Source organism: Thalassoglobus neptunius (assembly GCF_007859735.1).
GTDB lineage: Bacteria > Planctomycetota > Planctomycetia > Planctomycetales > Planctomycetaceae > Thalassoglobus > Thalassoglobus neptunius.
Window position 1 is genome coordinate 1 of record NZ_SIHI01000007.1, and the last position, 104,854, is coordinate 104,854.

Genomic DNA, 104,854 nt, shown 5'->3' on the forward strand with positions numbered 1-104,854 from the left:
CACCAAATCGAGCGAAGCCATGATCTATGTGGCTTCCATTGGTCGCATGCTCCGCCGCTTAGCTCCTTCACCCAACCAAGCTCCGTTCAAATACCGACTTACAGCATGAAGAGGATTCCGGATAGGCTCTTACTCCGAATCTTCAGTCTCTTTCTTTTCATCTGTCGCTTGTCCACCGGTGTTGTAAATCTTCGCGGACTCGAGCGGTTCTGCTTTTCGAACGACAACGGAATGAGCCAGCTTTGGATTTTTGTCGGTGTAGTAGTAGGTGACGGTATCGCCTGGCTGAATAAATTTCCCCGTGCTTCCCAGCACGACTGACACTCGCTGTTTCGCTGCTTGATTCGGATCAACAAGGATCTTCCCCGGCGAAACGGGAGGAACCGAAACGCCAACGTTTCCGCCTCCAACTTCCATTCGCAACAAATCCGTCGCGTTGATTGTCAGCGGATTCATGTTCACGATGACTCCGGTGATTGTCATCTCAGATGCGTTCTGACGAACTGTGCGGGTCTGCTGTCGAGCAGTCTGCTGAGGGCTGAGATGAACGGTCACGCTCGCATTTCGAAGGGCCGCTTTGCCTGCGATAACGCCATTGACTGTGATGACCGCACCCGGACGGACAAATCCGGGATCTCCAACTCCTTCGACACGGACGGTGGTCTTGGGCGTCATTGGAATTGGCCCTGTTTTGCCATCTTTCTCCATGATGATCCCATTCCGGGAGACGCTCTTGACCGTTCCCTGCACGGGATGCAACGTATACGTGGAGTAAGTGGTCACCTGGCCCAAAGCTGTGCTGGAAGCCAGACTCACTAATAAAATCACCGAGGCGAGAGTCTTCATACGGCACCTGTTGGTATCAGCAAAATATCCTGTACTGAATCCGTTTTACCCGATCCGGAATCTCATCGAAACTCAACTGCTGGAAACTTCCGTCCGCAGCTTTCCCGGGATCACGACCAAACAGTCGATCTTCGAGGAGAATTTGGCATCCGAAAAAGATCGAATGCGATTTACTTCGCTTCGGGACTGATCGTCCAGCATGAGTCATGCTTTTCGAATCCGATGTGCGGGTAGTAGTCGACTGCCTGCGGAGCGGACAGGAGAATCAATCGCACATCGAGACCGCTGGCGAGTCGCGTCTGTCGAATTAACTCCTTTCCAATCCCTTGCTTCTGATACTCCGCATCAACAGCGAGATCCGACAGGTAGGTGCAGAAAGAATAGTCCGTGATCGACCGGGCGATTCCGACAAGACGCTGATTCTGGGTCCGGGCGGAGACGAGAATGTCCGCGTTCTCCAGCATGCCTTGGAGTCGATTTGGATCGGAAAGCGGGCGTCGATCCCCAAGCGTCGACCGAACGAGTAAGTCGTGGAACTCGTCGACACCGAGGTCTGTTTCTCGCTGAAATGAAATCAATTCCGACACACAATCTCTCCACTTTCAACGGAAACTCAACCCCATGGGCCACAACGACGACGACACGAGTTTAGCGAGGCATCTACGAAGCACTACTGATGCGACTTTTGAACGATCTCAACAAGCCTTTTCATCGGCCCGGTCAGTTTTCGTCCTCGTTTCCACATGAACACAATTTGCCGTCGTCCAAGCTGTTTTCGTAACGACCGAACGAACAACCCGTCACACAAGTGGCCATCAAGGCGACCCGCCACGACTCCCACTCCCAGACCAGCTCGGACACAGGCGATCGTGAATCCACTGTTATCTGTTTCGACAGTCACTCGAGCATTCAAATGCTCCCGATGAATCGCGTGCTCAAATGCGTCCCGTCCGTGAGTCCCGGGAACTGTCACGACGAGGTCGTGCTTCACAAGTTCGCGAAGACTGTTCTGTTTGGCCTGACAGTACGGATGACTTTTTTCCGCGATGGCAAGGAAGTCAATGAAATAGGCCGGTTCAAAATGAATCCGGGAAGTGGAACGGGGAGATTCTGCTTCGAGAGTGAGGGCCAGATCCGCTTCGCCGCTGAGCACCATTTCTTCCGCGAGTCGATTGTTTCCGTGGCGAATCACGAGCGTATTTTCGAACTCGTCGCGAAAATGCTTGAGAGGTACAACGAGATCTTCCATCAACATTCGCACGCCGGTCACTAAAGTGATCGATTCATACTCGGAGCGTTCATCACTGACGGTCTCGAAGGTCGAGTCGATTCCGGCGAGAATCTCAGAGAACTGATCGTACAACTGCTGAGCTTTGAGCGTCGAAACAATCCGACGTCCTTCCTTCTCGAAGAATGTCGCCTCGTACAGTCGTTCGACCGCCTGAATCTGTTGCCAAACCGTGGGAACAGACAGCTGAAGTCGTCTCGCGGCCGGCGCGTAACCGTTTTCCTCAAACACACATTGGAATGTTTGCATCTGCTGAACGCTGAGTTCGCTGGCGCGAGGCTGAACGTTCTGAGAATTCGGAGGGACGCCCATTTGACTATTTCTCTATTCTAAACGACTTTTCAACTCTGTTTCATTTCACCGAACGACATTATTAGATAAAGTCTCGGTGATATGAATCCATCGCACGCAATTTCTCCGACTGTCCCAGTAGCGACTCGACAGAGATATCTGTTGGTGCTGCTGCTGTTTCTCCACACTGTGAACACTTACATGGATCGTGTTTGCATTTCGGCTGCGAAATCGTCGATGCAGAATGACATCGCCGGACTGACTGACCAGATGATGGGATATGTCTTCGGAATTTTTGCAGTCGGGTACGCATTGTTCCAAATTCCTGCTGGTTGGTACAGCGACCGGGCAGGTCCACGCCGAGCGTTGACGATTGTTGTCATCATCTGGAGTATCTTCACAGCCCTGACAGGTGCTGTTTTCACAGCCATCAGCCTACTGGTTGTCCGGTTTCTCTTCGGAGTGGGCGAGGCAGGGGCGTATCCCGGAGCGACTCGTGCCCTTTATCGTTGGCTTCCAGCAAGAGAACGGGGAATCGGGCAGGGGATTTTTCATTCCGGTGCCCGAATTGGAGCGGCACTGTCACTGGTGATCATGCCAGCAGTGATTTCGTTGATTGGCTGGCGATGGACCTTCGTCGCGAATGGTCTGGTCGGGATTGTCTGGGGAGCAATCTGGTGGTTCTGGTACCGAGATACACCTGAAGAACATCCGTGGACCAATGAACAGGAAGCTGACCTGATCGCCCGCGGAATTCACGAACAAGAAGTTCCCAACGTCGAGCTTCCCTACATCCAGATCGTCACCTCCGCAAACGTCTTGCTGGCCATGTTCCAATATTCCGCCAGCAATATCACGTTCTTTATCAGCATCACATGGCTGAGACCTTACATCGAAGAGCGATGGGGCGCAGAAGCTGCGAATCTCTCCGCGATTCCGCTTTTGGTCGGGGCAGTGGCACTCTGGTTCTCCGGATTTCTGGTGACGAAGCTGTATCAGATGGGCATGCCAGTTCTGTCTCGCAGAATTCCGGCGATGCTGGGCTATGCATTGGGTGCGATTGGATTGATCCTCTGTACTCAAACCACATCAATGGAGAGCGTCTGGCCGCTGATTCTCTGCTTTTCGCTCGCCTTGTTCGGTGTCGAAATGACGTTGAGCCCCAGTTGGGCATTTTGCATGGACATTGGCGGAGACCGTTCCGGAGCGGTTTCCGGAGCGATGAACATGGTCGGAAATCTCGGGGCAGCGCTGAGTGCAGTGGTCTTTCCCTACTTCGTTCATCACGTTACGCTTCCATATATCGCAACGGAAACAGGAACCGCAAACTCGTTCTTTGTGTTCGCTGCATTGATGAACGTGCTTGCAGTGATCGCATGGACGATGATGAATCCGCAACGGATTCTCCGCAGACTGACTGATCGCGAGATGCAGTTTCGCATGATCGGCTTTCTGGCTCTCATTCTCATGGTGGTGTTTTCACTCGTTTACACCAAACTGATCATGGGGTGATGAGCATGAACACTGAAAAACAGTTGCGTGGCGTCGGAGTTGGGGCAGGGTATTTCAGCCAATTCCATTACGAAGCCTGGTCGCGAATTCCTCAGGTCGAGATCGTTGGAATCTGTGATCATGAGCTTGCGAACGCAGAATCGCTCGCGAATCAATACGGAGTCCCGAACACCTGTTCACAACTGGAGCAATTGCTCGACGAAACGGAACCCGATTTTCTCGATGTGATCACTCGACCCGATTCGCACGCAGCGATTGTCGAGTTGGCAGCGAGTCGCGGGATTAATGTCATCTGCCAGAAACCTCTGGCACCGACGATTGAAGAAGCGGTTCAGATTGTCGAGTGCGCGGACGCTTCGGGCATTCGACTGATGGTGCACGAAAACTTCCGGTTTCAACCCTGGCATCGAGAGATTCACCGACTGATCAGCGATGGAACGATTGGAGACCAACTCCTCACTTTGTCTTGCCGGACTCGAACAGGGGATGGATGGCAAAGTGACGCTTATTTAGCGCGACAGCCGTATTTCGTCGAGATGCCACGATTGCTGATTTACGAAACCGGCGTCCATTTTGTCGATACGTTTCGTTATCACGCGGGGGAAATTGAAGGAGTGTTCGCTTCTCTTCGCAAATTGAATCCGAACATTCGCGGAGAGGATGCTGGAGTCGTCCTGTTCGAATTCGCCAATCAGGCAGAAGGAATCTGGGACGCGAGTCGCTTCCACGAATCGAATTGCTCAAACCCTCGCTACACATTCGGAGAGTTTCTCTTCGACGGAAGTGCCGGTTCGATTCGACTCAGCGGAGACGGCACGATTCGAATTCAACCTCACGGCAAGCCGGAATTCGTCCACGACTATCAACACTCTGATCGCAATTTCGCTGGCGATTGCGTTTACAACACACAACTGCACTTCGTTCACGGGCTGCTTGAAGAGCGTCCCTTCGAAACGGACGGTCACGAGTACCTGAAGACACTCCGCGTGCAGGAAGCGATCTATGAGTCCGCACGTTCTCGTCAACCAGTCCGTCAATTGACATCGGGAGGGCACAATGCGAGTTGTTGACTTAAGCCTGACTGTCAATTCCGACATGCCGGGAGTCTCGATCACCACGGCAAAGACAATTGCGTCAGACGGATGGAATGCGACCACGCTGTCTCTGTACTCGCACGCTGGCACACACATGGATGCGCCGTGTCACTTCCTCGAAGGCGGATCGACAATCGATCAGCATCGGCTCGAAGTGCTCGTCGGCCCAGCAATTGTTCTCGACTTGTCCCCTGCCAGTCCTCGACAACTCACGACCGTCGAAGATCTGCAACCGATCAAGGATGAGATTCGCCCCGGTTGCCGGATCCTCTTTCGTACTGACTGGTCTCGTCGCTACGGAACGGCTGAATACCGGAACGAACTCCCGAGAATATCACTTGAGTTGGCTGAATGGCTTGTCGAACAGAAAGTCGGCTTAATCGGTGTCGAACCGCCGTCCGTCGCTGACGTCAACAACATTGAAGAACTGACCGACGTCCATCAGACATTGTTTCGTGGAGACGTTGTGATCGTCGAAGGCTTGACCAACTTAGACCAATTGACACAGCAGACAGTGGAATTCATCGCACTTCCACTGAAGATCGAACATGGCGACGGATGCCCGGTTCGAGCGATTGCCATTGAACGAGATTCGTTTCACCCCAGTTCCTCATCCACACCCCACTGAAGACGACGTTGAAGACAACAATTACCTGAACACACAACAATCCCTGACATCGAACAGATCATCCTCCGCTCGGTTATTCCCTTTGGGAACTGATCAATCCAGCGAAGAATTCAATGACGAGGGTGTCCAGCAATGAATATGATCCACGGTGGCCAGGAATCACTTTTCGAAACAGATCGAGCAACTGCTCGTTGACGCGTGTTTCAAGAACCGCACTGAGTCATAAGCGTTCTTTGAAAAAACCTGAAAGCATTTCCTCGCCGGTTTGCATTGGCTCGCTCACGCTAACAGAGCGAAATATCGAAGCAAGTAAGTCAAGCGAGTTCCCACGGAAGGGTAACTTGCTCCAAGCGGAAAGAGCACAACGAGATGAGTTCATACAAGATCGCACTACTCCCAGGAGATGGCATTGGCCCGGAAACTATGGCAGCCACGGAACTGGTCCTGGAACAGATTGCGATGGAGTTCAGTGACCTGAATTTTGAGACAATCTCTTATCGAGCTGGCGCCGAAAATTACCGCGACACAGGTGTCACGTTGCCCGATGCGGTTCTGGAAGGTTGCCTCGCCGCCGACGCAGTCCTGTTGTCAGCGATCGGCCTGCCTGATGTCCGCCAGCCAGACGGGACCGAAGTTCAACCGACAATGATGGTCGGGCTTCGACGCGCGATGGGACTGCACTCCGCCGTTCGCCCGGTCAAGCTCTATCCGGGAGCCCCGTGTGTTCTGCAGAACACCGGTCCCGGAATCGACTTCGTCATCATTCGAGAAAACCTCGAAGGGCTGTTCGCCTCGTTCGGAGGAGGAGGAATGGTCGGAGATGACGTCGCGACAGATACGTTGATCGTCACTCGAAAAGGAACATCCAAAGTTGCGGAATACGCTTTTCAATTGGCTCGACGACGATCCGGACGACCCGCCGACGGAAAGCAAATTGTCACGTGCGTCGACAAAGCCAATGTCTTTCGCAGCATGGCGTTCTTTCGCAAGATTGTGAACGACGCTTCTCAATCATTTCCGGATATCGAACACAACGCCGTCTACGTCGACGCGATGAGTCTCTACATGGTTCAGAACCCGTGGGATTTCGACGTGCTCGTCATGGAGAATCAGTTTGGAGACATCCTTTCCGACCTGGGCGCCGGGCTGGTCGGGGGACTCGGTCTGGGACCCTCTGCCGAAATGGGAGACGACCATGCGTTGTTTCAGCCTTCACATGGCACTGCTCCACAGATCGCGGGGAAGAATGTCGCCAACCCTCTTGCGACGATTCTCTCCGCATCGATGATGCTCGATTGGCTCGGAGAACGTCACAATGACGACTCCTGTCTGGCTGCAGCCGCGGCGATCGAAACAGCCGTCGCCGAAGTTCTCGCAGCACAGATGGTCAGAACTCCGGATCTCGGGGGAGCATCATCAACAACCGAAGTTGCAGAGGCTGTCGCTGCAGCGATTACGAAGACCCCGGTGACAGATACAAGTCATTAGTCTCCGCGATTCAGAATAACCACCGACACAACCCGCTTCGCACTTTGTTGTCCCATCGACTGAGGCACGTCAACGCTTCAATCAATCGGACCATCCTACAAGGCAGTGAAACGACTCATCAACTTCCTAGATAGAGAGAGATCTATGAGCTTTCGCACTCGCACGCTGCTGGGCCTGGTCGTGGCCTCGCTCTTCTCCTCCACGGTGCTATCCGCCGCCGACACTGTATTCAAGGAGACCAACGGACTTGTTGCCGTTGAGGCGGAACACTTCCAGAATCAAAGCAAGACTGAGACTCGGAAGTTTCACCTGACGACGGCGGAGTCCACTCCGGAAGTCACACCGGATGGCGATCCATCGCATGTTGCCGGAGCCAGTGGAGGAGCTTACCTCGAAATCCTTCCCGACACGCGCCGGACTCACGGTGACAAATTGATCCGAGGCACAAACTTCTCTCCGAACCCCGGAGAATTGGCTGTCCTCGACTACCGGATCAACTTCTCGACTCCCGGACGCTACTACGTGTGGGTTCGTGCATTCTCGACAGGGTCGGAAGACAACGGGCTGCATGTCGGATTAAACGGCGAATGGCCGGAAAGCGGTCAACGACTGCAATGGTGCCAGGGAAAACACTCCTGGAGATGGGACAGCAAACAGCGGACGGAGAAAGTCCATTGCGGAGAACCGCACAAAATCTATCTCGACATCAAAAATCCCGGAACGCACACCATTCACTTTTCGATGCGGGAAGATGGATTCGAGTTCGACAAATTCCTGCTGACGACGGATGCGAACTTCACACGTCCTGACGATATTGGACCGGAAAGCATCGTCCATTCCGGATCAGCTCCAAAGACTTTTGCTTACGTTGCTCCAGAACAGTCCAATGACAGCCCGCAACCCACGCCAACAGGTGGAAATCAACCACTTCAACTGCCTGCAGCAAACTTCACGTTGAATGGAACGAACTACTATCTCGACAAGGGAAAGTGGCTCGCAATCAACCCGGAACAACATAAGACCGCACACGCAGAACAGACGTTTCCATTTCCGACCGGTGTCTACGATGTCACGCTTGTCGCCATCGGGGAAAACGATGGAAAATCACATTACGAAGTCGCAGTCGATGATCACACAATCGGAGATTTCGTTTGCCCGCTGAGCAAGAAAACGTACGAAGAAGGTGACCGATACACCAAGACCTGGTCCGACGTTTCGATCACTGAAGGGGCACAGATTCACGTTTCATCGCAGATTGCTTCCGCCGATGGTCAGGAATTCAGCCGGGCTCGCTGGGCTGCGATTCAGTTCGTTCCCAGAGACGCGAAAACCAGGAAAGCAGCTCAGCCATTTCTGATTGCTCAAGCGACGTCAACGACATCAACTGCTGCCGACGCAGCATCTGGAAGCCCGACGACGCCAGTCAGCACTGCCGCCTTGGTTCAACCTCGAAAGCCGAACGGCGACGGAAAAACGACCGTCACCGGAGAACTGAAGCAGTGGCACAAAGTCACAGTCAACCTGAACGGACCATATGCTCACGAGCAAGACAATTCTCCCAATCCGTTCACTGACTACCGAATGACCGTCACGTTCACTCACGCAGACGGAACTAAGTACGTCATTCCCGGATTCTTTGATGCTGACGGAAATGCTGCGAATTCCTCAGCAGTCTCTGGAATCATGTGGCGGGCGAACTTCGCACCGGACAGAACCGGAGAGTGGACCTACAAAGTTGAATTCCTCAGCGGCAAGGGTGTTGCTCTCGACAAGACTGCAAGCAGCGAACCACTGACTCCATTCAATGGACAAGATGGTCAGTTCACAATCGCTGAGAGCGACAAGTCCGGAAGAGACCTTCGAAGCGTCGGACGTCTTCAGTATGTCGGCAAACACTATCTTCAGTTCGCCGGCAGCAAGCAGTACTTCCTGAAAGCAGGAGCTGATGCTCCGGAAACGCTCTTGGGTTACAAAGACTTCGACGGCACCGTCGCTGGCAAGCCCGATCGCGTTCCCCTCAAATCCTATGCTCCACATCTTCAGGACTGGAAAGCTGGCGATCCAAGCTGGAAAGACGGAAAAGGGAAAGGTCTGATCGGTGCCATTAACTATCTGTCCGGAAAAGGCTGTAATGCGTTTTCGTTCTTGACCTACAACGCAGGCGGCGATGGCGACAACGTGTGGCCGTTCATCCAGCGTGAAGACAAAATGCACTACGACTGCAGCAAACTCGACCAATGGGGAATCGTCTTCGATCACGGGACGAATATGGGGATGTACCTGCACTTCAAATTGCAGGAAACCGAAATCGACGACAATCGTGTCCGGGGAGATTTCAAACAGATTCCCGAATCACTCGACGGTGGAGCGATGGGAGCTCAACGCAAGCTTTACTTCCGGGAAATGATCGCACGCTTTGGACACAATCTTGCGTTGAACTGGAACCTGGGCGAGGAAAACACGCAAAGCACCGCCGAACACAAAGCGATGCTCAACTACATTACAGAGTTGGACGCCTACCAGCACAACCGAGTTATGCACACATTCCCCAATGAACAGGACAAGCAATACGACCCGCTGCTTGGAAACAAGTCGAAGCTGACGGGCGTGTCACTTCAGAACAGTGGAATTCATGACACACACTGGCAGACAGTGAAGTGGGTCCGCAAATCCAACGAAGCTGGGAAACCATGGATCGTCGCGTTCGACGAATCCGGAAGCGCTGCCCATGCCCAATGTCCTGACCTTGGATACAAAGGCTACGACGGTCACGATGCCGACGGGAAAATGACCTACACCGAACATCGCGTCCGACAACAGACTCTCTGGGGAACACTCATGGGAGGCGGAGCCGGTGTCGAGTATTACTTCGGCTACAAATACGCCGAAAACGACCTCGTCTGCGAAGACTGGCGAAGTCGAGATCGAAGCTGGGATTATTGTCGCATCGCCATCAACTTCTTCCACGAGAATGAAATCCCGTTCTGGGAAATGACAACGCAAAACTCGCTGGTCGGAGTCCCTGACGAAGACAACTCCAAATACTGCTTCGCCAAGAACTCAGATACGTATCTGGTCTACCTGGCGAACGGAGGAACGAGCGACCTTGATCTTTCAAAAGCTGACGGAAACTACCGCGTCGAATGGTTCAACCCCAGAGCAGGGGGAGCTTTGCAGAGCGGTTCGGTCGCGTCCGTTTCAGGAGGTGCGTCGGTCAAACTCGGAACACCACCGGCAGATTCGGATCAGGACTGGCTCGTTGTTGTTCGTCGAGAGAACAAGTAAACGATCACCCAGTCTTCAATGAACAATCTTCAATGAACAATCTTCAATGAACAATCTTCAATGAACAATCTTCAATGAACAATCTTCAATGAACAATCTTCAATGAACAATCTTCAATGAACAATCTTCAATGAACAATCTTCAATGAACAATCGGCCGTGGAAGGGATCAGTTTCCCCTCCACGGCCGATTTCTATTGGCATGGCCGCAGTGAACTTCGGTCAAACGTTCTTACTGCTCATCCGCACGAAGCGAGATTGAGATGATTTCTTCATCGTTTCGCACGTAACACTGACCGTCCGCAAAGGCAGGATGAGTCCAAACGACATTCCGCCCGAACGCTTCTCCGGTTGGTTCCAGAGCATGAAAACGACCGATCTCTTCATATCCCTCGCGAGACAAGTTGGCGAGAATCAGATCGCCCGTCTCACCAAACAGGAAGTACCGACTTCCGTTTTTGATCAGAAACGCCGTTCCGTGTCCCATGCGACGCGAACCGGTCGTTGGCTCAAACGTTTCCCAGAGTCGCTCACCGCTTTCCAGATCGATTCCGCGAAGTCCGCCGGTCTTGCAGTCAACGCCGTAGAGCGTCTGCCCGTCGATGAAGGGGGTGCTGTTGGCACAATAAACCGAGTTGCGAGGATGCCCTCGCCACAGTTCTGTCACTGTTGGAGCCTCTTCGTTGAGCTTCAACAAAACTCCCACATCTCCGATTCCACTCGCGAACAAGAGGTCACCGGAAACTTGTGGTGTCATGATGGACATCCCGTAATTCGGCTTCAATGCGACCGACCAGAAGACCTCTCCCGTCTCGGGATCGAGACCGTTTAAGTTGTCGGCATCCCAAATCAGCAGTTGTTTCCGGCCGCCTGCTTCGATGAGTGTTGGGGGACAGTATCCCTGTTCCGATGCAGTCAAAGCCCGCCACTTCTCTTCACCCGTTTCCAGGTCAAAAGCAACGGCAATACTTCCCGGACCTCCGACGACGCAATAGACAGTGTTTCCTTCGACCAGAGGGTGAGATGAGAAGCCCCAGATAGGAGTCTTTGCCTGATAATCCTTGGGAAAATTCTTCTCCCAGAGGACTTCGCCGGCGTGGCGGTTCAAACAGAGCAGGGTTCCTTCTGCCCCAAGCGTGATCACGCGATCCCCCACCACGGTCGGAGTAGCCCTCGGACCACACGGATAGGAAATTTGATACTTACATTCACGAGTATTGGTCCAGATGATTTCGCCATTCGACGCATCCAGACACAAGACCCGCTCCTGTCCCGCGAGTTCATTGACAGTCCCGGGTCCGTTGGTGGGATCACCGGATTCTCGAATGAAATCGGTGACATAAACCCGGTCCCCGACAACGGCAGGCCCCGCGTATCCGCCAGCGATGGGAGTTCGCCAGTTGACCGTCAGCCCGGATTCTGGAATTTCGGTGACGATTCCCGTCTCGTCCCAGACGGCATCACGATTTTCCCCGCGCCACTGTGGCCAGTCTTCGGAATAGACAATACTGGAAGTCATCCCGACCAATGGAATCAAGATTGTTAGTCCAATCAGCCGTAAATTCATATTTCTCCTCCAGAGTTGAGTCTCGACTGGCAGCAGATCGACTGCAGTCATTGAATGTGAAATGAGAGCGAATTGATGTTTCGATCAATTGGCTTGCGACGCACTTTTCTGATCGTTGATGCGTCTATCTTGATGTGTCTGGCAGAAAAGCCGTCGACATTATTCTCGTCTCGAAGGTGCGAGGCAGTATGGCGTCTTACAATTGATCAAGAATGAGTGAGATGGTGTACAAAAATTCCGGCTGCCATGGCAACATTGAGCGAGTCCGCATCAGCCTGCATGGGGATTGTTACAATCTGATTGGCTGCGGCAAGGTACTCTTGCTCAAGTCCTGTGTCTTCATTTCCGAGCAGAAGAACACATCGATCGGGCCGCCGAAAATCTGCCAGAGAAATCGCATCTTCAGAGAGCGCAGCTGCCAGGACTTCGTAGTTCCATCGCTGTCGTAGCTGATTGAGATCCGCGAGGAGATTTTGACTCTCACGGATCGGGATTCGAAAACCGTTTCCCATCGAAACTCGAATTGCTCTTCTCGAATAAGGATCGCTCGTTTTCGGTCCAACCATGACGCCACTCGCACCAAATCCTCGCGCCAGTCGAATGATCGAACCGACGTTCTCAGGATTTGTCAGAAACGGACACGCGAGGATCAGGCTTCTCTTTGAATCCTGCGGAAGAAGCGTTTCCAGTGGCGGATTTGTTGGTCTGAGACCACACGCCATCACACCTGCATGAAAATCAAATCCCAGCAACTCACGCGACATTGTGTCCGGAATCACAAACGCCGGGACGTCGTAGTCTGCCCACTCTTCTGTCAGGTTGAGCTTTCCATTTCGGACCAGAATCGACTCCACGGCCAATCCACTCTGCAGAAGCCGTTCGACAACCTTCTGTCCTTCTGCGATGAACTGGCCAGACCACCGCGTCAGATTTGACTTTTTGACATGGCGATAAACGGCAATACGTGGATCTTCGAGCGTGTCGACAAATGTGATCTGCATGGGTTGAGAGAAAATCGGACCATATTGAAAAACGAACCGCTCCATGAAATATTCATGAAGCAGTTCGTCAAGTCGTTACTGAGTCGTCTCGCAACGATCACCGCAGGTGCTCTGACGCGCGTCTCGCGATCGCTTATCAGAACACCGGACGATCATTGTTCGACGCCAGATTAGCTGATTTCCGGAACCGTGTACTTCTCACGGTACTCCCGTTTCAGGAATTTGTTCGCAGAATCCGCATGCTCCCCTTCGAACCGTTCGGTTTCGGGATTGTGCGTCAGGATTGGGCTCATTCGAATTTCCATGTCCGAGAGTTTTACGTCGAACTTTCCGAGTTGAGACTCCATCGATTTCAACAACAGATCCCATTGCTCCAGCGAATTGTCAATCGATCGAGCTTGTTTCGCATCGAAGGCTTCGCCAGCCCGAAATCCGACGTTGGCCAGGTTGCACCATCCTGTCGAATGATGACCGACTTCAACTTCTGCATTCAAGCTGCTTCGATCTCGCGACCGAACGGCATCGAGGAAGTTGGCTTTGTGGAGAGCATTGATGTCTCCTCCCTTGAACGAACGGATTTCTCGACCATCTTTGTCGACTGCTTTCCCGCGGCCACGTTGTCCGAGGTAGTAGCCACCTTCGCAGGCAACAACGTATCCCGACGAAGGACCATTGGTTGGGAGGCCGGTATTGGTCGGCCATCCGCCACGCTCGTTCGGAGCCTTATTCAGATTGCTCAAGGCAATCAGAGTCGGGAACGTGCCGGTGTCGAAGTACACATAATGAACATTCGGTGAATCCGCTGCATCGTTCCATGCAACGCGGCCGCCGCATGCGAGGATTCGCTGAGGCGTTGTGACGGAATCCTGATAGGCGATGTTGCGGACGTCATCCAGAACGTGAACACCCCAGTTCCCCATTTCTCCGGAACCTGTGTTCCAATCCCAGTGCCAGTCGTAATGGAAACTGTTGCGATAGAGATCCTCCATTTGTGCTGGGCCGCACCACAAGTCGTAATCGATTCCTTCCGGAATCGGCAGGGGAGTTTCCCGTTTTCCGACCGACGCACGTGGTCCCAGCCGGTTGGCTTGAGCGTACAGAACCTTTCCGAGTGCCTGATCTTCGTGAAGGAACTGCTTAATTTCAGCCTGCATCGGGTCCGATCGCTGCTGAGTTCCGATCTGAACGATTCGGCTTTCCTTGCGGGCAGCTTTGACGACCTGTTCACCTTCCCACTGAGAATGCGACAGTGGTTTTTCGACGTAAACATCTTTCCCGGCCTGAATCGCCCAAATTGCGGCCAGACAGTGCCAGTGATTGCATGTCGCGACAACGACCGCGTCGACGTTCTTGTCGTCGAGCAATCTGCGAAGATCCTGGTAGGACTTGGCCGCAAACTTTTCGCCAGCCTGACCGGAACGTTTTTCGTCCGGGTCGGCCACTGCGACGATGCGCGCCCCCGGAGCACTTCGAAATCCATTGGAAAGCTCGTTGCCTCGCCCTCCCATTCCAATGACACCGATTCCAATTTCGTTGTTCCGATTGGTGGACTGAGCTGTCGCGGTACGTGTTAGTCCGGCTGTTGCAGCGATTCCAGAAGCTGCCGCACCGAGAAAAATACGCCGATTGAGTTGAGACATAAATGATCCCTAAGTTTTTGGCCAAGGAAATGAAATGATCTTGAGACTGGTTTCGGTCATCCAGCCTGAAATTGATCACTAGAAATGATCTCTACCAGTGTAGGCAATTTCGAATCGATTTGACGAGTATGCATCAACCACTATTGAAGTCTTCTCGAGAGACGAGGAACTTCGCATTTACAGAAGAGTCCTTTGCGACGACTTGCCGACAGAACGCCCATACGTTGCATCTTGCTCAGCGAAGCGTCATTGCCTATTCTCGGAATCGTCCTAAAACGCATATTCTTTGCAATCGTCAATTCTCTGTCGTTCCACAACGGAGTGAGACAGAAGAACACGCAGAGAGGAAACACACGTGAAGTCTGACGCCCATCACAATGGTTTATTGTTGTTGACGTTTTCTGCCATTCTCGGCATGGCGACGCTGGCGACAGGCGCTGAACCGGAATCGAGTCGGCTCATCGCAGGTATTGGCAGTGCTCAAAGCTTGCTGGAAGACATGGAATATCTCGTGGCCGATCTCGCTGGTCGCCAGGAGTCCTTCGAGAACAACATTTTCCCCAACATCGACATTTTCCTCATCGGAGTCGATCAGGAACATCCGATCCGCTTCGACATGCTCTTCTCGGCTGAAAACGGGCGAGAGATTCAAGCCATCATTCCCGTCAGTGATCTGGGCGAATTTCTTAACGACAATCTCGATCCGATCGACATCGTTCCTGAACGGGATCGCAAAGACCGAAATCTGTACGAGCTGACCGGAAACGTGTACGAAGGGTGGCTCCGCTCGCTTCGAGATCCTGACTACGCGGTGATTTTCACCCGCAAGGAATGGATTCCGAAGGATATGGAACATCCAGCGACGTTGCATAAGGATCTCGTTGAAAAGGGATACGGCCTCTTCGCTCACGTCGTTCACGACCCTGAGAAAATGGATGCACGCTCCACTGCTTTCGATGCCATGCGAACGTCCACTATCGAATCCATTCAGAAACGAACTGACGAAACCCAGAATGCACACGAACTTCGGCAGGCATGGCTGAACGAGCAACTGGCCATTTTCCAGCAGTGGTTCGTTGAATGCTCGAAATTCACCGTGGGAACGGATCTCGATCGGAATACGGACGTCCTCGGTGCGACGCTCGAGTTTTCTGCAATCCCCGGAACTCCACTTGCCGACAATATTGCTCGCATCAGCGATCAGGCCAGCTACTTCGCAGCGATTCAGCAACCGATTGATGCCGTCCTCACAGCGAGAGTTCATCTGGCACATGATCAGAGAACCGCAGACGGACTTGTTGAGCTCTATAAGAAGTCACAAGTCGTCGCAGAGGAACAGATCGACGAAGACCAAAATGCGAGCGATGCAGAAAAGGTTGCGAGAAAAGAATCATCCAAGCTGTTGAACGATGTTCTGATTCGCAGCACTGAGATGACGCTGCTCGACGCAATGATTGATGTTGTCCCCTCAGGGGATCATCACGTGCTGATTCTCGGAGTCCGCTGCATTGGACAAGATTCCATTCAAGCGATTGTCGACAAACTCCCGGAAGCAATCGAAGGCTGGACCGTTGAAAACGGTGTTGCCGACGTTGGTGGAACGAAAATCACGAAAGTCGGACTCGGCAAAAATGTTCCTCAGGCATTGATCGACCTGTATGGGGAATCGGTCGCTTCCACTTACGTCGCAGCGAGCGACGAAGCCTTCTGGCTCGCATTCGGAGAAAACGCGGTCGAGGAACTTTCACAACGTATTGAAGCCGCCCAATCCGCTGAAAACCTGGCGCGTGACGGAACGGTTCTTTCCGCGAAAGCCAAAGCAACTCCACTTGTTGAGACGCTCAACGGACTTCTCAACGACGAAGCCAGCATTTTCTCGCCGGCATTCAATCGACAACAGGAACGGCTCGAGAATCGGATTTCACAGCGAGAAGAAGATGAAGTTGGAACCGGACGGCAGGCAGCCAGTGCGTTCTTGACATTCGAATGGATTTCGAAAGTCGTCGAAGCCATGAAGGGCGAAGACGACACAATCACAATCCAGCTTAAGAACACTTCAGAGAACACACTGACAGGGGAAGCACAGACTCATCGAGCGATCTTAAAGGCCATGGGCACGATGATCGCCAACTTTGCGGATGAAAACCTGCAGTAACGCTGTATTGCCTCTCGCAAAGCCAATTCAAATCGCCGAAACGACGTCACTCTCTCCAGAGCGGCGTCGTTTTCGTTTGAATTCCCCATCGGAAGTTGTTGAAGTGTTCAGGAACAGTTTAATTCCGAGTCTTGAAGAACACTCAATTTGAGCTGCCTCCCAAGCGATTGCATTCGCACTGAGAAGGCAGCCAACGGTTCAACTCGATTCGCACGCGCTGAAACAGCATTCATCGGGGCATTTGAGGTCGATCAGCATGTTCAAAACAGCGGCGGTACTTGCGGGGTTCTTCGTTTCCATTCAGTTCGGGTTCGCCGAAGAATCTGTCTGGGTCCGTCACACCATCGACAACACTTCTCGCGGTGCGGATGGAATCCGAGTCGCCGATTTCAATTCCGACGGGCATCTTGACCTTGTCACTGGTTGGGAAGAAGGCGGCCAAATTCGCGTTTACACAAATCCGGGACCGAAGGCCTCCCGCAGTTCGTGGCCGTTTTCAATCGCCGGGCATGTCGCCTCGCCAGAAGATGCCGTCTTCGCCGACCTCGACGGAGACGGACAAATGGAAGTCGTCAGCTGCTGCGAAGGCAAAAATCGTTCAGTTTATTTTCACTGGCAGAAGGAGCAGTCTTGGGAAACAGTTGCGGTTCCGGCTCTCGAATCTCAAGGACTGTGGATGTTCTGCGCTCCCATGGATATCGATCACCAGCACGGTGTGGATCTCGTCATCGGAGCCAAAGGAGCGAACGCTCAGCTCGGATGGCTTCAGTCCCCGTCAGACCCGCGGCAAACCGCCGAATGGAAATGGAATCCCCTCACACAAGTCGGTTGGATCATGAGCATCGAAGTAACAGACATGGACGGAGACGGGGATGAAGACATCCTCTACACTGACCGCAAACTCTCCCGACGAGGTCTGCATTGGCTCGAATATCAACAGAGCGATTCCGGCAGTCCGCAATGGACTCGGCACACCGTCGGAGGAACGGACCGAGAAGTCATGTTTCTCAGTCAGGGGGATCTCAATCATGATGGAAAAACCGACATTGCTGTCGCTGTCAAGAATGGTCCGATCACATGGTACGAACGTGCTGACGACTCCGGCCAAAACTGGATCGAACATGAAATTGCCATGCCTTCTGATGCAGGAACTGGCAAAGGAATTGCGATTCTCGACGTCGATCTCGATGGTCTGAACGATCTCGTTTTCTCGTGCGAACACTCCGGAGAAAAACGCGGACTCGAATGGCTCAAGCGAGACAACGTCATGTCTGACGAGTGGGTGTTCAAAGACATCGCCGGGCTTGAAGACGGCGTGAAATTCGACCTCCTGCAGTCGATTGATCTGGATCACGATGGCGATCTCGACCAGTTGACGTGCGAAGAACGCGACAACCTGGGAGTCATCTGGTACGAGAACCCCACAATCTCGGAGTGAGCCGTCAGAAATCTCGCCCACGCAGCAGTAGACCTTCCGGCAGCCACACCGTACTCTTCCCCCCAACTGCGAAAACTTGAGAACGTCACGTTTGCGCAGAAAATCTCGTCTGCAAGTCGGTCATGCAAAGCGAGCAGAGTGCTTTGACGATTTCCGGAACTTCGTGAGGAATGTCCCCAATGCCCATGCAAAATCAACCAATGAATGTCGCACTCATTCAACGATCCGCGTCGACCGATCCTCAGGAGAATCTGGAAGCGACCATTTCTGATATTCGCCGTGCGGCAGAGCAGGGCGGAAAGATCATTTGCACTCAGGAACTGTTCCGGTCCCAGTACTTCTGCCAAAGTGAAGACCACGCAAACTTCGAACTCGCCGAAACGATCCCAGGGCCGAGCACGAAAGCGTTCTCGCAGATTGCCAGCGAGTGCGGAGTTGTCATCGTTGCTTCACTGTTCGAAAAACGAGCACCCGGTCTCTATCACAATACCGCAGTCGTCTTCGACGCCGACGGATCAGAGCTTGGGCTGTATCGGAAAATGCACATTCCGGATGATCCGCTGTTTTATGAGAAGTTTTACTTCACTCCCGGAGACTTGGGATTCAAGGTCTTTTCGACACGCTTCGGAAAAGTTGGCGTCTTGATTTGCTGGGATCAGTGGTATCCCGAAGCTGCTCGACTAACCGCTCTCGCCGGAGCTGAAATTCTGTTTTATCCAACAGCGATTGGCTGGCATCCGGCAGAGAAAGCTGAGTACGGAGAAGCTCAGCATTCATCGTGGGAAACAATTCAACGGAGTCACGCAATCGCGAACGGGGTGTTCGTCGCGGCGGCGAATCGTATTGGACATGAAGGAGACCCCGACGGGGGAATCCAGTTCTGGGGACAAAGTTTTCTGTGCAACCCGTCCGGCACAATCATCGCCAAAGCAAGCCAGGACAAGGCAGAAATCCTGATGGCGGAATGTGACTTCTCGACGATCGACCAACAGAGAACTCACTGGCCATTCCTGAGAGACCGACGAATCGATGCTTACAGCCCGATTGTAAATCGCTACATCGAGCAAAGCTGACCGTCAATCACAAACTATTTCACGATACGCTGAGAATCCCCCGAGCGACTCGGTTCCATACCCTAAACGACAGGGCAGGGGACCTTCAATCTTCTATTACTCTCCCCTTTGGGACGTGAGCGCGGCGGTCAGTCAGCGCTCGAGAACTCAAACCAAAACTTGAGAACTCAAACAAACGTGTTGCGACAAGAGAAACGATTCAAAGAAAAACTCCTCGTCACCAGAGCCAATTCCGGTCACGAGGAGTCATGAAGAATCAGAGTTCTCGAGAGCTTATTTCACGAGTTCCCGGATGGCTTTCTGAATTCCTTCCGAATCCAGTCCCTGATATCCCATCTGCTGCCACAACCCGCCGGAACCTTCGCGATGTGTTCCGATGTTGTTGTATCGACCGGTAAATCCTCGCTTGAGCAACTCTGTTCCGAAGCGTGAACCGAGACCGGTTTTCACGTTGAATGATTCAGCAACCAGAACAGCTGGGGACGCGGCGAGTTTCTGCATCATCTCTTCGTCGTAAACGTTGAGAGTCGCCTTGCAAATCAATCCAACATCGATTCCGGAAGCCTTGAGTTTGATCACAGCATCCAAAGCGCGATAGGTCGTTTCTCCGAAGGTGACGATATATCCCGCAGTTCCTTCGCGAACGATGTCATCTTTTCCGGACACGAATTCGTAATCGTCGCCGAACAGCTTCCCGCCGTTCTCGTTCAGGAGATCTGGGACACCAGAACGTGTTGAGAAGAGGAATCGCAATCCAAGATCGTTGTAAATCGACTTCAGACACTTGCGGAACTGATGCTGGTCAGCGGGGAAGTAAAGCCGCGTGTTGTCACGATCTTCGTCCGGAAGGCCGTTGTCTCCGAACATATTGTTCAGACCAAAGTGACAGGTGTTGTCGGCCATGTCATCGCAACCAGCGTGGCTGAAATGAGCGAGGACATTACTCTGATTCAAGCGGGCCATGGTGACTTCGGAAACAACCATTTCCAGAAAAGCGGAAAATGTTGCGAAGACTCCCTGCTTCCCGACTTCATACCCGAAACCGGCAGCTGCCGAGAAGTTTCCTCGTTCCATAATTCCACCCCGAACGAAAACTTCCGGGTGTTCTTTTCGAACGTGGTTGAGACCACAACTTCCTTCGAGATCACAGTCGAAGACTTTGACTGAGGCAATTCGTTGCTCTTCAGGAATCGCGTCGAGAATTTCGTTCAGAATGCGTCCAAACAGATCGCGGTTTTTGCCAACGCTGCTGGCATCGCAACCTTCATGAGCAGGTCCGCCCGGGCCTTTCTCAACAGACTCCAGGTACTCAACCGCTTCTGCTCGTCCACGCGACTTGAGATAGTCGATCGCGACTTTGGTCCCAATGACGTCGTGACCGTGGGCGCTCCCTTCGAGCCCCTCGATTCCCACGCACATTTTTCGCTTGTTCATCAAAGCGACCGGACCGGATTCCGTGACCGCCGCACACATGCGACGGTAGAGGCTGTCGAGATCTTCTCCGTCTCCGGTATCGACCTTGAGTCCGTGTCCTGCCAGTGTCTTCCCGACATCGTATCCGGGGAGATAGTTCGACGGATGCCCGGCGATTGTCACATCGTTGTCATCGACGACGACTTTGACATTCAGCTGCTGGGCCACTGCCAACCGAGCGGCTTCAGCGTCGTTGCCTTCCATCTGAGATCCATCGGACCCCAGCATGAACACGACTTTGTCAGGGTTCGCGAGAGCGACACCATTCACGAACGGCCACATGTGTCCCAATCGGCCCGAGCTGAATTTGACGCCAGGAGTGAATCCGCGTTCCGGATGCCCAGGCAGATGCGACAAGTATTCGCGATAATGGAAGAGTTTCTCGATGTCCATTTCCCCTTCGAGGACGGACATCAAATATTGCGTTGCGACGCGGTGACCAGCTTCGTCAAAGAAAACGGGAACAATTCCGGGCGTTCCCCCTTGGCGACCGTTCTCCATAAACCCATGCATAATCAGCGTTTCGGGAACAGTATCGTATGGTCCGCCGGAGTGACCGCCGAGGCCTTTTGCTCCACCGATCGCGGTGAAGAAGATAATGGCGTCGCGGCAAAGCTGAATGTTCTTTTCCAGCTGTTCGCGTTGTTCATCAGTCAGTGTGGGCTGCTTTGGGTCCAGAGGGACCACTTTGTACTCATGCAATGGAATCGGAAAATCCGTAGTTGCAGCCATTGATTTTTCTCCACACTGGATCTTTGGTAACGATCGAAATGGGTCCTCGAGGGAGATGATCCGTCGAAGACACGATCGCTTTGATATGATTGGTGACGATTCGTTGGTGGCAAAGTATGAAAGCCACGGATGAAAATGCAACGCATTACAATGGCGCAACGCTCTCAAAAACACGAATGTTTCAGCCCACGAAGCCTGAAACGGAAACCGAAACCGGAGAACGCATCGACCAACTCCGATTAAACCGGGACATTTTTTCTCTCCTGCGTACTCTGCGCCGCCTGTCCCATTGACTTGTCAGAACCGGAACACATTCGAGTTCACAGAGCTTTCCTGACCGATGACTCACGGAACAACGAGTGCTTCTCGGATCCGTTTCGCATCTCTTCCCCGAGTCCGATAGGTTTCGATAGCTCGATCGTATGCTTCTCTGGCGTCATCTCGCTCACTCTCGTCGATCAGGTGGTTTCGAGACGCCCACAGGAGTTCGACGGACTGAAGGCACCATTCCGCACTCTCCTCCGAACTTCGAATCGGTTCTTCCGAGACAATGACCTCGACTGGGTTCGTGTGAAGTTGGGGAAACTGACGCAGCGCGACCCAGCTACTTTGGAATACATTGATCGACAGGGTAATTCGATGGGGCTTCCCGTCCGCTGGCACAACTTGAGAAGCGACTACTCGGCCGTTTCTGATGACTTCAACCCGCCGTTCGCCGCCGTGAATGTACTGGTCACTTCTTTCCCCGTGCAGAACCCGCGTGTCACCGATTTCCCGGCGCCCGTCTGAGTTGGGTTGAGTTCCGTGAGCAACAGCGACAGGAGTGTCGGGGGCAAAGCTCACCAAACCTTCCACGAGTAGAACGGAGGGTCTCTTCAAATTTAACTTGCCGGTTCCGGGTTCTTTTCCACCGACCTCAAACTTCAAAGCGTGAGCGTAACCGTCTGAGACGTACGAACGCCCCGCAGCCAGTCCCGCACACCAGTCAGCAAACTCGAACTCCTGACGCTTCTCATCGGCGATCTTGACATAAACTCGCCCCTGACCGACTCGTCGACTGCTCATGCAGGGGAAATCCGTCTCTCCGCTGAGCTTGATCGGGAAGCCACAGTTCAGCAGATGATACCAGGTGTTCAATTCGCCGATCCGGCCGGTGTCCATGGCACTTGTGAAATCACAAACTCCTTCGGAGGCGCTGACGAAGATTTCCATCGCTCCGGAACCGTTCATCGAGGGAAGGACAAGATTCGGAAGCCCATTCGCCGCTTGATCCGCCGCACGAGCGATTTCACTTCGGGAAAGAGTGCCTGTCGCGTCTTCGTCCATCAAACCGAATTTTTCAGGGAGAAGAATCTCTTCAGATTCGTCGATGCTGACTTCTTCGTCTCCGTTTTCATCATGACGTTCAACAAGCCAATCGGCATATCTGGCTTCGTCGATCCTCATATCGGAGTGCGGGTAGCCAGTGACGCCTCCCTGTTCTTTGGCCCAGCGCATCACAGGAACGGTCCACGTGGGCCAACCGTCTGTCGTCCCGTTGGTTCCGGGGTAAACCTGATCGGAGAGATTCAACAGACAAACGTGACCGAGGGCAGCGGAACCGAAACCACTGATTTCCAGATCGTATTTCAGTTTCGTGTGTGGTTCGCTGATGAGGTCTGCTTGAGGCGAGAAGTATCGCCGCTGAAAATCGAAGCACGGTCCCCACGTTAAAACGCAGCCCACATTTAATCCTTCTCCTTTCACCTGCCGAAACATATCGACTGGTGAAACGCCTTGCGTTGGGTCCTGATAGTGTGCACACCCGGCCCCGTGAATGTGATGATCGCCGCTGTAAAAACCGAACTCCATCGGATTCACCCATCGCTGAAGATGAATCTCCACCGAGTTTTCCGTGTGCGGGTCGACAGTGATCTTCTGCTCTTGAACGACATATTCCGGACCACGCGAACTCTGAATCGTGTATTCTCCCGGAGCGAGGCTGACCATCTCTCCATCATGACGATAGATCTGCTCCTGGAAGAAAAAGTCGGGAGCCAGTCGCTTTGGTTGTGGCGGCAGCACTCGCCCTTTCGAGTCACGGATCGTCAATCTTGCAGTCGTGCGAGTTCCGTCCTCATCAAATATTGAAAGTCGAACCGGCAGAGCAGGGCGAATTTCGAACAGAATCGGGATCTCGCCACGAAACCCCAAATCCTGAGTTCCCTGACCGACATCAAAAGCGAGTGTCGCTTCCCGCTTTCCATCCTCGGAGCAGTACGCCAACAGCAAAAAATACTCGACACCAAGCCCACTCAGTCGATCCGTAAGCGGGGGATCACTAAATAATTCAAACTGGAAAATCCGCTTCGAGGAAGAATCACTGGAACGATTTGGAGAGAGTTGCTGCGGATCGGAATCACCGAGATGTTCCTGCTGCTGCCGCTGCAGAATCAACGCCGACACTCCCGAGTAAACATTCCCCGCTTGCGGCGACGAGACTCTTAAACGCTCCGTGAGGGTAGACTCGTTGACGACTTTCACCAAAAACAGCTGATATCCATTCTGTGTGAGGAGAGCCTTTGCTGGTCCACGCGTCACTTTAGTTCGGTACTCAGGATTCAAATGGACCGCCAGCAGAACTTCGGAATCGAGTAGTTCCTGAATGTGCATCGACTCCTGATCCTGAACAGCTGCCTTCAATTCAATCAGAAGATCTTCGGGAAACGGGGCTCCCATTGCCTGCCGGCACTCAATCAAACGAGCCACATTCGCTGCAAGTGGTTGGCCGTCAACGTTCAGAACAGGGACATCTCCATATCCGTTCCGGAAAGAGAGACCGCCCAGAAGAAGTATCGTCACGAGTAGCTGCCGAATGCGAATGACCATCACGACCCATCCAATCTGAAATACTGTGCCAGTAGATGTTCTAGTCGATTTCGTCTCTTGAATGAATTCTGATGCCGTTTGTCGAACTTTGTGAGTTCTTGAATTCCTCCAGGCGTCGTCTGAGTCAATGCCTCGGAAGTTTCCGATTTGTGGCGAAACGGCATCAAATCGACCACCCGTTTGGACTCAAACAAGCTGTCGGATGTTTTTCGAGAATTGAGTCTTTGCCGAGTTCAAATTCTTCCCGCATAGTTGGGCAAGTTTGCAAACCCACGTACTTCCACTGCAGTGAAAACATTTGTGAGAGAAAAAAAGAGCAATCAACAACTAAGAATTGTGGGTGAAGAATGAAAAAGTTTATGGCCGCATGGTCCATCTTCATGATGATGGGCATGCTTTCACACGCGGAAGCGGGATTCTTCTCGTTTCGCGGTGAATTCGAAGCAGATGATACAGTGCAACTGTTCAACTTCACTTTGAATTCCACTTCGAATGTGACATTGCAGTCATTCGGATACGGTGGCGGAGTTCAAGCTGACGGAAACGTTGTTTCCGCTGGTGGATTCGATCCAATCCTGTATCTGTTTGATTCCAGTGGAAACGTGATCGACTTCAATGACGACGGTGGCTTCCCTGCGGTGAACTTCGATCCAACCACAGGCAGCAGCTACGACGTGTACATGGAAATCCTGGGCCTCGCTGCAGGAGACTACATCGTTGCACTGTCGCAGTATGACAACTTCCTGAATGGAGGACTTGGTGGAAACCTTTCAGATGGGTTCGCCTTCACTGGAGATCCGGAGTTCACTCAGAAGTTCACCGGAAACTCTTCGGGAAAATTCTGGGACGTCGACGGATTCGCCCGTAACGGAGAATTTGCGTTCGACATTATTGGAGTTGACTCAGCTTCACTCCAGTCCGTTCCAGAACCATCATCACTGGCGCTCGTGACTCTCGGTCTGGCATCCGCCGGTGTGATTCGTCGCAAACGACGAAATCAGGCCAACGCCTGATAAAACGCAGCTCGATACACAATGATCGAGCGAAAACACGGTAAAACTGAGAAGCGAAGAGTCAATTGGCTCTTCGCTTCTTTCGTTTTGGATCTTCTGATTCGTAGCCTCATGCAAGACTCATGAGAAATCGTCGAACAGGTCACGTTGTCGACGGAACAGAGAAGTATTTCTCAACAAGTTTCTCTGAAGGCTTTGGCGTCAGCGGCGTGATAATAAGGACAGCGAGCAACGACGCTGCGAGGCCAATCACGACTGGCCCAAGACCAAACAGATCGACGGGATTCGTGAACTCACCGCCTTGCAACCAACTGGCGATGTGCATCATCAAGTGAGAACTAAATCCCACAAGCATACTTCCCAGGCATCCCCAGACATTGGATCGTTTCCAATAGAGAAGCGCAACAACGGGAAACAGGAAGCACGCCGCAAGACCGCTCCCGACGTACACAATAATGTCTTGAAGAAACTTCGGCGGGTTGATCGCGAAGATCAAAGCAATCGAGCCGATGATCAATGTCGTCAGGTAGCTCAAACGTTTGACTGTTTGATCGCTGGCAGACGGATGAATATTCCGCTGATATAAGTCTCTGACAAGAGCGGAAGAAATCACGAGCAGGAAGCTGTCGACCGTCGACATGACCGCAGCAAATGGAGCAGCAATCAGCAGCCCCGCCAGCCAGCCATGTCCCACTCCTTCGGTCAGCGTCACCGCCATGGCAGGCATAATCTGGTCTGCTTCGTTTTCCATTCCCGGCAGTAAAATTCGGGAATAGCAGAAAATGATCACGAGTGGAAAATAGATCAACCCGTAATAAATCGTGACTGTAATAATGGCCCGGCGAAGAGTTTTGGAATCTTTAAACGCCATTAATCGGACCATATATTGAGGCTGTCCCGTTCCCGAAATTGCCCACATGAAAAAGAAAGAAATCGCCATTCCTAAAGGCAGAAAACCAGCTGCCGCCGCGACATCTTCATCGGTTCGCCCCGCTTCGCTCGGCCCCATGGGAGCAGGACCTGAAACGTAATTGCCCGGCTCGCCGGCGCCGTAGGAATACTCTTGAACCTCGTCAAAATGGACGGTCATTAAAGGTTTAACAGAAGGATTGGAATCCGCATCAAACGGCCAGTAAGCTTTGGCAATCTCTTCCGTCTCTGCGAGGTTGAGGGCATCACGTTCGCCAGAGCCAACAGCTCCGGTAATGTCTTCCTGAACTTTCGTTGCCGAAGACGAGGACCGATTCTCCTCGAGCCGCTTCCATTGGAGATCGATTTCTTCCGGAGTGATCAGTTCCACGAAAGTCACGTTCTCTGCGGACGTCGCTCCGGCAGGAAGGGAGATCGATCGACTGAGTCGATAAAGATGTTGTTCTCCGTCCTCATCAGTTCGACCGAACCAGAGATCTTTGAGTGTCACCGGTTGATCGGTCGCTTGATCGAAATCGAGTCGACCGGATGCGATTCTCGGAGGAATCATCTTCGCCATCAGTTCCGTTCCTGATCGCATTCCACCGACTTGCGAAAGGGTGAGCGGAAGCATAATCGCAACTCCGAACACCATCACGATCCCTTGCAAAACATCCGTCCAGACGACTGCATGAAATCCACCATACGTCGTATAGAGAATCACTAGAATTCCGAAGGAGAGCAGGCAACAGAAATAGCCCGGCTCCACACCTTCGAAGAAGGAATTGCCTTGAATCATCAAACCACAAGTGTGGCTGAGCGACTGAAAAATCTCGGCGTCTTCGATCAAGGTTTGAAGCAAAACACTGCCCGCCTTGAATTGGGCAATGAGATTGAAGGACAGAAAGAAGACGATTAAAAGCATGGCGACGATCCCAAACGCGGGACTCTCAAACCGGTCGCGCAGGACATCGGGGATTGTGATCGATCCGGACTTTCGGGCGACCTGATTCACGCGTTTCCCGAGCAATCCCATCGTGCAAATCGGGTAGACCATATAGCTCGAAATCCAGAGCGCCAGAATCCACCCGTGCGTATAAATCTTGGCCGGGAATCCCGTAAAGCTTCCGCCCGATGCACTCGTCGCTGCGAACGTCAACGCAAAAGCCCACATTCCCAGCCCGCGACTTCCCAGAAAGTATTCGCTGAGAAAACTCTTTCCCTGAAGCAATCGATTCGCGAACGCTGCGATCACAAAAACTGCGATCGTGTAAATTCCGAATGTCCAAATCGCCGCGTTCGAAGCTGTGACTGCGAGGATACCTGAAACCGAAACCCCTCCCATACCGACATCTTTCATGTAGAGACTGGAAGCTTCTGAGAAAGTAACTGCGTGAGTTCAACAACATCCGACTTCCGAGCATCGCTCATCCTGCAAGCGATGATTCGAAGTCCAAACAACCGAAACACGATTAACTGGAGTTTGAAGACTCGGACGAATTGACCTCGGAAGACAACGACTCCGCAGGTTCAAGATCGTCGTCCTGGATGTAGAACGCACACATCCCAATCGCGACAAGGCCACAGACCACCCAGGGAACTGCAACTCCCCAGACAACCCATGAGGGCAACCCCCAAAAGAGATCGAGTTCAAGTTCCTCGCCCGCTGTCCTGTATCCGTATTCGTAGCAGTACGGAACTGTCCACAGGAAACTCGCCCCCCACAGTAAGAGGATCGCGATCGCTTCCCGCTTCGAATGCCGGTAGACCGGGTCTTCGGTAGACTTCACAGAAACTTCTCCGATTCTTATGCGACTCGACACTCGAAAGCCTAATCGCTCGCTGGTGATCTTGGAAACCACCAGCAAGTCATTCTGTGCAAGATCACCGGGAAACAAACATCTCCAAATTTGAGCATGTGAAGATTGGTCATTCCAATTTCGTGAGCTTCTTGTGCACTCGCAATAAGTTGTGCACTCACAGCAGATGATCGAAACGCACCTCACGTACACCAGTCGATGCCGGGCCATTCGCAATTCGAACAAGCCTCCCGGGCAACCCAGAACCGCGAGCGATCGAGGCATTTCATTCAGACAACGCGCTCGGCGTCGCGGAGAGTGGTGTGTGAACACGCACGACTTTTGACAAAACAGAAGTCATCAAATTGATCAATTGTGCCTCGAAATCGATGCGGCAGGAATGATTCCGATCTGCCAGCAACCATCTTGGTTCGAATTGTGACAATGACATTCCCATTCCCCGGCTCATTCTGACCGCTAAAACCGGGACACTTGAGCTTCTCTCTGCCAGATTCTCTCATCATCGTTAACTCCCAACGCAGTCACGACTAACGATGCGAGATCAGATTTCGACGGCAGCAAATCCACGAAAATCACCGGAAAATACGCAACTTCTTTGCATTGAAATCGACAATAGACACGTTGAAGAAGTTGTGTTTTCGAAACACAAAGCCCTTCTTTCAGCGTGAGTCGAATAGAATTGGCACGCCCTTCGCTATGTTCCGATCCAGTCAGGAAGAACACTGACCTGATCGAAATTGAGACGACACTTACAGCCAACATTTCAAGGAGAAAATAAAATGGTTGTTCTACGCCCAGGACGCACGAATCGCCGTAGTCAAAACCATCTTCGCGACACAAACAATCGACATCCACGCGTCGTCACGGAACTCGAAAGAGATCAGGTCTCGTCAATCGAAGAACTGCAAGCTGCTTTTGCATTCCTCTCCCAAGCGCTGCGAGACACAGCCCCGAAACGGCAATACTCGTAACTCGCACGTTGATCAGAAACGGTCTCCACAAGTCCCGCGATCGTCGTCGAAAAGCCTTCCATCGTCATTCAAACTAGATAAACTTTGGATCGCTTATCGCTCAGCAGGAGGTGGAGGCCGCGGGCATTTTGACCCGACCAACTGACCTCACCAAATAGGTCGCCTTCTTCTGAGTCACCCGCCGTGGCTGATCCTCTTGTTGCGAACAGCCACCAACTCGTTCGGAAACGAACTGAGCCTCAGGAGACACTTGCTCCGGATTCGTTCTCAATCGAACCGTGATTGAAGAGATCCTGGAAACCATGAATCGATCTTCTTCGCCGAGCAACACTTCGATTCATCCTTCCCGCCGGGCCAATCTCGGGTGACTACTCTTTCTCGCAAGCTGATCGCTGAACGCAACGAACGATCGCCTGATCGTATCATCGTGTCACCAATCTCGCTGAAGATCCGGGGGATCGAAATCCGCTCACGCTGGTGTTTTTCCGAACGCACTGACGAAGCGCTTCGTCGATGTTGAAGCTGATTTTTTTCGGGACTTCCTTTTGTCGTTGGTGTGCAGAAGTGCCAAGAAGTGAGTTCGTGTCAGTGCAAACCTTTCAACTGATCTGCTCGACACTTGAAACGCCACTCCCGATCGATGTCCCGAGGCATCATGACTCTTTCGGCTGATCTGTCGAAGTCCTCTCATGGTTTGCGAGAACGGCAGCGAAACCGCTATTCTTCAGATCAGTCCCTGTTGATCAACCGACCTATCTAGCGGAATTGCATTCGATGAAAGAGACGCACTCACGCCGCGACTTTATGAAAGCCACTGTCGCGACAGCCACCGCCTTCGCCGGGGCTCCGAGGTTCCTGAATGCCTCAGACAAAGCTGGTCGCAAACTCCCAGTTGTTGGATCGGGAGAACACACTTACGAATGCCATCACTACTGGGGCAACGAGAGCCTGCCTGCGAATCATCAGTACGGAGGCGCCTCACACGGGACCGCAGTCGATTCACAAGGGCGGATTTACATCACTCACCAGGGAACTCCCGGATCACTCTTCGTGTTCGACGACGATGGGAATTTCATCAAGGCGATGGGTGAAGAACATGTGGTCAAGAATACCGGGAAAGGGCACGGCATCGACATTCGCCAGGAAGGCAATGAAGAGTTCATCTACCTTTCTCCCAGCGAGAGTTCGCTGTGGTACACAAAGATGACTCTCGACGGCGAAGTCGTCTGGAAACGTGGTCGTAAGGAACTCCATAAAGACAGCGGCGTCCTCGGCGACGGTGTGAAATATCGACCGACCAATACGAGTTTCCGTCCTGATGGCGGGTACTATCTTGGCGACGGTTACGGCAGCAACTATCTGTTCGAATACGATCAGAACGACAAGTTTGTGCGTGTGATCGGTGGTCCCGGAACGAACGCTGGCCAGTTTCAAACTCCTCACGGGCAGTGGCTCGATGAACGAGACGGAACTCCCAAGCTTGTCGTCGCGGACCGTGCCAACAAGCGGCTGCAATGGTTCGACCTCGACGGAAATCATGTCCAGACTCTCGACGGTTTTCTGTTCCCAGCGGATATCGACATTCAGGGCGAGATCATGCTGATCCCGGATCTCCATGCTCGAATCACTCTACTCGACAAGAACAATCAGGTTCTGGCGCAACTTGGTGATGACGAAGCGTGGCGGGAACGTGTTCTCGGTGACGGCTTCGCAATGCGTCGTACTCCCGACCAATGGGAAGATGGAAAGTTCATTCATCCCCATGACGCCTGTTTCGATGCGGACGGAAACATCTACTGTGCAGAGTGGGTCGTAACTGGCCGAGTGACGAAACTGGTTCGCGTTTAAAAATCTTCATTTCTGGTTTTCAATTTTCGTCTCTGGTTTTCAACGGTTTCCACAGGCAAGTCCTGATTCATCCAATGAAGTGAGTTCCGGCGAGGCCAGAGAATCGATCTGAATAATACGGTAAAACCCAAATTGCGTAAGTCGGCGATCTTCGGAGAGGGTGGTCGTACATTAGAAGGTCTGCGCTTGTCACCAACAGCAGCATGAGCAGCAACATCAGTCCCTGCTGCGTTCGCAAATTTTCGGATTACAGCAAACTCCACCGGAACTTCGCTCGAACGACCGGGGTTGAATTTTGTACGGGATGAGTGCAGCGACGATCGCGACACCATCAAGAATACCGAACCGTGACGTTACTGTTCGCGCTCGTCCGTTTTCAAAGTCGTTCCGGTGACCAGTCACCGTGAACATGCTTGGCATTGTGAACTTGCTTAGCACCGTGAACATACTCAGAAACTCTTCAACCATTTCACCTCTCAATTCCTACTCACTTTCAGTGGAGACCGTTCCGATGATGCGTTCAGTTCTTTCAGTCGCTGTTTTGGCGATGCTTGTCGTATTCACACCAACCCTTGAAGCTCAGCCACCCGGCGGTGGTCCCGGACGCGGCGGTGGGGGTCGAGGTGGCGCCGGACGCGGTGGAAACGAAGATATCAACCTGTTGACTCTGGCCGGGATTGAACAAGTCCAGGAAGAGATTGGACTCGAGGGAGACACTTTGGCCGCCGTCCGCGATCTTCAGGATAAGGTGCGTGATGAATCCCGCGAAATGATGGCGGACTTCGGTAACTTCCGGGAAATGTCCCGTGAAGAACGTGAAGCTGCGATGGAGAAAGCCCGCGAAGCTCGGGAATCTGTGACCAAGGATGCGGACGCGGAATTGGCGAAACTGCTCAGCGACGAACAGAACTCACGACTCCAGCAGATCGCACTGCAGGTGAAAGGTCCACGAGCACTGCAAGAAAAAGAAGTCGCTGCCAAACTCGGACTCTCCGAAGATCAGACCGGGAAGATTGACTCAATCGTCAGTTCGATGGAAGACTCGACACAAGAACTCATGGAAGCTGCCCGTTCAGGCGGACGAGATGGATTCGCGGAAGTCCGAACGAAAATTGAAGCGTTGACGAAAGAGACCGACGAAAAGCTCGAAGCTGTTTTGACCGACGCTCAAAAAGAAACCTTTGCAGCCATGAAAGGGGACGCTTTTGAGCTGGATCGACGAGCAATGTTCCGAGGTCGTGGCGGAAATCGAGGCGAAGGACGTGGACAAGGTCGACCTCAACGTGGCGGAGATGGACAGGGACAAGGTCAAGGACGAAACCGTCAGCGACCACCCATTGAAAACTAATCCGTTTTGACGGTTTCCCCGCAAACCTGAAACGCGAGTAATGAAAAAGCGAGCCAGATCATATCGAATCTGGCTCGCTTTATTTTGCGCGCTCATCAGTGGTGGCGGCTTTTATAGATTCCCCAACAGACACAAAGGTCATCGCGATCTAAAGCCACCGGACCTAATTTTCCGAGAAGAATTCTCCCGCTATTAGAATCCGCGAAGCTCGCGAATGTCCTGCATGGTTCGCAATCGATAGTCGATGTTGACGTAATCGAGCAAAGAGCAAAGGGCGCGGACAGCCACTCCCATTCCGTCAGGACCACTGAATCCTCCGAACTGTCCTCCTCCTTTCAAATGCGGTTCGAGTTCCAGAAAAACTCCCGGGCCACCGAGTCGTCTCATTCGCTCATCGAGGGCAGGGATGTGTTCACGGAAGTCGCGAAGAATCATTTCATGGCCTGAGTCACCAATGTTCGAGGGGACAAAGTTCTTCAGCCGCTCTTCATCGACATAGCCCTTCCACTCAAGCGACGAGTCAATGGCGTAGTCTTTAATATGGATCCAGCCGATATGTGGTCGCATGGCTTCATACTCTTCGAAGCACTGGACGGGCGACATATTCTGAGAGGAAAGATTTCCGCCGTCGAAGATCACAACAAGATTGTCGCGATTGATCTTCGTCGCCAGTTCCGCAAGAAGGCGTCCATTCTGACCGATCAGATTGGCTTCCACTTCCAATCCATAAACGATGCCGTGCTTGGCAAACTCGTCAGCAATCTGACCGACACGTTCTACAGCCTGATCGAAGTAACGTCCGGGATCTTCGCCTTTCGGTTGATAGAAAGAAAATCCGCGGATGAGTTTTGCGTCGAGAGCCACAGCAGCACGGACTGTCTGAGCGACTTCGCCAGCCATGTATTCATCAAACGGGACGAACTTATTGTGCGAGCCATCTTCCTGATCGACCAGTTTGACCTTCCCGATTCGAGAACCAATGCTGGCGACTGACATTCCATACTCTTCGTGAATGGCCGCAAGCTGTTTCAGTTCTTCGTCGTCCAACTCAACAACATGCTTAACGGTCCCGGTCCCCGCCACGTCGACGAATCGCGGGCTGTAAAACTTCAGCCCCAATGCAGCGAGTGACGACATCTGTTCGATTGCCGTTTTCCGATTTGCGGCTTCATCTGCAAAGGCGCTCAGGAGAACTTCAGGATTGGCGGCCATAGGATCACATTCTCAATCTGGTTCTAAGATTTCATTTGAAAACTGTGTGACACTGATCGAACAGGAAGAAAGAATCGATTCAGCCATTCGGAAGACACATCGATGCCGGTTTGACTCTTTTCGTCTCCCAACTGGAAATTTCTGGCAGTCAAAGCACGCTTTGAGGTCTCGCAATGTGTCCCGTTGAGACAGGATTCTTCCCGGATCAGAAACCGCACACAGATCTGCGGATTCGCTTTCTACGAGCTTGAGATTGTTGAGAGATTCACGAGAACTTGCAACCCGCAGGCAGCGAGGTCGGATGTCTCATCAAACGATATTAATGCCGCTCATGGAAGAAGGAGGGCAGGGGACGTCAACCGATTCCCAGCGTCACTCCGAACAATGATTGTCGGCGCGACCAGTGACACCACGAAAAATGCCCTAAGCAGCGACGTTGATTTCCCCGTTGTCGTTGACGTCTTCGAAGTTCACAGAGATTCGCTTCGAAATTCCCGCTTGTTCCATTGTGACCCCATAGAGAATATCGGCTGCGGTCATTGTTCGTTTGCGGTGTGTGATGATCACAAATTGGGTCGTTGAGACAAACTCTTTGACCACAGCAACATAGCGGTCCACATTCGCATCATCCAATGCCGCATCAACTTCGTCGAGAATGCAATACGGACTCGGTTTACTCTTGAACATTGCAAACAGCAACCCGACTGCAGTCATCGTTTTTTCTCCCCCACTCAGAAGAGTAATCGAGCGAAGTTCTTTTCCGGGAGGTCGGGCGACGATGTCGATTCCGCATTCCAGCACATCATCCGGATCTTCGAGAATGATGTCCGCATCCCCTCCACCGAAGAGTTTGCGGAAGAGTTCCTGAAAGTGCACGCGGATGTTCTCGAATGTCTCAAGGAAGATGCGTTGGCTCTCCTTGTTGATTTTCCGAATGATCTCCTCCAGCACCGATTTTGCCTGCTGCAGATCTTTCAATTGGTGGCTGAGAGTTTGATAACGCGTTTCCAGTGATTCCAGACTTTCAAGAGCATCAGGATTCACATGGCCCATCATCTTGGCTTTGCGACGCAATCGATCAACGCGTGACTCCAGTTCATCGCGGACTTCTTCATAAGACGGAATCGAATCCGGCATGATCAACTCGTCTTCGACTTCCGATTGATCAGCCTCAGCTTCGCCGGTTTCACCGTCGACAGCCTCTTCGGTGAGTTCGACATCGCCTGTCAGTTCATCTGTCAGTTCATCTGTCAGTTCGGTGGTCGAATCAGCGTCCTCGCCTTCCGTCAACGAATCGTCCACAGCGTCGAAATCCTCTTCGTTCTCAGAAGTCTTCTCTCGAATAATCGCGTCAGCGACAGCTTCACCGTATTGCTCTGTCAGATAGATCTTGTAAGCCGAAGCACCACCTGAGACCAGTTCAGACAGTGGAACATGGAATTCTTCGACCATCCGGTCCGCAGTCGCTGTCAACTGGTGCTGAAGTTGTTGCAAAGAAAATTCGACTTGATGTTGTTGATCTTCGAGGTTTCGTCGACGGCGATGCGCCGACTCTTCTGTCTCCTGAAGTTCTTTGCGTTGAACTCGAAGTTGGTTTCTTCGGGAAAAGTCCTCGCGAGTCTCGGCGACGATGGTCTCTAGGATCAACGTTTGAGAAGCGATCGTCGTTTCTGCCTGAAGGATCGTGAACTCCCCACGCGACTGCGCGGTTTCCAGTTCCCGGACTTGTTCCGCGAACTCGACGACGGCAACACGGACTTGATTCAAATCTCGTTCGGCACGATCTCGTTCACTGATCAAGCTGGAACGGCGTTCTTCTGCTTTCGCCAACCGAAGTTGATAGGTTTCGAGTTCCTTTTTGGCTTTCTGAAACTCTTCCTCCTGTTCGGCGAGCTGATTCTTAATTGACTGAATTTCCGACTGCGACGCTTCGATCTCCTGAGTGCACTCATCCGAGTCTCGTTGCAACTCGTGACTTTCGCCTTCAATCTGAATCAGACGTTCCCCGAGCGATTCGATCGTCGAGCGAATTTCATCTGCTGCTTTCTGTCGACGATCGAGTTCTTGCTTCTCGCTTTCCAGCTTCGTCGCTGCTTCAGCCACATGCGAAGAGAACCGTTCGAGTTGCGAGCGAGCGCTGACTAGTCCAGCGTGCTTTTCCTGAATGGCAACTTCGAGCAATCGCTTTCGTTCGGTCAGATCCTCAATGCGTCGTTCACTTTGCAGGATTCCGCTTCTCAGTTCCCGCAGTTCGCTCTTTCTGGACACGATCGACGATTCGTGAGGAATTTGTCCGACCAGAAGTTCATTCTGTGGAGTGAGAATCTCACCCTGCAGTGTGACGAATCGGAGATCCGATGGCGTCGTCTCAGCCAGTCGCTGCGCATCAGCCAGAGACTCCACAATCCATGTTTTTGAAAGCAATGCTTCTGCCAGCCCAGGTGTTCGAGCGTGAGCAGCAACCAGTCGATCCGCCCGTCCATAAACTCCTTCTTCTCCGGTGAGTTCGACTACTGACTCATCGTCGAGTGGAGAACCAATGACTCGATCGGGGCTTTGAACAGCAACGAAACCGATTCGTCCGTCAATCGGCACAGCCCCACGCTTCAGATAATCGAGCATCGGAGCGAGGTTAGAAACTGCGATCCACTGCGAACGTTCTCCCAGCGCGGCATCGATGATTGGGCCGAGTTCCAGCGGAACTTCCAGAAGATCACGCACGACTCCCAGCACCTGATTCCAGGGAGGGTAATGGGCTGCGACCGCTCGATCGAGGATCTCCTGAACACCGATTGCAATGCCCGCCTGCCGTTGTTCCAGTTCTTCCAACACACTAAACCGTGCGCGGTCAGCACTGACGCATTGACGTAGTTCGAGAAGTGTCTCTTCCGTGAGCTGTCGCTGCTGAACAAAGTTTTCGCGTTCCTGTTGAACACTGGCTACATTGTCTCGTTGAGATTGCAACGCCTCCTCAGCTTCGTGAAGTTCCTGTTCAAGGACTTCCTTACGACGTGTCGACGATTCAACTCCCGCGTCGGCCTGTTCTTGACGCTTGCGAAGCTGATCCTGAGACTTGGAAACCTCCTTCTTCTGAGCATCGAAGCCGGCAAGTTTCTCCAGATTGTTTGTTCGTCGGGAATCAAATTGCGTCAGGGCATTCTGAATTTCGCTGATTCTCTGGCGGGCTGTTTTTTGCGTTCCCGAGAGTTGTTCGAGAAGTGCTTCCCGCTGAACGAGCGCTTCTTTTTCTTGCACGAACTGATTTTCGAACTGATCAACGCGAAGAACTGTCGCGCGATGTTCGTTCTCGATTGATTGAGCTCGCAACAAAGACAGTGTGAACCGCTTCCGGAGCTTTTTCAGCTCGGCGGCAATTTCGGTAAGACGGGATGTCTGATGATCAATCACAGATCGTGAACGAGTGATTTCTTCACGGTACGTGGCAATCCGTCGTTCATGCTGAATCAGTTGGCTGTCGCAATCAGAAATTGCGGTCTCGATAGATGACTTCTGTTGTTCAAGTTCGTGAAAAGAGTCACGACACTCCTGAAGCTCGGATTCCAATTCGTCGAGCCGGTTTTGTTCCGAACCGATTTTGGAAGAGATCAATCGAAAGTCATCGGCAGCAAGTCCGGTCCAAAGCGCCTTGAGTTCTTCGTTAAGTTCGCGATATCGAACAGCCTTGCTGGCCTGCGAGCGAGTCGAATTCAGTTGCGACTCCACTTCGTCGACAATGTCCGTCAGTCGAAGCAAGTTCTGAGCGACACGCTCCAGTCGGCGTTCCGCGTCAATTCTCCTCGACTTGAATTTGCTGATCCCGGCCGCTTCTTCGAACACGACACGTCGAGTCGTCGGATTTGCCTGCAGAATCTGATCGACGCGTCCCTGTTCGATGATGCTGTACGCAGCAGTCCCGGCTCCGGTGCCCATGAAGACATCACGAATGTCTTTCAATCGAACAGCAGCTTGATTGAGTAGATACTCGGAATCGCCGCTTTGATAAAGCCGTCGACCGATCTGAACTTCCCGGGTATCGACGGGAAGAAGGCCGGTGGAATTGTCGAAAGTCAGTGTGGCTTCTGCGAATCCGCTGGAACGGCGTCCGGATGATCCATTAAAGATCACATCGGACATTTCCTTCCCGCGCAGACTCTTGGCGCTCTGATCACCAAGAATCCACTTCAGTGCATCGACAACATTGCTCTTCCCGCTTCCGTTGGGCCCAACGACGCAAGTGATCCCTTTCGAGAATTCGAACAGGGTTCGATCCGCGAAACTCTTGAATCCAAAGAGTTCTAACGACTTGAGCATTCCACAGAAACTTAAAAGCAGTTAGGGGAGGGGAGTCTTAAATCCCCGAAGGTTCGTGTCTTAAGAGCGATTTAATAAACACTCTCTTCGAGAAGACTATTCGACGATAATTCCGTTCGGTTCCATACCTGCCTCCTTGGGATCGGAGACTTCCGGAGCTTCGGTGACGATCGTCTTGTTGCTTTGTTCGGTGAAGAGATTCGGCATCAGCCCATCACTTCCGATTGTCGCTGGTGATGACGAGGTCGATCCGTTGGCGTTCTCCGCGTTTGCGAAGTCTTCCGGAACGCGATGATACACTCGACCCGGTTTCGGCATCTCATCAATCGCAATCTTGCCAGGAAGGTTACTCTGATTCTTTGCTTCGACGAGCATCTGCACGATGTCCGGATAACTCGCCCCGAGATCGGTCGCAGCTTTGACGACTTCGGCGATGCGTGCCGAAACGGTCAACGTTTTGTCTTCCTCACCGGCAGCGACACGTTTGACATCGACTGAGTTGTCCAGCGTATTGCCACGAATCAGAATTCGTGAACCGGCTCGAATCGTCATTGGAAGCTGGAATTCCTGCTCCGCACCGAAGAGAACAACTTCCGGCTTCTTGCGGCGAGTCAAATGCACAAATGGCGTTGCAGTGGAATCGATGAGATGCATTCGGAACTCTCCGTCCATTGGAATTCCCTGAACGATCGGATCATCTGGAGCCAGTGTCGAGAGTGAACGAAACGCACCGTAGCGAGTTTCGAGGCTTTCTTCGTGCATCAACTCTTCAAGTGCCGAAATCGTTTCACCCGTCTGCAAACAAGCGAGTGCTGCGAGAGCGAAGATTCGGAATGCGGGTTCGTTCCGAGCCGCTTCTTTGAGTTCAGTCGCACACTCAGGTTTCCCAAGATAGGCGAGAGCTTCTGCCGCTCGGAAACGTGCTTCGGGAGACGGAGAGTTCAATGCTCGCTTCAGAGCAGGGACGCCTTCACTTCCTTCTGCTTCCAATTGCAAAGCAGCCTGTTCGGACGTCGGACCAAACATGATCCGTTCTCCCAGATCCTGCATTCGCAAGTGCTTCTCGACAGGGGACTCCGTCAAAGTAATGTGTCGCACACACTGTAGAAATCTTGGATAGTTGTTTCGATAGCGCTCCTGAACGATCAGTTCAAGATGAGCGTTGCTTTTCGCAGTTGCCAATGGGCGGCGAATTCCGTGTTTGTCGTAATCATGGAATCTCTGCCCGATGCGGCTCGCCAGGTGCGTTGACATACGAACGCGACGGTAATCGCTGCGAATCGCCACTGTCAGAATTCGGTCCGGTCCGGAATAAACCGCTCCGCTTGGAATGACACCTTTTCGCGAGGCGACACTCGAACCGGTGGAATCCTCGAACAACCCGTCGATGAGGATCGGTCCGGTCGCGTAGACGACTTCGTTGCCCTTATGTACTTGTCCTTCCAGCAATGCATGCTCGCTCAAACGGCAGGGCATCAGCCAGCCACCTTTGAGGCTAACCGTCTCACTTCCATCCGGAATGGTGATTTCGACATCGAGCCGGTCTCCCTTTCGAGCGATTGGGGGAATGTACGCCGTCACAACGACGAGACTCGTCTCAGATGAGCGGAGCAGGGAGTTCGGATCATCGATCTCTTCTCTACGAATGTCATCAAGCAACCGGGTACGAAGTGGAGAAATCGGCGGATCTTCACCGGTCCCGTCCAAACGGGTTACCAATCCGACTCCTTGCACCTTGATATATCCCAGTGTGGAATCAGCGATCTTGATGTAATCGCCAATCAGCTTGGAATGCCCATCTTCACCGCGAATCGCTTCCTGAACATTCAGCCGCATCGCTTCTTCATCATCAAACCACCGCTTGATGTTCAGTTCGTGGCAGCCGGAAAGCGTCGACCCGAAAATCAGAGACGAAGCGCACAGCTTGAGAAACGACCGTCGACTGTCAGACGCTTCAGTCGTTGCGTCAACGTGTTGGCGTTCGGGGCTGGACGTTGAGGGACGTCGAACTTGCATGACAACACCGTTCCGCTCGCAGGCTCAAGGAATTGTCCTCAAGACAAACAGGCGCTTGATTGGGGGTGAGATGAGAATGAGGAGGATAGTGCGACGATCAAATTCCCGTGAGTTTGCTTTGAGAGAGCCGGGAAGGGGATCGCAACTTGATCGAAATGTGTGGAATTCGAGGAAATTCGAAGGGACCGCGAAGATATGGGAGCAATGACTGTCAGGTCAAGACCGCTCCGACGCTGAAGAGATGCGACTGCCAGCCTCGATCTTCAGGAAATCTTCTGAGAATTTGAGAAGACATTCCCTCTGCAAGCTGTTTCCTGACTTCCCAGAATGCCTCGTTCCACTCCTTTGCGCCAGCGCGATCAACTTGACACCGTGCCCGAATGCCAGTTTCGCGAGAGGATTCCTCACTTCCATTCGCATTCCTCTCGACATACACATTAGTATTGTTAGATCGATCGTTTTCCTGTTTCACTCGGTTGATGTACAATTGAACAAAGCGTCCACTTGTGACGTATTGCATAAAACTTGATTCGCTCAACCTCATCGCCCCATTTTCGCAGAGGAACTCCCGCAGATGTTCAAACTCGAAGGCCGTGGAAAGACACAGACTTGCGATGGTGTGACCAGACGTGACTTCATGCAGGTGGGCGCGCTGGGAGCGATTGGTTTGTCACTTCCGCAATATCTTCAGGCCAAAGAGCAGGGGATGGTCAAACCGGAGCACGACAACAAGTCATGCATCATGATCTTCAATCTCGGCGCACCGAGCCATATTGACCTCTTTGACATGAAACCCGAAGCGGCCTCCGAAATCCGCGGGCCATTCAAGCCAATTTCAACTTCCGCCGACGGAATTCAGATTTCCGAGATTTTGCCTCAACACGCAAAAATTGCCGACAAATTCTCGCTGGTCCGCTCCTGTCACCACACCGGGGCAGCTGTTCATGATGCGGGATGGCAGATGATGCAGACGGGCCGACTTTTCAGCGGAGGCGTCAACACCCCGCACGCCGGGGCAGTGGTGAGTTATCTTCGTGGACGCAAAACCGACCTTCCTCCTTTTGTTGTGCTTCCCGAACTCATGGGACGAGGCGGAGGAAATCTCCCCAATGGCCAGGCAGGGGGCTTCCTCGGAAAAGCTCATGACCCGTTCGCCTTGAATGCGGACCCCTCAGAGAAAAATTTCAAGGTTCCCGACTTGCTTCCGCCTTCCGAAATTGGACCAGTTCGACTCGAAAGACGACGATCGATGCGAGAAATCGTCGACTCAGCTGTCCAAAACTTCGAAGCGACCGAGAGTGCCCAACTGCTCAACAGCAATTTTCACAGTGCGTTCCGGATGATGACAAGTTCCCAAGCCCGAGATGCGTTCGACCTCTCCAAAGAACCACAATCGGTCCGCGATCGCTACGGAATGAATCGCTTCGGTCAGTGCTGTCTTCTGTCGCGACGTCTCGTCGAAGCAGGGGTCCGGTTCATCACGATCAACACCTTTCTCACCGTCTTTAATGAAGTGACGTGGGACATTCACGGATCGAAACCGTTCACGTCAATCGAAGGCATGAAAGACATCGTCTGCCCGATGTACGATCAGGCGTACTCAGCCCTTATCGAAGATCTTCATGATCGCGGGCTGCTGGATGACACAATGGTCTGCAATATCGCCGAATTCGGTCGTACTCCCCGCGTCAACCCGGCGGGAGGCCGCGACCACTGGCCACAGTGCTTCACCTCATATTTCGCTGGGGGCGGCGTTCAGGGAGGACAGGTTGTCGGGGCGAGTGATCCCATTGGCGGAGTTCCGGCGGACCGACCGGTCGATCCGGGGCATCTTGTCGCAACTGTCTTTCACAGCCTTGGATTCGATCTGGAAACGCATCTTCCCGGACCTGCTGGACGACCGTTCCCGCTGGTTGATTTCGGAAAACGTGAAATCCACGAACTCTTTTGACCTCAAACTCTCAAAATCGTTCTTCAGGCTTGTGTCAGAATGGCGTAAACTTAATTGAGAGACATCAAAGCGGAATCAAAACACAAAACCCATCGACTGTCCGAAAGTCAAATGTCGATTCAAGACACAACGCTTGACGAGACAGTTCGCCCATCACGTCGCTTCTCTTCTGAAAATCTGTCCTTCAGTGCAACAGTGGCGACCCATGAAATTTCGATTGGAACGAGGTAGTTAGTGGCCGATCAAGACAAAATCGACGACTTCGAATTAGTCAATTGTGTTGCGACTGGTGGTGTGACGCAGATTTGGGAAGTCAAACGTGCTGGCAGTTCCCAACCTCTGGCGATGAAGCTGATGCTCGATGAAGCATTGAAAGATCCCGCCCATCGACAGGCTTTGAAACACGAAGCCTCCGTCGGAAAGTCCATGCAGCATCCGAATATCATCTCGATTTTCGATGTCAAACTTACGAAGAAACTCAGCTACTACACGATGGAATATTTTCGATCAGGAAACCTCAAAGGACTGATTCGAAATGACCTGCCACAAGCGAAAGCACGTGTAAAAAGCTTGATGGAAGCCCTCGCTCAAGCCTTGGGGTACTTTCACGAGAAGGGTTGGATTCATCGCGATATCAAACCGGACAACGTTCTCATGAGCAAAGGAGGGGAGGTTCGGCTCATCGACTTCTCCCTCGCGAGTCGACCATCCAACGTCATTCTGCGGGCAATGACCAAGAAAAGCAGGGTGTCGATCCAAGGAACTCGAACGTATATCGCCCCGGAACTGGTGCGTCGGGAAGCGATCACGCCTTCGGTCGATATCTACAGTCTCGGGATTCTGCTTTACGAAACTCTGATCGGAAATCCCCCATTTCGAACGGCGAACCCGAACGACCTTCTTATGATGCACGTGAGAGACAAACCCGCTCGTCCGTCTGAGCTCGACGACAATATCACTCAGGAGGCCGACAATCTCGTCATGAGGATGCTGGGTAAGAAGCCGAAAGATCGGCACGCCAATATGCAGGAGGTTTACGCCGAAGTGCGCAACCTCAAGTTTTTCAAGGAAGATCCCGTCAAAGTCGCCAAAGAACGGGCCGATGCGTTAGCCGCAGGGGACGCACAAGCTCAGGAAGATCGACTCAACAGCCGTCGCGACGCGGAACGTGATCGCAGCAAGGATGGCGAACGAAAACCGGCACCAAAGCCCAAACCGAAACCGATCCTCGCGAAAGAGACGAAGCCACAACCCAAACCCGAACAACAACCTGCGGCGCCACAACAACAGCCCGGAGCACCGTGGGGACAAATGCCGGGACAGCCGATGATGCCAGGAATGTTCCCGGGAGCGATGCCGGGCCAAATGCCTCAGTATCCTGGAATGATGCCGCAATATCCCGGAATGATGCCAGGGCAGCCAATGCCGGGACAGCCAATGCCGGGTCAGCCAATGCCGGGACAGCAAATGCCGGGTCAGCAAATGCCGGGTCAGCCAATGCCGGGTCAGCCAATGCCGGGTCAGCCAATGCCGGGTCAGCCAATGCCGGGTCAGCCAATGCCGGGTCAGCCAATGCCGGGACAGCCAATGCCGGGACAGCAAATGCCGGGACAGCAAATGCCGGGACAGCAAATGCCGGGACAGCAAATGCCGGGACAGCAAATGCCGGGACAGCAAATGCCGCAGCCCAGTGTCCCTCAACCGAGTGCACCGCAGCCCACTTCCGCTCCAAAACCGTCCGCCCCAAAGGCCACAGAAACCAAGAACGAACCGCCCAAAAAAGCACCGGAAGACATCCCACTCGCAAACTTCGATGACTTACAAATCGAGTAGTCAGCACGAAAAGTGGTTCTGTTGTTTCCCTCGAAGCCTTGCAGAATTATGATGCGAGCGTTGCTGCACCATCCGTCAGGTGTCGAAGTCGGCATTTTCGTAGCCTCTCGACCCTGAAGATCGCGTGCAGAGAATCACTGGAATAACAACGCTCCCCATATTCTGAACTGTCACGATGTCCGCACCGCTTCCACTTCCGTTTGAACGTCCGATCCTCGAACTCGAAAAGCAACTCTCGGATCTGGAGAAACAGCCAGACCCAACAGCTGTGACTCGCGAATCGATTCGCCGCATTCGGACCGAACTCAACAAACTGAAGCGGGAAGTCTACGAGAAGCTCAATCCGTGGGAGATTGTTCAGGTCGCCCGGCACGATGCACGTCCCAAAGCGATGGACTACATCGAACTCGTCTTCGATGAATTCGTGGAATTGCACGGAGACAAAGCCTACGGAGACGATCGAGCAATCCTCACCGGGTTTGCCAAACTCGGTGACCGAAAGGTCATGCTGGTCGCTCAGCAAAAGGGGCGAAATCTTCGCGAGCGTCTGGAACACAATTACGGAATGGCTCACCCGGAAGGCTATCGAAAAGCCCTCTCCAAAATACAGATGGCTGCCAAGTTCAATCTGCCGGTCGTTTGCCTGATCGACACCGCCGGAGCTTATCCCGGAGTTGGCGCAGAAGAGCGAGGACAGGCCTATCAAATCGCTCTCAATCTGCGAGAAATGGCCCGCATCGATACGCCGATTGTCTGCGTCGTCATCGGAGAAGGAGGAAGTGGCGGAGCACTCGGAATCGGCATCGGCGATCACGTGGCTGTCTTGCAGTTCGCTTACTACTCTGTCATCAGCCCGGAAGGCTGTGCGGGCATTCTCTGGAAACACGCGAAACACGCAGACAAAGCCGCTCATGCTCTTCGGTTCACATCGAAAGACCTCCTCGAACTCGGTGTCGTTGACGAAATCATCAGCGAGCCAATCGGAGGAGCACATCGAAACCATCGACAGATGGCGACCAACCTGCATGCCTCGCTGACGTCAGCATTGAAGGATCTCAGTGAAATCCCGAAAGACCAACTGCTCGATCGACGGTACGAAAAGTTCCGCAAGATCGGCGTCTTCGAAGAGACAATCGCTGTTGGGCAAGCTTAACTGAGACATACCCTTCAACAGCACTTAAAGCGAAAGCAGACCGGGCTATGTATTCGCTGATGATCATGGCGCTGGTCGTCGCATTCGTGGCCCTCCTTTGCGGGGGCCTCGGAAGCCTCTTTGCTCAAGACGCTGGTCCCGGCGAACGAATCTTAATGGCCCTGATGACATCTGCGACGGCTTTTGTCGCAACCCTGATTCTCGGACTCCGCGACCTCATTCGCTTTCGCAGAGATTCCCGTCGAACACAACAGCACCTTCTCGAGAGACCAGACTTCTTCGAAGCCGAATTTCGGTCCGAAGCAGACGTCGACCCTGAACTCATGAAGGTCGTGCGTGAGGCGATCGCGCAATTCTTTGATGTCCCCGTCTCCAAGATTCGCCCGACTGACAATTTCGAAACCGATCTGCACATCGATCCCACTGAGGTCAATTTTCAACACTTCGTCATCAGGACGGTCGCCGACGACCATAGGTTCCATGACGAGGTGATCGAGGTGAACTTCGCAAACGCTCACACTGTCGAAGATCTTGTCATTTGGCTTCAAGATTTCATTCGCGACGAAGATTGAACAGTTCGACAGCAAAGCTCGAGAGGACTTCTAAGTCCCTCAGAGTGTGATCAGGTCACGCGTGTTCTTGCGCCATGCGATGCAGCGCGCAAGAAAGAAGAATGGTCTCGGGCAGGGGAGTCAGAATTCAATGACGACCACTCGCTTCACGTCACTGATTCGAGGCTGTTATACGCTCGACATTTGAGCGAGATAAGAACTCGGATTCGAGCATTAACGAAGTCGAGATCTGCTCACTGACGACTTAACGCGAACTCTTTCCGTGAGGAGACCCAATCATCTCATCTCACGAAGTGAACCAGCAAAGTGCTCGGCTTCGAGAAGCCTGTAGAACGATTCGCACCGACTCGCTTTGACCTTTGAGCACACGACCACTGAAGCACAGAGACTCCGCATTCCTGGGCATCGATGATGTTCCGCTGTGATTCGCAGAGGAACACGAAAAACCGTCTCAGACGGTCTTTTCCATACCCGAATCGAACATAACGGACATTATCGGACGTTGGGGTATGTTCTTTTTTCGGGGGAGTCAGAAGACTCCCGGGCCCTTCACTCTCGGTTGAGATCATCATCTCATCGAGAGATGCTCGTGATTCAAAGATCACTCGGAGGCATTAAGCTGAACAATGTGCTGGTCCAATCTTCACAGCTGATGACTCTCGTGATCTCCGAATTCGCGATCTCCGAAGCTGTTAACGACTCCCACTACCGAAACGATCCAGGCTGACCAGCCCCGGCCGCTCTCAGTCGCTGCTGCATCGCTGGCTCCAATTGATTGATCGAAACTCCAGCGACTTGCAGCTGTCGAATGATTCGTTGGTCAAGCGTGCTCTGTGCATTCGTTGTCGAGTCCGGATCTTCGAGTGACCAGATATCCGCATTCCAATCCGCCAACACTCCCAGCTGCACAGCTTCAGGCAACGATCCCAGAAACCCGACGATCTGCTGCTCGTAAGCAACCTGCTGAGCTGGCACCGATGTGTACGCCTGAGAGATTCTGCGCGAAAGCTCCTTGATTGTGGCTTGAGTCTGTTCAGGATTGCTCGGAGGCGCACTCGGAGTGACATCCACGTTCAGCTGTTGCCCGAGATACGACAGCAAATATTCCGATCCCTGATTGCCCAATTGTTGAAAGTGTTGTTCGATCAACTTTCGATTTTCAGGCGATGCGGACTCGAGAACTTTGGACACTCCAGCGATTAACGATGACTGCGAGTCCGGACTCTGTTCGCGATCGATGGCCTCACTCAACGCTTGTCTCGTTTGATCGCTGATCAGCCCGCTGAGAGTTTTCCACAACTGGCTGCTCGCGTCAGGAGACGGAGTTCCGGGAAGCACCTGATCATCGCCGAGATTCACTGTTCCGGAATCGACCACATTCGACGAACCGGAATCGTCATGAGAATGCGTTCCGTGATCGCCAGGTTCATGACTGTGATCCAGATCGAAATCCGGATGGTCAAGCAAATGAATGTAGTCTTCGAGTGCGAGTCGCAAGTTGTCTGGAAGAATGGGAAGAAACGGATGAAGCGTGTCGACAATCTTCGCAGCGGCGTATCCACTTCTCGACTGCAAAAGCGCTGCGCGTGCATCTTCAGAAACAGTCACGACCATGAATGTCAGAATGAGACACAGCACGACTCCTTTGATGAAGCCGAAAAGTGCTCCCAGATGACGATCAAATTCCCGGAGTTTGACCTTCTCAAGAAAGTCTGAAATTCGCCCGGCCAGCAGATACGCGACGAACGTGAAAACGATGTACGCCCCGAACAAGACGACCCAATTGTTGAGAGGTGGATCGAGATGCACATACGGCCCCGCAACTGCTGAAATTCCATCAGCAAAGATGAAGCACAACAGGATGCCAGCGATCCCGGCCAGTTGCCAGACCATACCCCTCGCGGCACCGCGAATCGTAAAGAAGATAAGGATGGCCAAAACGACCAAATCGTACCACATGACCTCGGGACTCCGTTTCCAAGTATTCAGGTCACAGAGTGTATCTCTCCCGTGGTGTTCTGGTAAACCCCGGTTGACACTTCGGCGAAGTCGCCGTCCTCAAAATGAGCGTATCGATTCGAAGTTAGTCTTCGGCGTTCGGCAGCTCTGAAGCTGCGATTACGTCGAGCATGGCAGGGTGCAGCACCGAATTTGTGGCGAGCACACTCGTTACGGAGATGGGCAAATCGTCACCTGCTGAGGTTGTGACCTTTCCGCCTGCCTCTTCGACGATCAAACGCCCGGCCGCGAAATCCCAGGGAGCGAGCTGATACTCGACAAACCCTCCGTAGACGCCACTGGCGACCCCGCACAGATCAAGAGAAGCTGTCCCGAATCGTCGAATCCCGCGAATTTGCTCTGCGAAAAGACCTTCAATCGTGCGCAAAGTGCGACGCATCATCGCACCGCGGTCGTAATAGAATCCGACGGCAATCAACACGTCAGTCATCCGCGTTTGCGTTCCGACGTGCATTTGCTCGCCCTGAAACCAGGCCCCCTCGCCCGCAACCGCGCAGAAAAGCTCTTCCCGGGCTGGATTCCAAACGACTCCGCATTTCGCAACACCTCGCTGATAATAAGCGATTGAGACTGCGAAATGAGGGATTCCATGCGCGAAGTTGGTCGTTCCGTCGAGCGGATCGATGATCCAAAGATGGTCAGCTTCAGAATAGCTGTCGAGACCGTTCTCTGACTCTTCCGCCAGAATTACGTGATCGGGGTACCGATTCGCGATTGCCTGCTTGATGACGCGTTCGGACTCGAGATCTGCCTCGGATACGAGATCGTTTCGCGCCTTCTCTCGAATCACCGTCCCTTCTTTCCGATGCCGCAGTAGCACATCCCCACCCGCTTGTGCCAATTCAGTCGCAAAGACGAGTTCCTGAATGGAGCTTAACTCGGCAGGAATTTTCATGGGATGTATTAAACTAACAAAACCGGAAGGAAGGACGATTTAAAAAGCCGTCAACAGACAGTGATGACTATCAACCGACGGATTAACTTTCCAGAAGGCTTAGATAGCGTTCTGCATCGAGTGCAGCCATACAGCCTGTGCCGGCGGCGGTGATCGCCTGTCGATAATAATCGTCAGCCACATCGCCAGCAGCGAAGACCCCTTCCACGCTTGTATTCGTTCGGAAAGGAACACTCCACTTCAAGTAGCCCTTCTCGTTCATCTCGAGATGGCCTTTCAGGAACTCCGTGTTCGGTGTATGTCCGATCGCAGCAAAATAGCCAGAAGCTGGAATATCTTCTGTTTTCGCATCGTCTTCGGTGCTTCGGATGCGAACACCGGTGACTCCCTTTTCGTCATCGCCGAGAACTTCGTCAATCACCGAGTTCCACTTAACTTCAATCTTCGGGTTTTTTAGTGCCCGTTCGGCCATCACTTTGCTCGCGCGAAACTCTTCACGACGATGGACAATATAAACTTTCGAACCAAATTTAGAGAGATAGTCAGACTCTTCCATCGCGCTATCTCCTCCCCCAACAACAACGAGAGGTTGATCACGAAATCTAGGAAGGGCTCCATCGCAGACAGCACAGGCTGAGACCCCTGCATTCTTAAATTTCTTTTCAGAATCGAGACCTAAGTAATTCGCTCGAGCGCCTGTCGCGACGATCACCGACTGCGCTTCGATGGTCTCTCCGTTCGACGTCTTCAGAATGAACGGACGTTGGGAGAAGTCGACGTCGACGACATCTTCCATCATTGTTCGCGTTCCGAAATTGATCGCCTGCTGTCGCATCAATTCCATCAGTTCCGGGCCGCTCACCCCTTCTTTCTGGTGTGGGCCCATGATGCGTCGTCGATCGTCAGCGATGGCGTCGTCGAGGTAGCTTTCGAGATTTCCAGAAGGGAAGCCGGGGAAGTTCTCGACTTCCGTGGTGATCGCAAGTTGACCGAGCGGAGGACGTCCGAGGTCCCAATTCTCCTGGGTCATCTCCCCTTCGATGCACAATGGCTCCAGACTCGCTCTCGCTGCGTAAATTGCGGCTGTCCATCCAGCGGGACCTGAACCGATAATCACAACCTTTTCTGCCATTTTCCGTCTCCCAGTCGTCGTATTTTGCTTATTATCAATTCGGGTTGAATTGAAGAAGACTGGCACGCAATTGACGAGCCTTCTTCAGTTGTATTTTGATCGCGATCGTCAACAAGATGTGACTGCGTTCAGAAGTCGGACTTCGCGACATTTTCTCGAAGAATTATGACTCGAGGAACGCAAGGAGTCTGTATGAAACCTCGCACAGACGATATCGAAGCCGACCGCCAGTGACAAATGCACAGCAGTCCCCGATCCCTTCCCGGTGGTCGCTCTCACTCGGTCGTATGACCGACACGCATCACTTCAGGAGAACTCTCAATGACGTTCTCGAACTGTGCGGACGCATTGGAATCGGGCAAAAAGTCTTTGAGTTTCGGTGACAAAGCTCGAACCTGGTCAATGCTCTCTGCGGGCACTGTTTTGAGAAGCAGCAAGAATTCCGACATCGCCACTGTTTGTTCGATCTCTTCCATCAACAATCGCTTCTCATTTTCCGTCATTTCGGCTTCCGGGTGATCATGGCGCCGTTTTAGATGAGCGAGCCGTTCTCCGAGCTTTCGTTCGGTCGCGAGAACGGGAATCTCATGACGAATGGAAGAAGCCGCCCACGCAAGACTGATGCGGGTCGCCAGAGCAGCGAAGAGTTCAGGATCCACGCCCATTTGCTCGAATCGTCGGGCAAGTTCCGGATTTTCGCACCAGGTTTCTCCCAGGGCCTTCATATCCAGAGCACTTCGGTATTCGTCTCGGATGAATTTGATGAGTTCGTCGGAGTTGAAATCCTCTGCCCCTCGAAAATCGACGGAGCTCGACGAAAAATCCGGAACCGATCGGTCAGGAAGATTCTCGACGATGGTCGTAAAAGCAGAAAGTTCTCCGGAGGTCAGTGGAGTTGACCATTCCTGAGTTCCCAGCTCAACGCGTGGAAGTGATGCAGGCGCGGGTGCTTCTCCCCCCTGCTCTGCCTGTCCGCATCCCAACGAAACAACCAACGCCATCAGTAATAGAACTCTGCATCCCATGGTTTCAGAGTTTCCTTATGTACCAAGCTTTCAGGGAAAAGCGAAAAGGCGGAAAGCTGTATGCTTCCCGCCTTCCCGATTTGTGATTGTCAGTTCATAAGGTCTTTAGAAGCTGCAATCAAGACCAAAATTCAGCTGATGCATGTACCACTCTTCGCGATCGGTATCGATTTTTGGATAGAGCGGGAATCCTCTCCACTCGATCGAATCGGCTGGTCGGGCCACGGCTCCGATCCAGGTGAATGTGTAACCGAACCGGAAAGAACTGTGCTCCAGGGCAGAAATGTTCCTGATGAGCGGCAGGCTTCGGAAGGCTGCGAACTCTGCCATCACCGATTGCTGGAAGAATGGTGAGACATGTGTGGATGACTTTTCGTCGCTGAACTCAGACTGGTTCGCCGGGTTGAGCATTCGCGGATCGAGAATGTTCACGAAACGTGCATCGTAGAGTGGATCACCGATATTGTTCCCTGACATATCGATCGATTCATGATTCGCGTTCACACCGAGAATTGTCTCCGCCCAGGCTTTGAAGCTTGCGTCGTCATCTCCGAGGTCGATTCGGAAACCAGCTTCCGGACCGGCAATATGACTGGTGACTCCATTATCGAGTCGGGCATCATACTGATCGTAGAGGCGGACGATGCTGTTCGTTTCTGGTCGATAGGTTTCCTCATCGAGCGTGTAGGTAAACCCACTGTCGATTCCGTGGAAGCGGAACTGCTCTTTCAGGTAGGTGTACCGAGCCCCAATCATCGGGCGAATCTTCACTCCGCCGCGATTGTAAACCGGCTGAGTGTAAAGGCTCAGATTGGTACCCCCTGCTTCGGTTTTCTGTTCCACTTCGAAGAGAACGTCAAACTTGGCTGATGTTCCGAGACCAAAGTCCGGGAAGACAGGCTCTCCGTTATAAAGGGGAACGACACCGTGAATGAGGAGGTTCTGACCATCCAGAATGAGTGTCAGGTCCTGGCTCACAGGCACCCCATTGATGTGGGTTGCCCCTTTCTTGAATGAGCCTGTGTCTTCAAACGCCCACCAGCCATTTGCCATCAGGCCGGTGCCGTCTTCGTTCTCGTATCCCCAGCGAATCTGAGTTCCGAGCGTGCTTGTCGGACTATCAATGTCTCCGCTGTTGCGGGGAGGATAGAAATATCCGTTAATCTGTCCATTGAACACGTTGGCATTCGTATCCAGAGCCGGTGCGAGGAAGATTCTTCGACTCACTGCGAAGAAACCTTCGACATCCGGGCTGAGGTTCGGAACGCTCGGGTATTCGTAGATCGTGTCGATCGGAACCCCGATTGGGCGTTGGGTATCGAAGTTTGCCAGTGGGGCAAACGGCGAGCCGATGAGGGCATCGCCTGCATCGCGGAACTGAACAGACATCAGTTCGACGGAGCCGAAATACTTCCGTTGACGGTAGAAGATATTCCGGAACCACAACCCGTCCTGGCTGACATGTTGATCCATGCCAACATTCGGCGGGTAGAATGGGCTAATCGCTGGCCACGGTTGGTACCCTTGGGGAGCGTTCTGTGGATAGATCGCTGTAGGGTCCGTTGCCAGGTGTGGTGGGTATTGGGGCATCATGGGCCCTCCCCCAGGCCCCGGGGCGACATAGGCTCCCGGCGGGGGTGCCGGTCCCGGTGGAACGGGCGATTGGCCTGATGTCTCAGTTTGAACAGTAGCCAGCATGAGTGCGCTGGCAACCGCCTTTATCCAGGGCTGAATCCGCATCAGTACGTCCTTGACAGGTTGGCCGACCATCGGCGTGCTCGAGTGAGCCGGCCGACGAGCCAGGAATAGACCTTTATTCCCTCAACGTCATTCATCACTACACGACATCGAATCTCTGATGAATTCGACGGCGCAGTGAGGAATAGACCTGATGCTCTTATCGGATCAGAGATTTGGGAAACTGTACCGATTATGTTGCTTGTGTGGATTTTTCCCCATCTGCAACTCGTGCGAGACGTATCGATTATCCGCAGACTGCGTTTTTCTGGTCCTCAACGACCGGAGAACCCCACTGCCCTGCCCTGTGAATTCCCTGAGTTTCGTCCGCCGTCACCGATCCTCAGGCGAAATTTGTGTGACGGAAGTGAAGACTTCTCTGCGACAAGCGGTCTTCTGCGGCTCAATTGAACCTCATTGAATATGGCTGAACAACGTCGAATACGGCTCTGACCACATGAAACTCGCCTTACGAGTTTATTTCCCCTCAGAAAAGACGGGTATGAGCATCCGGCAGTTGTCGCCAAATCGGTTCGATCCCGCTAGCATGGGGACCCGATGCGGCTCGCGGAATGAGTCGCTTTCGCGTTCCAATTCATCCACCGAACAATCCCGGCTCAGTGAGGAATCCCTTGGCGACCGAGAAGCGTGATTTCGACGAGTTTCTTGAGAAGTTCAAAAAACACCATGACCTGATGGTGGACGAACTCCACAAGGTCATCGTGGGGCAGGATGCCGTCATCGAGCAAATCCTGTCGGCAATTTTCACCGGTGGACACTGTTTGCTCGTGGGGGTTCCCGGACTGGCGAAAACGTTGGTCGTCAGCACGATTGCCCGAATTCTGGATGTCGAATTCCGCCGAATCCAGTTCACCCCCGACTTAATGCCTTCCGACATCACCGGGACAAACGTTCTGGAAGAGTCGGAAACCGGGCAGAGAAACTTTCGATTCGTTCAGGGTCCGGTTTTTACCAACATTCTCCTGGCGGACGAAATCAACCGAACGCCGCCGAAAACGCAAGCGGCTCTTTTGCAGGCGATGCAGGAACGAGAAGTTACAGCGGGTCAGCAGACCTACGATCTGCCGGACCCATTCTTCGTCATCGCGACTCAGAACCCGATCGAGCAAGAGGGAACCTATCCCCTTCCCGAAGCCCAACTCGACCGCTTCATGTTCAACATCAAGGTCGATTACCCAAACGTTGAAGAGGAAGAGCAAATCCTCACAATGACAACGCGCGGGGAAAAGGCCGAAGTTCGCAAGGTGCTCTCCGCAAAGTCAATCCAGTATCTGCAGCGACAGATTAATCAGATCGAAATCGCTCCCATTATTGTTACTTATGTCGCAAGACTCGTTCGAGCGACCCGTCCGCACGATTCCAGTTCCCCGAGTTTCGTCCGCGAGTTGATTGATTGGGGAGCCGGTCCGAGAGCTGGACAATACCTGATTCATGGGGCCCGTGCGGTCGCAGCGATGGATGGACGTCCCACGATTTCGTTCGAAGACGTTCGTCGAGTCGCGATTCCCGTTCTTCGGCACCGAATCTCGCCGAACTTCCAGGCTCAGGCTGAAGGATACGATTCCGATACCATCATCCATCGCCTTCTGGAAGAAGTCAGCGAGCCCAATGTTCCCAAATACAGCTAAGCCATAGTGTCCCAAAACACAGCTGAGCCGTTTTGATGGCCTCCTGAACTTGCGAGAAGCTTTCTCTCTCGCAAAAACGCTGGAAAACCGCGTATCAACATTCGGATGTTCGCAACGCCGATCACGTCGACACTGTCGAACTCGCTGTAAGCAAGTGGCTCGATTCTGTGCGATTACTGAAACTCCGAGCTGCAACGACTTCCGGTGCGTGGACTGGGAATCGGTCCATGTGTGGGGAGCAGTTTTTCGAGAATTTCAGTAGTCGACCGGACTGCTCACGGCCTGAATTGCCCCCCATCGGTAAGTGGTTTCGCCGAAGGAAACTTAGGCGAAATACAGCATTTACCCTCTCTAAGACACTTTAAGAAGCTTAACAAACAACGGTAACTCGGGACGCAATAATCCCCATTGACCGAATCAGCAGGATAGATACAATCGGTTTAAGTGTGAAAGTCGGTAAGATCGACACTACTGGTAGACCGAACAAGCTTGGCGAACCTTCATGGAATGAAGAACGGCCAGAGACGAGTGGTCGACACGCATTGAGGACAACCTCATGGTTGAAACTGTCCTCAATGATCGTCGCCGCTGTTGAAACCAACGGAGGGACCTGTATGAAAACTGTTTTCACAACTGGTGAGGCTGCCAAAATCTGCAAAGTCAGCCAGCAAACCATCATCCGCTGCTTTGACTCGGGCCAGCTGAAGGGCTTTCGCGTTCCCGGTTCTCGATTCCGCCGCATCCCGCGTGACGTGCTTTACAAGTTCATGAAGGACAACGGAATTCCAACCGATGCCTTGGAAAGCGGAAAACGCAAGGCGTTGGTCGTCGACGATGATCAGGATCTGGTCGATTTGATGACAGATGTCCTGGAGTCAGACGGTCGATTCGAAGTTCGGGCGGTCAATAACGGGTTCGACGCCGGGATGATGGTCAAGGAATACCGTCCTGACGTGATCGTTCTCGACGTCATGCTTCCTGATATTAACGGGAAAGAAGTCTGCCAGAGAGTTCGAAGCGACTCGACCCTCGACGATGTCAAAATCATCTGCATCTCGGGAATGGTCGAAGCTGACAAGATCGACGAACTGAAAGCATCCGGCGCGAACGATTTTCTTCAAAAGCCATTTGAAATGGAAACAGTATTGCAGCGCGTTTGCAAGCTTCTGGATCTGTCCCTCAATGCTGGCTAATCGATAAGCCAGCACAGTGACTGTTGAGATCATCGAGTTAGAAGCGGGCCGCTTCCTGCGCAAGTTCCGATTTCAAATGCCTGTTTCAATTGTCAGTCGAGCCCACAGCTCGCGCGATGGTTCTATGCACCGACTTTCCGAATTGCATCAGCGAAACGTTGGTTCGCCAATCGACTTTGCGATGGACCGAAAACGCGATGCACAGGTGAGAGCAACAAGCTCTCAATCAACACCGTGAGCATTATCCCGTGTGTTTCCGATCAGGTCGTGAAATGGAGGTCGGTTGTGCAACAGAGTCAGCCGACATCAGAACATCCCACAGTCCTGGAGTTTCTTGAGTCGACGCTTCCGTTCGAGAACGCAAGAGAGTTGAGAATCAAGATCCTCAACGCATGGAAAACGTTCCGCCCCAATTCACCCTGTGCGCTTCTCTGGAAAAACCCATTCACGACAACTGCCGAGTTACTGATCGTTGATGAACGGGAAACGCCCGACGAGATGGCATTTCCTGTGAGCGACAGAACTGCTTCTCTCACAGCGAGTCTGCCGGAGTCGAATCCAGTTCTGAATGAATTGAACTGGATTGAACTCGAAGTCGAAAGGAAGTCGATTGGCTTCCTGGGACTCGACGAGCCATCTTCTTCACTCGCATCGTCAGAGATCGTCTCAGCTACGGCGAGATTGCTGGCCGTCAGCCAAAGCTGGGAGAACACGCTTACAGAAGCGCGGCTGAGCTCGCTTGCCGAATACGCAGCTGCGGCTGGTCATGAAATCAACAATCCACTTGCTGCGATCAAGGGCCGCACCGAACAACTCATCAAGGGTGAACAGCACCCGGAGCGACAACAGTGGCTGCAAACAATTGGTGCGCAAACTCTTCGAATTCGCGACATGATCGGCGACAGCATGCTGTTCGCTCGCCCCCCTGCCCCGAAATTCGAACGTCTCAATCTCACAGAACTCGTTGAAAGCGCGATCTCTCACTTCTCTGACGAATTCGCTCGTCGACAGATCTCCCTGTGGGGGAACCGCCACAAGATGGTCCCCGTCGACGGTGATCCACTCCAATTAACGCAAGTAGTTGCCGAACTGACTCGAAACTCTCTTAATGCAATGGAAGAATCCGGAAAGCTGATCGTTGACTGTCTTCCGGAAGTGATCGATGAGCGCCCCTTCGCAATTCTCCGAATGATCGACGACGGAGTCGGTTTCAGTGAAAGCGAACGAAGATTTTGCTTTGACCCTTTCTATTCGGGGCGGCAAGCTGGTCGCGGTCTCGGTTTCGGACTTTCCAAAGCGTGGCGGATTATTCAGATGCATAGTGGGCAGCTGATTCTCTCGAACCAAAAGTCAGACGTGACCGAGTTTGTCATTTCCCTTCCGTCGACCTCGGAGTGATTTGATTCTGGTCTCGAAGCAAGTCAAACTGGCTGAATTGTGCAGAGTACACTTTCATGCTATCTCTGCACTCGCCTGATCTCATTGCTATTAATGTCTGCTGCTTTCGCGCGTGCGAATCGCTGCATTCCAGAAATGAAGATGCTCATGTGCATCCGAGAGACCAACACGGATCAGCCCTCATTTCCGTTGTGACGTTTGCGTCATCAAGAGTGAGCGATGATCAACCTTTGTTGTTTTCTTAATGAAGAGGAAGTTGACGCCGCGTGACACGATCCAGCGCTCGCTCCAATCCAGCCCCCAACGAAATTCCCCCGCCCCTCTGGGAAACTGTTGTTCTCGTGGGACTGTTCCAGTGCCGTTTCTTTGTTCCGACAGAAGGCGCCGAACTGGGAGGAACCCTCTGGCTGGCGATGGCCTGGTTTGGATTCGCCGCTCTCACACTCTGGTTGAAGTCGAGAGAGAAAGAACCTCTGCTTTGGACTCCACACTGGAGTGACCTCGCGATCGTGCTGGTCGTTGCTGGCCATCTTCTGTCTGCCGTCGTATTGCTGCGAACGGGAGGAAATCTCCGAGCAGCATTGAATATGGTTTGGGAGTGGACGTCCCTGCTCTGCCTCTGGGGCTTGTTCCGAACCAGTTTGCGGGACAAATTGACTGGGCGGACACTCACAGCTGGGATTCTGACAAGTGTCATCGTGCTCTCTGGATTCGGGATCTGGCAGCACTATTTCTGGTATCCGCAGCAGGCACGAGAGCTCAACGAATTGGTCACACTTCAGGAACGAATGGAAAGAAGCGAACCGCTTTCCTCGCATGAGATCTCGCGATTCGAAGAACTCTTACAAAGCTTCGGCGCCAGCTATTCCAGTCTCGACACTCAAGGAAAACTTTCCTTCGTCGCTCGACTTCGCGATAGCGTCGAGCCGATCGGCCGATTCGCGCTCGCAAACTCACTCGCTGGGCTTCTGTGTGCAGGTGTGCTGATTCTCGCTCCGCTATTTGTTCAGAAGTTTTCGGGCTGGACGCTGGGTCAACGTCTGGCTGGGGTTGGCTTCCTCGCGCTGATTGTCCTCTGTCTCATACTGACCAAAAGTCGAACCGCGTGGATCGCGACAGGTTTCGGACTCGGTCTTGAGTCGCTGATGTTCTTCCGAAAATCGGCCGCAGGCAGATCCGAGTCGCTTAGAAAAACGCTGACGTATTCGCTCACAACTGGCGTCTTGATCGTGGCTCTCCTGACTCTGCTTGCCGTCTGGACAGGCGGACTCGATCCGGAAGTCATTTCCGAAGCTCCCAAGAGCCTTCAATATCGATTGGAGTACTGGATCGCGACGACACAAATGTTGAGCGACCACTTTGTCTTAGGAATCGGGCCGGGGAATTTCCGCGCGAATTATCTTCACTACAAACTCCCCGGAGCGAGTGAAGAGATCATCGACCCGCACAATTTCCTTCTCGACATCTGGGCCAACGGAGGATTGCTGGCGCTTGTCGGATTGATTGTCTGGACGATGAGTATCGTTTTCTCGGGGATCATGACATCCCCTCCAAAATCAGACACCCAATCGAAATCACCTGACGAGGCTGTTCCCGGGATGTCGGTCCAATGGGTGTGCTTCGGGCTGCTCATCATCACATCTCTCTCGTTTGGCGGAATCGTCGACAATCAACTCGTCGCCCTGTTCATCTCCGCACTCATCGTTGTCTCAGTCGTCAACTGGTTGAAAATGAACGATTGCCTGACAGCGGTGACGGCAATTTGTGGACTCGTGGCGCTGTTGCTTCACTTGTTCGCGAGTGGTGGAATCGAAATGCCAGCCATCGCTCAACTTCTTCTCTTCTTCGGAGCAGTTGCCCTCAGCCAATCAACGTCCGATCAAAAAGCACCCATCACAATTGGCCGAACTGGTCAACAAATTCTGGCCGCGTCGATGGGGATTCTTTTAGTCGGAAGTCTTTTAACGGGCGTTTTGCCTGCTCAACTCGCTGGAGCACGATTGACTTTAGGCAGCGAATCGATGTTTCAGGGAAACTCAAATTACTCCGCGAAGCTCTTCGCGCGGCACGAGTTCCTCGGGGCAGCAGCCGCTGACACTCTCGATCCCGAGCCCTATCAACTCCTTGCTCAACTCTCCTACACCTCATGGAAGAACTCCGGCCGGACCGACGAAGACCTGTTTCAAGAGGCCGTCGATTTTCAGAACGAAGCAATCTCTCGCGATCCTCAGAATTCCACACGGTATTGGTGGCTTGGAAAGTTCTGGACGGACCGCTTTCGGATCACGCAGTCTCAACAGGACGCAGATGAAGCTGTGAAGGCGTTCGAAAACAGTGTCGAGCGTTATCCTCACGATGCTCATCGACTCGCAGAATTCGCGATCATTTTGGAAGACACTGATCGTTCTGGAGAAAGTGTCGCTCGCCAGGCACTGGAACTTGACGATTTGAATCAGACCCGCGGACACGTCGACAAAGCACTTTCCAGTGAAATTCGGAAACGTCTGGAAGAAATTGTCAGCGGCGCCGGGACCGAATAGCCGGTCGGGCAATCTGTCGCAGCTTTCGAACTTGGTTTTCACTTAGGAACTGATTCTCACGAGTCATCTTCGAGGATGTCAGCCCGAAGCGCGCATCAAATCTCTCTTTGAGCATCCGAAACAGATCTTGGGTTCGCGCCGAGTCGATCCGGCAGGTACACTCAAGGAGACTCGTTTTTCATGCGGGTCGTTCAAAACCGTCTTGTTACGGAGAGTGCTCAGATGCAATTTTTCACTCACATGAAATGGCTCGTCGCAGCCATCTTGATCGTCTCTCAATGGAGCGTGTGCGCGTCTCTTGCCACAGCTCAGGAAGACCGAGAGTTTCGTGAACAGATGCAAGACTTGTCACGTCGCTATATGGAACTGAGACGCGAAGGACAAAGTCCTGAAGCGGAAGAATTCCGTCAGCGTATGATCGACCTTGCGCGCGAACGAAATGAGACACAAAGACGTCAATTGACAGAGCGTCGAGAGATCAACGAAAGAATCGCCAATTTACAACGCGAGCTGACAAAACTTCGCGAAACAGGTGAAAACATTCGTGCAGAAGAAGTTGAAGAACAGATTGAAAGACATCGCGAAGAGCTATTGTCACTCAATCGACCTCAAGCCCCGCCAAAGGAACGGTCACTCGAGGAACGAATCCGGCACATTCACGAAGCGGCCGAACACCTTGAACAGGCTGGAATGAGCCACTTCTCGCGAATGCTTCAAGAGGAAGCGAAAATCCTCGCCAACAATCATCGTGAACTCCATCACGTCCATGAGCGTGAACGAGCAATGCGAGAAGAGGCCGAACATCAAAAAAACCTGGCGGAACAGCATCGACATCGTGCGGAACAAGAGCTTCGAAACGCCCAACGACAGCTCGAAGAACTGACTCGACAACTGAACGACTCGAGACGGCGCCCGCAAGACGAACGAAGAGGCGAAACACCATCGCGCTCGGAGCGATCCTCCAGAGATTTCGGCGAAGCCTGGAACAATGCACTTCGAGAACTTGCCCCGCAGGAATCGCAACAGCGACCAGACAGTGAACGACTTCGCCGACTCTACGAAGAGCGGACACGGATCGAGCGCGAACGCTCAGAACAAATCCGGCGACAATCCTCAGGCAGCCCCGTCGAATCGGAAAACGTCGAACGATCTCGAAACGAACCGCGATCGAGTTCCCGAGACGCGGAGAGAGAAATCAACAGAGACCGAGAATCTCCAGACAACCTCACCGAACTGCAATCACTGGTCAATTCTCTGCGAACCGAATTGTTTCAGCTGAAGATGAAAGTTCAAAACCTCGAAAGACGGCATCCGGAACTCAAGCCATCGCCTCGACCTTCCCGATCCGAGAATCTTGAGCCGACTCCAGCTCCCGATTCGAATGATGAAGCAGCTTCCGAAGAAGAGGCTGAGGACGCAGCTGTCGACTCGACCGGGAACATCATTCAGACAGGTAACGAGCAAGAGGTCTCTGTCTTTGCGGGTTCGAACTCCTATCAACTCTCAATTCCGAATCAGGGAATTCGTTTCGCTCAAAGCCCTGAAGCTGAAACAACCGTTTGGTAGCATCCTCCGCGAAAGTTGTGACAGGTTCCTGAATTATGTCGGGTTGCCGGTTTGACAGTCGGCAATCCGAGTTCCCTCTGAGTTTGCAGCGAGTCCGCCGAACTCAGAATCCTGATGGCTCGATATGAAAATTCTTCTCGTCAATGATGACGGCATCTACGCCCCCGGTCTCAGAGCACTCGTCGAACCGCTACAGAAAATCGGTTCGGTCACCGTTGTTGCTCCCCTTGTCGAACAAAGCGGCGTCGGACATCTGGTGACATATTTGCGTCCCATCACAGCCAAGAAAGTTCTCGAGGGAGGAACGGATTTTGGTTGGGGGGTCGATGGAAGTCCGGCCGACTGCGTGAAGCTGGGAGTTCTCGAATTCTGCGATGGCGAGCCGGACCTGATTGTCAGTGGCATCAACTCGGGTGCCAATGTGGGCATCAATGTTCTCTATTCGGGGACTGTCGCAGCTGCGATTGAGGGTGCGTTTTTTGGAATTACGTCGGTCGCTCTCTCACTCTCACAGGGCAAACCGCCGAATTACGACAACGTTGCACAACGAGCGGTCCCCCTCATCCAAAAATTGTTGAAGACCGTATCGCGTCCCGGAACGTTGTGGAATGTGAATTTCCCCGACACGACTCCCGAAGGACCTCGCGGAATTCGCATGGCTCGCATGGCTGTCCGTCGCCACACTGAAACCGTCGATAAACGGATCGATCCTCGCGGCCGCCCCTATTACTGGAGTGGGCTGGATCCGATTCTCAACCACGAACTCGATCCAGGAACGGACGTTAAAGAACTCCTGGACGGTTGGGCCACTGTCACCCCCCTGCACTTCGATCTGTCAGAGAATTCCATTCTCGATGAATGCCAGTCGATTTGCTGGGACGACTGAACCCGCCCCGGCGCGTCGTTCAAAATGTTGCCGTCAATCCGTAAGGGCCAACGCACTATCTGTCGGAATTCAAGAAATCCGGCGAGCGTGAAGAAATCGCCAAGGTGGTCGTGTCGTTCGTTTTAGAACACCTGCATCAATTCAAACGTCATCGATTCACGCCTGACTCGTCATGCCGCCAACATGACTTGAGCACGTCAATCTGACATCCGATAAAATCGTTGAAGATTGATCAGCAACGACCTATAATTGACGAAGTTGATCGCCAGCGGTTTTGGTGAAATACGGAAAAGCTTTGTTCGCAGAAAACAGCTTTTCTGAGACACCCTCAGCAACACAGCTTCACCAACCCGGTGAATTGCGGTCATCCCCACCTTGCCTTATTCCTTCCTGGCCTTTTGAAATTCGATCGACAGCGGACAACTTCGACGAGCGTCCGAGAAATTCGGTCGGAGAACGTCATGCAGACACTTAAGAGAAAAACTTTCTGGAAAATTCTTCAGAGTGCCATCGCTCCCATCATTCTGATCGGGGGATCTGTGTCGGCTCCGTGCCTTTTGGCGTCCGATGATCTCTCCACTCCGCTTCCAACTGAGGATTTGGCCCAGCCGGCTGTTGAAGCCGCCAATGAACGTGGCAAATTTCTGTACGTCCATCAGTGTGCGTCATGCCATGGGACCAATGGAGAAGGTGTCGCCGACAAATATGATGAAACGCTCTACGGGAACCGATCTCTGGATGAGTTAATCAAGATCATCCATGAAACAATGCCGGAGGAAGATCCCGACTCTGTGGTCGATGAAGATGCCCGGGCAGTCGCTGAGTATCTGTACAATGCGTTTTACACCGCAGAAGCCCGAGCGAAAAATGCTCCGCCACGAATCGAACTCGTTCGACTCACCAATTCGCAGTATGCAAACACTGTCACCGACCTGTTTCGTACGTTCCTCGGGCACACTCCCATTGACGACTCCCGTGGACTTGTGGGCAGGTACTACAAGTCACGGAGTCCGCGTGACAAAGATAAAGTCCTAACGAGAACAGATCCTCAAGTCTCCTTTCAATTCGGCGAAGGAAGTCCGGCCGAAGGGATTGAAAACGAAGAGTTTGCGATGCGCTGGGAAGGATCTGTGATCGCAGAAGAGACCGGTGTTTACGAATTCTGCGTCAAGACTGAGAACGGAATGCGGCTGTGGATCAATGGCCGGGACAATGCTTTGATCGACGCTTATGTCGCCTCGGGCGGAGAAGTGGCCGAGCACCGTCAAACCATCCACCTTCTCGGAGGGCGAGCCTATTCGCTCGATTTGGAATGCTTCAAATACAAAGACAAGACAGCGTCCGTCGAACTTCGCTGGACTCCACCCGGAGGAGTTGAAGAGGTCATCCCCGAACGAAATCTGACTCCCGTGCGAGCACGCGAATCGTTTGTCGTCACGACTCAATTTCCGCCGGATGACGGAAGCTTCGGCTACGAACGGGGAACATCGTTCTCCAAGTCATGGGATTCCGCAACCACTGAAGCAGCCATTGAAGTCGCCGACTACGTCGTGCGGGACCTCAACCGATTGGCTGGAACCCGATCGTCTGACGAAAACAGAAACGAAAAGATCACGAAGTTTCTGAATCGCTTTGTTGAGTTGGCTTTTCGTCGTCCTCTGACTCCGGAATTGGTTCAACGGTACATCACCAGTCAAATTGACCAGTCCGATGACATCGAAACTGCTGTCAAACGAACCGTCTTACTGACACTCAAATCCCCGCGATTTTTGTACCTTGAGATTCCAGATGAGCAGACCGACGACTATGACGTCGCGTCTCGGCTTTCTTACGGTCTTTGGGACTCTATGCCTGATGAAACGCTGTTGAAAGCAGCTTCTCAAGGCAAATTGCGTTCGCGTGAACAGATTCGCAAACAAGCTGAGCGAATGATCGCCGACGAACGGGCGCGTGAGAAAATGCGAGGATTCTTCCATTTCCTTCTTCCGTTTGACGAGGCAGATCATCTTTCGAAAGACCTCGACACTTACCCAGGATTCACTGACGATCTCATCGCTGATCTGAAGACCTCTCTCGAGATGTTTATCGCCGATGTCGTCTGGAGCGAGAAGTCCGATTTTCGTGAGTTACTGCTTTCGAACGAGATGTACTTCACTCCCAGAATGGCTCAGTTCTACGAAGTAGAACTCGATCCGGAAGGTGGAGAATACCAACGAATCGCATTCGAACCGGAACAGCGCGCCGGAGTGGTGACACACCCGTTTCTCCTCGCTGCGCTCGCTTACCACCAGTCCAGTTCTCCGATTCACCGAGGCGTGTTTGTGACCCGGAGAATTCTCAGCCGATCGCTGAAGCCGCCCCCCATGGCGATTGAATTCATGGACGGAAGCTTCGATCCATCGCTGACAATGCGGGAAAAAGTGACCGAGTTGACGAAATCAAAAACATGTATGACATGCCACAGCACGATCAATCCTCTTGGCTTCAGCCTCGAGCATTTTGACGCGGTCGGTCGCTTCCGAACCACCGACAAAGACCGTCCAGTCGATGCCACAAGCGACTTTGTTGACGCCGACGGGACGAAGGTTCACCTCACCGGTGCGCGTGACGTCGCGGAATACGCCGTCGAAGATCCGCTTGCCCAGGAAGGCTTTGTCGAACAATTGTTCAATCACTCGATCAAGCAACCTGTTCGTGCTTACGGTGCTGACTCGCTCGATCAACTTGTCACTGACTTCCAGAACAATCAGTACAATATTCAACAACTCCTCATTGAGATCAACACTCTTGCTGCCGCACACGGTGTTGATGATGTTGAAAGGGAAAAACCATGATGAACTTCCAGACACGTCGCGAATTTCTTCGTCGCACAGGAGTCTCCGCAGCGATGCTGCCATTCGTCTGGAATCTCCCCAGCCTGGCGGGAGAAACCGGATCGAAGCGGAAGCAGCGCCTCATCGTTGTTTTCACACCGAACGGGACAGTTGTCGACAACTTCTGGCCGAAGACCTATGACGAGAACTTCGAAACCACTCCCATTCTGAAGCCTTTGGAAGAGTATCGGGATCAAATGCTCGTTCTGAAAGGCGTCTGCAACAAAGTCCGCGGAGATGGCGACAGCCACATGCGCGGAATGAGTTGCGTGTTGCCCGGGAAAGAGCTGTTCCCCGGAAATATTCAGGGGGGATCCGATACTCCTGCCGGGTGGGCGAGTGGAATTTCCATCGATCAGGAAATCAAAAACTACTTGCAATCGAACCCGGAAACGGCAACTCGTTTCGGGTCGCTTGAATTCGGAGTCTGTGTCTCGGACCGCGCGGACCCATGGACAAGAATGTGCTACGCCGGCCCAAATCAACCGGTTGCTCCCATCGATGATCCTCAGCAGATGTTCAACAAGCTCTATGGAAGCATGCGTGACCGAGAAACGCTTCAGAGCATTCTTGATGATCTGACCAGCGATCTGAAAGTCGTTCGCGAGATGGTGAGTGCGGAAGACCGACAACGGCTCGAAGAGCACACAGACCTCGTCCGCGACATGGAGCGTGATCTCAAATCGGCCGCAGAGCAGAAACTCGCCGTTGACCCTCCTGCCCTCGAGGAAGGAGTTCCGAATGACAACGATCACATGCCTGAGATCACCAAAATGCAGACGGAACTGCTCGTCAGTGCCTTTGCCAATGACTCAGCCCGTCTCGCGCACTTCCAGTTCACAAAGTCCGTGGGCAACGCCAAAATGAAGTGGCTGGGAATTGAAGAGGGGCACCACTCTCTCTCCCACGACCCGGATCTGAACGCGGAATCTCAGGAGAAACTCACCAAAATCAACGTCTGGTTTGCAGAACAGATTCACTACCTCCTCAAACGACTCGAAGAAACACCCGAGCCAGGAGGAGAAGGATCACTGCTTGACAACACGATGGTTGTCTGGACAAACGAACTCGGAAAAGGAAATTCTCACACTCTGAAGAATATCCCCTGGGTACTGATCGGAAATGCACCGGGATTCCGTATGGGGCGCGCCGTCCGACTGGACGACGTCCCGCACAACCGGTTGCTCTTGTCCTTCGCTCACTCCTTCGGACATCAAATCGAGACCTTCGGAAACCCATCTCTCGCAGCAGATGGCCCACTCGATTTGCAGTCGTGACAACCTGAAATCTGATACTGCTCCCATCCGTTGTGAAGACTTCGGATGGGAGACAGTTGATGTGAACGCGTTAATGTGAGTTCGGCCATGAGTCCGAACCGAACGCGACAACACGTCCAGCCGATGTCCTCTCGCAGCGACACGGTTCTGTGATCTCATCTCGAGGATGACATCAAACTTCGAATTGCCTGAACGTGCAAACTCGTCAGGGCCTCAAGGGAACTTTTCTTGCGTTTTTCTCAGCAACCCCAGCTTCCCGGGCTGACTCTTCCAACTCCATCTTGGACAGCGCGCCCTTGTTCGCTAATGTATGTTTTCAGGTGAGGGAGAGACGATTCTTCTCTCCCGAGAGCATTGGTCGGACCAGAGATGAAGATGCTCAAGAAACCGGAACAGCAGGGAACCGTCTGTAGACGACAGGCACGGAAGGTCAATTGATGTCACTACGAGTTTACAACACGCTGACTCGCGAAAAAGAGCCGTTCAAAACGATCGAACCTGGTAAAGTCACGATGTACCTGTGTGGACCAACGGTCTACAAGCCAGCCCACATCGGACATATGGTTGGCCCGGTCATCTTCGACACCGTCAAACGCTATCTCACCTACAGCGGATACGATGTCACCTTCGTCATCAATATCACCGACGTTGATGACAAGTTGATCAACAAAGCCAAAGAACTCGGGGTCGAAGTCAAAGCCCTGGCCGAGCAGATGACCGAAGACTACTTCGACAATCTGAATCTCATGGGCGTCAATACGATTGACCATTTTCCGTATGCGACCGACTACATTAACGACATGCAGGAGATGATTCAGAAACTCATCGACCGCGGTCATGCGTATCCGCTCAACGGAGATGTCTATTTCGATGTGACCGCAGATGCGGACTATGGAAAACTCAGCGGGCGCAGCGTTGACGCGATGATGGCGGGCACGCGCGTCGAAGCGAACGACGCCAAGAAGAATCCGGCGGACTTTGCTCTCTGGAAGGGCTCCAAAGAAGGCGAGCCAGCCTGGGACAGCCCTTGGGGACCAGGACGCCCCGGATGGCACATCGAGTGTTCGGTGATGAGCTGCAAACTGCTCGGACCTTCCATTGATATCCACGGTGGCGGACTCGACTTGATGTTCCCTCACCACGAGAACGAACTCGCCCAATCAGAATCGGCGTCGGGAGAAACATTCGTCCGATACTGGATGCACAACGGACTGATGCAATCGGGCAAGAACACCGGGAAAGTCGGGGGAGGTCATGATCGGCATGGTGACTCCCCTGCCCCGGACTCCACCGCCCCAGACTCCACGGACGCACAAATCGCGAACAAGTTGGCCGGTTCGGCGGGTGCGGAATCTGTCAAAACTGCCGTCTTCGCCCACCATCACCCGGAAGTCGTTCGGTTCTTCCTGCTCTCGACTCATTATCGAAGCCCCATCGACTTCTCACTTGAAAACATCGCCAAGACAGAGAAAAGCCTGGACGGGTTTTACCGCCTGTTTGACTCGTTCGAGCGAATCACCGGGGTTGATCCATACACTCTGAACATCCCAAATGTTCGAGAAGAGACCGTTTCACTCAGTTCTCTCGACGATGAGTTGGCGGCGAACTTCGCAGACCTCCGCAACCGCTTCCTGGAGTCGATGGACGACGACTTCAACACGGGGGGAGCCGTCGGCATTCTGTTTGATATGCGTCGCGCCATCAACGGATTCATTCAACAACAGAAGCTCGAAGAGAGTTGCTCTCCGGAACAGTCCGAGCAACTCACCGCGATGGTCACACTTCTTCGGGAACTGGCCCAGCTTGTCGGGGTCTTTCAACGTCCTGTCGAAAAGTCGTCCGGCGCCGATGACGAATTCGTCAACGGGCTCATGGATCTTGTGCTCGACATCCGCCAACAAGCGAGAACGGATAAAAACTGGACAGTCGCGGACAAGATTCGTGACGCCCTGAAAGAGTTGAACGTCGAAGTCGAAGATGGCAAAGAAGGCGTCCGCTGGAGTCGTGGCTGACAACGCCATGACCAGATTGACATTCAATTCAACGAACTTCCGCTTGAACAAGGAGCGACAATTTCCATGTTGAAACTTGACGCCATCGCGACAACAGCGAATTCTTGAAGAAGGACGCGCCTGTTCGACGTCACCCATTCCATGGAATGACGAACTCAGGCATTCTGCACTAACAATCAGGAGTGACCAATGTCCGATGACTCCTCTGAGGAATTTGAAGATGGTGATCCCATCGGATGGTCCGCAATCGATGATTCAGTCAAAGCGATCTACGGGGATCTCGAACCGATGCACTGGGGAACGGTAATCCCCTACTCGCTCGGGGGGCCCGATCCCTTGACCGGTGTGAGTGCATATCCGAGTCGTTCTCAACAGCCTCATTTTCACTATGTGACGTATGGGTTCTCTGATCTTTACGAGAAAGAAGGAGACGATCCCGAGTGGAGCGGTTACGGCTTTGAATTGTCGTTCCGTCTCGCTTCGCACACACATGCGGAGGCCCCCATTTGGGTCGTGAGTTTGCTTCAAAACCTCGCTCGCTATGTCTTCGATACTGGTCGAGGGTTCGGCGTGGGACACACGATGCCATTGAACAGCCCCATTTGTCGCGAGTCAGAGACGGCAATTCGATCCATCACTTTCGTTCGCGATCCCGAGCTGGGATTGATCGACACGCCCAACGGTCAGGTTGAGTTTCTGCAGGTTGTCGGTTTGACGGACGATGAACTCGACGCAACGCAGTCCTGGAATGCGGAACACTTTACGGAGTTAATGACCCGGCAAAAGAATCCGCTGCTGCTCACTGACCTCAAGCGATCCTCTTACCTGGAAGATCCTGAGTTCGCGGATCAAGTTGAGGAACGGACACGGACCGAAGGTGCCTCTGCTGGAATCATGACAGCGGATCAATTTCGCGTCATCGGGCATCCCTCCGCCGGCACCTTTGCCCTGACGATTGGTGCGTTGCTGGCTCCCGGATTGGGACAAAGGCTGCGGGGACGAATTCCGTTTCAACGGAACTTTTCGGTCTTCGGCGAGGCGGGCGAATTGCGATTTGTTCCCGCCGATCATTTCTCGATCGAAGTTGAAGAAGGATTAACGTCCGTCCGGCTTAAACCGTCTCAAGCAGAGTCCTTGGTTTCTGCCCTGACTGCCAAAGCTGGGACGTTTACTTTTCCCGACATGAGCGGTCTCACGCTCATCATCGAGCCGACTGAAATCACCGACGCCGACGGCAACATTACAGACGTGATCGGCTAAACGATTTCACAGTTCAGGATGACTGAAGCGTGGCGAGTTCGTTCTCCCCGGATTGAGCTACTTCGTCCACGGAGGCGCGCTTGTTTCAATCGCTTCGATGTCGAGGTCCTCGATGATCTGTTCGCGTGCCCGCTCCGCGAGACCTGCCCAAAGCGACGAACGACCGGGAAACACGCTCCACAGATTCTCAAACCCTTTTCCTTCCCGACTGTGATTGATCACCGTCGGCATCGGGGCGATTCCCGGTTCAATCTGATCAACACTCAACATTTCCAGCGTCGTCCCTGCCCATTCGCAAGGTTCCTTCCAGCTATGGCGATCGAACCCGCGGAAGTATTTGGAAATCTTATTCCAAAGTTTTTCGCTGAACTCCGGGTCAACATCACGATCTAACGGTTCGTAAGTGATCCGTGCTGGAAGCGATCCGAAGATCGAGGTCGCCTGGTGAGGAATGTGATTGAACCCTTCATCATCAACAACGCAAAACGGCACTTCACACAAACTGGGCTGAAGTGCCATCAGTTGATGTTTCTGAATGACGGGTGTGTAAGATTCTCCTTCGCCCAACGTCTGAGAAAACAGTTCTGAGGCAAAATCGCTTAAGAATGCTCCGATCGCCAAAACAACACGGCTCGCCAGAATCTGCTCTTTCCCAGCAACCACAACTCCATTCACCGTCGTCCCTTCTCGAATGAGCGAAGTGACGAGCGCCTGCGTTCGAATCTCAGCCCCGCAATTTCGAGCAGTTGTGGCCAGTGCTTCAAGAAGGAGATCGGACCGAAAACTGCGGTCCGGAAGAAGAAAAGCAGAGGCGATCCGCTCTGAGTGCAAATTCGGGATGGCGTTCGAAACCTCCGTGATCGAGACGTCTTCGAACGGAATTCCAACTTCTTCCCAGCGGCGAGTCCATTGCGTGACATCGGACTCCGGATTCGAAAACAGGTAATACATCCCCTGTTGATTCGGTTCGAAGCAGTTCGGAGCGAATTCAAGAGTTCGTTGCAATGACTCATAGCAGAGTCGTGCGAGATTCGGCTGTTGCCTGGCAAACCATGCCCCGCTGTGAAACCACCCCTGATTGCGAGTCGTCGCCTCTGCCCCGAGTGTAGTGGACTCCAACACCGTTACCGACAATCCGGCCTGGGCGAGACGACAGGCAACAGCCATCCCCGCAACCCCGCCTCCGACGATCACCACTCTTTGCACATCGTTCGTTGACACCATCGATCTGCTCCCGGAAATTGATTTTCATCTTCCATCATTTCAAAGAATGCCGATCAGTCAACGTGCGGTGCGAAAATACCCAACTCAAAGAATGTAATCTCAAGCGGATGCACGATTCCCAACCAAACAGAACCCCTTCCTGAATGCTGGTCTCAATTCTTAGACAAAACGGAATTCCAGAAATAAAACAGTCCCAATCCGCAACTTGCGGACCGGGACTGCGAAAGCACTTTGAACTTCAGTCGAGGAGAAGATCGACGAACTATTCGTTCATGACTTCTTCTTCTTTGTGTTTCGCCTGATCGTTGACCACGCCTTCGAATTTCTTCGTCAACTCCTGAATCTCGTCCTTGGCTGACTTCATTTGATCTTCTGAGATGGTCTTGTCTTTCTCAGCTTGCTCGACATGCTTGTTCGCATCACGTCGAATGTTTCTGATCGAAACGCGAGCATCTTCCGCAAATTTCCCGACACGTTGGACGAGTTCTCTGCGGCGTTCTGTCGACAGCGCTGGGACATTGATTCGAATCAGCCGTCCGTCAGAATTCGGGGCCATCCCCGCGTCGCTGGACTGAATCGCTTTGACAATCTCGGTCAGGATGGACTGATCGAAGGGACGAATCACTAACTGTTGCGGTTCCGGGACGCTGATATTCGCCAGTTGCTTCAGCGGTGTCGGAGAACCGTGGTAATTGACACGAACTGAATCGACCAGGCCGGGAGTTGCTCGCCCTGTTCGCAATCCTTGCAGCGCGTCTTTGAAAACGTCGACCGCTTTTTGCATACGATCTTCTGCGTCAATAAGAACTTCATCGGGTTCCATACACGTCACCATCATCTTTCTGTGTCGGATCTGCAGAGCACGCGGTGGGAAAGACCGCAAATTCTCCTCGAAGACTTCCTTCAGTCACTATCCCGGAGGAGTCTGATCACCGATCATGAAAACGTTTTACAGATTGTTCACTTAAGAACGATATCGGACGAGACGAAAATTGAGAAGAGAGGTCATCGAGATTCACCTGCGAGTGCCAGTTCTCACGGTTGATTCGGATCCTGAGCAAGGGTTTCCGCAAGCGGAACTTTCCAAAGTCCCCGTTTTGCGGCAGTGGCCGAGTTCCACCTGCTCGGGACATCCGCGGGATCTCCAATTTGCCGAGAACTCGACTTCGCTCGGATCTGAACTTCGCGCTGATCTGAACTTCACTCGGAGAAACGAGTTCAGACGAGTGCAAACAAACCATGAAAATGGTCTAGACTTCATCGACGGGAATTGGTGGGCAAATTTCGAAAGAGACGAAAAGAGACCGTGATGCTGCGAATCACATTTGACGACAACGGAACAAGCCACAACGATTTGACTGTTCAAGTCGGAAATTCCATCAACGTCGGGGATTCCTATTACCTTACGCTCTCAAGGGTCGACTCCGGACAATCGGAAGAACTTTCGATTCCCCAAAAGCTCTCGAGTCTGTTCGACCGATGGCTGCGCCGGGTCGATGAGGGGCACAAAGAGTTTTATCTGCTCCTCGATATCTCCGATGAATCCACAACCTGGCTGAAGTGTTCGCAAGAAGAGAACGCCCTGTTTGCGATTCCGGGATGGTCCACGCTGGAAGGACATTCTGTTGATGTCATTCGCGAAGGTTTCCGAACCGTGCCTCCGCCCGACTTTCAGGAATTCGAATCACCGAACGAGATCATCGGTTCGATCGACGAACTTAAAGACGACCTCTTGCGTTCGCAGGCCCAACTGGCAGCCTTGAAACAACCCGAACATGACCCAACAATTCTTTTCGAACATTTCCGGGGAACGTATTCAACCCAGCTGCTCACCGTCGCTGTCGCCCACTTGAACGTCTTCGATCACTTCAATGGAATTCGACCAACGCGCGGGTTCCTGCAATCTCAACTACAACTTCAGGACCGTCCCTTTCATGTCCTTCTCACCGGGCTCAAAGCACTGGGATTGCTGACGGAAGATTCATTGGGGCAGCTCGACATGACTGCCACTGCCCGAGAGCATTTTCAACATCAAGACTCAACCGGGATCGCTGACTATATTGGCTTGGCAGCGGAAACATCTGAAGTTTTGGGATTACTCGAACGGATGAAAACCAATCGCCCTGCGGGACTGGCGACGGATGAAAACGGAGTCGCCTTTATTTATCGCGACGGAATCCATTCGGCCATGGAAGAATCTGAACTGGCGAGGTATTTCACGATGTCGCTGGCTGGTCGGGCCAGAAATGTCGCTCCGGTTCTGGCAGATCAATTTCGGCTGGACGATGCCAAGCTGCTTTTGGACGTTGGCGGAGGATCCGGGATTTATTCGATTTGCTATCTCGCGCGAAATCACAACTTACGAGCGATTGTACTCGACCGTCCTGAAGTGCTCCCGGTGGCTGTCGAGTGTGCCCGACACTACGGCGTTGAAGACAGGCTCGAAGTTCGTTCCGCCGATATGTTCAAAGACCCGTTGCCGACCGCTGATGTCATTCTTCTCTCGAATGTCCTTCACGACTGGGATGTCCCGGAATGCACGCGACTGGTGAACCGTTGTGCGCAAGCTCTTCCGGCCGATGGCAGGCTCCTGATTCACGATGTCTTCCTGAATGACGATCTCTCCGGACCATTGCCCATCGCGTTGTATTCGACAGCTCTGTTCTCAATGACTGAAGGGCGCGCTTACAGCGTGCAGGAGTACACTCAATGGATGTCAGCTGCCGATCTGACGGTCACAGGTCCAACGCCGACACTGATCCACTGCGGAGTTCTCTGCGGACAGAAAACGATGAACTGACCATCCCTCCGGAGCACTCGACAAACCGAAACGAGAGTGACGGTTGCAAGCGCACTGAAGCCATGAAATGAGATCAGGTTCCCTGACAGGCACTGACCTGACCGATGACTTTTGCCTCATCGCCGCCGTCTTTGAGCGTCTTGAGAACCGCATCGACGGAATCGGGCCGCACGAGAACAGTGAGGCCAATCCCCATATTGAAGACGCGAAACATCTCTTCCGTGTCGACGTCTCCCAGCTTCTGCAGCCAGTCAAAAACTGGAGGAACAGTCCAGGCCGACCGATCCAGCTTCAATTCCAAACCATCCGGAAGAATGCGGGAGACGTTCTCGTCGAGTCCCCCTCCGGTAATGTGTGCAATCCCAGTCACCTCCGATTTGAGTTCCTGATCGGCCAGCAGTCCCGAAACGAGCTTCGAATAAATTCGAGTCGGTTTGAGAAGGGCATCTCCAACCGTCCCTCCGAGTCCTGCGACTTGTGAGTCGATCGACAATCCTGCGTGATCGAAGACGACTTTGCGGACCAGACTATACCCGTTTGAGTGAAATCCGTTGCTCGGGACTCCAATGAGCACATCACCGTCTTGAATTTTGGTCCCATCAATAATTTCGTCGCGCTCAACGACAGCGACGCAGAACCCCGCCATGTCGAATTCACCGGGAGAATAAAGATCCGGCATAATGGCCGTTTCTCCCCCCAAGAGGGCTGCCCCTGCCTCGACGCAACCGTCAGAGACTCCTTGAACGAGGCTCGCAACCAGATCAGGATCGTCTTTGGGAAGTGCGAGATAATCAAGAAAGAAGAGTGGTTCAGCGCCCAGACACAAGCAGTCATTGACGCACATCGCCACCAAATCGGTTCCGACTGTGTCGTATTTCCCCGCGAGAATGGCAACCTTCAGTTTGGTCCCGACGCCATCTGATCCGGAAACCAGAACGGGGTCACGATAGCTGTGTCCATCCCCGAATAAGCGGAACAATCCGGCAAATCCCCCACTCAATGGCATGACACGGGCCGATTGTGTCCTTTGCAGCAAAGAGGGAATCCGCCCCATTGCCTCAGCATATGAATCGAGATCGACTCCAGAATCCTTGTAAGAAATCGCCATAAATTGTCGTCCGAATGAGGTTCGCCGCCGTTGTCATTGTCAAGTTAAGATGGATTCGCACAAAGAACAACTGTAGGCTTCTTTTGACTTGGAAGGCAGTCCGATGGATTCCGCGATTCGACAATCCGAATTCCAACTTCAAAGACATGCACAGGTACAAATGAACAGCGCTCAACAAACAGAACTCGATCGCAGATTCGCTCCGGTGATGTTCTTCGTGACTCTGGCATTCCTCGCGATCGCCGGAGTGGGAATGCATGTCTTACAGGACTCAGAGAGCCGATTCACACATGCCGCCCATGTGTGTGGCTGGACCTTGTTTGGTCTTTGGATCGTTTACATCTCCGAAGCCATCCTTCACATGCGGGATCGAGGGCAATTTCGTCGTTCCGATCTCTTCATTTGCCTGTTTCCGCCTTTGCGACTGGGCGCCAGAGACCATATTGATGGCACAACGGTCTGGCTGCCATGGATGGGATGGAAAACGGCAAGCGACGAACTCGCCGCCGATATTGAATTGCGTCTCAGCTACACGATGATCGCCATCGCACTGCTCATTCTTCCATTGCTCGGCTTCGAGTTTTACTTCGAGGCAAAGATCAAAGAAGTCCGTTCGCTTGGAATGGCCGTTCAGATTGCCCAGGCGTTTATCTGGTTTGCGTTTGCCGCCGAGTTCATATTGACGATCAGCCTCGTCTCCAAGAAGTTGAAGTTCGTCAAGGAACACTTGCTCGATCTGGCGATTATCTGCCTTCCAATGATCGCGTTCATGCGTGCGTTTCGATTGACTGGTGCAGCCAGACTCAGCCGCTTAAGTAAATCGGCGCGTGTCTTCCGACTCCGCGGACTCGCTATGCGAGCATGGCGTGCGATTTTGATTCTGCAGATCGTTGATCGAATTCTCCACCGAGATCAGGAAAAACGCCTGCGAATGCTCGAAGAACAAATCGCTGAGAAACAAAAAGAGATTCAGGAACTGCAAGACGAAGCACGCCTCGTTCGTGAATCGATCGAAGCCCAGAAGCTGGAAAACTCAGACCTTGATCAACAGGACGCTCCCATCAACGCGCGTGTTGATTGACAGCCAGAGACTCTCTTTGACTTGGCTGACGAAATCGCCCAAGCGACTGCACCTCCCGACAGGTCTTCGGGAAGATGCAGTCCTCAAGCAATCTCAATGAGAGTCGTCGCGGCTGCTTTTCACGGTTTCGCTCAAGCAAATAGAACAAGAGCGATCCAAAGGGGGAGCTAGAATCTGTGCTTTGAACAGTGCATCAAATAGAAATTCTGCATCAAACGCAGAGTCAGCACCGCGAAGGTATTAGTAGTTCATGCCAGCCGTCTTCGTCTGAATCCGGCAGACATACATATCGGCGGTCAGAAACAGCACGGAACCGTTGAGGCCACCGAATGTGCAGTTTGCAGTCCGCTCGCCTGTGCTGATGCGGCCAAGCAGGTCGCCACTCTTCGAGAAGACGTACACTCCACCGGGACCGGTTGCGAAAATGTTTCCGTCTTTGTCCACAGCCATACCATCAGGCAGTCCGGGCCATCCATCTTTCGCATGGGCGGTTGCATCGTAAAGAACTTTGCCCTTGCCGATCGTACCGTCTGAATTGACAGGGAACGACTTCCACAACGCAGCTTCTGGATCGGATTGAGCGACGTACAGCGTTTTCTCATCCGGCGAGAAAGCGATCCCGTTGGGACGAGTCATTTCCTTTGTGAGAAGTGTTAGCTCACCATCTTTCGACAGTCGGTACACGCCACAGAAATCGAGTTCGCGCCGTGAATCCTCATACCGTTTCGGAAGTCCATAGGGAGGATCAGTGAAGTACAGATCACCGTTTGAATGGTAAACAAGGTCATTTGGGCTATTGAGACGTTTCCCCTGATAGTTGTCAACAAGGGTTCTCTTTCCACCATTTTCGGTCACTACAGAAATTCTGCGATCGCCATGCTCACACATCGTCAGTCGACCAGAAGCATCGAGCATCAGGCCATTCGAACCGGGCTCTGCACCATAATCAACGACGCCGGTGTATCCGGACGGTTTCATAAACAGTGACGCCCCCCGCCCTTCTTCCCATTGAAAGATTGAGTTGTTGGGGATGTCAGAAAAGAGAAGAACTCCTTTTCCGTTCTCTTTCGGAACCCAGACCGGACCTTCTGTCCATTCGTATCCGCCCGTCAGAACTTCGATCTTTGCATCTTCGGCAATGAGCGAATGAAACTTGGGATCGGAAACGACAAGCTCACCCAGTGTCGGAAAGTTCAGAGTGTCCTGAGCATTGAGAGGAGTGGCCGTCAGTCCGGAATAGACAACAGAGAGCACGACGCAGAGCGCTGAAACCAACTTCTTCATTTGAGTTCCTGATCAAGAAAGACAATTGTTCAAGAACGCATCAAATTATCCGAATTGGCTTTCTGCCGAAAGGATGACAGAGTAAGCAGCTTCAGAATCTTCTGCAGCTCGGAGTTCCGGAAGAAAATCAGGCAGTTGGACCATTCGTGCGAGTCGTGCAATCACCTGCAGATGGCTGCGCGTATCCTGACAAAGAACCAGAAAGAAGCAGTCCGAAAGCGAGTTGTTGCTGGCACCAAACGGAATCCCGGACGACGTCCGACCAAATGCAACGAGCGGAGCCCCTACAGCATCGGCAAGTGGATTACGCGGGTGGGGAATCGCAACTCCATTGTCGAACGCGGTTGAATGGAGTTTTTCACGTTCCTGAACAGCTTTGAGAATCGTGGCGGGCTCCCAAACTTGCCACGTTCGTCCAGCCACTTCAATCATGCACTCCAGGACCGATCGCTTCGTACGTGCTTCCAATGGAACCTGAACAAGTTCCGGCTTGAGAAGCGAGGTCACCGGGACATCAGCCACAATTTCCGGAGACGCTTGAGCCACTTCGAGAGCTGCGAGCTGGCTGTCGGAATACTCCCTCATTTCCTGCTCAAGCCATTGCGTGATCTCGGCAGCGTGGAACTGCCAGTCCTGACCACGCTTGTGAGCGGGGATTCGTCCGCGTGATGCAAGTCGTTCAATTTCGCGACGATCGCGCCCGAGCTGTCGGGCAAGTTCATCGATTGAATACCATTCGTGAGCCATAGGTTCGGAGAGTCATCAGACAGGAGAGCGGGCAGGAGTCATTCAAACCACACTCGACTTCCAATGCAGCCTCTCGTGCGCCTAAGGCATGCATCGCAAATGTGCAGTTCGACAACGGTCAATTAAATCGTGATGATCGAGTTTCCACAAGTCTTGTGACCAAACTTCTGTCTGATACCAACCATCGTACCCATGAGCTTCCAGTGATGCGACAAGTGCTCGAATCGGAAGAACTCCTTCACCGGGGAGGCATTGATCGTTCTCGTTCTTTGGAGAACACCGTCGATCTGCAAGCTGAACGATGACAATCCGATCGATGATGTCACGGACTCGTTCGATGACTTTGTCTTCTTCCCCGAGGTGATAGGTTCCAAGAGCAAGCCCCACCGAAGGATGATCAATCCGATCCAGCATTTCCAAAGCATCATCAAGTGACTGCAGAAATGTCCAGTTCTGGGCGTAAATTGCATGCATTGGCTGCAATGCAAGCTTAACGTTGTAGATCGCTGCCAGCTCTGCCAGTTCCCGCATAGACTGAGTCACCAGACGGCACGCGTGGGAATCGATGTGTCGATTCTGTGCTCCAGTAATCACAGTCACTGACTCTGCCCGCAGCTGGGCAGCGACACGAATCGCTCGCCGAGCTTCCAGAATTGTTTCACGAAGACCGTATCCATGCTGACCGGTGAACCCGCCGACCCAACTCAGATTCGAAACTGCCAGCCCTGAACGCTGAATCTTTCGAATCCCCTGCTGCACCCCGGATTCACAAAGCTTTCGCCAACTGACCCCAATCGCCGGAATTGACTTCTCGCGATACGCTTCAAGATCTTCATCCAACGTCCAGCGAACCGTGACGAGCTGATTCAATGCCAATCGGTGGAGAAACGAATCGGAACGAAGAACATCAGCCGACGCGTCCGGCCAGACAGGCGCTTCGAGCGAGTTCGATGTCTTGAATTTTGCATTAGAAATGCTCGGAGCGAACTGGTCACGAAAGGACAGAAATTGTTGAAACACGTTCGGTAGCCTCAGAGGGAAAATCAAGTGATCGGTTGCAAGTCGTGCCCGACTTCGACGCATCTCAGAATCGAATTTCGATGCGCGCAGAAAAATCAAACTCCTGCATTCACGGTGACGTTTGGCCCGTCGACAATGACTGTCGATGAGAGAACACGAGGATGTGTTTCGCTAGTGCAAGACCAACGCTTGAGGAACCAACATCCCGTCTGACTCCCCTCCTTCGTTTTGAATTTCATTCATCTGGCTCCAAGCACTACACCATCTTCTACTCCACTTACGTGTTGATCGCAACACTGCACAGCAGCAGAATCGCATGACCGATGGCACAACTCTGAGGGATGCTTTCCCTGCTTCGAAGAGAGATTGGCCCCGGGCGCCGAGTTTCGTCTTCCCACTCAAGAGCATCTGAGCGAGAGAAGATCGACAGCCAGAAGCTGCGCAATCATTCCTCCTCGGCGAACGCAATTTCAAAGTGCATCGCGTTTGTTCAGACGGAACAGACTCCATCTGATTTTCGTACGCAACTTCAGACATGCAGCAGACCCCGAATTGAGTAGTGAATGGTTCACTGATTCCGTGGAGTATGCCTCTGGTACCAAATAATTGCTACGACAGATTGCCTCATTTCTAAAGGAATCTGGCAACTGCATATTTTGTCTCATTCACGCTTGACGAGCAGTCACTTGCCGTTCCAAACATCAACCATCAGTCCGCTGATTGACTGCTTCGGAATGCGCATTCGCACGAAGGAACTTCTGCCGAGAAAGACTCGTCGTCGGAGACACAATCTCCCCATCGGGAGAAATGAAATCGCCCTTCGAATGATTTCGATTACTAGGAGAGTTGACGACGCGAGCCGTCAGTCTCCGACACCAAGATTGCGTTCAATGTCGCGGGCTTTTGATGAGACGAAGAAGTCTCGGATGTTGAGTGGGTCTTGGATCGGCTCAGGCTGATGCTCAGCCCGGGCAATCGTTCCCGCATCCTGAACCCACGGATCGACGGATTGCTCTGCGGGATTTTCACGTCCACCATCCTCGCCTCGAAAGCCGACCATCCGATTGACTTTCTGGGCAAACATCGACGATTGGCATCCAACGGACATGATCACCGCCAGACTGAGCCAAACGGCATTCGAACGAAACATATCAGGGGCCTCCGTGGTCAACATTGGGGCAATTTGACCAGCAATTGAGGATGGCGAGTTGGAAGGGAGTGGTTGAGAGGTTAGAAAGTGCAAGAACGTATAGCCTTTTCCTTTTGAAGACGTAAAGACCAGAACGATGGACCAACTTGCTGAATCACTCGATGTTCTCGTCGTTGCTCCTCACCCTGATGACGCAGAAATCAGTGTCGGTGGAACCATCCTCAAAACGCTCTCGCAAGGAAAACGCGTAGGAGTCGTCGAATTAACCAACGGAGAGCCGACTCCACGCGGCTCCGTCGAACGTCGACAGCAAGAGACTGACCGCTCGACCGAAGTGCTCGGATTGACTCAGCGTTTTCAGCTAAATCTGCCGAACAGATCGCTCACCAACGACCTGGACGGCCGCCGAAAACTCGCTGGCATCTTCCGAAAAACACGCCCGAAGGTCATTTTGGCGCCGTATTGGGAAGATGCGCACCCGGATCACGTGGCTGCGAGCGCGCTTGCGGATGCAGCAAGATTCTGGGCCAAATTAAGTCGCAGCGACCTTCCCGGCGATCCGTTTCATCCTCCGAAAATCTTCTATTACTGGAGCATCCACCTCCGGATTCACCCCAAACCCGCGTTTGTGGTCGATATCTCGGACCACATCGATCAGAAAATCGAATCAGTGCGATGCTACGAGAGTCAGGTAATCGAAGGTCGAAGCACTGAGTTCCCCACGCTTTTGGACGACATCCGCGACCGTGCGCGATATTGGGGATGGACGATCGAACGAGCTTTCGGTGAACCATTTGCTTCTCGCGAAGAGATCCGCATGGATGACATCACAACTCTCGTCTAGAGTTTTGCCATCTATCGCTGTCAGCGTCTTGCGAACGCTCTTTCAGTGAACGCACTCCATACTCGTTCGGAAAACGTGCGTGAACCCAGCAGTCAAACACGACTTCCCAACAAAGTCGATTCGATCGTCCAAAGGTTTCTCTGGCTGTGCACTCGTCTGGAGTGTTTATCCAAGCAAGCATGAGTCGCTATCGGATCGTGACCTCTTCATCGAGCCGTTAACTCCGCGAGTTTCTGAAAGACGAAACGAGTCCGACAGTGATGACACTCCAATTCTGTTCCGCAATGTCGGGCCTGTAGTAAAATCGCGTCGATGAGTCGATTTCCGCAGAGTCCCTTCTGAATCTGGACTTGGACTCCACACTGGGGACAAAAGACGGGCAACTGACGATCAACGGGCGAAATCGGTTTCGCACGCGTGCTCACTTCTTGCACCGAGTGAGATGCATCGCCAGTTCGCGAACCCAGAGCTGATGACGTCTCAGCTGATGACGTCCCAGTTGTGGAATGTGATACTGCGGAAGGTGATTGAGTTTCCCCGTGTTCAAATCCACGATGCCCTTGAGACTGGTGGTTGCCTGAAGGGTGTTGTTCATATGTTTTCATAGTCCGAAACCTGCAGCATGTCCTGCGCTGCTTTTCGCAATCTCTCATGAGAGAACATCGCCTCGTGCGATGAGAACCCCTCACGCGAGCGCACAAAAAGGAACGGTGTGCTCGAGCAATCGATTGAAATTCCAAACGCGATGGAATTCCGACATGCAGAAGTTTCGGAACAGGTGTGACAGCAAGGTGTCACACTAGATTTCGGTAGCGTGTAGAAATCTTCGAGTTCTGCGAAATTGCACTGGTCGCCTGGATCACTCGAAATTCACGGACGCTCCATCCGCCTAAGACGGAAGACTTGCCAGCCACTCAATTACCCGGGGAGCCGATTGAGAGAGCCCTTTGTACTCAAGATGTTCCGGAGACATTGATCGAAGAGCAGCTACGAGCGGACCTCGCTCAATTTGATCGAACGGAATCAATGATTGATGGAGCCCGAACAGTGCTCCGCCAAAATCCGGAAAGCCCACCGTTACTTGTCGTTCGACTTTGACAAAGATCACTGGCGATGACGAGTCGAAATCGCAACGCTTCCTGTCGGGATGAAAGTTCAATTCATCCTCGAAGACAACACTCCACACGAACCGTTCAAACGGACCGTGATGGACCATGGTCTCAACGAGTCGCCGACTCCCGGAAAGGTCCATTCCGGGGATCGGCTCGTGGATCTCTGCAAGCGGCCGACCGATCTTCTCTTCCGGCCGCCAGCCGCTCGGGAAACAGACGTGACCAAACGACATCCAGTCACGCTCCGCATCAAGCGAGTGAATGACGATGTCTTCTTCGATCTCGGTTACGAGTTGTTCCAGCGGACCAATTCGGCCCTTCAGGCGAGGATGATGCTCGATGAGAAAGCTCGTCACTGCATCCCGGAGTTTTGGCGAGAGTTGCTCTTCGACACAATAGGTCTGATGCTCCATCGCCAGTTGCTTTTCACGTCGGTAGCGATCTCCACTTCCCTCAGAAGCGAGGAAGACTTCATCGAGTGAAATCTTTCTCAACTTCGGAAGCAAGCTGTAGCCATCTCGATAGGGATGAAATCGCGACTGCACTGATTCAGCAAAAACTACTTGAGGGGACGATACTTGATGCGATGCGGATTTTGAGCTGCATCGCCGAGTCGTTCACGCCTCTGAACTTCGTACATCTTATAGTTTCCTTCGAACCAGACGACCTGACTGTCGCCTTCAAACGCAAGGATGTGCGTTGCGATTCGATCAAGAAACCAACGATCGTGAGATGTGACAACGGCACAGCCTCCGAAATCTGAGAGTCCTTCTTCAAGGGCGCGAAGGGTTTCCACGTCGAGATCGTTTGTCGGTTCATCGAGCAGAATCAGGTTGCCGCCAGATCGGAGAAGCTTGGCCAGATGGACTCGATTTCGTTCCCCACCTGAGAGATCTCCGACAAACTTCTGCTGCTCACTTCCCTTGAAGTTGAAGCGACCGCAGTAGGCTCTGGCGTGAATTTTTGTTCGTCCAACTTCGAGTTGATCGAGCCCACCAGAGATTTCTTCGTAGACGGTTTTCTTGGGATCCAGCGCGTCTCGGGACTGATCGACATACGACAGGTCAACAGTATCGCCGACGACAAGTTCTCCATCGGTCGGCTCTTCCTGTCCCACAATCATTTTGAAGAGCGTCGTCTTTCCGGCTCCGTTCGGACCGATCACCCCCACAATTCCACCGGGAGGCAAATTGAAATCAAGATTCTCGAACAGCAATCGATCGCCGAATGCTTTGGACAATCCTTTTGCCCGCACGACCAGATCCCCCAACGGCTTGGAGACGGGAATCTGAATTTGAGCAGCTTCGTCTCTTTCGTCGAACCCTTGTGAAGCGAGTTCGCTGTACCGCTGCAAACGCGCTTTGTTTTTGGTGGCTCGGGCCTTTGGTGACAGTCGAACCCACTCGAGTTCCTGACGAAGCATTCTCTGGCGGCGGGCTTCTTTCTTCTGTTCGACTCCGAGCCGGGCTTCCTTCTGTTCGAGCCAGGCGGTGTAGTTGCCTTCGTACGGATAGCCGCGTCCCCGATCGAGTTCCAGAATCCAGCCAGCGACGTTATCGAGGAAGTATCGATCGTGAGTCACCGCAACGACGGTGCCTTTGAAGTCGTGAAGATATCGTTCCAGCCACGCAACTGACTCGGCATCGAGATGGTTGGTCGGTTCGTCCAACAGGAGCATGTCCGGGTTTTGAAGCAGGAGTCGACACAAGGCCACTCGTCGTTTTTCTCCCCCCGACAGGTTCTCGATTCGGGAATCTCCCGGAGGCAGTCGCAGCGCGTCGGCTGCCATCTCGACGATCCGATCGAGTTCCCACAAGTTCCCGGCGTCGATCTGATCCTGAAGCGTCCCCTGCTCTTCGAGGAGCGCATTCATTTCTTCATCGGTTGTGACTTCCGCAAACTTTTCATTCACGGCGTTGTAACGATCGATCACCGCTTGGGATTCTGCAACTGCTTCCGCGACGGCTTCGTCAACGGTTTGATCGGGATTCAATTGTGGCTCTTGCTGGAAGTAGCCGATTTTGATGCCCTTCTGCGGACGAACTTCGCCCATGTAGTCTTTGTCGACTCCAGCCATGATCCGCAACAACGTACTTTTTCCCGACCCGTTGTCGCCCAGGACTCCGATCTTTGCTCCGGGATAGAATGAGAGCCAGATGTTTTCGAGAACTGCGGTCTCATCATAAATCCGCGTGAGTCCTTCGATGGACATGATGTACTGTTGTGACATTTCAATTCGTCCGACGTAATTCGCTAAGTTTTGACAGTTGGTTTTGTTTCAGCGTTCGCAATCGCCCGGATGCGGTCTCACGCGAGTTGGGTGTTATCCAGTTTTGAATAACACTTCAAGTGACTCGCGGAGCTTCAGTGTAACAATGAAAAAACGGTCGAAAACCATTCGGAATCCGACCGTTTCTCACTGCGTCTTATCAATCGTTGCTTACGCGTCCGCGTCGGGAACAACGTAACCTTCTCGGTAAGGCCGAGTCAGCAGAGCGTTGGCACTCTCGTTCCCCGGGAAGGTTTCTGAATCAGGATCCATCGTGAGCCACGGACCGACCGACAGTTTCGGATCACTGAGCTCAACGCCGTTGGCAGCCAGATGTTTTTCCATTCGCTCCCAGGAGTCGCTCCACAGTGGATCGCCTGCAACCTCTTTGCCGATCTCTTCGGACGTTTTGGTTGATCCGAGTTGATGGCTGATCGCCCCGGTGTGACACAACGCACTGGAGAGGTGACCTTCGAGGATGTCGGCGTTCAGATCATTTCGATCGCCGGAGCGGACAGCATCGAGGAAGTTCTGGAAGTGATCCCCGCCGCCCGACCATGCCTGGAGCGAGTTTCCATCGTTGTCGAAAGCTTCCGCTTTGGTGTACGAAGGAATGACCACGTATCCGTTTTCGCACTGAACGATCACACCAATTCGTGATCCTCGGTACTCGTCCATTCCGTTCTTCCAATCGAGGTCCTTCTTAGGAAGGCCACGTGTTTCGAAGATCAACGGAGCTGCTTCGAAATCGTGATAGACGATTTGCGTGTTCGGAGTATCTCCGGCGTCGTCATAGCCAACGCGGCCTCCGATGCTCATCACGCGAGGAGAGAGTTTGTCCTCTCCGAGGAACCAGCGAGCGATGTCCATCTGGTGAATCCCCTGATTCCCCATATCGCCGTTGCCGGTGTTGAAATCCCAGTGCCAGTCATAATGAAGGCGAGGTCGGTATAGATCGACCATTTCCGCAGGACCGCACCACATGTCGTAGTCGATGGAGTCAGGAATTTGCAGCGGCTGATCGAGTTTGCCGATGCTCTTTCGCGGCTTGTAGCAGGTCCCGATCGCATACTGAATCGGTCCAAGTTTCCCGCTGCGAACGTATTCGACAGCACTCTTCAAGCTGGGACTCGAACGAGACTGTGTTCCACATTGACAGATTTTATTGAGTTCACGCGACCACTTGACCGCTTGGCGGCCTTCCCACACGTTGTGAGAAACAGGTTTTTCGACATAAACATGCTTACCAGCCTGCATCGCAAGAATCGAAACCAGCGCATGCCAGTGGTTCGGAGTCGCGGTGCTGATGGCATCGACGTTCGGATCATCCAGAACCTTGCGGAAGTCCTGAAGGAATTGCGGTGCGCGGCCCTGTTTCTCTTCAACCCCTTTGATTTTTCTTCCGGCGTTGGTGTCGACATCACAAATGTAGAGAACTTCCGAATCTGCTCCTCCGGAAAACGCTCCCAAATGCGAACTGCCTCGTCCCCCGGCCCCGATCACTGCGACGCCGATTTTTTCGTTCGGACTGGAACTGCGTGGCTGCTGGTAGGCCTCCAGCGACTGGGTCGTGGCCACAGCTGCGCTCGCGGCAGCTGCCGATTTCAAGAAATAACGCCTTGTCAAAGACATAGAGATTTCCTTCTGGGATAGGTTTTGCGGAAGATCAACTCGACAGGAGTAATTCGATTGTCATGAATTCCAATAATGAGCTTAGCGGGATTAGATCAACCGTTGCAAATGAATCACATTTTTTGACATGTCGAGATTCGTAACGTAGGCTCCAGAAGTCTTATTTTTCGTATCTTCTTTCCGCAGTGAGACCGTCATGGCCCGCAACGCCAACAATTCGACGCTCATCAGTTCCACATCAATTCTGATCATGAGTGGATTCATGATTGGACTGACTGTCGGAAAATACTCAGGCGACGAACTGTCGCCGTTCCTCCTTGCGGGAGGTCTGTCTGGATTCCTCGCATTCCTGGCGCTCGACCTGACCGCAGCGAGACGATCACAGAAAGAAAAAGAAGACAACGTCGCCTCGATCGAAAGACGACTGGAACGCCACACGCACTCGCTCTCGAGCGTCGGATTTACGCTCACACCAATTTCCAATGCTGAAATTGACGAGATGATTGACTGCCAGTCGCCACTTCATGCCGACTCCGAAGACAACATGACAATTCCTGTCTGAATGACGATTCCTGCCTGACCCGCTCTAAACCCTGTGAGCGATGATCTTTACGTCTCTTCTCCCTTCGCTTGCGAGTCATTCCCGGCGTCGATCCCAAGAAGTGCCAATCGCCGATAAAGCTTCGGGCGCGGCAGCCCCAGAATCTCCGCGGCTGCGGTCTTGTTCCCTCCGCACTGCTCCAAGACGTCCCGGACCCGCTTTTCTTCAATTTTCCGCAAATATTCCTCCAGCGGAAGAGACGATTTTCGAGGGCGAACGGTCGCAGCATCCCGTCCGATCCGGAAATCCGCCGGGAGATCTTCGAGTTCAATGACCGGTTCCGAAGTGGCACGAAACGCTTTCTCGAGTGTTCGAACTAATTCCGAGACATTGCCCGGCCACGGATAGCTCGCAAACTCCTGTTCAACTTCCGAACTCACTCCAAATCTTTGGACTTCACTCCCGTAATTCGAATCTTCGACGAGACTCTGCACGAGCATCGGAAGATCTTCTCTTCGGTCTCGTAAGGGAGGAATAAATATCGAGATGGGAGTCAACTGGGCTGCGAGTGCCGGATCGAACGTTTCGGGATCGAGTTCTTCGATGTTCAATCTCGACGTCGACATCCAACGGCTGGGAAGTGGTTGTTGAAGCGCCCTCGACAACTCCAACTGCAAGTCGACGGAAAGCAAATCAATATTCTTCAGCAACACCGTCCCGGAAAATGGTTCTTCTGTCTCTTGATCCAGCAGCCGGCGGAAGCTTCGCTGAATCTCAAACCGCGAGAGTGCCTCGCAATCGATCTGCACAAACCGGCGATCGGCGAAGGTCGTGGAATTGTGAATCACGCGGGCGATGTACTCTCTTCCGACTCCCCGTTCGCCGCGCAGAAAGACGGGAAGCCTCGACTCGGCAGCAAGCCGAATTTGTGAAACGACCCGTTCCATCAAAGGCGATGCAGCGACGACCCGACTCACTTGAAATCGACGTTGCAACTCTGCCTGCAGCTCCGCGAGACGAAAGTGCGAAGTCGCGGGTGCCGATGCTTCGGTTCCGTTGTCGTCGAGGATGATGCCCATCATCCGATAGGATGTTTCATCGGGTTCCTCACGCAGCGGAAAAAACTCGATTCGCTTTCGCGAGGACTTTCCGGACTGACTTGGGATAACTGTAAGGACCGACTTGGATATTTCCGATTCGAGCACATTCGGTGGACACAATGCCCCGGTGACAGACTCTGGAAGCGCAGAATTGGCGACAGCGATGTATTCACACTTGCGTCCGATCATCTCAGACGCGGGCCATTCAGTGAGTTCCTCGCACCCCCGGTTAAAGACCAGCAGCACGTTCCGGTCGTCGAGCACGAAGATCGGGAGAGTGCTCCGCGTCAACCATGTGGCCAGTCCACGTTTCGCCCGTTTTGACAAGACATCTCCTTCAAGCCAGTTTCATCGTTCCCCTGCACTCACCCGGACAGATTTGCCAGCGTTTGGCCTGCCTCTTGTCCGTTTTGCTCGTGCGAGTTCGTGTGAACAATTTCGACAAATCCCCCAGATCATACTCGAAGACTCGCTTTAGAAAACGTCTTCGACGCCGGTCAATCCATCATGAATCCTCGATCTATACAACTTCTTATGCAGCAATCTCACTTCTTCGAGTCTGCGAAACTCGAAAAACAACTGACGAAGTCTCCTCGCGAATCCACGCGGGCCGATGGATTCGCTGCAATGACGACACGAATGACGCATCCATTCCTCGAACGAAATGGACTCCGAGGAATGCCGTGAAACCGACAAAATCGCCTAAGATTCGACGACAGAAATCGAAGACCTCGGAAGTGATGAACACGTGGCAGCGACCACTGCCTGAGCGAAAAGCTTGTCGAATTAGGTGATTCGCCCTGCAACCACTCGCCCGGCTGCAGAACGCTTGCTAATATCCCGCAAGCGGGGCAACCGTGAATCAGCGCCGAACGTCTCGACCGGGTCATGCACAGATTGTGTGACCTCGATTCGAGCAGACTCAATTTTGACGACGAAGCCCATGAACCGGGTGCGTCAATGAGTTCTCACGAGCCTCGACTGCAACTTTGAATCAGCGAATCCGAGTTTCCTACGGAAACCACGTAAAACTCAGGTAGTCGACACAAGAGGATTGAAGACGATGCGACGTTATTTGATCGCCGGAAACTGGAAAATGAACACCAACCGAGACACTGCAGTCTCGCTGGCGAAATCAATTGCTGACGGAAGTCAGGCGGCAACAGGCTCAGTGGACGTGCTCGTTTGTCCACCATTTCCTTACCTGATTCCGGTTCAGGATGCCGCTTCGGAAAGTCAGGTCACAGTCGGGGCACAGAACTGCTATTTCGAAGAACCGGGAGCATTCACCGGCGAAGTTGCCGCAGAAATGCTTGCTGACCTCGGGATTCAATCCGTCATCCTCGGACACAGCGAACGTCGACACGTCCTCGGAGAAACGGACGCAATCATCAACCGTAAAGTCTTGAAGTCACTCGAGAAAGGACTTCAAGTCGTTCTTTGTGTGGGAGAACTCCTGGAAGAACGAGAAGCGGAAAAGACCAACGATGTCCTCGACGAACAGATGGCCGGTGGACTTGCCAGCGTCTCTGCTGAGCAGATGGCAAACGTGGTCATCGCATACGAACCTGTGTGGGCGATCGGGACCGGCAAGACCGCCAGCCCGGAACAGGCAGATTCTGCCCATGCCCATCTTCGCAAGTGGCTGGAAAGTCACTACACTTCAGAAATTGCGAATGGAATGCGAATCCTCTACGGGGGAAGTGTGAAGCCAGCCAACGCCGTTGAACTCCTCTCTCAAGAGAATGTCGATGGTGCTCTGGTCGGTGGCGCAAGTCTCACAGCGGAGAATTTCGTTCCGATCATCGAAGCGGGAGCAAGTCTCTCCAAGTAGAGCCTGATTTGACCTGTCTCTGCAATTTCACTCGTAGTTCCGGGATGGATTGATTCCACCTGTTTCACAGCACAATTTCCATTGTGTTCGTAGAGAGCGAGTGAGAGCAGAGACACTCATTTTTGATTCAAACAACCCTCCGAAACCACTTAACATTTGGCCAACGAGCGCGATCAGTTCCGAGACACGGACTGTTTCAGAAGCTGCGAAAGGAAGACATCGTGGGAACACTGGCAATCATCCTTCAAGTTCTGCTCTTGCTGACAGGAATTTTCCTGATGATCATCATCCTGCTCCAACGGGGCCGAGGTGGTGGACTGGCGGGAGCATTTGGAGGAATGGGCGGGCAAAGCGCATTCGGAACCAAAGCTGGCGACGTTTTCACCTGGATTACCGTCGTCACAGCGGCTGTCTGGGTTCTTCTCGCCGGAATCGGTGGTTGCGCAATGCGTCAATCGGGAACCGGATACGCAGAAAAGCAGTTTGCCAGTGGAGCAGCTGATGATGACGCTTCGCTGACAACCGGCGATGCCGCAGGAGATGCCGCGAGCGACGACAATGCTGACGAAGAGGCAACTCCAGCTGTCGAGACCATCGAAGTCGAAACCGAATCGACAAAACCTTCGGATAACTCCTCAGAAGATTCTTCGAACGCTGACGATTCGACGACAGGGGCACCGTCCGAGTAACACTTTCGCAGTGATCGATCGCTTTTCCTGCGAGAGCACTTCCCCTTCCGCAAAAACCTCTGGGGCAGTCTGGCCTGAGTCTTCACCCGTTTCGGCTGAAGCGGACTCCCCGAACTGAAAACATTCACCGTGTTGCTGAGTATGACTGGCCATGGGGAAGCCCGTGGACACAACGAAAGAGTCAGTCTGACCGTCGAGGTCAGAAGCGTCAACAATCGACACCTGAAGGTGGCGGTCCGCTGCCCTGTTGCGTTTTTATCGCTTGAATCTCGAGTCGAGAAACTCGTTCGCGAACGAGTCGCCCGGGGAACGGTGTCCGTTTCGATTAATGTTCGGCTCATTGAAGAGAGACCCGCTGTCGAAATGAATCGCCTTGCGATTCAGGAGTACTGGCGACAACTCAGTGAAATCGCGACTGCCCTCAATGTTGAGCCCCCGACGGAACTGACACCTCTGCTGAGTCTGCCGGGAATTGTTGAAGAACGAACCGACCGCACCGTCGAAGAATCGGACTGGCCCCTCTTTGAATCTGTGCTGGGCGAAGCACTCGACACCCTCGAAACCTTTCGACGGGAAGAGGGCGAATCGATGCGTTCCGAAATGCAGGATCTAGCGAATTCGATTCGCGAGAATCTCACCGTCATCGAACGCCACGCTCCGGATGTTGTCGTCAACTATCGTGAACGACTCACCCAGCGAATCAGCGATTTGCTCGAAGGGAGTCAGGCTGAGGTCGACTCCAACGACCTCATTCGTGAAGTCAGCATCTTCGCCGATCGCTGCGACATCACCGAAGAAGTTACTCGGTTGCGGTCCCATTTGAATCAGTACGACACGCTGATCGAATCCGAAGGTTCTTCCGGCCGTAAGCTCGATTTTCTCGGCCAGGAGATGTTTCGCGAACTCAATACCATCGGCTCCAAAGCCAACGACGTCCGAATTTCGCATCTGATCGTGGACATGAAAGCCTGTATCGAGAAGATGCGCGAAATCGTTCAGAACATCGAATAGCGGCAAACCTCGTCCTGCGACCACTGAACACTCACTCCACTCCGCGAATGAGAGGGGCCCTGAGATGCCCAATAGCCCGATCACAGTCAAGCGAATCGACCACGTCACACTGGTGGTCAAAAACCTCAACGTCTCACGGAGCTTCTACGTCGACTTACTCGGAATGGAAGAAGTCAGCCGCCCGGGCTTTCGATTTCCCGGAATGTGGTTTCAAGCGGGGACCACACAAATCCACCTGATCGAGGAACACGCGGAATCCGGACCATCCCAAACATCGGTCCCGGAAAACTGTACGATCAGCCGAACGCACCACTTCGCATTCGAAGTCGATAATGCTCATGAGTCCGCAGAAGTTCTGAAGTCTCAGGGGATCGAAATTCAAGCGGGGCCCAAATCTCGACCGGATGGGCCGACTCAGCTATACATTTTCGATCCCGACTCAAATTTGGTTGAGTTGTTCAGCTATTCTTGATTCTGACGGTGGCAACGGCCGCGAGTCTTGTAGGTCCAATTCAATCAACAGATTTTTGAGTTTTGACGGGACGAAAATTTCTGTTGAACTGGCTCTTATCATTTGTGCGAGACTATAGTTATGCTGAGTTTCCGGTCGCTCATGCGCGGAAACGGTAGAGCGGACGCAGAAATGCCGTTCCCAGTCGTCAAGTCTGTATGCCGAATCGAGCCCCCACAATGCAGGAATTGCCCAAACGAGTTGTCGTCGCTTCAATGATCGTGGCTGGATTGGTCGCGGTGGCAGCAATCTCGGATATGGTTCTCGGAATCCCGTTTTCCGGCGAACACACATTCATGATGGACATCATGTTCCTCATCTGTGCAGCCATCGTCGGCTATATGGGATGGGACGCCTTTAGAGAAATGAAGTAGGCAAACAGTGCACCCGATTCTGTTCGCTCTCACGTGCCTCGCGCTTCCCGTGATCTGGGGAGTCATCGTGCATCGTGTCTTCGACCTTATCGAAAAGAAGCTCTCCCGGGGGACGGAACGAAGCGAAAGCAAGTTCCCCGACTATCAGATTTAGGCGGGCAGATTCTGCAGCCAAGTCTCACGGGTATGTCTACGGGTAGATTTGACAGCTACGCTCAACGTCCGGACATAGAGCAATTCAGGCGTCTCTGCTGCATCAAGTGCTGAATCAAGCGATTCATGGAACGGGCCCCCTATCAAGACTTCGTTGCCCGGATTGCATTCTCATCGTTGAGCGCGTCTTCTCATCGCTCAAATTTTGCTCAGCGAAACATCGCGCCCGAGCATCGCACAACCTTCCGACTTGAAAGAGCTTGCGAATCTCTGCCGGACCTGTTGTCGCACCGTTTCTTGAGAACAATCATCGTTGTGCAGGTAATTGTGAACGGTCGACGTTGAACAAATTTCGTGATCGGTCATCATTGAGCCAGCTCGCCAGAACCAAATTTGCTGAGAGATACGAACAGGCCGACTGTGGAGTGGATTGTCGCGATCGTTGTTTCCTTTGGAGTCGGAACCCTGTCCGCCATCTTTGGTGTTGGGGGAGGCTTCATTCTTGTTCCGGTTCTGACAACAATCCTCGACTACCCAACCCCGATCATCGTGGGATCGACTGTCTGTTACGTCCTCGGACCAGCGACGACGTCGATGCTCTATCGGCAGACAGAACTTCTTGACTGGCGGCTACCACTCATCGTGGCTGGCGGGTTGTTCACGGGAGTTCTTCTCGGAAGCAACACGCTGAACCGGGTTGCCAATTCATCGTCGGGACAGGGAGGAGCCGAGTCGGTTGTTCTCGGGACCTACCTCGTTTTGTTGACGATTCTGGGGTTCTTCTCGCTTTGGGAAACAGAACGTGCTTTGCAATTTCGCCCTGTCCCTCGTGGATGGTTGAAAGGCATCTCGATTCCTCCCATTGTCACACTTCCCGAGTGGAATCGTCAGAAGATGTCGATTCCGGTACTGGCCTGGTTTGGAGTCATTGTCGGTTTTCTGTCGGGGCTGTTGGGCATCAGCGGGGGACTTCTGGTCGTTCCCGGGTTTCTGTATCTGTTCGGTTTACCCGCTCAAGCGACCGTCGCAAGCTCGATGGTTGTGGTCTGGATTGTGTCGGCTCAGTCCACATTCGCTCATGCTTTGTCAGGAAATATTGATCTCCAACTCGTAGCTGCCCTGCTCACGGGAGGAACCATCGGAGCACGGGTTGGTTCCAGCCTGGGACAACGGCTCGGCTCCCAGCAACTCCGCAGAAATTTCGGAATTCTGGCTCTTACGACCGCCATTCTTGTCGGCTTGAGACTGTTATTTACAGAGAACTAACACGCATTTCTCGGGGCCCCATTTCCTCAAGAAATTCCGGTGAAGCGAAGTGATCGCCTGAAAAGTACCTTGACGAGAACGCCGAAAACATAGACAAATTGGAGGCGTTCACATTTGATGAAATCTCACAACGAGAATTTCATCTCCTTGACGAAGGTGGAGGCTCGATGATGGCAGAACGCAGGGATGCGGTTCCTAAGCTCTTTGTCCTTGATACGAATGTCATCCTTCACGACTCCTCGTGCCTGACTCAATTTGAAGAAAACGATATCGCCCTGCCGATCACAGTTCTCGAAGAACTGGATCAATTCAAAAAAGGCAGCGGAGATATCCACTTCCATGCTCGAGAGTTTCTTCGATCGCTGGACGAACTCACCGGCGATGTGATGTGTGCCGAAGGGGCGTCGATTGGCCCATCGCTCGGAAACATCCGAGTCCTGCTCGGCGAGCCGATGAATCCACGGCTCAAAGAACTTCTCATTAGCGACTCGCCAGACCATCGAATTCTCAATGCTGCCTTGTCGCTTCAGGCTTCAGAACCACACCGACAGGTCGTCCTCATCTCCAAGGATTCCAACCTTCGGCTGAAAGCCAAAGCCTTCGAGATGCCCGCTCAGGACTACCACACAGACAAAGTCGCCAGCGTCGATTCGCTGTACTCCGGAACTCGCACCGTGTGCAATCTTCCCGGGGCGCTGATCGACCGGTTCTATGAAACCCCGGGAGAAGTCGATCTCGCCGACATTCCTGAACTTTCGAATCCGATCTCCAACGAGAACTTCGTTTTGAAGAATGGCTCAAAGTCGGCACTTGTGCGTCGACCGGGATTGAGTCCGTTCTTGACCCGCATTCCCAAACCGTCTGCCTACGGGATCACCGCACGCAACGCGGAACAGGCCTTCGCACTGTCTGCCCTGCTCGATGATTCGATCAAGCTCGTCACGATCACCGGAAAGGCTGGCTCGGGAAAAACGATTCTTGCACTGGCTGCGGGACTGGAATGTCGAAAAGAGTATCGGCAGATTCTCCTCAGCCGTCCGACGGTTCCGCTCAGCAACCGCGACCTCGGATTTCTTCCCGGAGACATTTCCGCGAAGCTCGATCCATACATGCAACCGCTGTTCGACAATCTCTCTGTCATTCGGCAAGAGAATGGAGGAGGCGATAGCGGGGACAAAATCCAGGAACTGCTTGAACGACAAAAACTCGAAATCACGCCCCTTGCCTACATCCGTGGACGAAGCCTCCAGCGCGTTTTCTTCATCGTCGATGAAGCCCAGAACCTCACGCCGCACGAGATCAAAACGATCATTACCCGCTCAGGAGAAGGGACGAAGATTATTCTGACCGGTGACATTCGACAGATCGATCACCCCTACCTCGATTCTCGCTCCAATGGCCTGACCTATCTGATCAATCGCATGATTGATCAGCCGATCTACGCACACATCAGCTTGCAAAAGAGTGAACGATCAGAACTCGCCGAACTCGCCAGCGATCTTCTGTAAGTCATCCCTGTTGCTGACTCCCGGCAATTTCCGCGAGCCAGCAGTCCGCGTTTGAAAGAAGAATCTCTCTCATTCGAAAGACTCAATCTCCTGCAGGGACTGAGCAACGATGAGAATGGACTAAATCTCGTCAATCTCGGTTTCGCGGAGAAACTTGGCTGCGTTTTCAGGCGCAACGGTGTTGATGTAGAACCCGCTGCCCCACTCGAACCCGGCAACTCGACTCAACCTCGGAAAGAGTTCGATATGCCAGCGATAGTGTGGGAGATCCTGGCTGGAAAACGGAGCGGAGTGGATGACGTAGTTGTACGGCGGATCGTCGAGGCCCAATTCCATCTTCGTCAGGACGGTTTTCATCACGTTGCCAAGATCTTCGACCATGGGCTTGGTGATGCTTTCGTAGTGGCTAGACTGCTGCCTCGGAAGAATCCAGGTTTCGAAGGGAAATCGACTCGCAAACGGGCAGAAGACAACGAAGTGCTCGCTTTCCAGCACGATGCGGCTCTCAGTCGCCAGCTCCTGCTGAATCATATCTGCAAAGATGCATCGGCCGCGGTAGTCGTAGAATGACTTTGATCCATTCAGCTCTTCCTGAATGGTCACAGGGACGATCGGGCTGACGATGAGTTGTGAGTGCGAGTGGTCCAGCGACGCTCCAGCTCGCGCTCCCTTGTTCTTGAAAATCAGACCGTGCACCAGTCGCATGTCGCGTTTCAGATCGACGAGTCGGTCGTGATAGACCCAGAGTACTTCTCGAATATTCTCGACGCTGAGCCGGGACATATTCATTTCACGATGGGGACACTCGACGATTACTTCGTGAGCGCCGATCGCGTTCATCATGTCGTAGATGCCAACGCCGCGTTTATCGAGATCGCCGTCAATCGTTACTGCAGGGAATTTGTTGGGAACGACACGAACTCGCCAGCCGGGCTCGTTGGGGCCTCCGGAATTGCGATAGGCGAGGATTTCGGGTGTTGTCGCATCTTCGTTTCCCTCCAGAAAGGGATCAAACCCATCCGTCGACAGTTCGCTTTCTTCAGAAACTCCCTGGGGGCGAGCGAGTCGGTCCGGGGCGATAATGACCCACCTTCCAACGATCGGGTCCTTACGAAGTTCCTGCATGGTTTTTGGCTCGGCCATGACGTGCATCCTTTGAAGATCATTCTCTGCTGCGCTCAACGCAGCTTATCGTCCAACGAGCACCACAGAAACCGTGGAACGGGAGCAAACATGGAAACGATCCCCCCCCTCGCGGCAGGCGAGACGCATTTCATTTCTCCCGACCAGAAAGCAAACTGGCAAAGAAAACGGGACGCACTCAATAGCTGAGAGCGTCCCGAGATCGACATGAGTGCAAATGACGTCAAGATGACGTCATGAGCCATTATTCAGCAGCTGGTGGCAGTTTGCCTTTGTCGAGCAAATCGCCGAAAGTGCCGTCGTCGCCGTTTCTGGCTTTTGCAGCTTCTCCAAGAGCTTCTGCAATTTTGTCAGCATCTTTGACGTTCTTTTCGCCAAGAGCTTTTCCGAGTGCTTTCCCGTAGTCGCTGACGACTTTCTTGTTCTTGCCACGTTCGCCATGACAAACACCGCATTTCAGCTCTTTTGCTTCAGCGATATCGTACTTGACAAGGAAACCTTTCAAGTACTGAGGTCGAGCTTCAGCTTGCTTCGGAGCAGCCGCAAACAATCCAATCACTCCGAAAAGAGCCACAAATGTCAACGCCTTCTTCATTCAAATTCCTCCAAACTTCATGAGTTGCAAATCGACGGTGTAATCTTCGGCAATTGGCATGGAATGCCGCCAAATCGATTGTCAAAAGTAGGTGCAGTCCTTCAACACGGCACCGTCCAGAGCTAAAGATTAGACTTGCGCTATCTGTCCGTGTCAACACTCTTCACCGAGATGTGAATGCGCCGAAAGAGTCCTCAATTGCCTGATCGGTCCAATTCGCACAATCGGGACACCTCAAAAGCCGCATTCATTTACGGAGAACAGCATCGAACGGAATCCTCTCTGAGTGCATGCAAATACGGCGCCGGTCATGGAAGAACGCCCGGTCTGAGCCAATTGCAACTCCATTCCAACTCCTGGAATTCATTCCCGATGATTCCCTGAGCGGCCCATTCCGTTTCGAAAATCACTCAGAGATCGGTTCTGAGATCCTTCTTCCAATCTGTTCGTCTGCCTCGAACACACCGTTTCGACGAAGCAATCAAGCCCCTCATTGTCGGTCAGGCGCAGGATCTTTAGAATCCGGCTTACCCTTGGGATGACGTTTCGGAATTGCTTACGAGCTTTCCGGGGCGCCAACCACTGAATAGAACACGACTTCGGAAAGTCGATGAGAGTGAGCCCCGCGCACGAAGGAGGTGCAGATGTCGCAGATTTATGAAGCCGAATTACAAACTGCAATTGAAGCCGTTCGCAAGGCCTCACAGATCTGTCGATCCGTTCAAGGAAGAATCGATGGGGAGAAGATGGACAAAGCTGATCGTTCACCTGTGACGATTGCGGACTACGCAAGCCAGGCGATCATCTGTTCCACAATTCGAGCCAGTTTTCCCGAAGAGCTGATCGTTGCCGAAGAAGATGCACGAGATTTGCGCACCGGCGAGTGCTCTCCGTTCCTTGATCAGATTGTTGAAGAACTGAAAGCGGTCGAGGAATCTCCCACCGCAGAACAGACTCTGGATTGGATCGACTTCGGAAATCACTCCGGCGGAACCTCTCGTTTCTGGACGCTCGACCCAATTGACGGGACGAAAGGCTTCCTGCGAAAAGAACAGTACGCAATCTCTCTGGCCCTGATCGTCGACGGAGAGATTCAAGTCGCTGCCCTGGCATGCCCGAACCTGCGAGCCACTGACGCCTGGGACAACGCTCGTGGAGTCATCTTCACAGCCGTTCGCGGAATGGGCGCCCGATTGTGTCCGCTCGATCTCCCGGATGTCACTCCGCATTCTGTTCGAGTTTCCGGTACGCGAACAGCTTCCGCAGCAAGGATGTGTGAGTCTGTGGAGTCGGGACATAGTTCTCACGACTGGTCATCACGGATTCTCAGTGCGATCGGCTCAACATCCGAAGCGGTCCGGCTCGACAGCCAAGCTAAATATGGGGTTCTCGCTCGCGGAGAAGCGGATGTCTATCTGAGACTTCCGGTCCGGAAGGATTACTCGGAAAAGATCTGGGACCACGCTGGCGGAGTGCTCGTTGTTGAGGAAGCTGGGGGGAAGGTCACCGACATTGATGGCAACCCACTCGACTTTTCGCTGGGAACGACTCTCAAATCGAATCGAGGAGTTGTTGCGACGAACGGACTTCTTCATGATGGCATTCTCGCCGCCGTTCAATCGAGTTCGGAAGCTCCGACAGCAGAAGCATAAACCTTTCAGACATTCGGTGCAGACCGGCTGAATGACGATTCTGCTCGCGGCTCGCATGCCTTCGTAAACGTCGAAGGTATTCGCGAGTCAGCCCTGACTGTTCCCCGTTCACATTCCCCTGCTGTGGACCCAGTTGCCTCCATGGAACCCTTTGCAATTGTCCTGACCCTCGGGGTCGTCATCGTCGCCATCATCGCCATGATGGTTTCGCGGGCGGGTCCCGATTTGATTCTGCTCGCCGGATTGACAGTCCTGATTATCGCAGGCGTTGTTCCGTCGAAAGCGGCGGTCTCCGGATTCGCGAACGAAGGACTGATCACCGTCGCGGTGCTCTTTATTGTGGCGGAAGGGCTTGAACAGACAGGAGCGATTGGACATTTGATCCAAAGAATGTTGGGGCTCCCGAAATCTCGCATCAACGCGCTGATGCGGCTTATGTTTCCCACGGCGGCAATGAGTGCGTTCCTGAACAACACTCCTGTCGTGGCGGTCATGTTGCCAGTCCTCGATGACTGGGCAAAGAAGTGCCGGCTGGCCGTTTCCCAACTGATGATGCCCCTCAGTTTTGCAACCATTCTGGGAGGACTCTGTACGGTTCTCGGAACAAGTACGACTGTCGTGGTGAACGAATTGGTTCGCGACGAAGGACTCCGACCGCTGAGCCTTTTTGAGCCGGGATTGATCGGATTTCCGTGCTGCCTTGTCGGACTGACCTACATTTTGCTCACGAGCAAAATTCTGCTTCCCGATCGAAAACCGGCGTCGATGCAGTTCGACGATCCACGTGAATACACGATCGAGATGCTCGTCGAGGAGACAAGTCCACTCGTTGGCAAAACGATTGAAGATGCCGGACTTCGTCATCTTCCTGGAATGTTTTTGATGGAGATCGACCGCGACGGTCACACGTTGCCTGCCGTTGGCCCCAACGAGCGAGTTGTTGCGGGCGACCGGCTTGTCTTTGTCGGCGTCGTCGAATCGGTCGTCGACTTGCAGAAACTCCCGGGGCTGACCCCAGCCACAAATCAGGTCTTCAAACTGGACAGCCCACGCTCGGAGCGGTGTCTCATTGAGGCGGTCGCTTCGGACAGTTGCCCCGTTGTCAACATGACCATTCGGGAAGCTCGGTTCCGAACGCGGTACAACGCCGTCGTGATTGCAGTGTCACGCAACGGACAACGTTTACGCGCGAAAATCGGAGACATCACGCTTCACGCGGGCGACACGCTTCTTCTGGAAGCGCACACCACGTTCGTCGATGTTCAACGCAACTCACGCGATTTTTATCTCGTCAGTCGAGTTGATAATTCGACGCCACTTCGAAGAGAAAAAGCCTGGATTGCCCAGCTTGTGCTGATCGGCCTCGTGCTGCTCAACACAGTTTTTCAGTGGGAAATCCTTCCCTCGGCGCTTCTGGCTGCGGTGATTCTGATCCTCACCGGCTGCGTGAAACCGGCTGAAGCACGGGCCAGTATTGACTGGAGTGTTCTCATCACCATTGCCGCCGGAATCGGAATTGGCGAAGCGATGAAGGAAGAGCACAGCGGAGCGGGTCCGTTCGTCGCTGAGTATCTCACCGGTTTCGCAAACGGTGAACCGATCATTGCTCTGACCATCATCTATGGAATCACGATGGTGTTCACAAATCTCATTACCGCAAAAGCGGCAGCGACGCTGCTGTTCCCGGTCGCCATCTCAACAGCTGGATCGCTCGATGTGAGCGCGATGCCATTTGTCGTCGCTGTGATGATTGCCGCAGCGGCGAGTTTCGCGACACCCGTCGGATACCAAACCAACCTCATGGTTCAGGGCCCCGGTGGATATCGCTATGCCGACTATTTGAGATTCGGAGGCCCACTCAGCTTATTGCTCTGGCTCGTGGCAGTTCTCGTCATCCCCTTCTGGTGGAAATTCTAAAGCAAGTTGCTCTTCTCGTATGCACTCGCTTTGGCTGTTTCACCAGATCAATTGCTGAGTTCGCTCGTGCGAGTGCGTGCAAACTCAGTCTGAAAGTGTACTAATGAGCCCCCGAAAACGTTTTTCAGACACGCTCTACGGCTTGAGCACCAGTTGCCGGACGTCCATGACTGCTTTGGCTGCCAGTCGTTGAGGGCGAATCTCGATTCGGTAGGTCCCGGCCTTGGGAAACTTTAAGTCTCCAACCGGTTGAAGCTGAAAGTTCTGGAAGTGTCCCGTCTCTTTGACGACGTATGAAATGGTCTGAAGCACGTCGTCTTCATGTGTAAGTACGAAGTTGACGTCGCTTCCCCCCTGCCCTTTTCCGCATCCCTGAAAGACTTCGAGTTCAACAGTGCAGGCTTGATCAACCTGAACCGTCCAAGAGACCCAATCTTGTGGATTCGTCCAGTAACCAATCGTGTTCTTGTGTGGTTGAGGTTCAAACCGAAGTTTGGTCCCAGTGACATCCGCATCGTGAGCGGGAAGAATTGTTTCACCGGAATCTGGTTTGACGTCTGTCACAATTTTTCTGGTGCCCAGAACCGGCGGATCAAGCAATTCCACCAAAACGATTTGCGGCCCCTGCTCTGGAGGATTCGCCAGTCTGATAACCCATTCCTCGGGCTCGGGAACGAATTTGAGTTCCGTGTTCGCGTCTTGCTTCCAGCTCACCTTCTTTAGGCGGCTATGCAATCTCGGGATTCTCAGTTCTTTCTTTAACTTGGGATCGTCGACCACGTACTGAAGAACTGTGCCTTGAATCTCAACTCCATCCGCATTCCCCAAAATCTGCGCAGCTTCAATCGGCGGAACTTCGTTGGCTTTTACTGCATCATCAGCGAAAGAGATTCGCGCTGACATCGCCGTCCAGACAACAGCGGTAAGAAGGACAATTGTTGCAAATGATGGTCGTTTCCCAGCCTTGATCATTCTTCGGTTTCCTCGTTGGAGTCAGCAGGAACGGATTCGTTTGATGGTGTCTCGGAATCTGATGTCGAGGTTTTCGCAGCCTGAATCTCAGACTCTCGTTTTTCGGCGGCGGGAACTCCGACCAGTGGAAGATCGGTATGGCGAGGGTGTGGAGAGTCACTCAGATCGATCACGTCGAGTGGTGTTCCATCTTCGTACCGACGAAGCAGGAAATAGATGATGGTCGCACAACACCAGAAAAAGCTGAAAGCGTAAGCAACGGGAATCATCGCCACGATTCCAGAACAAAATCGAAGGAGATGCTGCGAAGGGGCATCCGCGTTTTCAGACAGTGACAGCTGAGAGAGTTCGGTCAGTGATTCCCATCCCGTCAATGCTGAGTCGAATCCCAGTCCTGTGCCTACGGAACGAAGAGTCATCAGGAGTGTGAATTCCGTCACCCAATAAACCACCGCCAGCGAGACCCAGCCGATTGCCATTCCCGAAAAAATCAGAAAGACCGCGTACCACGGTCGATTCCACAAATAGCTGAATGTGCGGCTGAAGGCATCGAACGAATCATTCCGTTCGATGGACGATGAAACAAACATCAGCGGCCACCCCACCAGCAATCCCAGCAGGATGACTGCCGTCAATAGGCCGGCCACAATGAGCGGAAGCCAGGCCAGTGCGATCCCCCATTCCCCGATGTACGGAATTCTCCCCAGCAAACCTGAAAACCAACCGATTCCCCAGAAGAACAGCAGTCCGAGTGCGGGAATCATCGGAGCGCAAATCGCCATGGGAAACTGACCGGTCGCGAATTTCGCGTCACGAACGACCCACCGACGGTTCGCTGTGAATTCTCTGGCAGCCATGCGACTGATCGCTCCCCCGAAGAACGCGCAGATCGCAAGTCCCAATACCAGTTCCACGAATCCTCTTAGCGAAGCGTGTCGTAAGAAACGCAATGAACTCCCCGTGACCGTCGTCACCGGGAACAGAGGGCTGACGAATTTTGAGTCGGTCCGCATCTCGCCGATTGCGTGCAGTTCATCCCCGGAGGTAAAGAGTCCGTTCAGAAATTGCCGAGTGGACACGAGAGAAGACTCCGACGCCGTTTGCGTCTCTTCCGAATCGATCTGTTGATCGAGAGACATCTCCTCAGAAACTTGTTCTATCTCTTCATCAATTTGGGAAGCTGTCTCTGAGATCTCTTCGCGAGCGGGCGATGAAAAGATGCGATGAGTCGCAGACAAGCCAATCGACCAGAACAATACGGCAATCAGCGCAGTGAACAGAATCTGATAGTCGACTGCGAAACGCGCGCTGCGGAAGATCCTGAGCCACGGAAACCAGCGCTGAAACTGCGCCGTATTCGAAAGAAAAACCTTCTGCTCAACAGGAGTGTTCGGATCGTCAATATTCATGGGAGAAAGAAATCGTGCTCGAAGTGTCACAGACAATAGACCATTGACGGACAGTATAAAGGTCAGCGATCTTTATAAAGCAAACTGAGTTTTTCCGCGCACCCGGGAGGGAGACTCTTCTCGCTCGAATAAGAAATTCGAACTTCCGCGATTGTGCAAATCTGTGGGCAAAATGGTCTAATGGACAGCCATTTTCACTGACGACTTCTTTCCACTGGCAACTTCTTGCGAACCCAACCGGAGCATCGATGCCTTCGAAGATCATTCAATACGCCGTTCTGTTAGTTCTCGTGGGCAGCGCTGCCTCTTTCGCGTCAGCACAGGGAGTTGACGATCCGCAGCTCGACACTCCCAACATTCTGTTCATCCTCGCTGACGACATGGGCTATGGCGATCCCGGTTGTTACAACAGCCAGTCGAAATGTGAAACGCCGCATCTCGACCAACTTGCTTCTCAGGGAATGAAATTCACAGACGCCCACGCGGCGGGCTCGGTCTGTGTCCCGTCACGTTTTGGGCTCCTCACTGGCAAATATCCATTCCTTGCCAAGCTTGACTGGCGTCGACAACCAGTCATTCCGGAAGACCAATTGACGGTCCCTCAACTCTTGCAACAAAACGGGTATCAAACGGCCATGGTCGGCAAGTGGCATCTTGGTTTTCAAGATGGCCCGGACTATGACTATTCCAAGCCATTGCTGGGGGGACCTGTCCACAGAGGATTCGACACCTTCTTCGGCATGCACGCCTCCCTCGATATCCCGCCGTACTTTTACATGGAGCAAGACCGAGCGACTGCCGCCCCAACCGAAACCGTGGGTGACAACAACACTGAAGGCTGGAGTCCCATTCAGGGAGCTTTCTGGAGAGAGGGACCGATCGCTCCTGATTTTCGCCACGATCAGGTTTTGGACCGGTTCGCGACCGAAGCTGTGAGCACGCTGCAAAAAATCAGTTCTGACGACGCTCCATTCTTGTTGTTTGTCACACTTCCGTCGCCGCACACTCCATGGGCTCCTGCAGAAAAGTTTCGGGGCAGCGGAGGAGCGGGACTCTATAGCGAATTCGTCGCTCATGTTGACGATGTTGTGGGACGAATTCTGAAAGAACTCGACAACACTGGAGAGTCGGAGGAAACTCTGGTGATTTTCTCAAGCGACAACGGCCCGGTCTGGTATGACCACGATGAGGAACGCTTCCAACATCTTTCAGCGGGTCCACTTCGCGGAATGAAAGGCGATGCCTGGGAGGGAGGACACCGGGTGCCATTCATCGTTCGCTGGCCCGGAAAAGTTTCTCCGGGATCGGAGTGCGATCACTTGATCGGGTTCGTCGACTTGCTCGCCACTGTCGGTGACATCGTCGACGCGGATCTTCCATCCGCAGCAGGCCCGAACAGTGTGAGCTTCTTTGACTCCATGACCGGAGAAGCGACCACGAGCCCGCGTGAGACGATCGTCCTCCATCATAGTGGAACTGTCGTGCGGAAAGGTCCCTGGAAGCTGATCAATCACCTTGGTTCAGGAGGCTTCAGTCCTCCCAAGAAAATTGCTCACAAGCCCGGCCTCCCTGGCGGACAGTTATACAATCTTTCCAACGATATTGGAGAATCGAACAACCTTTGGGAAGAAAATCCGGAATTGGTCAGAGAGTTGCTCATGCACCTCGACACGATCAAACATCCTTAAAAGTCCCGCCGCCTTTCGAGGAGCAAATCTCAAACGGTCATCACGACAAATCATCACAACAGAAACAGAGTTTCCCAAAATCGCCAGCGACGAGTTCGACGATGTGGCGGTGAATTTTGCACTCAACTCTTCGTCTGATCGCCTGTGCAACTTTCTGAACCAACACAGAGAAATTGTGTTGGGTGTGAGACGGCTCACAAGTGATAAAAAGAACTGATGAATTTGCGAGATTCCCGGCGATCAAGGGTTGTCGTCACAGAGATAGAGTGCAGGATGGGGAAGTCGGAACAATTATCGCGCTCGTCGGAGGAAATGGATGCCAGGTTCAGAAGTGCAAGTCGTTCAGGATGTCGAATTTCTCGACGATGTCATCAACGGCTTAGGGCAAGATCAAAAAACACTTCCTTCGAAGTACTTGTACGACAAGACGGGTTCAGAACTCTTTGAAGAGATCTGCCAACTCGGCGAGTATTACCCAACGCGGACCGAACTCGCGATCATGGAGACTCATATCGACGAGATGAGCCGCACGATCGGTCCGGATCATGTGCTTCTCGAACTGGGAAGTGGAGCCAGTGTCAAGACCCGGCTTCTCTTGCAGTCTCTCTCGCACCTTGCCGCATATGTTCCATTCGACATTTCGGAATCCGCTCTCGATGAAGCGGTCACGAAGCTGGGCGAAGAGTTTCCGCACTTGCATATCCATCCCGTTTGCGGAGACTTTATGCAAGAGATTTCCCTACCAGATCTTGATGTCGACTACTCCGGTTCGGTCACGTATTTTCCGGGATCGACAATCGGAAACCTGACGCACGACAAAGCAGTGGAATTACTGCAGCGAATCCGACGCGTCGACGAACAATCCGACCTGTTGCTTGGAGTCGATTTGGAAAAAGATCGCTCCGTGCTGTTGAACGCCTACAACGACAGTGAGGGCGTGACAGCCGCGTTCAATCTCAACTTGCTGCAACGAATCAATCGCGAATTGGGCGCGAACTTTGACGTCAATCAATTCGAGCATCGAGCCGTCTACAATGAATTTGCACATCGAATTGAAATGCATCTGGTCAGCCGACACGATCAGAGAGTCACCATTGCCGACCGGGAATTTCGATTCCAGCCGGGCGAGTACATCTGCACCGAGCATTCGCACAAGTACACAATCGAACGCTTCTCAGCCCTTGCTGCCGAAGCCGACTTTCATGTGGCAGAATCCTGGACAGACTCCAATGAGTGGTTTGCAGTCCTGCTGTTGACTCCGGGCGCAGCAACACCGAATTCGTCTGCCGACAACTAAGAGGCTATCCGGAAACTGAGGTTTTGTGAAAGTCTGGTTTTGTTCACACTTTGCGGTTCATCAACGCAAAGGAGTGCACGGTGTCCGAGGCGATTCGAAAAGCGTACCCAAGTGACCTGACTGACC

General features: G+C 52.9%; 75 protein-coding genes and 1 pseudogene. 43 read left to right on the plus strand and 33 right to left on the minus strand.

What is annotated here, in order from left to right:
• Positions 1 to 129: 129 nt before the first annotated feature.
• The 3 genes from KOR42_RS14390 to KOR42_RS14400 form a co-directional block, all read right to left on the minus strand.
• Positions 130 to 846, minus strand: coding sequence for a hypothetical protein (locus tag KOR42_RS14390; protein WP_146510536.1), 717 nt, complete (start codon positions 844 to 846; stop codon positions 130 to 132).
• 170 nt (positions 847 to 1,016) lie between these two features.
• Entirely contained in the window at positions 1,017 to 1,433 is a 417-nt protein-coding gene (locus tag KOR42_RS14395) for a GNAT family N-acetyltransferase (RefSeq protein WP_146510537.1), read from the minus strand.
• Positions 1,434 to 1,516: 83 nt separating this feature from the next.
• Entirely contained in the window at positions 1,517 to 2,446 is a 930-nt protein-coding gene (locus tag KOR42_RS14400) for a LysR family transcriptional regulator (RefSeq protein WP_197441196.1), read from the minus strand.
• A 180-nt stretch (positions 2,447 to 2,626) separates the two neighbouring features.
• On the opposite strand from KOR42_RS14400, the gene KOR42_RS14405 reads away from it, so the two are divergent.
• From KOR42_RS14405 to KOR42_RS14425, 5 genes are all read left to right on the plus strand, one after another.
• A complete protein-coding gene (locus tag KOR42_RS14405; protein WP_231740933.1) occupies positions 2,627 to 3,937 on the plus strand; it encodes an MFS transporter in 1,311 nt (436 codons plus the stop codon).
• Between the two features lie 5 nt (positions 3,938 to 3,942).
• Positions 3,943 to 5,007: a Gfo/Idh/MocA family protein gene (locus KOR42_RS14410; protein WP_197441197.1), complete on the plus strand. Its 1,065-nt coding sequence runs from the start codon at positions 3,943 to 3,945 to the stop codon at positions 5,005 to 5,007.
• A complete protein-coding gene (locus KOR42_RS14415) occupies positions 4,994 to 5,659 on the plus strand; it encodes a cyclase family protein (RefSeq protein ID WP_146510540.1) in 666 nt (221 codons plus the stop codon). The genes KOR42_RS14410 and KOR42_RS14415 overlap by 14 nt, the downstream gene beginning before the upstream one ends.
• A 369-nt stretch (positions 5,660 to 6,028) precedes the next feature.
• Positions 6,029 to 7,147, plus strand: a complete 1,119-nt coding sequence (locus KOR42_RS14420) for an isocitrate/isopropylmalate dehydrogenase family protein (RefSeq protein WP_146510541.1) — start codon at positions 6,029 to 6,031, stop codon at positions 7,145 to 7,147.
• Positions 7,148 to 7,291: 144 nt separating this feature from the next.
• Complete coding sequence (locus tag KOR42_RS14425) at positions 7,292 to 10,432, plus strand: DUF5060 domain-containing protein (protein WP_146510542.1); 3,141 nt, start codon at positions 7,292 to 7,294, stop codon at positions 10,430 to 10,432.
• Positions 10,433 to 10,663: 231 nt separating this feature from the next.
• Here KOR42_RS14425 and KOR42_RS14430 read toward each other — a convergent pair whose 3' ends face one another.
• The 3 genes from KOR42_RS14430 to KOR42_RS14440 form a co-directional block, all read right to left on the minus strand.
• Positions 10,664 to 11,998 carry a PQQ-binding-like beta-propeller repeat protein gene (locus tag KOR42_RS14430; RefSeq protein ID WP_146510543.1) on the minus strand — a complete coding sequence of 445 codons (1,335 nt, stop codon included), beginning with the start codon at positions 11,996 to 11,998 and terminating at the stop codon, positions 10,664 to 10,666.
• Between the two features lie 206 nt (positions 11,999 to 12,204).
• Complete coding sequence (locus KOR42_RS14435; protein ID WP_146510544.1) at positions 12,205 to 13,044, minus strand: TrmH family RNA methyltransferase; 840 nt, start codon at positions 13,042 to 13,044, stop codon at positions 12,205 to 12,207.
• A 125-nt stretch (positions 13,045 to 13,169) separates the two neighbouring features.
• Positions 13,170 to 14,639, minus strand: a complete 1,470-nt coding sequence (locus KOR42_RS14440) for a Gfo/Idh/MocA family protein (protein ID WP_146510545.1) — start codon at positions 14,637 to 14,639, stop codon at positions 13,170 to 13,172.
• Positions 14,640 to 14,994: 355 nt separating this feature from the next.
• On the opposite strand from KOR42_RS14440, the gene KOR42_RS14445 reads away from it, so the two are divergent.
• From KOR42_RS14445 to KOR42_RS14455, 3 genes are all read left to right on the plus strand, one after another.
• Positions 14,995 to 16,794 carry a hypothetical protein gene (locus tag KOR42_RS14445; protein WP_146510546.1) on the plus strand — a complete coding sequence of 600 codons (1,800 nt, stop codon included), beginning with the start codon at positions 14,995 to 14,997 and terminating at the stop codon, positions 16,792 to 16,794.
• A gap of 256 nt (positions 16,795 to 17,050) precedes the next feature.
• Positions 17,051 to 18,232 carry an FG-GAP repeat domain-containing protein gene (locus KOR42_RS14450; protein ID WP_146510547.1) on the plus strand — a complete coding sequence of 394 codons (1,182 nt, stop codon included), beginning with the start codon at positions 17,051 to 17,053 and terminating at the stop codon, positions 18,230 to 18,232.
• A gap of 185 nt (positions 18,233 to 18,417) precedes the next feature.
• Entirely contained in the window at positions 18,418 to 19,305 is an 888-nt protein-coding gene (locus KOR42_RS14455; RefSeq protein WP_390620885.1) for a carbon-nitrogen hydrolase, read from the plus strand.
• A gap of 273 nt (positions 19,306 to 19,578) precedes the next feature.
• Here KOR42_RS14455 and KOR42_RS14460 read toward each other — a convergent pair whose 3' ends face one another.
• The gene (locus tag KOR42_RS14460; protein WP_146510548.1) at positions 19,579 to 21,510 is read right to left on the minus strand and encodes a transketolase C-terminal domain-containing protein; all 1,932 of its coding nucleotides are present in this window, start codon (positions 21,508 to 21,510) and stop codon (positions 19,579 to 19,581) included.
• A 345-nt stretch (positions 21,511 to 21,855) separates the two neighbouring features.
• Positions 21,856 to 24,378: a CehA/McbA family metallohydrolase gene (locus KOR42_RS14465; protein WP_146510549.1), complete on the minus strand. Its 2,523-nt coding sequence runs from the start codon at positions 24,376 to 24,378 to the stop codon at positions 21,856 to 21,858.
• A 347-nt stretch (positions 24,379 to 24,725) separates the two neighbouring features.
• Here KOR42_RS14465 and KOR42_RS14470 point away from each other — a divergent pair, with 347 nt between their 5' ends.
• On the plus strand, positions 24,726 to 25,391 hold the full coding sequence (locus KOR42_RS14470; protein WP_146510550.1) for a DVUA0089 family protein: 666 nt from the start codon (positions 24,726 to 24,728) through the stop codon (positions 25,389 to 25,391).
• A 142-nt stretch (positions 25,392 to 25,533) separates the two neighbouring features.
• On the opposite strand, the gene KOR42_RS14475 is transcribed toward KOR42_RS14470, so the two are convergent.
• Together KOR42_RS14475 and KOR42_RS14480 are read right to left on the minus strand one after the other, a co-directional pair.
• Positions 25,534 to 27,660, minus strand: a complete 2,127-nt coding sequence (locus tag KOR42_RS14475) for a sodium:solute symporter family transporter (RefSeq protein WP_146510551.1) — start codon at positions 27,658 to 27,660, stop codon at positions 25,534 to 25,536.
• 112 nt (positions 27,661 to 27,772) lie between these two features.
• Positions 27,773 to 28,090, minus strand: a complete 318-nt coding sequence (locus KOR42_RS14480; protein ID WP_146510552.1) for a DUF997 family protein — start codon at positions 28,088 to 28,090, stop codon at positions 27,773 to 27,775.
• An 809-nt stretch (positions 28,091 to 28,899) separates the two neighbouring features.
• Here KOR42_RS14480 and KOR42_RS14485 point away from each other — a divergent pair.
• The 3 genes from KOR42_RS14485 (at position 28,900) to KOR42_RS14495 (ending at position 32,287) form a co-directional block, all read left to right on the plus strand.
• Positions 28,900 to 29,091: a hypothetical protein gene (locus KOR42_RS14485; protein WP_146510553.1), complete on the plus strand. Its 192-nt coding sequence runs from the start codon at positions 28,900 to 28,902 to the stop codon at positions 29,089 to 29,091.
• Between the two features lie 774 nt (positions 29,092 to 29,865).
• Positions 29,866 to 30,939, plus strand: a complete 1,074-nt coding sequence (locus tag KOR42_RS14490) for an NHL repeat-containing protein (RefSeq protein ID WP_146510554.1) — start codon at positions 29,866 to 29,868, stop codon at positions 30,937 to 30,939.
• Between the two features lie 511 nt (positions 30,940 to 31,450).
• A complete protein-coding gene (locus tag KOR42_RS14495) occupies positions 31,451 to 32,287 on the plus strand; it encodes a hypothetical protein (protein WP_146510555.1) in 837 nt (278 codons plus the stop codon).
• 192 nt (positions 32,288 to 32,479) lie between these two features.
• Here KOR42_RS14495 and KOR42_RS14500 read toward each other — a convergent pair whose 3' ends face one another.
• The 3 genes from KOR42_RS14500 to KOR42_RS14510 form a co-directional block, all read right to left on the minus strand.
• On the minus strand, positions 32,480 to 33,499 hold the full coding sequence (locus tag KOR42_RS14500; protein ID WP_146510556.1) for a sugar phosphate isomerase/epimerase family protein: 1,020 nt from the start codon (positions 33,497 to 33,499) through the stop codon (positions 32,480 to 32,482).
• 423 nt (positions 33,500 to 33,922) lie between these two features.
• Complete coding sequence (gene smc / locus KOR42_RS14505) at positions 33,923 to 37,810, minus strand: chromosome segregation protein SMC (protein WP_146510557.1); 3,888 nt, start codon at positions 37,808 to 37,810, stop codon at positions 33,923 to 33,925.
• A 96-nt stretch (positions 37,811 to 37,906) separates the two neighbouring features.
• Complete coding sequence (locus tag KOR42_RS14510; protein ID WP_146510558.1) at positions 37,907 to 39,826, minus strand: flagellar basal body P-ring protein FlgI; 1,920 nt, start codon at positions 39,824 to 39,826, stop codon at positions 37,907 to 37,909.
• Positions 39,827 to 40,400: 574 nt separating this feature from the next.
• Between KOR42_RS14510 and KOR42_RS14515 the strand changes: the two genes are divergently transcribed.
• The 5 genes and pseudogenes from KOR42_RS14515 (at position 40,401) to KOR42_RS14530 (ending at position 45,335) form a co-directional block, all read left to right on the plus strand.
• Positions 40,401 to 41,777 (plus strand): DUF1501 domain-containing protein, encoded by a 1,377-nt coding sequence (locus KOR42_RS14515; RefSeq protein ID WP_146510559.1) that lies wholly within the window; start codon positions 40,401 to 40,403, stop codon positions 41,775 to 41,777.
• Positions 41,778 to 42,011: 234 nt separating this feature from the next.
• Positions 42,012 to 42,788: pseudogene (locus KOR42_RS27865) on the plus strand (serine/threonine protein kinase); the annotation flags it as partial.
• Between the two features lie 290 nt (positions 42,789 to 43,078).
• Positions 43,079 to 43,594, plus strand: coding sequence for a hypothetical protein (locus KOR42_RS27870; RefSeq protein ID WP_390620886.1), 516 nt, complete (start codon positions 43,079 to 43,081; stop codon positions 43,592 to 43,594).
• 191 nt (positions 43,595 to 43,785) lie between these two features.
• Positions 43,786 to 44,763, plus strand: coding sequence for an acetyl-CoA carboxylase carboxyltransferase subunit alpha (locus KOR42_RS14525; RefSeq protein ID WP_146510561.1), 978 nt, complete (start codon positions 43,786 to 43,788; stop codon positions 44,761 to 44,763).
• Between the two features lie 47 nt (positions 44,764 to 44,810).
• The gene (locus KOR42_RS14530) at positions 44,811 to 45,335 is read left to right on the plus strand and encodes a hypothetical protein (RefSeq protein ID WP_146510562.1); all 525 of its coding nucleotides are present in this window, start codon (positions 44,811 to 44,813) and stop codon (positions 45,333 to 45,335) included.
• Positions 45,336 to 46,040: 705 nt separating this feature from the next.
• On the opposite strand, the gene KOR42_RS14535 is transcribed toward KOR42_RS14530, so the two are convergent.
• The 5 genes from KOR42_RS14535 to KOR42_RS14555 all read right to left on the minus strand — a co-directional run bounded on the left by KOR42_RS14535 (position 46,041) and on the right by KOR42_RS14555 (position 52,146).
• Positions 46,041 to 47,294, minus strand: a complete 1,254-nt coding sequence (locus tag KOR42_RS14535) for a CvpA family protein (protein WP_146510563.1) — start codon at positions 47,292 to 47,294, stop codon at positions 46,041 to 46,043.
• 124 nt (positions 47,295 to 47,418) lie between these two features.
• Entirely contained in the window at positions 47,419 to 48,249 is an 831-nt protein-coding gene (locus KOR42_RS14540; protein WP_146510564.1) for an inositol monophosphatase family protein, read from the minus strand.
• An 82-nt stretch (positions 48,250 to 48,331) separates the two neighbouring features.
• On the minus strand, positions 48,332 to 49,381 hold the full coding sequence (locus tag KOR42_RS14545) for an NAD(P)/FAD-dependent oxidoreductase (RefSeq protein ID WP_146510565.1): 1,050 nt from the start codon (positions 49,379 to 49,381) through the stop codon (positions 48,332 to 48,334).
• Positions 49,382 to 49,656: 275 nt separating this feature from the next.
• Positions 49,657 to 50,406, minus strand: a complete 750-nt coding sequence (locus tag KOR42_RS14550; protein ID WP_146510566.1) for a hypothetical protein — start codon at positions 50,404 to 50,406, stop codon at positions 49,657 to 49,659.
• 105 nt (positions 50,407 to 50,511) lie between these two features.
• The gene (locus KOR42_RS14555) at positions 50,512 to 52,146 is read right to left on the minus strand and encodes a hypothetical protein (RefSeq protein ID WP_146510567.1); all 1,635 of its coding nucleotides are present in this window, start codon (positions 52,144 to 52,146) and stop codon (positions 50,512 to 50,514) included.
• Positions 52,147 to 52,775: 629 nt separating this feature from the next.
• Here KOR42_RS14555 and KOR42_RS14560 point away from each other — a divergent pair.
• From KOR42_RS14560 to KOR42_RS14605, 10 genes are all read left to right on the plus strand, one after another.
• On the plus strand, positions 52,776 to 53,792 hold the full coding sequence (locus tag KOR42_RS14560; protein WP_197441198.1) for an AAA family ATPase: 1,017 nt from the start codon (positions 52,776 to 52,778) through the stop codon (positions 53,790 to 53,792).
• A gap of 614 nt (positions 53,793 to 54,406) precedes the next feature.
• On the plus strand, positions 54,407 to 54,985 hold the full coding sequence (locus KOR42_RS14565) for a response regulator (protein ID WP_146510569.1): 579 nt from the start codon (positions 54,407 to 54,409) through the stop codon (positions 54,983 to 54,985).
• Between the two features lie 285 nt (positions 54,986 to 55,270).
• Positions 55,271 to 56,383, plus strand: coding sequence for a sensor histidine kinase (locus KOR42_RS14570; protein WP_146510570.1), 1,113 nt, complete (start codon positions 55,271 to 55,273; stop codon positions 56,381 to 56,383).
• Positions 56,384 to 56,649: 266 nt separating this feature from the next.
• On the plus strand, positions 56,650 to 58,923 hold the full coding sequence (locus KOR42_RS14575) for an O-antigen ligase family protein (RefSeq protein WP_146510571.1): 2,274 nt from the start codon (positions 56,650 to 56,652) through the stop codon (positions 58,921 to 58,923).
• Positions 58,924 to 59,145: 222 nt separating this feature from the next.
• A complete protein-coding gene (locus KOR42_RS14580; protein WP_146510572.1) occupies positions 59,146 to 60,489 on the plus strand; it encodes a hypothetical protein in 1,344 nt (447 codons plus the stop codon).
• Between the two features lie 124 nt (positions 60,490 to 60,613).
• Complete coding sequence (gene surE / locus KOR42_RS14585) at positions 60,614 to 61,375, plus strand: 5'/3'-nucleotidase SurE (protein WP_146510573.1); 762 nt, start codon at positions 60,614 to 60,616, stop codon at positions 61,373 to 61,375.
• A 461-nt stretch (positions 61,376 to 61,836) separates the two neighbouring features.
• Positions 61,837 to 64,209, plus strand: coding sequence for a DUF1592 domain-containing protein (locus KOR42_RS14590; protein WP_146510574.1), 2,373 nt, complete (start codon positions 61,837 to 61,839; stop codon positions 64,207 to 64,209).
• Positions 64,206 to 65,525: a DUF1552 domain-containing protein gene (locus KOR42_RS14595; protein WP_146510575.1), complete on the plus strand. Its 1,320-nt coding sequence runs from the start codon at positions 64,206 to 64,208 to the stop codon at positions 65,523 to 65,525. Before KOR42_RS14590 ends, KOR42_RS14595 begins: the two co-directional genes overlap by 4 nt.
• 437 nt (positions 65,526 to 65,962) lie before the next feature.
• The gene (gene cysS, locus KOR42_RS14600; protein WP_146510576.1) at positions 65,963 to 67,537 is read left to right on the plus strand and encodes a cysteine--tRNA ligase; all 1,575 of its coding nucleotides are present in this window, start codon (positions 65,963 to 65,965) and stop codon (positions 67,535 to 67,537) included.
• Between the two features lie 189 nt (positions 67,538 to 67,726).
• A complete protein-coding gene (locus KOR42_RS14605; protein ID WP_146510577.1) occupies positions 67,727 to 68,797 on the plus strand; it encodes a suppressor of fused domain protein in 1,071 nt (356 codons plus the stop codon).
• A 57-nt stretch (positions 68,798 to 68,854) separates the two neighbouring features.
• On the opposite strand, the gene KOR42_RS14610 is transcribed toward KOR42_RS14605, so the two are convergent.
• On the minus strand, positions 68,855 to 70,021 hold the full coding sequence (locus KOR42_RS14610) for an NAD(P)/FAD-dependent oxidoreductase (protein ID WP_146510578.1): 1,167 nt from the start codon (positions 70,019 to 70,021) through the stop codon (positions 68,855 to 68,857).
• A 262-nt stretch (positions 70,022 to 70,283) separates the two neighbouring features.
• A complete protein-coding gene (frr, locus tag KOR42_RS14615) occupies positions 70,284 to 70,844 on the minus strand; it encodes a ribosome recycling factor (protein WP_146510579.1) in 561 nt (186 codons plus the stop codon).
• Positions 70,845 to 71,330: 486 nt separating this feature from the next.
• On the opposite strand from frr, the gene KOR42_RS14620 reads away from it, so the two are divergent.
• Entirely contained in the window at positions 71,331 to 72,821 is a 1,491-nt protein-coding gene (locus KOR42_RS14620; protein ID WP_146510580.1) for a methyltransferase, read from the plus strand.
• Between the two features lie 73 nt (positions 72,822 to 72,894).
• Here KOR42_RS14620 and purM read toward each other — a convergent pair whose 3' ends face one another.
• Positions 72,895 to 73,929, minus strand: coding sequence for a phosphoribosylformylglycinamidine cyclo-ligase (gene purM / locus KOR42_RS14625; protein WP_146510581.1), 1,035 nt, complete (start codon positions 73,927 to 73,929; stop codon positions 72,895 to 72,897).
• 103 nt (positions 73,930 to 74,032) lie between these two features.
• Between purM and KOR42_RS14630 the strand changes: the two genes are divergently transcribed.
• On the plus strand, positions 74,033 to 75,010 hold the full coding sequence (locus tag KOR42_RS14630) for a hypothetical protein (RefSeq protein ID WP_146510582.1): 978 nt from the start codon (positions 74,033 to 74,035) through the stop codon (positions 75,008 to 75,010).
• Between the two features lie 240 nt (positions 75,011 to 75,250).
• On the opposite strand, the gene KOR42_RS14635 is transcribed toward KOR42_RS14630, so the two are convergent.
• The 4 genes from KOR42_RS14635 to KOR42_RS14650 all read right to left on the minus strand — a co-directional run bounded on the left by KOR42_RS14635 (position 75,251) and on the right by KOR42_RS14650 (position 79,211).
• Positions 75,251 to 76,294, minus strand: a complete 1,044-nt coding sequence (locus KOR42_RS14635) for an SMP-30/gluconolactonase/LRE family protein (RefSeq protein WP_146510583.1) — start codon at positions 76,292 to 76,294, stop codon at positions 75,251 to 75,253.
• A 45-nt stretch (positions 76,295 to 76,339) separates the two neighbouring features.
• The gene (locus tag KOR42_RS14640; RefSeq protein ID WP_146510584.1) at positions 76,340 to 77,041 is read right to left on the minus strand and encodes a PTS sugar transporter subunit IIA; all 702 of its coding nucleotides are present in this window, start codon (positions 77,039 to 77,041) and stop codon (positions 76,340 to 76,342) included.
• Between the two features lie 81 nt (positions 77,042 to 77,122).
• Positions 77,123 to 77,911 carry a sugar phosphate isomerase/epimerase family protein gene (locus KOR42_RS14645; RefSeq protein WP_197441199.1) on the minus strand — a complete coding sequence of 263 codons (789 nt, stop codon included), beginning with the start codon at positions 77,909 to 77,911 and terminating at the stop codon, positions 77,123 to 77,125.
• A 1,012-nt stretch (positions 77,912 to 78,923) separates the two neighbouring features.
• Entirely contained in the window at positions 78,924 to 79,211 is a 288-nt protein-coding gene (locus tag KOR42_RS14650; RefSeq protein WP_146510586.1) for a hypothetical protein, read from the minus strand.
• A gap of 136 nt (positions 79,212 to 79,347) precedes the next feature.
• Here KOR42_RS14650 and bshB1 point away from each other — a divergent pair, with 136 nt between their 5' ends.
• Positions 79,348 to 80,055 (plus strand): bacillithiol biosynthesis deacetylase BshB1, encoded by a 708-nt coding sequence (gene bshB1, locus KOR42_RS14655; RefSeq protein WP_146510587.1) that lies wholly within the window; start codon positions 79,348 to 79,350, stop codon positions 80,053 to 80,055.
• Positions 80,056 to 80,944: 889 nt separating this feature from the next.
• Here bshB1 and KOR42_RS14660 read toward each other — a convergent pair.
• The 3 genes from KOR42_RS14660 to KOR42_RS14670 form a co-directional block, all read right to left on the minus strand.
• On the minus strand, positions 80,945 to 81,712 hold the full coding sequence (locus KOR42_RS14660; RefSeq protein WP_146510588.1) for a heme-dependent oxidative N-demethylase subunit alpha family protein: 768 nt from the start codon (positions 81,710 to 81,712) through the stop codon (positions 80,945 to 80,947).
• A gap of 14 nt (positions 81,713 to 81,726) precedes the next feature.
• Complete coding sequence (gene ettA / locus KOR42_RS14665) at positions 81,727 to 83,397, minus strand: energy-dependent translational throttle protein EttA (protein WP_146510589.1); 1,671 nt, start codon at positions 83,395 to 83,397, stop codon at positions 81,727 to 81,729.
• Positions 83,398 to 83,607: 210 nt separating this feature from the next.
• Positions 83,608 to 85,068 carry a Gfo/Idh/MocA family protein gene (locus tag KOR42_RS14670; RefSeq protein ID WP_146510590.1) on the minus strand — a complete coding sequence of 487 codons (1,461 nt, stop codon included), beginning with the start codon at positions 85,066 to 85,068 and terminating at the stop codon, positions 83,608 to 83,610.
• A 196-nt stretch (positions 85,069 to 85,264) separates the two neighbouring features.
• On the opposite strand from KOR42_RS14670, the gene KOR42_RS14675 reads away from it, so the two are divergent.
• On the plus strand, positions 85,265 to 85,630 hold the full coding sequence (locus tag KOR42_RS14675; protein ID WP_146510591.1) for a hypothetical protein: 366 nt from the start codon (positions 85,265 to 85,267) through the stop codon (positions 85,628 to 85,630).
• A 47-nt stretch (positions 85,631 to 85,677) separates the two neighbouring features.
• On the opposite strand, the gene KOR42_RS14680 is transcribed toward KOR42_RS14675, so the two are convergent.
• Entirely contained in the window at positions 85,678 to 87,036 is a 1,359-nt protein-coding gene (locus tag KOR42_RS14680) for a sigma 54-interacting transcriptional regulator (RefSeq protein WP_146510592.1), read from the minus strand.
• Between the two features lie 736 nt (positions 87,037 to 87,772).
• On the opposite strand from KOR42_RS14680, the gene tpiA reads away from it, so the two are divergent.
• The 8 genes from tpiA to KOR42_RS14715 all read left to right on the plus strand — a co-directional run bounded on the left by tpiA (position 87,773) and on the right by KOR42_RS14715 (position 94,055).
• On the plus strand, positions 87,773 to 88,543 hold the full coding sequence (gene tpiA, locus KOR42_RS14685) for a triose-phosphate isomerase (RefSeq protein ID WP_146510593.1): 771 nt from the start codon (positions 87,773 to 87,775) through the stop codon (positions 88,541 to 88,543).
• A 221-nt stretch (positions 88,544 to 88,764) separates the two neighbouring features.
• The gene (gene secG, locus KOR42_RS14690) at positions 88,765 to 89,232 is read left to right on the plus strand and encodes a preprotein translocase subunit SecG (RefSeq protein WP_197441200.1); all 468 of its coding nucleotides are present in this window, start codon (positions 88,765 to 88,767) and stop codon (positions 89,230 to 89,232) included.
• Positions 89,233 to 89,373: 141 nt separating this feature from the next.
• Positions 89,374 to 90,243: a YicC/YloC family endoribonuclease gene (locus KOR42_RS14695; RefSeq protein WP_231740935.1), complete on the plus strand. Its 870-nt coding sequence runs from the start codon at positions 89,374 to 89,376 to the stop codon at positions 90,241 to 90,243.
• Positions 90,244 to 90,307: 64 nt separating this feature from the next.
• On the plus strand, positions 90,308 to 90,715 hold the full coding sequence (locus tag KOR42_RS14700; protein ID WP_146510595.1) for a VOC family protein: 408 nt from the start codon (positions 90,308 to 90,310) through the stop codon (positions 90,713 to 90,715).
• A 218-nt stretch (positions 90,716 to 90,933) separates the two neighbouring features.
• Positions 90,934 to 91,128, plus strand: coding sequence for a hypothetical protein (locus KOR42_RS14705; RefSeq protein ID WP_146510596.1), 195 nt, complete (start codon positions 90,934 to 90,936; stop codon positions 91,126 to 91,128).
• A 7-nt stretch (positions 91,129 to 91,135) separates the two neighbouring features.
• On the plus strand, positions 91,136 to 91,282 hold the full coding sequence (locus KOR42_RS26685) for a hypothetical protein (protein ID WP_197441201.1): 147 nt from the start codon (positions 91,136 to 91,138) through the stop codon (positions 91,280 to 91,282).
• A 419-nt stretch (positions 91,283 to 91,701) separates the two neighbouring features.
• Positions 91,702 to 92,547, plus strand: a complete 846-nt coding sequence (locus KOR42_RS14710) for a sulfite exporter TauE/SafE family protein (protein WP_197441202.1) — start codon at positions 91,702 to 91,704, stop codon at positions 92,545 to 92,547.
• Positions 92,548 to 92,714: 167 nt separating this feature from the next.
• Positions 92,715 to 94,055 carry a PhoH family protein gene (locus KOR42_RS14715; protein WP_197441203.1) on the plus strand — a complete coding sequence of 447 codons (1,341 nt, stop codon included), beginning with the start codon at positions 92,715 to 92,717 and terminating at the stop codon, positions 94,053 to 94,055.
• A 120-nt stretch (positions 94,056 to 94,175) separates the two neighbouring features.
• Here the strand turns inward: KOR42_RS14715 and galT are convergent, their stop codons facing one another.
• Together galT and KOR42_RS14725 are read right to left on the minus strand one after the other, a co-directional pair.
• The gene (gene galT / locus KOR42_RS14720; protein WP_197441204.1) at positions 94,176 to 95,198 is read right to left on the minus strand and encodes a galactose-1-phosphate uridylyltransferase; all 1,023 of its coding nucleotides are present in this window, start codon (positions 95,196 to 95,198) and stop codon (positions 94,176 to 94,178) included.
• Between the two features lie 244 nt (positions 95,199 to 95,442).
• Positions 95,443 to 95,793, minus strand: coding sequence for a hypothetical protein (locus KOR42_RS14725; protein ID WP_146510599.1), 351 nt, complete (start codon positions 95,791 to 95,793; stop codon positions 95,443 to 95,445).
• Positions 95,794 to 96,437: 644 nt separating this feature from the next.
• On the opposite strand from KOR42_RS14725, the gene KOR42_RS14730 reads away from it, so the two are divergent.
• Positions 96,438 to 97,445, plus strand: a complete 1,008-nt coding sequence (locus KOR42_RS14730; RefSeq protein ID WP_146510600.1) for a 3'(2'),5'-bisphosphate nucleotidase — start codon at positions 96,438 to 96,440, stop codon at positions 97,443 to 97,445.
• Positions 97,446 to 97,586: 141 nt separating this feature from the next.
• Positions 97,587 to 99,362 carry an SLC13 family permease gene (locus tag KOR42_RS14735; RefSeq protein WP_146510601.1) on the plus strand — a complete coding sequence of 592 codons (1,776 nt, stop codon included), beginning with the start codon at positions 97,587 to 97,589 and terminating at the stop codon, positions 99,360 to 99,362.
• Between the two features lie 135 nt (positions 99,363 to 99,497).
• Here the strand turns inward: KOR42_RS14735 and KOR42_RS14740 are convergent, their stop codons facing one another.
• Both KOR42_RS14740 and KOR42_RS14745 read right to left on the minus strand, forming a co-directional pair.
• Positions 99,498 to 100,334, minus strand: a complete 837-nt coding sequence (locus KOR42_RS14740; RefSeq protein WP_146510602.1) for a carbohydrate-binding protein — start codon at positions 100,332 to 100,334, stop codon at positions 99,498 to 99,500.
• A complete protein-coding gene (locus tag KOR42_RS14745; protein WP_146510603.1) occupies positions 100,331 to 101,743 on the minus strand; it encodes a hypothetical protein in 1,413 nt (470 codons plus the stop codon). The genes KOR42_RS14740 and KOR42_RS14745 overlap by 4 nt, the downstream gene beginning before the upstream one ends.
• 248 nt (positions 101,744 to 101,991) lie before the next feature.
• Here KOR42_RS14745 and KOR42_RS14750 point away from each other — a divergent pair, with 248 nt between their 5' ends.
• Both KOR42_RS14750 and egtD read left to right on the plus strand, forming a co-directional pair.
• Positions 101,992 to 103,431: a sulfatase family protein gene (locus tag KOR42_RS14750; RefSeq protein ID WP_146510604.1), complete on the plus strand. Its 1,440-nt coding sequence runs from the start codon at positions 101,992 to 101,994 to the stop codon at positions 103,429 to 103,431.
• Positions 103,432 to 103,747: 316 nt separating this feature from the next.
• On the plus strand, positions 103,748 to 104,728 hold the full coding sequence (gene egtD / locus KOR42_RS14755; protein WP_146510605.1) for an L-histidine N(alpha)-methyltransferase: 981 nt from the start codon (positions 103,748 to 103,750) through the stop codon (positions 104,726 to 104,728).
• Positions 104,729 to 104,854: the final 126 nt, after the last annotated feature.

Excerpts from the sequence above, each read along its gene's own strand:
- ettA (WP_146510589.1), bottom strand. The coding sequence starts at position 83,397 with ATGTCACAACAGTACATCATGTCCATCGAAGGACTCACGCGGATTTAT.
- KOR42_RS14700 (WP_146510595.1), top strand. The coding sequence starts at position 90,308 with ATGCCCAATAGCCCGATCACAGTCAAGCGAATCGACCACGTCACACTG.
- KOR42_RS14400 (WP_197441196.1), bottom strand. The coding sequence starts at position 2,446 with ATGGGCGTCCCTCCGAATTCTCAGAACGTTCAGCCTCGCGCCAGCGAA.
- KOR42_RS14435 (WP_146510544.1), bottom strand. The coding sequence starts at position 13,044 with ATGGAGCGGTTCGTTTTTCAATATGGTCCGATTTTCTCTCAACCCATG.
- KOR42_RS14415 (WP_146510540.1), top strand. The coding sequence starts at position 4,994 with ATGCGAGTTGTTGACTTAAGCCTGACTGTCAATTCCGACATGCCGGGA.
- KOR42_RS14750 (WP_146510604.1), top strand. The coding sequence starts at position 101,992 with ATGCCTTCGAAGATCATTCAATACGCCGTTCTGTTAGTTCTCGTGGGC.
- KOR42_RS14545 (WP_146510565.1), bottom strand. The coding sequence starts at position 49,381 with ATGGCAGAAAAGGTTGTGATTATCGGTTCAGGTCCCGCTGGATGGACA.
- KOR42_RS14705 (WP_146510596.1), top strand. The coding sequence starts at position 90,934 with ATGCAGGAATTGCCCAAACGAGTTGTCGTCGCTTCAATGATCGTGGCT.
- KOR42_RS14500 (WP_146510556.1), bottom strand. The coding sequence starts at position 33,499 with ATGGCCGCCAATCCTGAAGTTCTCCTGAGCGCCTTTGCAGATGAAGCC.
- KOR42_RS14460 (WP_146510548.1), bottom strand. The coding sequence starts at position 21,510 with ATGGCTGCAACTACGGATTTTCCGATTCCATTGCATGAGTACAAAGTG.
- KOR42_RS14650 (WP_146510586.1), bottom strand. The coding sequence starts at position 79,211 with ATGTTTCGTTCGAATGCCGTTTGGCTCAGTCTGGCGGTGATCATGTCC.
- KOR42_RS14550 (WP_146510566.1), bottom strand. The coding sequence starts at position 50,406 with ATGGGATGCAGAGTTCTATTACTGATGGCGTTGGTTGTTTCGTTGGGA.
- KOR42_RS14525 (WP_146510561.1), top strand. The coding sequence starts at position 43,786 with ATGTCCGCACCGCTTCCACTTCCGTTTGAACGTCCGATCCTCGAACTC.
- KOR42_RS14745 (WP_146510603.1), bottom strand. The coding sequence starts at position 101,743 with ATGAATATTGACGATCCGAACACTCCTGTTGAGCAGAAGGTTTTTCTT.
- cysS (WP_146510576.1), top strand. The coding sequence starts at position 65,963 with ATGTCACTACGAGTTTACAACACGCTGACTCGCGAAAAAGAGCCGTTC.
- KOR42_RS14470 (WP_146510550.1), top strand. The coding sequence starts at position 24,726 with ATGAAAAAGTTTATGGCCGCATGGTCCATCTTCATGATGATGGGCATG.
- KOR42_RS14535 (WP_146510563.1), bottom strand. The coding sequence starts at position 47,294 with ATGTGGTACGATTTGGTCGTTTTGGCCATCCTTATCTTCTTTACGATT.
- KOR42_RS14510 (WP_146510558.1), bottom strand. The coding sequence starts at position 39,826 with ATGCAAGTTCGACGTCCCTCAACGTCCAGCCCCGAACGCCAACACGTT.
- bshB1 (WP_146510587.1), top strand. The coding sequence starts at position 79,348 with ATGGACCAACTTGCTGAATCACTCGATGTTCTCGTCGTTGCTCCTCAC.
- KOR42_RS14405 (WP_231740933.1), top strand. The coding sequence starts at position 2,627 with ATGGATCGTGTTTGCATTTCGGCTGCGAAATCGTCGATGCAGAATGAC.
- purM (WP_146510581.1), bottom strand. The coding sequence starts at position 73,929 with ATGGCGATTTCTTACAAGGATTCTGGAGTCGATCTCGATTCATATGCT.
- KOR42_RS14440 (WP_146510545.1), bottom strand. The coding sequence starts at position 14,639 with ATGTCTCAACTCAATCGGCGTATTTTTCTCGGTGCGGCAGCTTCTGGA.
- KOR42_RS14410 (WP_197441197.1), top strand. The coding sequence starts at position 3,943 with ATGAACACTGAAAAACAGTTGCGTGGCGTCGGAGTTGGGGCAGGGTAT.
- KOR42_RS14640 (WP_146510584.1), bottom strand. The coding sequence starts at position 77,041 with ATGGCTCACGAATGGTATTCAATCGATGAACTTGCCCGACAGCTCGGG.
- KOR42_RS14715 (WP_197441203.1), top strand. The coding sequence starts at position 92,715 with ATGATGGCAGAACGCAGGGATGCGGTTCCTAAGCTCTTTGTCCTTGAT.
- KOR42_RS14515 (WP_146510559.1), top strand. The coding sequence starts at position 40,401 with ATGTTCAAACTCGAAGGCCGTGGAAAGACACAGACTTGCGATGGTGTG.
- tpiA (WP_146510593.1), top strand. The coding sequence starts at position 87,773 with ATGCGACGTTATTTGATCGCCGGAAACTGGAAAATGAACACCAACCGA.
- KOR42_RS14725 (WP_146510599.1), bottom strand. The coding sequence starts at position 95,793 with ATGAAGAAGGCGTTGACATTTGTGGCTCTTTTCGGAGTGATTGGATTG.
- KOR42_RS14490 (WP_146510554.1), top strand. The coding sequence starts at position 29,866 with ATGAAAGAGACGCACTCACGCCGCGACTTTATGAAAGCCACTGTCGCG.
- frr (WP_146510579.1), bottom strand. The coding sequence starts at position 70,844 with ATGGAACCCGATGAAGTTCTTATTGACGCAGAAGATCGTATGCAAAAA.
- KOR42_RS14730 (WP_146510600.1), top strand. The coding sequence starts at position 96,438 with ATGTCGCAGATTTATGAAGCCGAATTACAAACTGCAATTGAAGCCGTT.
- KOR42_RS14455 (WP_390620885.1), top strand. The coding sequence starts at position 18,418 with ATGCAAAATCAACCAATGAATGTCGCACTCATTCAACGATCCGCGTCG.
- KOR42_RS14620 (WP_146510580.1), top strand. The coding sequence starts at position 71,331 with ATGCTGCGAATCACATTTGACGACAACGGAACAAGCCACAACGATTTG.
- KOR42_RS14670 (WP_146510590.1), bottom strand. The coding sequence starts at position 85,068 with ATGTCTTTGACAAGGCGTTATTTCTTGAAATCGGCAGCTGCCGCGAGC.
- smc (WP_146510557.1), bottom strand. The coding sequence starts at position 37,810 with ATGCTCAAGTCGTTAGAACTCTTTGGATTCAAGAGTTTCGCGGATCGA.
- KOR42_RS14450 (WP_146510547.1), top strand. The coding sequence starts at position 17,051 with ATGTTCAAAACAGCGGCGGTACTTGCGGGGTTCTTCGTTTCCATTCAG.
- KOR42_RS14425 (WP_146510542.1), top strand. The coding sequence starts at position 7,292 with ATGAGCTTTCGCACTCGCACGCTGCTGGGCCTGGTCGTGGCCTCGCTC.
- KOR42_RS14465 (WP_146510549.1), bottom strand. The coding sequence starts at position 24,378 with ATGGTCATTCGCATTCGGCAGCTACTCGTGACGATACTTCTTCTGGGC.
- KOR42_RS14740 (WP_146510602.1), bottom strand. The coding sequence starts at position 100,334 with ATGATCAAGGCTGGGAAACGACCATCATTTGCAACAATTGTCCTTCTT.
- KOR42_RS14580 (WP_146510572.1), top strand. The coding sequence starts at position 59,146 with ATGCAATTTTTCACTCACATGAAATGGCTCGTCGCAGCCATCTTGATC.
- KOR42_RS14675 (WP_146510591.1), top strand. The coding sequence starts at position 85,265 with ATGGCCCGCAACGCCAACAATTCGACGCTCATCAGTTCCACATCAATT.
- KOR42_RS14390 (WP_146510536.1), bottom strand. The coding sequence starts at position 846 with ATGAAGACTCTCGCCTCGGTGATTTTATTAGTGAGTCTGGCTTCCAGC.
- KOR42_RS14485 (WP_146510553.1), top strand. The coding sequence starts at position 28,900 with ATGGTTGTTCTACGCCCAGGACGCACGAATCGCCGTAGTCAAAACCAT.
- KOR42_RS14630 (WP_146510582.1), top strand. The coding sequence starts at position 74,033 with ATGGATTCCGCGATTCGACAATCCGAATTCCAACTTCAAAGACATGCA.
- galT (WP_197441204.1), bottom strand. The coding sequence starts at position 95,198 with ATGGCCGAGCCAAAAACCATGCAGGAACTTCGTAAGGACCCGATCGTT.
- KOR42_RS14530 (WP_146510562.1), top strand. The coding sequence starts at position 44,811 with ATGTATTCGCTGATGATCATGGCGCTGGTCGTCGCATTCGTGGCCCTC.
- KOR42_RS14695 (WP_231740935.1), top strand. The coding sequence starts at position 89,374 with ATGACTGGCCATGGGGAAGCCCGTGGACACAACGAAAGAGTCAGTCTG.
- KOR42_RS14735 (WP_146510601.1), top strand. The coding sequence starts at position 97,587 with ATGGAACCCTTTGCAATTGTCCTGACCCTCGGGGTCGTCATCGTCGCC.
- egtD (WP_146510605.1), top strand. The coding sequence starts at position 103,748 with ATGCCAGGTTCAGAAGTGCAAGTCGTTCAGGATGTCGAATTTCTCGAC.
- KOR42_RS14565 (WP_146510569.1), top strand. The coding sequence starts at position 54,407 with ATGAAAACTGTTTTCACAACTGGTGAGGCTGCCAAAATCTGCAAAGTC.
- surE (WP_146510573.1), top strand. The coding sequence starts at position 60,614 with ATGAAAATTCTTCTCGTCAATGATGACGGCATCTACGCCCCCGGTCTC.
- KOR42_RS14495 (WP_146510555.1), top strand. The coding sequence starts at position 31,451 with ATGATGCGTTCAGTTCTTTCAGTCGCTGTTTTGGCGATGCTTGTCGTA.
- KOR42_RS14635 (WP_146510583.1), bottom strand. The coding sequence starts at position 76,294 with ATGAAGAAGTTGGTTTCAGCGCTCTGCGTCGTGCTCTCTGTTGTCTAT.
- KOR42_RS14475 (WP_146510551.1), bottom strand. The coding sequence starts at position 27,660 with ATGAAAGATGTCGGTATGGGAGGGGTTTCGGTTTCAGGTATCCTCGCA.
- KOR42_RS14430 (WP_146510543.1), bottom strand. The coding sequence starts at position 11,998 with ATGAATTTACGGCTGATTGGACTAACAATCTTGATTCCATTGGTCGGG.
- KOR42_RS14610 (WP_146510578.1), bottom strand. The coding sequence starts at position 70,021 with ATGGTGTCAACGAACGATGTGCAAAGAGTGGTGATCGTCGGAGGCGGG.
- KOR42_RS14420 (WP_146510541.1), top strand. The coding sequence starts at position 6,029 with ATGAGTTCATACAAGATCGCACTACTCCCAGGAGATGGCATTGGCCCG.
- KOR42_RS14590 (WP_146510574.1), top strand. The coding sequence starts at position 61,837 with ATGCAGACACTTAAGAGAAAAACTTTCTGGAAAATTCTTCAGAGTGCC.
- KOR42_RS14555 (WP_146510567.1), bottom strand. The coding sequence starts at position 52,146 with ATGCGGATTCAGCCCTGGATAAAGGCGGTTGCCAGCGCACTCATGCTG.
- KOR42_RS14540 (WP_146510564.1), bottom strand. The coding sequence starts at position 48,249 with ATGAAAATTCCTGCCGAGTTAAGCTCCATTCAGGAACTCGTCTTTGCG.
- KOR42_RS14595 (WP_146510575.1), top strand. The coding sequence starts at position 64,206 with ATGATGAACTTCCAGACACGTCGCGAATTTCTTCGTCGCACAGGAGTC.
- KOR42_RS14605 (WP_146510577.1), top strand. The coding sequence starts at position 67,727 with ATGTCCGATGACTCCTCTGAGGAATTTGAAGATGGTGATCCCATCGGA.